Annotated in this window: 126 protein-coding genes, 3 tRNA genes and 2 pseudogenes (2 of these 131 only partly in view); 58 read left to right on the forward strand and 73 right to left on the reverse strand. The window is 57.5% G+C overall.

Going from position 1 to position 109618, the window contains the following annotated elements:
* The 6 genes from ACR0KW_RS08350 to ACR0KW_RS08375 all read right to left on the reverse strand — a co-directional run.
* Window positions 1-124: the 5' end (the start) of a glycosyltransferase family 2 protein gene (locus ACR0KW_RS08350; protein ID WP_480804570.1), read on the reverse strand. The gene continues 737 nt to the left of window position 1, outside the view; only the first 124 of its 861 coding nucleotides appear in the window; the start codon lies at window positions 122-124; its stop codon lies beyond the left edge, outside the window.
* A gap of 193 nt (window positions 125-317) precedes the next feature.
* The gene (locus ACR0KW_RS08355; protein ID WP_170328349.1) at window positions 318-878 is read right to left on the reverse strand and encodes a F0F1 ATP synthase subunit B; all 561 of its coding nucleotides are present in this window, start codon (window positions 876-878) and stop codon (window positions 318-320) included.
* A 5-nt stretch (window positions 879-883) separates the two neighbouring features.
* Window positions 884-1435, reverse strand: coding sequence for a F0F1 ATP synthase subunit B' (locus tag ACR0KW_RS08360; RefSeq protein ID WP_480804571.1), 552 nt, complete (start codon window positions 1433-1435; stop codon window positions 884-886).
* 86 nt (window positions 1436-1521) lie between these two features.
* The gene (locus ACR0KW_RS08365) at window positions 1522-1746 is read right to left on the reverse strand and encodes a F0F1 ATP synthase subunit C (protein ID WP_005981269.1); all 225 of its coding nucleotides are present in this window, start codon (window positions 1744-1746) and stop codon (window positions 1522-1524) included.
* Window positions 1747-1794: 48 nt separating this feature from the next.
* Window positions 1795-2553 carry a F0F1 ATP synthase subunit A gene (locus ACR0KW_RS08370; protein WP_480804572.1) on the reverse strand — a complete coding sequence of 253 codons (759 nt, stop codon included), beginning with the start codon at window positions 2551-2553 and terminating at the stop codon, window positions 1795-1797.
* A gap of 2 nt (window positions 2554-2555) precedes the next feature.
* Window positions 2556-2888, reverse strand: a complete 333-nt coding sequence (locus ACR0KW_RS08375; RefSeq protein ID WP_170547203.1) for an AtpZ/AtpI family protein — start codon at window positions 2886-2888, stop codon at window positions 2556-2558.
* 231 nt (window positions 2889-3119) lie between these two features.
* On the opposite strand from ACR0KW_RS08375, the gene ACR0KW_RS08380 reads away from it, so the two are divergent.
* On the forward strand, window positions 3120-3455 hold the full coding sequence (locus tag ACR0KW_RS08380; RefSeq protein ID WP_170328353.1) for an ArsR/SmtB family transcription factor: 336 nt from the start codon (window positions 3120-3122) through the stop codon (window positions 3453-3455).
* Window positions 3456-3457: 2 nt separating this feature from the next.
* On the opposite strand, the gene ACR0KW_RS08385 is transcribed toward ACR0KW_RS08380, so the two are convergent.
* From ACR0KW_RS08385 to ACR0KW_RS08400, 4 genes are all read right to left on the reverse strand, one after another.
* Window positions 3458-3871, reverse strand: a complete 414-nt coding sequence (locus ACR0KW_RS08385; RefSeq protein WP_170328354.1) for a universal stress protein — start codon at window positions 3869-3871, stop codon at window positions 3458-3460.
* An 88-nt stretch (window positions 3872-3959) separates the two neighbouring features.
* Complete coding sequence (locus tag ACR0KW_RS08390) at window positions 3960-4244, reverse strand: hypothetical protein (RefSeq protein ID WP_480804573.1); 285 nt, start codon at window positions 4242-4244, stop codon at window positions 3960-3962.
* Between the two features lie 58 nt (window positions 4245-4302).
* Window positions 4303-5214, reverse strand: coding sequence for a DMT family transporter (locus tag ACR0KW_RS08395; protein ID WP_480804574.1), 912 nt, complete (start codon window positions 5212-5214; stop codon window positions 4303-4305).
* Window positions 5211-6089, reverse strand: a complete 879-nt coding sequence (locus ACR0KW_RS08400) for a LysR family transcriptional regulator (protein ID WP_480804575.1) — start codon at window positions 6087-6089, stop codon at window positions 5211-5213. Before ACR0KW_RS08400 ends, ACR0KW_RS08395 begins: the two co-directional genes overlap by 4 nt.
* Window positions 6090-6210: 121 nt before the next feature.
* Here ACR0KW_RS08400 and ACR0KW_RS08405 point away from each other — a divergent pair, with 121 nt between their 5' ends.
* Window positions 6211-6792 (forward strand): FMN-dependent NADH-azoreductase, encoded by a 582-nt coding sequence (locus ACR0KW_RS08405; RefSeq protein ID WP_480804576.1) that lies wholly within the window; start codon window positions 6211-6213, stop codon window positions 6790-6792.
* Between the two features lie 76 nt (window positions 6793-6868).
* Here ACR0KW_RS08405 and ACR0KW_RS08410 read toward each other — a convergent pair whose 3' ends face one another.
* Window positions 6869-7399, reverse strand: a complete 531-nt coding sequence (locus tag ACR0KW_RS08410) for a prolyl-tRNA synthetase associated domain-containing protein (RefSeq protein WP_480804577.1) — start codon at window positions 7397-7399, stop codon at window positions 6869-6871.
* A gap of 88 nt (window positions 7400-7487) precedes the next feature.
* Here ACR0KW_RS08410 and ACR0KW_RS08415 point away from each other — a divergent pair, with 88 nt between their 5' ends.
* From ACR0KW_RS08415 to trmD, 10 genes are all read left to right on the forward strand, one after another.
* On the forward strand, window positions 7488-8006 hold the full coding sequence (locus ACR0KW_RS08415) for a hypothetical protein (RefSeq protein WP_480804578.1): 519 nt from the start codon (window positions 7488-7490) through the stop codon (window positions 8004-8006).
* 162 nt (window positions 8007-8168) lie between these two features.
* Window positions 8169-9674 carry a signal recognition particle protein gene (ffh, locus tag ACR0KW_RS08420; RefSeq protein WP_480526205.1) on the forward strand — a complete coding sequence of 502 codons (1506 nt, stop codon included), beginning with the start codon at window positions 8169-8171 and terminating at the stop codon, window positions 9672-9674.
* Window positions 9675-10229, forward strand: coding sequence for a GNAT family N-acetyltransferase (locus ACR0KW_RS08425; RefSeq protein WP_480804579.1), 555 nt, complete (start codon window positions 9675-9677; stop codon window positions 10227-10229).
* 34 nt (window positions 10230-10263) lie between these two features.
* On the forward strand, window positions 10264-10560 hold the full coding sequence (locus ACR0KW_RS08430) for a chorismate mutase (RefSeq protein ID WP_170328361.1): 297 nt from the start codon (window positions 10264-10266) through the stop codon (window positions 10558-10560).
* Between the two features lie 70 nt (window positions 10561-10630).
* The gene (rpsP, locus tag ACR0KW_RS08435) at window positions 10631-11005 is read left to right on the forward strand and encodes a 30S ribosomal protein S16 (protein ID WP_480804580.1); all 375 of its coding nucleotides are present in this window, start codon (window positions 10631-10633) and stop codon (window positions 11003-11005) included.
* 12 nt (window positions 11006-11017) lie between these two features.
* Window positions 11018-11653, forward strand: coding sequence for a 5,6-dimethylbenzimidazole synthase (gene bluB / locus ACR0KW_RS08440; protein ID WP_480804581.1), 636 nt, complete (start codon window positions 11018-11020; stop codon window positions 11651-11653).
* A gap of 4 nt (window positions 11654-11657) precedes the next feature.
* On the forward strand, window positions 11658-11807 hold the full coding sequence (locus ACR0KW_RS08445) for a hypothetical protein (protein WP_480804582.1): 150 nt from the start codon (window positions 11658-11660) through the stop codon (window positions 11805-11807).
* The gene (rimM, locus tag ACR0KW_RS08450) at window positions 11800-12303 is read left to right on the forward strand and encodes a ribosome maturation factor RimM (RefSeq protein WP_480804583.1); all 504 of its coding nucleotides are present in this window, start codon (window positions 11800-11802) and stop codon (window positions 12301-12303) included. The genes ACR0KW_RS08445 and rimM overlap by 8 nt, the downstream gene beginning before the upstream one ends.
* On the forward strand, window positions 12303-13118 hold the full coding sequence (locus ACR0KW_RS08455; protein ID WP_480804584.1) for a hypothetical protein: 816 nt from the start codon (window positions 12303-12305) through the stop codon (window positions 13116-13118). Before rimM ends, ACR0KW_RS08455 begins: the two co-directional genes overlap by 1 nt.
* The gene (gene trmD, locus ACR0KW_RS08460; RefSeq protein ID WP_480804585.1) at window positions 13115-13912 is read left to right on the forward strand and encodes a tRNA (guanosine(37)-N1)-methyltransferase TrmD; all 798 of its coding nucleotides are present in this window, start codon (window positions 13115-13117) and stop codon (window positions 13910-13912) included. Before ACR0KW_RS08455 ends, trmD begins: the two co-directional genes overlap by 4 nt.
* On the opposite strand, the gene ACR0KW_RS08465 is transcribed toward trmD, so the two are convergent.
* Entirely contained in the window at window positions 13909-14709 is an 801-nt protein-coding gene (locus tag ACR0KW_RS08465; RefSeq protein ID WP_480804586.1) for a glycoside hydrolase family 25 protein, read from the reverse strand. The two genes, trmD and ACR0KW_RS08465, sit on opposite strands and share 4 nt — an antisense overlap.
* Before the next feature lie 379 nt (window positions 14710-15088).
* On the opposite strand from ACR0KW_RS08465, the gene rplS reads away from it, so the two are divergent.
* A complete protein-coding gene (gene rplS / locus ACR0KW_RS08470; RefSeq protein WP_170328369.1) occupies window positions 15089-15472 on the forward strand; it encodes a 50S ribosomal protein L19 in 384 nt (127 codons plus the stop codon).
* An 11-nt stretch (window positions 15473-15483) separates the two neighbouring features.
* Window positions 15484-15705 (forward strand): 50S ribosomal protein L31, encoded by a 222-nt coding sequence (gene rpmE / locus ACR0KW_RS08475; protein ID WP_170428949.1) that lies wholly within the window; start codon window positions 15484-15486, stop codon window positions 15703-15705.
* A 103-nt stretch (window positions 15706-15808) separates the two neighbouring features.
* Here the strand turns inward: rpmE and ACR0KW_RS08480 are convergent, their stop codons facing one another.
* Complete coding sequence (locus ACR0KW_RS08480) at window positions 15809-16369, reverse strand: hypothetical protein (RefSeq protein ID WP_480804587.1); 561 nt, start codon at window positions 16367-16369, stop codon at window positions 15809-15811.
* A gap of 301 nt (window positions 16370-16670) precedes the next feature.
* On the opposite strand from ACR0KW_RS08480, the gene ACR0KW_RS08485 reads away from it, so the two are divergent.
* Window positions 16671-16898: a hypothetical protein gene (locus ACR0KW_RS08485; protein ID WP_170328425.1), complete on the forward strand. Its 228-nt coding sequence runs from the start codon at window positions 16671-16673 to the stop codon at window positions 16896-16898.
* A gap of 20 nt (window positions 16899-16918) precedes the next feature.
* Here the strand turns inward: ACR0KW_RS08485 and ACR0KW_RS08490 are convergent, their stop codons facing one another.
* Window positions 16919-18514 (reverse strand): MFS transporter, encoded by a 1596-nt coding sequence (locus ACR0KW_RS08490; protein ID WP_480804588.1) that lies wholly within the window; start codon window positions 18512-18514, stop codon window positions 16919-16921.
* Window positions 18515-18594: 80 nt separating this feature from the next.
* A complete protein-coding gene (locus tag ACR0KW_RS08495) occupies window positions 18595-19482 on the reverse strand; it encodes an AEC family transporter (protein ID WP_480804589.1) in 888 nt (295 codons plus the stop codon).
* Window positions 19483-19689: 207 nt separating this feature from the next.
* Here ACR0KW_RS08495 and ACR0KW_RS08500 point away from each other — a divergent pair, with 207 nt between their 5' ends.
* Window positions 19690-20499: a division plane positioning ATPase MipZ gene (locus tag ACR0KW_RS08500; protein WP_170328373.1), complete on the forward strand. Its 810-nt coding sequence runs from the start codon at window positions 19690-19692 to the stop codon at window positions 20497-20499.
* Window positions 20500-20664: 165 nt separating this feature from the next.
* Window positions 20665-21483, forward strand: a complete 819-nt coding sequence (locus tag ACR0KW_RS08505) for a DUF2189 domain-containing protein (protein WP_480804590.1) — start codon at window positions 20665-20667, stop codon at window positions 21481-21483.
* A gap of 1 nt (window position 21484) precedes the next feature.
* Here ACR0KW_RS08505 and ACR0KW_RS08510 read toward each other — a convergent pair whose 3' ends face one another.
* From ACR0KW_RS08510 to ACR0KW_RS08520, 3 genes are all read right to left on the reverse strand, one after another.
* Window positions 21485-22432, reverse strand: a complete 948-nt coding sequence (locus tag ACR0KW_RS08510) for an AEC family transporter (RefSeq protein ID WP_480804591.1) — start codon at window positions 22430-22432, stop codon at window positions 21485-21487.
* A gap of 136 nt (window positions 22433-22568) precedes the next feature.
* Window positions 22569-23804, reverse strand: coding sequence for an adenylate/guanylate cyclase domain-containing protein (locus ACR0KW_RS08515; protein WP_480804592.1), 1236 nt, complete (start codon window positions 23802-23804; stop codon window positions 22569-22571).
* A gap of 65 nt (window positions 23805-23869) precedes the next feature.
* The gene (locus ACR0KW_RS08520) at window positions 23870-24304 is read right to left on the reverse strand and encodes a MarR family winged helix-turn-helix transcriptional regulator (RefSeq protein WP_480804593.1); all 435 of its coding nucleotides are present in this window, start codon (window positions 24302-24304) and stop codon (window positions 23870-23872) included.
* An 87-nt stretch (window positions 24305-24391) separates the two neighbouring features.
* On the opposite strand from ACR0KW_RS08520, the gene hmgA reads away from it, so the two are divergent.
* The 7 genes from hmgA to ACR0KW_RS08555 all read left to right on the forward strand — a co-directional run bounded on the left by hmgA (window position 24392) and on the right by ACR0KW_RS08555 (window position 30684).
* On the forward strand, window positions 24392-25747 hold the full coding sequence (gene hmgA, locus ACR0KW_RS08525) for a homogentisate 1,2-dioxygenase (RefSeq protein ID WP_480804594.1): 1356 nt from the start codon (window positions 24392-24394) through the stop codon (window positions 25745-25747).
* A gap of 7 nt (window positions 25748-25754) precedes the next feature.
* Window positions 25755-26378, forward strand: a complete 624-nt coding sequence (locus ACR0KW_RS08530; RefSeq protein ID WP_480804595.1) for a LysE family translocator — start codon at window positions 25755-25757, stop codon at window positions 26376-26378.
* 17 nt (window positions 26379-26395) lie between these two features.
* Window positions 26396-27652, forward strand: coding sequence for a fumarylacetoacetase (gene fahA / locus ACR0KW_RS08535; protein ID WP_480804596.1), 1257 nt, complete (start codon window positions 26396-26398; stop codon window positions 27650-27652).
* Between the two features lie 155 nt (window positions 27653-27807).
* Window positions 27808-29418, forward strand: a complete 1611-nt coding sequence (locus ACR0KW_RS08540; RefSeq protein ID WP_480804597.1) for an FAD-dependent oxidoreductase — start codon at window positions 27808-27810, stop codon at window positions 29416-29418.
* Window positions 29419-29423: 5 nt separating this feature from the next.
* Window positions 29424-29621, forward strand: coding sequence for a DUF2783 domain-containing protein (locus ACR0KW_RS08545; protein ID WP_480804598.1), 198 nt, complete (start codon window positions 29424-29426; stop codon window positions 29619-29621).
* Between the two features lie 4 nt (window positions 29622-29625).
* Window positions 29626-30258 carry a maleylacetoacetate isomerase gene (gene maiA, locus ACR0KW_RS08550; protein ID WP_480804599.1) on the forward strand — a complete coding sequence of 211 codons (633 nt, stop codon included), beginning with the start codon at window positions 29626-29628 and terminating at the stop codon, window positions 30256-30258.
* Between the two features lie 84 nt (window positions 30259-30342).
* Window positions 30343-30684, forward strand: a complete 342-nt coding sequence (locus ACR0KW_RS08555; RefSeq protein ID WP_480804600.1) for a DOPA 4,5-dioxygenase family protein — start codon at window positions 30343-30345, stop codon at window positions 30682-30684.
* Here ACR0KW_RS08555 and ACR0KW_RS08560 read toward each other — a convergent pair.
* Window positions 30681-32309 (reverse strand): acyl-CoA synthetase, encoded by a 1629-nt coding sequence (locus ACR0KW_RS08560; protein ID WP_480804601.1) that lies wholly within the window; start codon window positions 32307-32309, stop codon window positions 30681-30683. The genes ACR0KW_RS08555 and ACR0KW_RS08560 overlap by 4 nt on opposite strands.
* 223 nt (window positions 32310-32532) lie before the next feature.
* Here ACR0KW_RS08560 and ACR0KW_RS08565 point away from each other — a divergent pair, with 223 nt between their 5' ends.
* Complete coding sequence (locus ACR0KW_RS08565) at window positions 32533-33924, forward strand: aminotransferase family protein (protein ID WP_480804725.1); 1392 nt, start codon at window positions 32533-32535, stop codon at window positions 33922-33924.
* Between the two features lie 229 nt (window positions 33925-34153).
* On the forward strand, window positions 34154-35044 hold the full coding sequence (locus ACR0KW_RS08570; RefSeq protein ID WP_480804602.1) for a DUF2167 domain-containing protein: 891 nt from the start codon (window positions 34154-34156) through the stop codon (window positions 35042-35044).
* 229 nt (window positions 35045-35273) lie between these two features.
* On the opposite strand, the gene rplT is transcribed toward ACR0KW_RS08570, so the two are convergent.
* From rplT to pyk, 5 genes are all read right to left on the reverse strand, one after another.
* Window positions 35274-35639, reverse strand: a complete 366-nt coding sequence (gene rplT, locus ACR0KW_RS08575; RefSeq protein ID WP_008756009.1) for a 50S ribosomal protein L20 — start codon at window positions 35637-35639, stop codon at window positions 35274-35276.
* A gap of 14 nt (window positions 35640-35653) precedes the next feature.
* Window positions 35654-35854 carry a 50S ribosomal protein L35 gene (gene rpmI / locus ACR0KW_RS08580; protein WP_010443552.1) on the reverse strand — a complete coding sequence of 67 codons (201 nt, stop codon included), beginning with the start codon at window positions 35852-35854 and terminating at the stop codon, window positions 35654-35656.
* A gap of 182 nt (window positions 35855-36036) precedes the next feature.
* Complete coding sequence (locus ACR0KW_RS08585) at window positions 36037-37587, reverse strand: alanine/glycine:cation symporter family protein (RefSeq protein WP_480804603.1); 1551 nt, start codon at window positions 37585-37587, stop codon at window positions 36037-36039.
* A gap of 14 nt (window positions 37588-37601) precedes the next feature.
* Window positions 37602-38039 carry a universal stress protein gene (locus ACR0KW_RS08590; protein WP_480804604.1) on the reverse strand — a complete coding sequence of 146 codons (438 nt, stop codon included), beginning with the start codon at window positions 38037-38039 and terminating at the stop codon, window positions 37602-37604.
* Window positions 38040-38284: 245 nt separating this feature from the next.
* Window positions 38285-39730, reverse strand: coding sequence for a pyruvate kinase (gene pyk, locus ACR0KW_RS08595; protein WP_480804605.1), 1446 nt, complete (start codon window positions 39728-39730; stop codon window positions 38285-38287).
* Window positions 39731-39863: 133 nt separating this feature from the next.
* Here pyk and ACR0KW_RS08600 point away from each other — a divergent pair, with 133 nt between their 5' ends.
* From ACR0KW_RS08600 to ACR0KW_RS08610, 3 genes are all read left to right on the forward strand, one after another.
* A complete protein-coding gene (locus ACR0KW_RS08600; protein ID WP_480804606.1) occupies window positions 39864-40601 on the forward strand; it encodes an N-formylglutamate amidohydrolase in 738 nt (245 codons plus the stop codon).
* Window positions 40602-40661: 60 nt separating this feature from the next.
* Window positions 40662-40901: a DUF6868 family protein gene (locus tag ACR0KW_RS08605; RefSeq protein WP_170400752.1), complete on the forward strand. Its 240-nt coding sequence runs from the start codon at window positions 40662-40664 to the stop codon at window positions 40899-40901.
* A 71-nt stretch (window positions 40902-40972) separates the two neighbouring features.
* Window positions 40973-41287 carry a DUF1244 domain-containing protein gene (locus ACR0KW_RS08610; protein WP_480804607.1) on the forward strand — a complete coding sequence of 105 codons (315 nt, stop codon included), beginning with the start codon at window positions 40973-40975 and terminating at the stop codon, window positions 41285-41287.
* Window positions 41288-41537: 250 nt separating this feature from the next.
* On the opposite strand, the gene ACR0KW_RS08615 is transcribed toward ACR0KW_RS08610, so the two are convergent.
* The 4 genes from ACR0KW_RS08615 to dgcN all read right to left on the reverse strand — a co-directional run bounded on the left by ACR0KW_RS08615 (window position 41538) and on the right by dgcN (window position 45445).
* A complete protein-coding gene (locus ACR0KW_RS08615; RefSeq protein WP_480804608.1) occupies window positions 41538-42131 on the reverse strand; it encodes a hypothetical protein in 594 nt (197 codons plus the stop codon).
* Window positions 42132-42537: 406 nt separating this feature from the next.
* On the reverse strand, window positions 42538-43398 hold the full coding sequence (locus tag ACR0KW_RS08620; RefSeq protein ID WP_480804609.1) for a D-amino-acid transaminase: 861 nt from the start codon (window positions 43396-43398) through the stop codon (window positions 42538-42540).
* 10 nt (window positions 43399-43408) lie between these two features.
* A complete protein-coding gene (gene dgcA / locus ACR0KW_RS08625) occupies window positions 43409-44374 on the reverse strand; it encodes an N-acetyl-D-Glu racemase DgcA (RefSeq protein WP_480804610.1) in 966 nt (321 codons plus the stop codon).
* A 69-nt stretch (window positions 44375-44443) separates the two neighbouring features.
* The gene (gene dgcN / locus ACR0KW_RS08630) at window positions 44444-45445 is read right to left on the reverse strand and encodes an N-acetyltransferase DgcN (protein ID WP_480804611.1); all 1002 of its coding nucleotides are present in this window, start codon (window positions 45443-45445) and stop codon (window positions 44444-44446) included.
* Between the two features lie 294 nt (window positions 45446-45739).
* On the opposite strand from dgcN, the gene ACR0KW_RS08635 reads away from it, so the two are divergent.
* Window positions 45740-46702, forward strand: coding sequence for an L-malyl-CoA/beta-methylmalyl-CoA lyase (locus ACR0KW_RS08635; protein WP_480804612.1), 963 nt, complete (start codon window positions 45740-45742; stop codon window positions 46700-46702).
* A 114-nt stretch (window positions 46703-46816) separates the two neighbouring features.
* Here the strand turns inward: ACR0KW_RS08635 and ACR0KW_RS08640 are convergent, their stop codons facing one another.
* The 3 genes from ACR0KW_RS08640 to ACR0KW_RS08650 all read right to left on the reverse strand — a co-directional run bounded on the left by ACR0KW_RS08640 (window position 46817) and on the right by ACR0KW_RS08650 (window position 48587).
* Entirely contained in the window at window positions 46817-47212 is a 396-nt protein-coding gene (locus ACR0KW_RS08640) for a RidA family protein (protein WP_480804613.1), read from the reverse strand.
* A gap of 215 nt (window positions 47213-47427) precedes the next feature.
* Window positions 47428-48006: a PA14 domain-containing protein gene (locus ACR0KW_RS08645; RefSeq protein ID WP_480804614.1), complete on the reverse strand. Its 579-nt coding sequence runs from the start codon at window positions 48004-48006 to the stop codon at window positions 47428-47430.
* A 128-nt stretch (window positions 48007-48134) separates the two neighbouring features.
* Window positions 48135-48587, reverse strand: a complete 453-nt coding sequence (locus ACR0KW_RS08650; protein WP_480804615.1) for an Lrp/AsnC family transcriptional regulator — start codon at window positions 48585-48587, stop codon at window positions 48135-48137.
* Between the two features lie 73 nt (window positions 48588-48660).
* On the opposite strand from ACR0KW_RS08650, the gene ACR0KW_RS08655 reads away from it, so the two are divergent.
* Window positions 48661-49257, forward strand: coding sequence for a LysE family translocator (locus tag ACR0KW_RS08655; protein WP_480804726.1), 597 nt, complete (start codon window positions 48661-48663; stop codon window positions 49255-49257).
* Window position 49258: 1 nt separating this feature from the next.
* On the opposite strand, the gene ACR0KW_RS08660 is transcribed toward ACR0KW_RS08655, so the two are convergent.
* A complete protein-coding gene (locus ACR0KW_RS08660; protein WP_480804616.1) occupies window positions 49259-50092 on the reverse strand; it encodes an AraC family transcriptional regulator in 834 nt (277 codons plus the stop codon).
* Window positions 50093-50213: 121 nt separating this feature from the next.
* On the opposite strand from ACR0KW_RS08660, the gene ACR0KW_RS08665 reads away from it, so the two are divergent.
* Entirely contained in the window at window positions 50214-51176 is a 963-nt protein-coding gene (locus tag ACR0KW_RS08665) for an acetyl-CoA carboxylase carboxyltransferase subunit alpha (RefSeq protein ID WP_480804617.1), read from the forward strand.
* Here ACR0KW_RS08665 and ACR0KW_RS08670 read toward each other — a convergent pair.
* From ACR0KW_RS08670 to ACR0KW_RS08680, 3 genes are all read right to left on the reverse strand, one after another.
* A complete protein-coding gene (locus ACR0KW_RS08670; protein WP_480804618.1) occupies window positions 51173-52300 on the reverse strand; it encodes a lytic murein transglycosylase in 1128 nt (375 codons plus the stop codon). The genes ACR0KW_RS08665 and ACR0KW_RS08670 overlap by 4 nt on opposite strands.
* Before the next feature lie 111 nt (window positions 52301-52411).
* Entirely contained in the window at window positions 52412-53059 is a 648-nt protein-coding gene (locus ACR0KW_RS08675; protein WP_480804619.1) for a GntR family transcriptional regulator, read from the reverse strand.
* Between the two features lie 31 nt (window positions 53060-53090).
* The gene (locus ACR0KW_RS08680; RefSeq protein ID WP_480804620.1) at window positions 53091-53786 is read right to left on the reverse strand and encodes a M48 family metallopeptidase; all 696 of its coding nucleotides are present in this window, start codon (window positions 53784-53786) and stop codon (window positions 53091-53093) included.
* A gap of 100 nt (window positions 53787-53886) precedes the next feature.
* Here ACR0KW_RS08680 and ACR0KW_RS08685 point away from each other — a divergent pair, with 100 nt between their 5' ends.
* The 3 genes from ACR0KW_RS08685 to ACR0KW_RS08695 all read left to right on the forward strand — a co-directional run bounded on the left by ACR0KW_RS08685 (window position 53887) and on the right by ACR0KW_RS08695 (window position 56146).
* Complete coding sequence (locus ACR0KW_RS08685; RefSeq protein ID WP_480804621.1) at window positions 53887-54213, forward strand: TIGR02300 family protein; 327 nt, start codon at window positions 53887-53889, stop codon at window positions 54211-54213.
* A gap of 144 nt (window positions 54214-54357) precedes the next feature.
* Window positions 54358-54433: transfer RNA gene (locus ACR0KW_RS08690), tRNA-Ala, on the forward strand.
* Between the two features lie 282 nt (window positions 54434-54715).
* Entirely contained in the window at window positions 54716-56146 is a 1431-nt protein-coding gene (locus ACR0KW_RS08695) for a site-specific integrase (RefSeq protein WP_480804622.1), read from the forward strand.
* 47 nt (window positions 56147-56193) lie between these two features.
* Here the strand turns inward: ACR0KW_RS08695 and ACR0KW_RS08700 are convergent, their stop codons facing one another.
* Window positions 56194-57636: a hypothetical protein gene (locus ACR0KW_RS08700; protein ID WP_480804623.1), complete on the reverse strand. Its 1443-nt coding sequence runs from the start codon at window positions 57634-57636 to the stop codon at window positions 56194-56196.
* Window positions 57637-57939: 303 nt separating this feature from the next.
* Complete coding sequence (locus tag ACR0KW_RS08705; RefSeq protein ID WP_480804624.1) at window positions 57940-58698, reverse strand: hypothetical protein; 759 nt, start codon at window positions 58696-58698, stop codon at window positions 57940-57942.
* Window positions 58699-58917: 219 nt separating this feature from the next.
* Between ACR0KW_RS08705 and ACR0KW_RS08710 the strand changes: the two genes are divergently transcribed.
* A complete protein-coding gene (locus tag ACR0KW_RS08710) occupies window positions 58918-59478 on the forward strand; it encodes a recombinase family protein (RefSeq protein WP_480804625.1) in 561 nt (186 codons plus the stop codon).
* 249 nt (window positions 59479-59727) lie between these two features.
* Here ACR0KW_RS08710 and ACR0KW_RS08715 read toward each other — a convergent pair whose 3' ends face one another.
* From ACR0KW_RS08715 to ACR0KW_RS08750, 8 genes are all read right to left on the reverse strand, one after another.
* On the reverse strand, window positions 59728-61131 hold the full coding sequence (locus ACR0KW_RS08715) for a hypothetical protein (RefSeq protein WP_480623926.1): 1404 nt from the start codon (window positions 61129-61131) through the stop codon (window positions 59728-59730).
* A 136-nt stretch (window positions 61132-61267) separates the two neighbouring features.
* Window positions 61268-62092 (reverse strand): HNH endonuclease, encoded by an 825-nt coding sequence (locus tag ACR0KW_RS08720; protein ID WP_480623925.1) that lies wholly within the window; start codon window positions 62090-62092, stop codon window positions 61268-61270.
* Between the two features lie 120 nt (window positions 62093-62212).
* On the reverse strand, window positions 62213-62605 hold the full coding sequence (locus ACR0KW_RS08725) for a thermonuclease family protein (protein WP_480804626.1): 393 nt from the start codon (window positions 62603-62605) through the stop codon (window positions 62213-62215).
* A 327-nt stretch (window positions 62606-62932) separates the two neighbouring features.
* On the reverse strand, window positions 62933-63826 hold the full coding sequence (locus ACR0KW_RS08730) for a hypothetical protein (protein WP_480623923.1): 894 nt from the start codon (window positions 63824-63826) through the stop codon (window positions 62933-62935).
* The gene (locus tag ACR0KW_RS08735; protein ID WP_480623922.1) at window positions 63823-64587 is read right to left on the reverse strand and encodes an OmpA family protein; all 765 of its coding nucleotides are present in this window, start codon (window positions 64585-64587) and stop codon (window positions 63823-63825) included. Before ACR0KW_RS08735 ends, ACR0KW_RS08730 begins: the two co-directional genes overlap by 4 nt.
* On the reverse strand, window positions 64584-66020 hold the full coding sequence (locus ACR0KW_RS08740; protein ID WP_480623921.1) for a hypothetical protein: 1437 nt from the start codon (window positions 66018-66020) through the stop codon (window positions 64584-64586). The genes ACR0KW_RS08735 and ACR0KW_RS08740 overlap by 4 nt, the downstream gene beginning before the upstream one ends.
* 1406 nt (window positions 66021-67426) lie before the next feature.
* Complete coding sequence (locus ACR0KW_RS08745; protein WP_480804627.1) at window positions 67427-68074, reverse strand: glycine-rich domain-containing protein; 648 nt, start codon at window positions 68072-68074, stop codon at window positions 67427-67429.
* A 682-nt stretch (window positions 68075-68756) separates the two neighbouring features.
* Window positions 68757-69500 carry a DUF6502 family protein gene (locus tag ACR0KW_RS08750; RefSeq protein ID WP_480804628.1) on the reverse strand — a complete coding sequence of 248 codons (744 nt, stop codon included), beginning with the start codon at window positions 69498-69500 and terminating at the stop codon, window positions 68757-68759.
* A gap of 33 nt (window positions 69501-69533) precedes the next feature.
* Between ACR0KW_RS08750 and ACR0KW_RS08755 the strand changes: the two genes are divergently transcribed.
* Window positions 69534-70403 carry a hypothetical protein gene (locus ACR0KW_RS08755; RefSeq protein WP_480804629.1) on the forward strand — a complete coding sequence of 290 codons (870 nt, stop codon included), beginning with the start codon at window positions 69534-69536 and terminating at the stop codon, window positions 70401-70403.
* Between the two features lie 112 nt (window positions 70404-70515).
* On the opposite strand, the gene ACR0KW_RS08760 is transcribed toward ACR0KW_RS08755, so the two are convergent.
* Entirely contained in the window at window positions 70516-71991 is a 1476-nt protein-coding gene (locus ACR0KW_RS08760; RefSeq protein ID WP_480804630.1) for a tetratricopeptide repeat protein, read from the reverse strand.
* A 709-nt stretch (window positions 71992-72700) separates the two neighbouring features.
* Between ACR0KW_RS08760 and ACR0KW_RS08765 the strand changes: the two genes are divergently transcribed.
* Window positions 72701-73378 (forward strand): M48 family metalloprotease, encoded by a 678-nt coding sequence (locus tag ACR0KW_RS08765; RefSeq protein ID WP_480804727.1) that lies wholly within the window; start codon window positions 72701-72703, stop codon window positions 73376-73378.
* 129 nt (window positions 73379-73507) lie between these two features.
* On the opposite strand, the gene ACR0KW_RS08770 is transcribed toward ACR0KW_RS08765, so the two are convergent.
* From ACR0KW_RS08770 to ACR0KW_RS08780, 3 genes are all read right to left on the reverse strand, one after another.
* The gene (locus ACR0KW_RS08770; RefSeq protein WP_480804631.1) at window positions 73508-73747 is read right to left on the reverse strand and encodes a hypothetical protein; all 240 of its coding nucleotides are present in this window, start codon (window positions 73745-73747) and stop codon (window positions 73508-73510) included.
* Window positions 73748-73780: 33 nt separating this feature from the next.
* Window positions 73781-74182: a hypothetical protein gene (locus tag ACR0KW_RS08775; RefSeq protein ID WP_480804632.1), complete on the reverse strand. Its 402-nt coding sequence runs from the start codon at window positions 74180-74182 to the stop codon at window positions 73781-73783.
* Between the two features lie 163 nt (window positions 74183-74345).
* Window positions 74346-75023: a hypothetical protein gene (locus tag ACR0KW_RS08780; protein ID WP_480804633.1), complete on the reverse strand. Its 678-nt coding sequence runs from the start codon at window positions 75021-75023 to the stop codon at window positions 74346-74348.
* 497 nt (window positions 75024-75520) lie between these two features.
* Between ACR0KW_RS08780 and ACR0KW_RS08785 the strand changes: the two are divergent.
* From ACR0KW_RS08785 to ACR0KW_RS08795, 3 genes and pseudogenes are all read left to right on the forward strand, one after another.
* Window positions 75521-75646, forward strand: a pseudogene (locus tag ACR0KW_RS08785) (DNA cytosine methyltransferase); the annotation flags it as partial.
* A 77-nt stretch (window positions 75647-75723) separates the two neighbouring features.
* A pseudogene (locus ACR0KW_RS08790) lies at window positions 75724-76608 on the forward strand (DNA cytosine methyltransferase); the annotation flags it as partial.
* A 97-nt stretch (window positions 76609-76705) separates the two neighbouring features.
* Window positions 76706-77080 (forward strand): very short patch repair endonuclease, encoded by a 375-nt coding sequence (locus tag ACR0KW_RS08795; RefSeq protein WP_480804728.1) that lies wholly within the window; start codon window positions 76706-76708, stop codon window positions 77078-77080.
* A gap of 363 nt (window positions 77081-77443) precedes the next feature.
* Here ACR0KW_RS08795 and ACR0KW_RS08800 read toward each other — a convergent pair.
* The 6 genes from ACR0KW_RS08800 to ACR0KW_RS08825 all read right to left on the reverse strand — a co-directional run bounded on the left by ACR0KW_RS08800 (window position 77444) and on the right by ACR0KW_RS08825 (window position 80571).
* Window positions 77444-77518 (reverse strand) — tRNA-Phe (locus ACR0KW_RS08800).
* Window positions 77519-77597: 79 nt separating this feature from the next.
* Window positions 77598-77780, reverse strand: a complete 183-nt coding sequence (locus ACR0KW_RS08805; RefSeq protein WP_480804634.1) for a DNA gyrase inhibitor YacG — start codon at window positions 77778-77780, stop codon at window positions 77598-77600.
* Window positions 77777-78799, reverse strand: a complete 1023-nt coding sequence (locus ACR0KW_RS08810) for a ribonuclease E/G (protein WP_480804635.1) — start codon at window positions 78797-78799, stop codon at window positions 77777-77779. Before ACR0KW_RS08810 ends, ACR0KW_RS08805 begins: the two co-directional genes overlap by 4 nt.
* Entirely contained in the window at window positions 78796-79374 is a 579-nt protein-coding gene (locus tag ACR0KW_RS08815) for a Maf family protein (RefSeq protein WP_480804636.1), read from the reverse strand. The genes ACR0KW_RS08810 and ACR0KW_RS08815 overlap by 4 nt, the downstream gene beginning before the upstream one ends.
* Window positions 79375-79385: 11 nt before the next feature.
* Window positions 79386-79604, reverse strand: a complete 219-nt coding sequence (gene infA, locus ACR0KW_RS08820) for a translation initiation factor IF-1 (protein ID WP_005978431.1) — start codon at window positions 79602-79604, stop codon at window positions 79386-79388.
* A 91-nt stretch (window positions 79605-79695) separates the two neighbouring features.
* Window positions 79696-80571 (reverse strand): carbon-nitrogen hydrolase family protein, encoded by an 876-nt coding sequence (locus ACR0KW_RS08825; protein WP_480804637.1) that lies wholly within the window; start codon window positions 80569-80571, stop codon window positions 79696-79698.
* 145 nt (window positions 80572-80716) lie between these two features.
* On the opposite strand from ACR0KW_RS08825, the gene ACR0KW_RS08830 reads away from it, so the two are divergent.
* Window positions 80717-80917, forward strand: a complete 201-nt coding sequence (locus ACR0KW_RS08830; RefSeq protein WP_480804638.1) for a DUF1059 domain-containing protein — start codon at window positions 80717-80719, stop codon at window positions 80915-80917.
* A 49-nt stretch (window positions 80918-80966) separates the two neighbouring features.
* Here the strand turns inward: ACR0KW_RS08830 and ACR0KW_RS08835 are convergent, their stop codons facing one another.
* From ACR0KW_RS08835 to ACR0KW_RS08880, 10 genes are all read right to left on the reverse strand, one after another.
* Window positions 80967-81560, reverse strand: coding sequence for a GNAT family N-acetyltransferase (locus ACR0KW_RS08835; RefSeq protein ID WP_480804639.1), 594 nt, complete (start codon window positions 81558-81560; stop codon window positions 80967-80969).
* The gene (locus ACR0KW_RS08840) at window positions 81553-81951 is read right to left on the reverse strand and encodes a ketosteroid isomerase-related protein (protein WP_480804640.1); all 399 of its coding nucleotides are present in this window, start codon (window positions 81949-81951) and stop codon (window positions 81553-81555) included. The genes ACR0KW_RS08835 and ACR0KW_RS08840 overlap by 8 nt, the downstream gene beginning before the upstream one ends.
* A gap of 2 nt (window positions 81952-81953) precedes the next feature.
* Window positions 81954-82406, reverse strand: a complete 453-nt coding sequence (locus tag ACR0KW_RS08845; protein ID WP_170327936.1) for an arsenate-mycothiol transferase ArsC — start codon at window positions 82404-82406, stop codon at window positions 81954-81956.
* Between the two features lie 3 nt (window positions 82407-82409).
* Complete coding sequence (locus ACR0KW_RS08850) at window positions 82410-82889, reverse strand: UPF0262 family protein (RefSeq protein WP_170327937.1); 480 nt, start codon at window positions 82887-82889, stop codon at window positions 82410-82412.
* Between the two features lie 86 nt (window positions 82890-82975).
* The gene (locus tag ACR0KW_RS08855) at window positions 82976-83773 is read right to left on the reverse strand and encodes a hypothetical protein (protein WP_480804641.1); all 798 of its coding nucleotides are present in this window, start codon (window positions 83771-83773) and stop codon (window positions 82976-82978) included.
* A gap of 122 nt (window positions 83774-83895) precedes the next feature.
* Window positions 83896-85197, reverse strand: a complete 1302-nt coding sequence (gene hisD / locus ACR0KW_RS08860) for a histidinol dehydrogenase (protein ID WP_480804642.1) — start codon at window positions 85195-85197, stop codon at window positions 83896-83898.
* A 53-nt stretch (window positions 85198-85250) separates the two neighbouring features.
* Window positions 85251-85718, reverse strand: coding sequence for a GNAT family N-acetyltransferase (locus ACR0KW_RS08865; RefSeq protein WP_480804643.1), 468 nt, complete (start codon window positions 85716-85718; stop codon window positions 85251-85253).
* A 46-nt stretch (window positions 85719-85764) separates the two neighbouring features.
* Window positions 85765-86241, reverse strand: a complete 477-nt coding sequence (locus tag ACR0KW_RS08870; protein WP_170327940.1) for a DUF2948 family protein — start codon at window positions 86239-86241, stop codon at window positions 85765-85767.
* The gene (murA, locus tag ACR0KW_RS08875; RefSeq protein WP_480804644.1) at window positions 86238-87506 is read right to left on the reverse strand and encodes a UDP-N-acetylglucosamine 1-carboxyvinyltransferase; all 1269 of its coding nucleotides are present in this window, start codon (window positions 87504-87506) and stop codon (window positions 86238-86240) included. Before murA ends, ACR0KW_RS08870 begins: the two co-directional genes overlap by 4 nt.
* A 6-nt stretch (window positions 87507-87512) precedes the next feature.
* Window positions 87513-87668 carry a hypothetical protein gene (locus tag ACR0KW_RS08880; RefSeq protein ID WP_480804645.1) on the reverse strand — a complete coding sequence of 52 codons (156 nt, stop codon included), beginning with the start codon at window positions 87666-87668 and terminating at the stop codon, window positions 87513-87515.
* An 83-nt stretch (window positions 87669-87751) separates the two neighbouring features.
* Here ACR0KW_RS08880 and ACR0KW_RS08885 point away from each other — a divergent pair.
* A tRNA-Thr gene (locus tag ACR0KW_RS08885) sits at window positions 87752-87826 on the forward strand.
* A gap of 405 nt (window positions 87827-88231) precedes the next feature.
* Here the strand turns inward: ACR0KW_RS08885 and ACR0KW_RS08890 are convergent.
* A complete protein-coding gene (locus ACR0KW_RS08890; RefSeq protein ID WP_480804646.1) occupies window positions 88232-88924 on the reverse strand; it encodes a Crp/Fnr family transcriptional regulator in 693 nt (230 codons plus the stop codon).
* 179 nt (window positions 88925-89103) lie between these two features.
* Between ACR0KW_RS08890 and hemA the strand changes: the two genes are divergently transcribed.
* Window positions 89104-90327, forward strand: coding sequence for a 5-aminolevulinate synthase (gene hemA, locus ACR0KW_RS08895; protein WP_480804647.1), 1224 nt, complete (start codon window positions 89104-89106; stop codon window positions 90325-90327).
* 57 nt (window positions 90328-90384) lie between these two features.
* Here hemA and ACR0KW_RS08900 read toward each other — a convergent pair whose 3' ends face one another.
* From ACR0KW_RS08900 to ACR0KW_RS08930, 7 genes are all read right to left on the reverse strand, one after another.
* Window positions 90385-90672, reverse strand: coding sequence for a cytochrome C oxidase subunit IV family protein (locus ACR0KW_RS08900; protein WP_480804648.1), 288 nt, complete (start codon window positions 90670-90672; stop codon window positions 90385-90387).
* A gap of 5 nt (window positions 90673-90677) precedes the next feature.
* Window positions 90678-91226 (reverse strand): cytochrome c oxidase subunit 3, encoded by a 549-nt coding sequence (locus ACR0KW_RS08905; RefSeq protein WP_480804649.1) that lies wholly within the window; start codon window positions 91224-91226, stop codon window positions 90678-90680.
* Window positions 91223-93145, reverse strand: a complete 1923-nt coding sequence (locus tag ACR0KW_RS08910) for a nitric oxide reductase activation protein NorD (protein WP_480804650.1) — start codon at window positions 93143-93145, stop codon at window positions 91223-91225. Before ACR0KW_RS08910 ends, ACR0KW_RS08905 begins: the two co-directional genes overlap by 4 nt.
* Before the next feature lie 9 nt (window positions 93146-93154).
* Complete coding sequence (locus ACR0KW_RS08915) at window positions 93155-93964, reverse strand: AAA family ATPase (RefSeq protein WP_480804651.1); 810 nt, start codon at window positions 93962-93964, stop codon at window positions 93155-93157.
* Window positions 93965-93969: 5 nt separating this feature from the next.
* Window positions 93970-95367, reverse strand: a complete 1398-nt coding sequence (locus ACR0KW_RS08920; protein WP_480804652.1) for a cbb3-type cytochrome c oxidase subunit I — start codon at window positions 95365-95367, stop codon at window positions 93970-93972.
* Window positions 95368-95383: 16 nt separating this feature from the next.
* Window positions 95384-95833 (reverse strand): c-type cytochrome, encoded by a 450-nt coding sequence (locus tag ACR0KW_RS08925; protein WP_170448418.1) that lies wholly within the window; start codon window positions 95831-95833, stop codon window positions 95384-95386.
* A gap of 99 nt (window positions 95834-95932) precedes the next feature.
* Entirely contained in the window at window positions 95933-97114 is a 1182-nt protein-coding gene (locus ACR0KW_RS08930; protein ID WP_480804653.1) for an NnrS family protein, read from the reverse strand.
* A gap of 233 nt (window positions 97115-97347) precedes the next feature.
* Between ACR0KW_RS08930 and ACR0KW_RS08935 the strand changes: the two genes are divergently transcribed.
* From ACR0KW_RS08935 to ACR0KW_RS09000, 14 genes are all read left to right on the forward strand, one after another.
* Window positions 97348-99024 carry a cytochrome D1 domain-containing protein gene (locus tag ACR0KW_RS08935; protein ID WP_480594328.1) on the forward strand — a complete coding sequence of 559 codons (1677 nt, stop codon included), beginning with the start codon at window positions 97348-97350 and terminating at the stop codon, window positions 99022-99024.
* A gap of 124 nt (window positions 99025-99148) precedes the next feature.
* The gene (locus ACR0KW_RS08940) at window positions 99149-100936 is read left to right on the forward strand and encodes a NapC/NirT family cytochrome c (protein ID WP_480804654.1); all 1788 of its coding nucleotides are present in this window, start codon (window positions 99149-99151) and stop codon (window positions 100934-100936) included.
* A gap of 53 nt (window positions 100937-100989) precedes the next feature.
* A complete protein-coding gene (locus ACR0KW_RS08945; RefSeq protein ID WP_480804655.1) occupies window positions 100990-101391 on the forward strand; it encodes a cupredoxin domain-containing protein in 402 nt (133 codons plus the stop codon).
* 202 nt (window positions 101392-101593) lie between these two features.
* Entirely contained in the window at window positions 101594-102355 is a 762-nt protein-coding gene (cobA, locus tag ACR0KW_RS08950; RefSeq protein WP_480804656.1) for a uroporphyrinogen-III C-methyltransferase, read from the forward strand.
* On the forward strand, window positions 102348-102773 hold the full coding sequence (locus ACR0KW_RS08955) for a c-type cytochrome (protein WP_480804657.1): 426 nt from the start codon (window positions 102348-102350) through the stop codon (window positions 102771-102773). Before cobA ends, ACR0KW_RS08955 begins: the two co-directional genes overlap by 8 nt.
* Window positions 102770-103915: a cytochrome D1 domain-containing protein gene (locus ACR0KW_RS08960; protein ID WP_170403340.1), complete on the forward strand. Its 1146-nt coding sequence runs from the start codon at window positions 102770-102772 to the stop codon at window positions 103913-103915. The genes ACR0KW_RS08955 and ACR0KW_RS08960 overlap by 4 nt, the downstream gene beginning before the upstream one ends.
* A 3-nt stretch (window positions 103916-103918) precedes the next feature.
* A complete protein-coding gene (gene ahbB / locus ACR0KW_RS08965; protein WP_480804658.1) occupies window positions 103919-104908 on the forward strand; it encodes a siroheme decarboxylase subunit beta in 990 nt (329 codons plus the stop codon).
* Complete coding sequence (locus tag ACR0KW_RS08970) at window positions 104905-105354, forward strand: Lrp/AsnC family transcriptional regulator (protein ID WP_480804659.1); 450 nt, start codon at window positions 104905-104907, stop codon at window positions 105352-105354. Before ahbB (ACR0KW_RS08965) ends, ACR0KW_RS08970 begins: the two co-directional genes overlap by 4 nt.
* Window positions 105351-105833, forward strand: coding sequence for a siroheme decarboxylase subunit beta (gene ahbB, locus ACR0KW_RS08975; protein ID WP_480804660.1), 483 nt, complete (start codon window positions 105351-105353; stop codon window positions 105831-105833). Before ACR0KW_RS08970 ends, ahbB (ACR0KW_RS08975) begins: the two co-directional genes overlap by 4 nt.
* A 3-nt stretch (window positions 105834-105836) precedes the next feature.
* A complete protein-coding gene (nirJ, locus tag ACR0KW_RS08980) occupies window positions 105837-107051 on the forward strand; it encodes a heme d1 biosynthesis radical SAM protein NirJ (RefSeq protein WP_480804661.1) in 1215 nt (404 codons plus the stop codon).
* Entirely contained in the window at window positions 107026-108579 is a 1554-nt protein-coding gene (locus tag ACR0KW_RS08985) for a cytochrome D1 domain-containing protein (protein WP_480804662.1), read from the forward strand. The genes nirJ and ACR0KW_RS08985 overlap by 26 nt, the downstream gene beginning before the upstream one ends.
* Window positions 108536-108799: a hypothetical protein gene (locus tag ACR0KW_RS08990; protein WP_170327975.1), complete on the forward strand. Its 264-nt coding sequence runs from the start codon at window positions 108536-108538 to the stop codon at window positions 108797-108799. Before ACR0KW_RS08985 ends, ACR0KW_RS08990 begins: the two co-directional genes overlap by 44 nt.
* A 142-nt stretch (window positions 108800-108941) precedes the next feature.
* Window positions 108942-109406, forward strand: a complete 465-nt coding sequence (locus tag ACR0KW_RS08995; RefSeq protein WP_480804663.1) for a DUF2946 family protein — start codon at window positions 108942-108944, stop codon at window positions 109404-109406.
* 44 nt (window positions 109407-109450) lie between these two features.
* On the forward strand, window positions 109451-109618 hold the beginning of the coding sequence (locus ACR0KW_RS09000; RefSeq protein ID WP_480804729.1) for a 4Fe-4S binding protein. The gene runs 1956 nt beyond the window's last position; only the first 168 of its 2124 coding nucleotides appear in the window; it begins with the start codon at window positions 109451-109453; its stop codon lies off the right edge, out of view.

The following is a 109618-nucleotide window of genomic DNA, read 5'->3' on the forward strand; positions in this document are numbered from 1 at the left end:
CGTCCGCCATTATCAAATCAAGCTTCGGGTAGTTTTGGTCCAAAACAGACCTGATGGTACGTTCTAAAAAATCAGCACAGTTTAGATTTGGAATTATGATACTGATTACAGGAAGGTCAGCCATGAATATCTCGATTAATTAAACTCTGCCCCAAATAGACTTGCGGGCAGCCAGCTTCTTCTCAGGTAACCGCAATTCGCTTCGCAGGCAACGACGATCGCCCATCAGATCGCTAAAGTTGCGCAAGAATGCTCCCCAAAAAAGCGCAACCCGGCAGAATTCCGCCGGGTTGCATAAAAGTCAGTCTGATTAAAGCTTAGTGCAGCTTTTCGCCTACATCGGCAATCGCCGCATCGATCAGCTTGTTCGCCTGCGTCGCCGTCATCTGCTTAGCCAGAACCGCGTTAGCTGCCGAAACAGCAACGGTGATGGCCTGATCACGGACTTCCTTCACAGCCGAAGCCTCGGCCGATGCGATCTGATCCTGTGCAGCCGCCAGGCGGCGTGCGATGGATTTTTCCAGATCGGCCTTGGCCTGTTCCGCAGCCAGAGCGGCGTCGTCTTTCGCAGCAGCCACGATGGCATCCGCCTGCGTCTGCACTTCACGCTGCTTGCGCTCGTACGAAGCCAGCAGGCTGCGCGCTTCTTCGTGCAGGGCGCGGGCTTCGTCCAGTTCGGACTTGATGCCAGCGGCACGGTTGTCCAGCGCACCACCGATCAAGCCCGGGACCTTGAAGTAGAACAGGACCGCGATGAAAACGATGAAGCCCAGAAGGACCACAAAGTCGGTGTTGCCAAGCGAGAAGAACGGGCCGCTTGCGGCAAATGCCGGGCTGGCTGCGCCGACGGTCAGGATAAGAGCAAGAGTGTTCCGCATGTCACTTATCCTTTCATCTGCGTGTCAACTGCACTGTCGATGGCCGAGGCATCCGCCTCGCCGCCCAGTGCGGTAACCAGTTCAGCCGCCGTGTCCTTGGCAACCACTTGAATGCTTTCCAGCGCACCGGCACGGATTTCGGCAATTGCCTTTTCCGATTCAGCCGCCTTTGCAGCGATTTCCGCGTCCGCCTTGGCAATCGCGTCATCCAGACCAGCCTGGATTTCAGCACGGGCTTCGGCAGCGATTCGCTGCGCTTCGGCACGGGCATCGGCCAGCGCCTTGTTATAGGCCTCTTCGGCCTCGACCGCCTTGGCCTTCAGATCTTCGGCCGCAGCCAGGTCATTTGTAATGGTCCCCTGACGCTCAGCCAGGATTGCCGCGATGCGGGGCAGAGCCACGCGGGACAGGACCAGAAAGATGACGACCAGCGTAATGACCAGCCAGAAAATCTGGTTGGGGAACCAATCGAAGCAGAGCTGCGGCATCCCGATGGCCGAACCACCGGCATCGACGCACGAGCCTACTACTTCTTCGCTAATGGGTTCAGTCGCCATGATGTCCTCCGTCGGAACGTTGTCTTTACAACAGGTGGGCCGCTATGGCTTGGGCCCACCTGCGCGTAAGGATCAGGTTCCGCAGATTAGACGGCGAACATCAGCAGCAGCGAGACCAGAAATGCGAAGATGCCCAGCGCTTCTGCGAATGCGATACCGATGAAGAGGGTTGCGGTCTGCGAAGCAGCCGCCGAAGGGTTGCGCAGAGCGCCGGCCAGGAAGTTGCCTGCAACGTTGCCCACCCCGATTGCGGCTGCGCCGGAACCGATTGCTGCCAGGCCTGCGCCGATGTGTGCGAGATCGCCTTCCATGATGTATCTCCTTACGAATTGGAAGTTTCGATGTTGGGGTATCAGACCTTAGTGCGAAGGATGCAGCGCATCTTTCAGGTAAACACAGGTCAGAATGGTGAATACGTAGGCCTGGATGAAGGCCACCAGGACCTCAAGACCATAGATTGCGGTGATCGCCAGAACGGACACGGGCGAGATCACGGCAACCGCGGCAAAGCCCGCGAACACCTTGATCACCGCGTGGCCCGCCATGACGTTACCGGCAAGACGAATGGAGTGGCTGACCGGGCGTACGAAGTACGAGATCAGCTCGATGATCGCCAGGATGGGGCGCAGCGCCAGCGGCGCGCTGGAAACCCAGAACAGGCCCAGGAAACCGGCGCCGTTCTTGACAAAACCCAGAACGGTCACGGTCAGGAACACCGCCAGAGCCAGCGGAATAGTGACCGCAAAGTGCGATGTAGTGGTGAACGAAGTCGGGATCAGGCCCAGGAAGTTCGCGGTGACGATGAACATGAACAAGGTCATGACATAGGGGAAGAACTTGACGCCTTCCTTGCCGCAGATGTCTTCCAGCATCTTGTAGATGAAGCCGTAGGTCAGTTCCGCGATCGACTGCATGCGGCTGGGTACGATTGCGCGCTTGGACGTGGGCAGAACCAGCAGAGCAGCCACAGCCAGTACCGCGAAGAACAGCCACAAGGTCACGTTGGTGACCGTGAACATGCCGACCGCTCCGTCGCCAAACAGCGGCTTAACGATGAACTGGTCCATCGGGTGGAATACCAGGCTGCTGCCTTCTGCTGCGGTGGTCTCAGTTGCCACGTTCAGTCCCTCTCGTCCTTCTCGGCCGCATCTGCCGCCGTTTGTTTCTCTTGGACCTCTTTCGCGCTGCGGAGCATAACCTTCACGCCCGCGACAAGGCCCAGCAATGTGAACAGCACCAGAAAGATCGGGATCGTCCCGAGCAGGCTGTCCAGCCCGTATCCGATGCCAAATCCGATCCCCAGACCGGATACCATTTCGATGACCATTCTCCAGGCAAGCTCGCCGCCCGAGACGTCAGCGTCCGCGCGAGGTTTGGGCTCTTTCGCCTTTTTCGCCGCCTCGATCTTAGCCTCCAGCTGCGCCATACGCTGCTTTTGGTCGTCATCGGTCACGGACGTTTTCCTCGCTCAGTCTTGGGCACGGTGCTAAGGGGCGAAGGGCGCAGAGTCAACGACGTTGAGCGCTCGAATTGCCGCAGCTTAATTCATTGTTTTAAATTGATTTTTCACCTGACGCCACGCAAACCAAAACCGCCTGCCCATTCCCGTTCCGTTCAAATGCATTGAATCCGCATATTCAACCAATTGGTTGACCAAACCCGGTCGCTGTGGTTCAGCGGAGGCATGTCAAACGATCTCGACACCGTATTCGCGGCCCTTGCCGACCCCACGCGCCGCGCCATCCTAGCGATGCTGCTTGAGGATGACATGGCCGTGACCGATGTCGCCGAACCGTTCGAGATGTCGCTTGCCGCGATCTCGAAACATCTGGTCATCCTGACCAAGGCAGGGCTGATCAGTCAGGAAAAGCGCGGTCGGGTGAAATGGTGCAAGCTGGAACCCGACGCCTTGCGTACGGCGTCGGTGTGGATGCAGGGGTTCGGGCAGTTCGAACCGGTCAATCTGGATGCGTTTGAACGATTTCTGGAAGCCGAACTGCCCGCAGCCGACGATCCCTAAATCTAGCGCACGACGAATACCGATACTTTCGCATGATTGGCCAGATACCCGGCGTGGCTTGAAAAGATATAGTCGGTGATCCGCGGCGCATGGGTGCCCACAACAATCAGGTCGGCTCCGATTTCCTCGGCAGCGCGGGCCAAGTCTCCATCGACCTCGGCCGCGACATCGACCGAGTGGATGTTTAGGTATGCGACTTCCGTCCCGCTGTTCGTGGCAAGCTGTTCAGCGAAGGCGCGCAGATCGTCGTTGATTGTGGCATCCGTCTGAACCGGATCACCGGGTTGGGTGCCGGTCACGCTGACAACAGTGATCTTGGCGCCCTGCCACTTGGCAACCTCGGCCGCAACATCGGCCGCTTTGCGAACTTCCGGCGGAAGATGCAGGTCAACGGGGAACATGATGTGAGTGTACATGGCGAATTCCTCCTTGCCCTCAAGCATAGGGATATTCGCATGTATCGACCTTGATCTGCCTCAACGGGCGGCTTGCGCCGAATGCTGGCTATCCTTCCTGACTGTTTTCAACGCCGGTGATGACGCCGAACGGGTCCGACAGACACAACCACGGTGCCTGCGCGCCAACAACAGACAGCGTGGTTACTGACCCCGTAGGCTCGGTCTTGGTGGAAGACGCAGATACGTCCTCGGGCCGCACCCCGGTTTCGGCTGAGACAAGCGCCTCGCAACTGCCTTGCAGATCTGCTTCTGAAACTGCGGTGCTCGGTCCGGGTTGAGTACAGGCAGCCAATCCTGCCGCTGTGATCAGAAAGAATGCCGGTCTCGTCATCTCGTGCCCGTGTGTTGCCTGTATCCGACGCTGGCACAATTTGAGGGGAAAGCAAGCTTCATTCAGGCATCGGGGTCGTTGTGCGGCGCTGTTCTTCGGTTTTCAGCAGCAGAACAAGCGCAACGACGGTCAGAATTGCACCCACAACAACCAACAGCGGAGGCGGCTGCTGACCCAGCCCGATTTCCCACAGGATCACCCAGCTGGGGGTCAGGTAGGTATAGGCCATCACCTTGGCCGAAGGCAGCCGCAACGTCGCAAACTGCACCAGAACAAAGCTAACTGCGGTGGCAAAGATCGACAGGTAAAGCAGCCCCACCCAGACGATCAGAGGCAGGTTGATCCAATCGGTCGCGCGGATGTCGGACCAGCCGTAGAGCGTGGGCAAAATACAGCCCGCAACCATAGTGCCAAAACTGAACACCACCGCCGGTTCGCCCCTGTTCAGCTTGCGCACCATCGGCGTATAGATCGCATGCGCGATACAACCCCAGAAATAGATAATCTCGCCGCCACCGATCTGGAACGCGGTGAATGCCTGCCAGTCCGCACGGAAAATAACCCAGAGCGCCCCCACGGCACCCACGGTCAGGGCCAAGGCCATCCGGGGCGTCGTGATCTGCCGCAACAACACCCACCCGGCCACCGCCGACATCACCGGGGTCAGCGTGAACACGGCGGCTGCACTGACCGGGGGTGCGGTTTTCAGACCATGGAACATCAGGACGAAATAAGTGGCAAACAACCCGCCCAGCACCAGATAGCGCCACGGCGCCTGCGCTGCGCTGCGTGGCAGGCCAGTGGTCATCAGCGCCGTAGTGCCAATCACGACCGAGGCGATCAGGAAGCGCGCCGCCGTAAGGGCTTCGGGTGCGATCTCGTTAGCTACGAGCGAGCCCAGCGAAAAACTACCCGCCACCAGGGCCGAAAAAACAAGCATGGCCAGATGGCCCTGTGCCTGAGGGCTCACGCCAACCAGCCTTTGGATTGATCCTTCAGGTATGTCAAAAAGCTCTGAACCTTGGTTGTGCGGTGCAGATCCACATGGGTCACCAGCCATAGGTTCCCGAACCATTCCGGCAGCGGATCGATCACCTCGATCAGATCGGGATCCCGGCTTGCCTCCCAACGGGCCATAAACCCGATCCCGGCACCGGACAGAACCGCCTCGCGAATGCAGAAGTTGTTGGTGCAGCGAAAGGTGATGTTTTCGGCAGGAACCGTCGCACGCAACCACCGCGAAAACGGAGCGCGGCTGTTTTCGTCGTCGGTGCTGACGAAATAGTGGTTGGCGAAATCCTCTACGCCTGCGGGCTTACCGTGGCGCTTCACATAGCCCTTGCTGGCAAACAGGCCGATTTCCTGGGTGACAAAGGGCTGTACCACATTGTCCGGCTGGTCCGGGGCCGACCCTGCGCGAATGGCCACGTGTGCCTCGCCATATTCCAGGCGGAACAGGCGGTCTCCGGTCAGGTAGCGTACGATCAGACCCGGATGCAGACGCTGAAACTCGCTGAGCACCGGCACCACCAGCGGCGCCAGTGAGGACAGAGACGTCACGACCAGTTCACCCGAGACATCATCGCCACGTCCCTTCATCCGCCCGACCAGTTGGTTGAACTGATCCTCGGTCGCCTGTGCCACGCGCAGCAGGTCATTTCCGGCCTCGGTGGGCGTATAGCCGCGCGCGTGGCGCTGGAACAGCTTGGTTCCCAACCGCGCCTCAATCGCGTCGATGTGGCGGATCACCGTTGCATGGTGAACGCCTAAAACTTCGGCCGCGCCGCTGACGGTACCCATGCGGGCCACCTGATAGGCGGTTCTCACTTCGTCCCAATTGTCCACGGCATCACCACTACTGTGCAATTTCCAACATCAACTGTTGATGTATCCGAGTTTTGTTCACGCACGCAACATCCATATTGGGCGCAGACGAGAATTCCCTATCCAAAAAGGATCAAGTGAAATGACCAAGACCATCCTGCATATCGACGCTTCGGCCCGCCGCGATGGGTCTGCGACCCGTGACCTGTCCGACCGCATCGTCAAGCATCTGGGTGCCGCGCGCATCATCCGTCGTGATCTGGCCAGCCCCCTGCCCCTGCTGACCGAAGACTGGATCAATGCCAATTTCACCCCCGCCGATCAGCGGGACGAGACCCAGCGCGATCAGCTGGCGCTGTCGGATACGCTGGTGAACGAACTGCAAGAGGCGGACACCATCGTCGTCGGCCTGCCGATCTACAACTTCTCGGTGCCTGCCGCGTTCAAGGCATGGATCGATCTGGTAGCCCGCGTCGGCCTGACCTTTAGTTACACTGAAAACGGCCCCAAAGGCCTGCTGGAGGGCAAACGCGCGGTTCTCGCCATCGCTTCGGGCGGTACCGCTGTCGGGTCCGAGGTCGATTTCGCCACCAACTATGCCAAACATGTGCTGGGCTTTATAGGAATTCACGATGTGGACGTTGTTGCCGCCGACCAGATGGCTCTGGATGCAGAAACAACGCTGGCCAGGGCGCAGAAAGCCGTTTTGGAACTGGCGGCCTGATTACCTGCACCTTTAGTACCCTCCGCGCCCGGCCTGCCTTTGCAATGGCTGGGCGCACTTGTTCTAAGGCTTAGGTTCAGGGCAGCCAGGTCACCTCACACCCGATCCGGTCGAAGAACGCCATCAGATCGGTCCGCGCCATCGCAACAGTACGATCATTGACTAGCGGGTGCATGTAGATGACATCGGCCTGCTGCGCCGCACCATCCATGAAGAACCGCACGTTGTTCTGCACCCCGTTGATCATCGCCAGCGGGCTGACCGCTCCCGGCCGGATACCAAGGTTTTGCAGCAGCCGGTCCGCCGAGCCGAAGGACAGGTTGCCCACGCCTAGCTCCGCCCCCAGCGCCTTGAGGTCAATCTCGCGGCTTTGCTCCAGCGTCACCAGATAGTTCCGCTTTTTCTTGTCCCGCAGGTACAGGTTCTTCAGGCGCAAAGCGTTTTCATCCGGCACCATGAACTGATCTTCAACCGACTTCGAATCTTCGACCGTGCGCAGCGGCACATGGGTATGCAGACGATAGGCCAGCCGCCAATCGTCCAATTGCGCCAAAAGCGCATCGGAACTGAGCGGCAGTGTGTCCTGAAAAGCGGATGATGCGTCCATGGGTTCCTCCTGTTTGGCGCGCTCATCGCGCAACATGAGCGGAGATTCAAGCCACGACAGACCCTGAATTCAGTGCTAGCGTGCCGCCATGAAGATCACGCGCAATACCCCGGAACAATTGATCCTGTCCAACACACCCTGGCTGACTGGCATCATGCTGGTCATCTTCATCCTTGCCTTTGTCGGTGCTGGGCTGTTCATGGTCAGCGAAGGCGGCGAGGGTATCTTGTTCGGCATTTTCTTTGCCCTGGTTGGTGGCGGTCTGGGCTTTGGTGCTTTCTGCGTATTTGTCCGCCGCGTTCAGGTCATATTGGATCGACCCAGCAACAGCATCCTGATCCGCCGCAAAACCGTCTTTGGCTATGGCACCGTAGAGCATGTGCTTTCAAACCTGTCCCATGCCGAGGTGGAAGCCACCACTTCATCCCGCGACAAGACCACGTCTAAGATGCACCGTCCCGTTCTGATCCTGGAAAAGGGAATGAGTGCAGGCCGACACCCGATTATCGAAGCCTATGTCAGCGGGCGCGGCGCGCAGCGAATGGTCGATGCGGTCAACGAATGGCTTCCGGCGCGCAAGGTTGACTCTGACAGCCAATCGGCCTAAAGCCCCTCCCAAACATCCGGAAGCGTATGATCTTCCGGTCCCTTGAGTCGTTAAGGGATCGCCCCCCACCAGCGAGTTTCGCCCGTGGGGGCAATTGTGCATTTAACCGGCGTTTCCTACCTAGGAAGTGCCACCAGATAACCGGCTAAGGAGGCCGAAGGCATGTTTGAAAATCTATCCGAACGCCTTTCCGGCGTCTTTGACCGGCTGACCAAACAGGGTGCTCTGTCCGAAGAAGACGTCAAGACCGCCCTTCGCGAAGTGCGCGTGGCCCTGCTTGAGGCCGACGTCTCGCTGCCGGTGGCGCGTGAATTCGTCAAGAAGGTGCAGGAACAGGCGACCGGTCAGGCCGTCACCAAGTCAATCACGCCCGGCCAGCAGGTCGTCAAGATCGTGCATGACGCGCTGGTCGATACCCTGCGTGGCGAGGAAGACCCCGGCAAGCTGAAAATCGACAACCCGCCCGCCCCGATCCTGATGGTCGGTCTGCAGGGCTCGGGTAAGACCACCACCACCGGCAAGCTCGCCAAACGCCTGAAAGAGAAAGAGGGCAAGAAGGTCCTGATGGCCTCGCTCGACGTCTATCGCCCGGCGGCGATGGATCAGCTTGCGGTTCTGGGCACACAAGTCGGCGTGGACACTCTGCCCATCGTTCCCGGCCAGAAACCGGTCGACATCGCCAAGCGTGCCAAGCAACAGGCGACGCTGGGCGGCTACGACGTCTACATGCTGGATACCGCGGGCCGTTTGCACATCGACGAAGTCCTGATGGACGAGGTCGAGCAGGTCCGCAACGCGGTTGACCCGCGTGAAACCCTGCTGGTGGTCGACGGCCTGACCGGTCAGGTCGCCGTGGAAGTGGCCGAAGAGTTCGACGCCAAGGTCGGCATCTCGGGCGTGGTTCTGACCCGGATGGACGGTGATGGCCGCGGTGGCGCGGCGCTGTCGATGCGCGCGGTCACCGGCAAGCCCATTCGCTTTGTTGGCCTGGGCGAAAAGATGGATGCGCTCGAAACCTTCGAGCCGGACCGGATCGCCGGTCGTATTCTGGGCATGGGCGACATCGTTGCCCTGGTCGAAAAGGCCCAGGAAACAATGGAGATGGAACAGACCGAGCGCATGATGAAGCGCATGGTCAAAGGTCAGTTCAACATGAACGACCTGAAAATGCAGCTGGAACAGATGATCCAGATGGGTGGTATGCAGGGCATGATGGGCATGATGCCGGGCATGGGCAAAATGGCCAAGCAGATGGATCAGGCCGGTCTGGACGACAAGATCCTGCGCCAGCAGATAGCCATGATCCAATCCATGACCAAACGCGAACGCGCCAACCCTCAGCTGCTGCAAGCCAGCCGCAAGAAGCGGATTGCAGCGGGTTCCGGGATGGAGGTCAGCGACCTCAACAAGCTGCTCAAGATGCACCGGCAAATGTCGGACATGATGAAAAAGATGGGCAAGATGGGCAAAGGCAAGATGCTGAAACAAGCCATGAAAGGCATGTTCGGCAAGGGCGGCCCAAGCCCCGAGGAAATGGCTGCGGGCATGGACCCCAAGGCGCTGGAACAGGCGGCCAAGGCGATGGGCGGCAAGATGCCCGGGATGCCTGGCATGGGCGGCGGCATGGCCCTGCCTCCGGGTCTCAGCGGGTTTGGCAAGAAAAAGTAAATGACCGCCATCGCCCAACATATCCCCCGGCTTGAGACCGAGCGCCTGATCCTGCGCGCGCCGTCTGTCGCCGATCTTGACGCCGAGGCCGAGTTTTTCGCCTCGGACGCCGCCAAATATGTTGGCGGCCCGCTGCGTCGGGATGAGACATGGCGGTCCATCGCCATGCTGCTGGGACATTGGGCCATTCGCGGCTTTGGTTTTTGGGGCGTCGAGGAAAAAGAGACCGGCATCTATGTCGGTCGTGTCGGCCTGTGGTTCCCCGAAGGCTGGCCCGAGCCCGAGGTCGGTTGGACCCTGATGAGCAATGCCACCGGCAAAGGCTACGCGACCGAAGCCGCCTTGGCCGCGCGCACCCACGCTTATGACATTCTGGGCTGGGAAACCGCGATCTCGCTGATCGACCCGGACAACGACGCCAGCAAAGCCGTTGCCAAACGGTTGGGCGCCCAGCTCGACTATCATTATGAGCACCCGAAATTCGGCAACACCGAAATCTGGCGCCACCCCGCGCCAGAGGATCTGGTGAATGGCGGGATGGAGGCCTACGCATGACCTACACCGCTTTGACCTCCGAAAGGACCGGCCAATGACCAACCCCGTGACGCGGGCAGCCACGCTGTTGAAAGAACACCGCGAAAGTATCGACCGGCTGGACGCGATCCTCGTCTATACGCTGGGCGAGCGGTTCAAACACACGCAGGCCGTTGGCAAGCTCAAGGCCGAACACGACCTTCCCCCGTCCGATCCCTCGCGCGAAGCCGCGCAGATCGCACGGTTAGAAGACCTGGCAATACAGGCCAATCTGGACCCTGATTTCGCCAAGGCTTTCCTGAATTTCATCATTCAGGAAGTCATCCGACACCACCGGAAACATCAGGAATAATCATCCGTTTCCACGAATACCAAGAATAACCGGGCAATTCCCGGTCACGCCATCCAAAGGAGATACCACCATGGCAATGAAAATTCGTCTCGCCCGCGGCGGCTCGAAAAAACGTCCCTTCTACCGCATCGTAGCTGCTGACAGCCGCATGCCCCGCGACGGCCGTTTCATCGAGAAACTGGGCACCTACAACCCGCTGCTGCCGAAAGACAGCGAAGAGCGCGTGAAAATGAACATGGAGCGCGTTCAGTACTGGCTGGACCAGGGCGCACAGCCCACCGACCGTATCGCACGTATGCTGGAAGCAGCCGGCACTCGCGAAAAGGCCGAGCGTAACAACCCCAACAAGGGTACCCCGGGCAAGAAAGCTCAGGAGCGTGCGGAAGAGAAAGCAGCAAAGGCCGCTGAAGCTGCCGAAGCTGCTGCTGCACCTGCAGAAGAGTAAGAAGGCGAGCGCGTGCAGGATCAAACTTTCACCGACGATTTTCGCACGCAGTTCGATCTGTTGATGCGGCTCCGGCGCGATGTGCGCCGGTTCCGCACAGATCCCGTGGACGAGGCAATGCTGACGCGTTGCCTCGACGCATTTCGCCTGGCCCCTTCGGTGGGGCTGAGCGAACCCTGGCGCGTGATCCGCGTCGAAAGTGAAGCCGCGCGAGCGGCGGCACTGAAGAATTTCCAGGCTGCCAATGCCGAGTCACTGGCCGGGTATTCCGGCGAGAAGGCGCAAATCTACAGCGGTCTAAAGCTGTCGGGGATGCAGGAAGCCCCAGTGCAACTGGCTGTGTTCTGCGACGATGCCACCGACAAGGGGCAAGGTCTGGGCGCGGGTACGATGCCCGAGGCGCGGCGCTATTCCGTCGTTTCGGCAATCACGCTGTTCTGGCTGGCCCTGCGAACACACGGGCTGGGCTTGGGCTGGGTGTCCATTCTGGACCCCGACAAGATGACCCGTGACCTGAACGTTCCGGATGGCTGGCGCCTGATCGGATACTTCTGCGTCGGCTGGCCGGAAGAGCTGTTGGACTCGCCCGAGCTGGAACGCGTCGGCTGGGAATCCCGCTACGACACACTGCCGATCGAGGTACGATAGGCAGATGTTCGGGCTGATACGGCTTCCCATCCTGTTGCTGATCGCATTTATTGTCGGCGTGTTTTTTGAACGTAGTAACCAACGCGAGGCCTGTGCATCGCGGGGCGACTGGCAAGATGGTCTATGTGTGACGGTGGACAAGCCAAATGAGTGATCTGATCTGCGTGGGCAGCGTTGCGGGGTCGTATGGTGTGCGCGGCGAAGTGCGCCTGAAAAGCTATTGCGCGGTCCCTGAAGATATCGAAGCGTATTCTCCTCTGACGGATGAGACCGGCGCCCAGCGGTATCCACTGGTTCTGACTCGCTCGATCAAGAACGGGTTCGCCGCACGGCTGGGCGGGGTCGAGACAAAGGAAGAGGCCGACGCGCTGAAAGGCCTGCGCCTGTTTGCGCGGCGTGATCAGCTGCCGTCCCTGCCGGATGACGAATTCTACCACACCGACCTGATCGGGCTTGAGGTCTATGATACAGGCGGTACCCTGTTGGGCCGGGTCAAGTCGGTGCAGAACCACGGCGCTGCCGACCTTCTGGAACTGCACGGGCCGGGTCTGAAAGCAACCGTTCTGCTACCCTTCACGCTCGAGGCCGTGCCGACAGTCGATCTGGACAAGGGTCGCATCATCGCCGATCCACCCGAAGGGCTGATCTGATGCGCCGCATCCTGCTGCACCTGGGCCTGCACAAGACAGGAACCACGGCGGCACAGTCTTTCCTCTATGACAATCGCGAACTGATCTGGCCGCATTTCGCACTTGTGCTACCCTATCGTACCCGCAAGTCCGGCCTGTCGCGGGCGGCCACCAACCACTCGGTCTATGGCACCGTCGGCACGCTATCCGAATTTGGCACACAGGTTCGCGATTTTTTGGACTCGATCGATTTTGGCGACAAACGTGGCCTGATCGTCAGCGAAGAAAACTTCGCCGGGTTGCGCCCCAGCCGAAATATCGAAAACGGCTATGCAGCAGCGCCCGAGCTTGCGGCATGTCTGGTGGATGCCATCCGCCATAGCTTCTCCGGGCAAGAGGTCGAGATCACGATCTACCTGTCGCTGCGCCAACGCGGCGGGTGGCTGCGCAGCCTTTGGGCGCATGATCTGGAGCGCATTCGCCAGGTCCATGATTTTGAAGACTTTCGATCAAATCTGGATCACCTGCCACCGTTGCAGGACACGGTGGATCAGATCCGGGACCGGCTGCCTTCGGTCACCGTTACGGCCGATTGGCTTGAAGAACTGCAATTGCGCCGCTATGGCCCCGGCGCCCCACTTGCCGAGTATCTGGACCTGCCGCGCGACAAGGCCAAGCTGCTGGTGCAGCCCTCCAAGGCCAACAGCCGCCTGCCCGAGGATGTTCTGGCAGAGTTGCTGGACCTGAACCGCTCGCGTCTGGATGAGGCAGCTCTGATCGAGCAGAAAAAAGCAATAATTGAACGCGCGAAAGGCGCGCTAATCGGCACGACATGACAGACAAGCCCAGTAAATCCCACGGTCGCAAGGCGATCCGCCCGACACTGAAACCGCGTGAACTGATGACCCCCACGCCGGACCTGCATGGTGTGTGGAAGGCCAAGATTATCACCCTGTTCCCCTCGGCCTTTCCCGGCGTGCTGGGCGAAAGCCTGACCGGAAAAGCCCTCCAAGAGGGGCTGTGGCAGCTGGAAACTGTCGATTTGCGCCAGTTCGGCATCGGCAAGCACCGCAATGTGGATGACACGCCCGCTGGCGGCGGCGCGGGGATGGTGCTGCGCGCCGATGTTCTGGGTGAGGCAATCGAACATACAATGGCAGGCATTCGCGGCAACTGGCCTCTGATCTATCTCAGCCCCCGTGGGCGCCGGATGGACCAGCGCATGATGCAGAACCTGGCACGCTGCGACGGCATGACCCTGCTGTGCGGCCGTTTCGAAGGTGTCGACGAACGCGTGCTGGAGCATTACGGCGTGCAAGAAGTCAGTTTGGGTGATTTTGTCATGACCGGCGGCGAGATCGCCGCGCAGGCCCTGATCGACGCGACGGTGCGGCTGATCCCCGGCGTGCTGGGCAATCAGGCCTCAGCCGAGGAAGAGAGCTTTTCCTCGGGCCTGCTGGAGCATCCGCAATACACCCGCCCCGCCGAATGGAAGGGCCGCCCGATCCCGGATATCCTGATGTCCGGCCACCATGGGCGCATTGCCAAGTGGCGGCACGAGATGTCGGAACAGATCACCCAGGAACGGCGCCCCGATCTGTGGGAGAGCTACCGCAAAGCGCGGGACTAACCGCCCGCCTTCCAGCGCGCCCATGTCTCGGGGTGGCCGTTGAACGTGTTGATATCCACTTTGCCCTGCACGCCCGGCACCAGCCCGGTGCCGGTATATTGCCAGAACCGCCAGGACGCTTGGGGGTAGACTTTGTGTGGATGCCCGGCGACGGACCGCAGCCAAAATTCGGTTCCGCGCAAACGACCGATATCGGTATCTGCATGGAAATCCACGGTCGTGTAGACAATCGGGCGGCGTCCATAGTGACGTTCCAGAATGTCGAGGAACCGTTTGGTCTCGGCCCGAACGGTGGCGCCATCCGGGCGCAACCTGCAGGTGCGGGAATGTGGGGTCCACTCCATGTCCAGCACGTGCGGTAGGTCAGACCCCTTGGGGACGTTCTTGATGAACCACCGCGCTTGTTCATGCGCGGGGCGGCAGAAATAGTAATAGTGGTACGCTCCCCACGGCACCCCTGCGGCCTGCGCGCCGCGCCGGTGGTCGTCAAACATGGGGTCGGCCACGTCGCCGCCCTCGGTCGCTTTGATGAACACGAAACTGACGCCCGACGCCTTGGCCCTGCGCCAGTCGATCGGCCCTTGCCAGCGCGACACATCCAGCCCGTGTACCGGATAGTGACCGGGATGCCGCCCGTCCCAGTCATGCGGGTCGGCATCACCAAAGGCCGGGTAGATGACCGATGGTGAGGTTGTACTCAGAAAAGCTTTGGCCTCGACCTGTTGGGGCGGAGGGGTGCTGCGACCGCAGGACAGGGTCGCCGTGGCCAGAACGGCCAGCATCAACGCTATGCGCATCGTCTGTTCCTGTTTCAAATTTCTGCTCGTATAATTCCCTCCAGAATGCCTGATCGACCTCACAAGGCAACGGGGTATTTTGCGGACGGCGAAATCCCACCGTCTAGCTATGAAAATATGGCGATTTTGGCTTGATCCCTGCCCGCAAACCTCGTAAAGCAGCGCAATCCGGTGCCGCAACTGCGCGACTCCGGTGTTTTGGTTTGCACAATGGCGCAACGCCGGGCTTTCTTCAGCCGCAGCGTGTCAGGGCGGACCGGACCAAAGGAACATTCGATCTGACCTCTGGCGGGCTGTACGCAGGACCCGGTGAAGACCAAGAGCTCTCAGGCCGTGCTCAACTTCGTGGACCAACCACGAGCAGATAGGAGTAACTGCGATGGACCTGATCGCACAGCTTGAGGCGGAACAGATTGCCGCCCTGGGGAAAGACATCCCCGATTTCAAAGCCGGTGACACCATCCGTGTCGGCTTTAAAGTGACCGAAGGGTCGCGTACCCGTGTGCAGAACTACGAAGGCGTCTGCATCGCGCGCAAAGGTGGCAGCGGCATCGCCGGTTCGTTCACCGTCCGCAAAATCTCGTTTGGCGAAGGCGTGGAGCGTGTGTTCCCGTTGCACTCGACCAACATCGACAGCATCACCGTTGTTCGCCGTGGCCGCGTCCGTCGCGCCAAGCTGTACTACCTGCGCTCGCGCCGTGGTAAATCCGCGCGTATCGCCGAAGTCACCAACTACAAGCCCAAGGCTGGCGCCGAGGCGTAAGGAGCGGAAAGATGAAAAAAGACATCCATCCCGATTATCACGTCATCAACGTCAAAATGACCGATGGCACCGTGGTTCAGATGAAATCCACCTGGGGCGCCGAAGGCGACCAGCTGGCTCTGGAAATCGACCCCTCCTCGCACCCCGCGTGGACCGGTGGCTCGTCGCGCCTGATGGACGCCGGCGGCCGTGTGTCGAAGTTCAAGAAGAAATACGAAGGTCTGGGCTTCTGAACCTGACCCGGTTGAAATGCGAAAGGCCGTCCTTCGGGGCGGCCTTTTTTACGCCAGATGATAGGACTTACCCTGCATTATTCCCGACGCGGGATGAAGTTATTCAAGGCAACACAACCCGCTTCAATTCAATTCGAGTACGCGTTCCATTCTGCTGAATTTGGCGCGAAGTTTCTCGTCCCTCTTCGTCAAACTTTATACGGATTTTTGAAAAACTCTCGTATTTCGATCCGTTCAAATAATCCGTTTTCTGAGTAAATCCACGTTTCGCTGCCTTACCAATAGCGCGATATGTCCCCGGAATCCCATTCCGATCATATACTACATAGATGCATTCGCCGACGACCAACCAGCAGTTATGTGGCTCGTACTTTATCGTCGCACCATCCGACCGTTCCATCCGAACGGTTTGCCCTTTTGAGTTGCGATAGATCGTACGGTCGTACTCCTTGTCACTACCATTGGTAGAATATATCTCAAAAACATACAGACCACTGCGCTTTCCTAGAAAACGAGATTCAAAGTTACCTCTGGGTGATCTTTGAAAGACACGGACTGTGCCGACTTTAAGGCCATCATAACTGTGGTTAGACTGGTGTTGTGCCACTGCGGGGACGGCGTTCAAAGTTAGTACAGAAAAAATCACAAGCGCCGCGTATTTCATTGTCAAACCTCAAAAAAACATGGTGTCGATGCTAGTCTGCATTTCGTACACGTCAACCCTGGGCTGCAAGCTTCCCACAATCCGAAGAAGGCAAATTCTAAGTTGCTTTTCTCCCATTTGGTTCACACGCTTTCATTTCTCGGCCCAACTCAAACGGTCAAAAATACTACCGCCCAACCGCTCAATTACTACGATAAAAAGCGTCGGCTACACCGCGCCAAGCTTGGCACGATTTTGTCCAAGTCTGATAAGTGCTACACTGGTCTACAAAGCAGGTATTAAACCCACGGAGACCCCGAATATGCCCCAGTACAATGACATGATCGAGCTTTCGGTAGAGGATATGGACCTGATCGAAACGGCGTTGCGTGGGTCGGTCGCCTCGTTGTCGCAGGCGGCGATGGATGAGGACGAAGGCGGTAAAGCAGGGCGCGAAGACACTCTGCGTCGCATTCACGATCTTCTGGGTAAGCTGCACGATCAGAAGGTGTTCTACCGCCCGAAAGACGGGGTGTATCTTGGCGGGTAAGCTCGGTTAGGCCGCGGTGCTTAACGCCCCCCGCGCGTCAACTCGGCCGCACTGTGCAGCGGCGGCACCGGTCCACGCAACAGCATCAACGCCAGCCCCATCCCGACCAGCGCCGCAACCGCCGCCACCAGCATGGCACTGTCAAAGGCGTTGTCCTGCAAATCCCGCAGCGCCTTGGCCAAAGCGGCGCTGGCGGTAGGGTCCATCCCTGCGATCTGCTGCTGTATCTGGCTGGGCGTACCGTGAGTCAGCGCATGGGCCAAATCCTCGCGCTGGGTCGATCCGGCGGGCAGCGCGTCGATCACCTCGGACAGGCCACGACGAATGGTGATGGATTCGGCAAGGCCACCGACCACAGCGCCCAGTGTAGCGCCGAAATACAGGCAGGCGTTGATCACGCCCGACCCCTGCCCCACATGTTCCTCGGGCAGCAAGCGCAGGCCCAGGCGTGGCAGCAGCGAAAAGCAGATGCCCATGCCGATGCCGACGATCAGCAGTTTCCACCAGATCTCGGCATATTGCGTGGTGTTCGCGGTGGTCATCAGCAACAGGAACCCGCAGGCCATCGCCCCAAGCCCAATCGCAACTGGCCATTGAAAGCTGTAGGGCGCCAGAAACCGCGGCGCTGTGACCGAGATGACAAACATGCTGAGACTGAGCGGCATGATCGCCAGCCCTGCTCCGATGGAGCTATACCCAAAGGCATCCGGCGACTGCACGAAAGTGTTGAAATAGACGAAGAAGCAGAACAGCGTGAAGCCGGTAAAAAACATCCCTGCCGCAGCCATAAAGTAGCGCGGGTGGCGGAAGTAGCGCAGTTCGATCAGCGGGTCTTCGGCGCGGCGTGAGACGATGACCAACACAATCGTTGCCATAGCTGCAATGGCCAGTGGTATCAGCGTAAGGGGCGTGGCCCAGCCGCCGCTTTCCCCATTGCTGAGCGCAAAGGATAGAGGCCCGAGGAACAAGAGGATGGCAACCGCCCCCGGGTAATCGAATTTTGCCCCAGCAAGGCGCGTGTCTGGCACGTATTTACGCCGACTGACGTGCAGCCCAATGGCAAAGGCTGCGGCCAGCAGCACAAGATCGGCCGCGAAAACCGCCCGCCAACTGACATAATGGCCAAAGGCTCCGCCGACGATTGGCCCGACGCCGATGGCCAGGCCGACGATCGCGCCCCAAGCCCCGGTGACGCTGGCGCGTTGCTCCTCGGGTGTAGCGGCGGTCAGCAGTGACAACGAGGTTCCAAACAGCGCTGCCGCCCCTGCCCCCTGCGCTCCGCGCCCGAACAGCAGCATGGCAGCGTCTTGCGCAAACAGGACCGAGGCCGACCCGATGGCAAAGACGATCATGCCAAAGAAAAACACGCCCATCTTGCCGGTGATATCCCCCAGCCGAGAGACGATTGTGACAAGCGTGGCGCTGGCCACCGTATAAGTTGCCATCACCCATTGCAGCCCGGACGGGGTCAGATCGAACTCGGCCTTTAGGTTGGGCAGGACGGTGGCGACGGCGGTTGTGTTGAACCCCACGACCATCATGCAAATCGCCGTCATCGCCAGAACGACACGAGCGCGGGCCTGCGGGCTCACGTCTTCCGAGGTCTTGTCACGCATCAAATTGCCCTCAAACTATGGTTGATTAACGCAATTATTCAGAAGTTTAGCGATTTTTACCTCTGCGCATAGTACCCGCGTCAGATCCAGTAAGACAGCGCAACGGGCAGCACGACAATCGTGCTGAGCGTCGAAAACAGGATAAAGCCTGCTACATCCGACCCGTATTCCGGCACGTGCTGGTCAATGAACAGGTAGGTCGCCACCGAAGAAGGCATCAGGCAACACAGGATCACCGCGCCGCGTTCCGCTCCGGTAAAGCCGAACGCCCAGACCAGACCGCTGGCGATCACAACTGCCATCGCCAGATGCAGAACGGTCAGCATCACCGCCCGGCCAAGGCTTTGGATCTGCAATGTTGCCAGCGTGTGGCCCAGCGTCAGCAGCATCAGCGGGATGGACAAGCCTCCGAGTATGTCAAAAGACTTCGCCACCGGCTGCGGCAAGCTGTATCCGGTCGCCATCAGGATCAGCGAGATCACCACCGCATAGATGATCGGCGATGTGGCGAGCTTTTTCGGAGAAAACTCTCCGGCCGGTATCCACATGCCAACAGTGAAGATGCTGATCAGCACGACCACCACGAAACCCATCGTATAAGCCATACCGGCGTCGCCAAGCGCCAGCAGTGTGATCGGCAGGCCGATATTGCCAACATTGCCATGCATCAGCGGTGTCAGAAACGCCCGCACCGGCAGGCGCATCGCCTTCAAGGCAATGAACCCCAGCACGCCGAACCCGGCAATCGCCAACGCGGCAGCGGCCATCACATCCAGAAACGTGCCGACGGCGATATTGGTGGTGGACAGGTGCGAGATGATCAGCGTCGGGTACCCGACACGCGAGACAATCCCGCCGATCACCTTGTTGTCGAAGGGCGCCTTGATCAGGGCCAGACTATAGCCGATCCCGGCGCAGATCAGCACCGGCAGGACCACGTTCAGAACGTTCAGAAACAGGTGATCCAACGGCTGCCCCTATCGCATTTCCCTGCCCCCGACAGTGAAACAGGGCACGGTGTTTGACAAGAGTACAGCCTAACCCGCCCGCACACCTTGGTTTTCCAAATTAGAGCCTGATATCACCTATTGGGGTCCTTCCCTTCCCGCTTTCCACAACATATAGTGGCTCACAACAACGTGTGGGCAAGCACGGCGGGACATGGGAATACAAGCATGGCACATATCATCGTAGTGGGGAACGAGAAGGGCGGCGCAGGCAAATCGACCGTGTCGATGCATGTGGCAACCGCGCTGGCGCGACTGGGGCACAAGGTCAGCACACTGGACCTTGACCTGCGGCAACGCAGCCTTGGGCGTTATTTCGAAAACCGCGGCAACTTCATGAACGGCTCCGAGGCACGTCTGCCCAGCCCGCGCCACCATGACCTGCCCGAGATCGACGCAAGCAAGCTGAAACCCGGTGAGAATATCTATGACCACCGCCTGTCCGCCGCAGTGGCCGAGCTGGAGAGCGACAGCGACTTTATCCTGATCGATTGCCCCGGCTCACACACCCGCCTCAGCCAGGTGGCGCATTCGCTGGCCGATACGCTGATCACGCCACTGAACGACAGCTTCATCGATTTCGACCTGCTGGCGCGGATCGATTCAAAGGGTGAGAAAATCCTCGGGCCGTCGGTGTACTCCGAAATGGTCTGGAACGCGCGGCAGCTGCGCGCGCAAGCCGGGCTGAAGCCCATCGACTGGGTCGTCGTGCGCAACCGTGTTGGTACACAGCGCATGGTCAACAAGGAAAAGATGCAGCGCGCGATTGAGATGCTGTCGCAGCGCATTGGTTTCCGCGTCGCCTCGGGCTTTTCCGAGCGGGTGATTTTCCGCGAACTGTTCCCGCGCGGCCTGACCCTGCTGGACCTCAAGGATATTGGGGTCAAACAGCTGAACATCTCGAACATCGCCGCGCGGCAAGAGCTGCGTGACATGATGAAAGAGCTGAACCTGCCGGGCGTAGAGATCGATTTCTAAGGGGTTCTGCCCCGCACGACACGCGCAGCTCAGCTGCCAACCTCCTCCACCTTGCCCTTGTGCCTTACCTGATGCAGACTTGTTTGCAGAGGAAAGGCGCCTGTTCACAGCTGGGTCCGTTGGCAAACGGACCAGCAAAGCACTGTGCTTTGGGAGGAGCGTGCCATGACATCCGACACCGAAGGGTCCACACCACCTGAAAATCTGAAGCCGCAGCAACAATCCGTGCCCGAAGTAAACACGGTGACATCCAGTGACATCACCGCCTCGCTGAAAGCCGGTTTTTCTGATTTTCTGGCGCGCCCTTTGATGAGTGGCTTTTTCGGCTTGTTCTATGCGGTGTTCGGCATCCTGTTTGTTTGGGGTCTGGTCTGGCTTGGCAAGATCTGGATGATCATTCCCGCAATCGTAGGCTTTCCACTGGTCGCGCCCTTCGCCGCCGCCGGGCTGTACGAGATGTCCCGCCGGTTGCAGAAGGGGGAGAGTTTCGGCTGGTCTGAAATCCTCGGCGTCATGGCCAATCAGCGCAAACGCGAAATGGGCTGGATGGCCTTTGTCACCCTGTTCATTTTCTGGGTGTGGATTTACCAGGTTCGACTTTGGCTGGCGATCATCCTGCAGAACGCATCCTTCTCAGATTTTGACGGGTTCCTGAACACTGTATTCTTCACGCCGCAGGGCTGGACCTTCCTTGCTGTTGGCACCTGCGTCGGCGCGTTTCTGTCAGCAGTCCTGTTCACGGTGACCGTCATCGCCATGCCCATGCTGCTTGACCGGGAAACCAATTTTGTTTCCGCCATGTTGACGTCCATCCGCGTCGTTGCGGAAAACCCTGTGGTCATGCTGACCTGGGCGGCAATCATCTCGGTCACCATGCTGTTGTCAATGGTTCCGGCATTTCTGGGCCTGATCTTCACCCTGCCAATTCTTGGCCATGCCACGTGGCACCTCTACCAACGGGTCGTGCCCCCAGCGGAGGGGTAATCTACAGCGCCAAATACCCAATCAGCGGCACCGCAAACAGGCTGAGCACGAAGGTCGCGATCAACAAGGCTGAGGCAATTGCCGCGTCGCACCCGTATCGCGCGGCAATCACTGCGGCCAAAGCCCCAGACGGCATCGCGGCCTCGATCACCAGTATATCGCGTTGAAAGTCCGGTAATCCCAGCACAAAGGCAAACCCGCCTGCGACCAACGGCTCGAGCAGCAATTTCAGCGCGCAGACCAGAACGAACAAACCCGCGAACTGCTGAAATCCGACAGGACGCAGCATCAGCCCGATCGTGAAGGCCACGAGGAAGGTCAGCGACGCGCTGGCAATCCCAAGGAAGTCATTCAGCAGTTCCACAACCCTGCTGCCTTGCGGAAGGCCAATGGCAGACGCCAAAACACCCAATACAAAGGCCAGGAAAATCGGTGACCGCACGAATGTCTTCAGGGCATCCGCTATCGTTGGCCCTTCGTCGTTATTTTCACCGTAATAGCTGGCGATGGCGACGCCGACGGTAAACAGGGGCAGCACCACGCCAATTTCGCCCATCACGACGAGTTGGCTCATGATTTCGGTGTTGTCGCCATAAATGTTCTGAAGCAGCGAATACCCCAGCGTCGACGTGCTGCCGACCCCTGACACAAGGATCACCGACCCCAGCACCGGCCTGTCCAATCGCATCCAGCGACCGGTCAACCACGCAACTGTCATGACCACGGCGATGGCCATGAAAAGCACAAGGGCAAGTTCGAAGTTCCGCACTCGAAACGGCTCGCTGCTGAGATTGGCGAATATCAATGCCGGCAGGGCAAAGTCGGTGACCAAGCGGGCGAACACGCCCTGTTCACGCTCTTGAATGACATTGCTGTGCCGGAACCACACCGCCGACCCGACCAGTGCCAGCATCACGATAAAGGAATCGAAGAGACTATCGAACTGCAAGGTCTGATCAGCTCCTTGTCGACGCAACTTGTTACTCACCCCTGCCGCCAACGGCAGGGGGTGATCATACGACAGAAGCTTTTTTCGTCAAAATCGTTAAAGAACAGGTCTTTGCTGTCAGGGCGCAGCCGGGTTTTCAGTGTCGAGGTTCGTAGATCGTAAACAGCTCTTTCGGTTCCGGCACGCCGCGCAGCATGTAGCGCCCGACAGACACAAGGTTCTGACCGCAAGGCTGCGCCGCGCGCGCAACATCATCCGAGATCAGTATCCGCTGTCCCAGTGACTTGTGCATCCCGGCAATCCGCGCAGTCTGGTTCACGGCGGGGCCGATCACCGTAAAGTCCAATCTCGTCTCGGACCCGATATTGCCATACAGGATTTCACCAGCGTGCAGGGCAAGGGTGAAGCTGGCCACCGGCAGACCCTCGGCCTCGCGGCGGGCGTTCAGCGCCTCCATCCGTTGCTGCAACACCGGCACGGCTTTCAGCGCTGCACGCGCGTCCTCGTCGATCTCGCCGACGTCGAACATCGCCATCAGCCCGTCCCCCATGAATTTCAGGATATTGCCGCGATTGTCATGTACGACGCCCACGGCGACGGCCAGATAATCGTTCAGCATGTCGATGATTTCGTTGCCCGGCAGCTCTTCAGATAGGCTGGTAAAACCCTCAAGGTCAAAGTTCCACATCACCGCATCGATCTGCTGCAACGAGCCGCGCCGGATTTCGCCCGACAACACGCGGCGCCCCGCATCGCGGCCCAGATAGACCCGCATCAGATCTTTTGATATCCGGGCACTCGACGCGGATTTCAGCGCCAACCCCAGATGCGGCAGCGCCGTGTTGATCAGGTCCAGATCACTGTCCCGGAACCCTTCCGGCGCGTTTGAGGCCCAGGACATCAGAACCCCGTCCACGGCCTCTTTGGCAATTCCTGTCACGCTTTGGGTCGGCACGTTAAAGCTGACCCCGGTGGCATAGTAATCCGTCGCCCCGATCTGGCGCAGGTCATTCAGCAAGGGATAGCGATTGGCCTCGTTCTGATCGACCAGACGCTCGCGGATTTCATCCACCTCATTGTTCAGAATGGCGTAGAGGGGGCTATGCCTCCACTGTTCGCTGGGCTCTTCGGTATATTCAAAGGTCTCGGACTCACCCCCTCGCCCCTGATACCAACTGAAGCCGGTGCCGCCGTAGACCGGGTGCAAGGCCGATTGCGCCGCATGAAAGCGCATCAAGGGCACGCCCAGTTCCAACAGCTTGTTGCAGTAGCCGTCCAACAACTCTTCTTTCGCGGCTCCTTCCAGGCCGCGTGTCACAATCCATTCGATCAAATCAGTTGATTTCGCCGTATCGGCGTTCAGGGTCGTCATTTTGTTATTATTCCAGTGTCCGCTCTGGTTGTCATCTGGGGGCCAGTGGCCGGAATTACCAGTGATCACTCCAAATGCGCCAGCTGGCGCAGCATTTTGCGCAACAGGGCCACTTCTTCTGTACTGAATTGTGCTGCTAGCTTTGCATCATATTGCCCGGCGATACCGTATAGCTCGTGATAGACGGATTGACCCAAGGTCGTCAGCATCAGATTTTCCACCCTGCGATCCGTGTCACTGCGGCTGCGCAGCAGATACCGGCGTTCCTCCAGCCTGTGCACCGCACGGCTGACCTTGGTTTTGTGGAGCCTGGCGCGTTCGCCGATCTCTTTCGCGGTCATTTCGCCGTAATTGCCCAGGTGGAACAGGACCCGCCATTCGTTACGCAGCATACCGTAGTGGTCCTTGTAGACCTTCTGAAATTCCAACGAGCTTTCCTCGGCCGCCCGGTTCAGCAGGTAGGGCAAGAAATTTTGCAAATCAAAGTCATCTTTTTTCATGGATTTTTTCATGGAATCGTCCCGAGTCATGCTTGTTAGTTACAAAACCGACTATTATCCCACAAGCAGCAAACGGAGGAACGCAGGATGAACCATCCGACTGATCCGCATGAAATGACCCAGGCCAGCAGCCCGGTCGGCACCCATGCGGGCTATATGCCCGGCTTTGGAAATGACTTCGAAACCGAGGCTCTGCCCGGCGCGCTGCCGCAGGGAATGAACAGCCCGCAGCGCTGCAACTATGGTCTCTATGGTGAGCAACTCAGCGGCACGGCTTTCACCGCCAACCCGCCGGAACGGACGTGGTGCTATCGCATCCGACCGTCGGTCAAGCATTCGCACCGCTATGAAAAGATCGACCTGCCTTATTGGAAATCCGCGCCTTTTGTCGATCCGGACGTGATCAGCCTGGGCCAGTACCGCTGGGATGCGGTGCCGCATTCCGATCAGGGGCTGACCTGGCTGACAGGTATGCGCACGATGACCACGGCAGGCGACGTGAACACACAGGTGGGCATGGCCAGCCACATCTATCTGGTCACCGAGTCGATGGTGGACGCCTATTTCTACTCGGCCGATTCCGAGTTGCTGGTGGTGCCGCAGGAAGGCCGCCTGCGCTTTGCGACCGAGCTGGGGATCATCGACCTTGAACCCAAGGAAATCGCGATTATTCCACGTGGGTTGGTGTACAGGGTTGAGGTGCTGGAGGGTCCTGCGCGCGGCTTTGTCTGCGAGAACTACGGTCAGAAATTCGAGTTGCCAGGCCGCGGTCCGATCGGCGCCAACTGCATGGCCAACCCACGCGATTTCAAGGCGCCTGTCGCGGCGTTTGAGGATCGCGAGGTGCCCTCAACCGTCACCGTCAAATGGTGTGGGCAGTTTCACACCACCAAGATCGGTCAAAGCCCGCTGGACGTGGTCGCATGGCACGGCAATTATGCGCCCTACAAATACGACCTGCGCACCTATTGCCCGGTCGGCGCGATCCTGTTCGACCATCCCGATCCGTCGATCTTTACCGTGCTGACCGCACCTTCGGGGCAGCCGGGCACGGCCAATATCGACTTTGTCCTGTTCCGTGAACGCTGGATGGTGGCCGAGGATACGTTCCGCCCGCCCTGGTATCACAAGAACATCATGTCCGAGCTTATGGGCAACATCTACGGTCAGTACGATGCCAAGCCGCAGGGCTTTGTTCCCGGCGGCATGAGCCTGCACAATATGATGCTGCCGCACGGGCCGGACCGCGAGGCGTTCGAAAAAGCGTCGAATGCCAACCTTGGGCCAGACAAGCTGGACAACACCATGTCCTTCATGTTCGAAACCCGGTTCCCGCAGCATCTGACGCCTTTTGCGGCCAACGAGGCCCCCTTGCAGGACGATTACATTGACTGCTGGACCTCACTTGAGAAAAAGTTCGACGGAACACCGGGCAAAAAGTGAGGTAGCCATGAGCTTTGATATCTGGATCACCTATGTTGCCACCGTCCTGCTGCTGATGAGCACACCCGGCCCGAGCCAGTTGCTGATGCTGTCCAACTCGGCAACCAACGGGCTGAAGCGCGGGATGTTTACGGCGGCCGGAGACCTAACGGCGAACCTGCTGCAAATGTTGGCGGCCGGGCTTGGTCTGGCCGCGATCATCGCCGCCTCGGGCACGGCGCTGACGGTGATCAAGTGGCTGGGCGTGGCTTACTTGGTGTTTCTTGGGGTGAAGATGATCGTCAAAGCGGAACGCAAAACGACCCAGACAGCACCGCACGCCAGCCGCAAGTCGCTTTGGATGCAGGGTTTCATCACCTCCGCCGCCAATCCCAAAGCAGTGGTGTTCTTTGCTGCCCTGTTCCCGCTGTTCATCGACGGCGCGTTGCCGTTCTGGCCGCAATTCGCCATCCTCTCGGTCACCTATCTGATCATCGACGGACTGTTTCTGACCGTCTATGGCGGCAGCGCCAGTTGGCTGGCAACGCGTCTCAAGGGTTCGGCGCGGCTGTGGCTGGACCGAGCTGGCGGCGGGTTCATGATATTGGCCGCGCTTCTGCTGGGGCTGAAATCCCTGCGGGACGCGCAATAAACTGACAAGGATCACAGATGCCATTGATGAAATCCTGGGTGGCCTCGGCCAATGACGCCGACCACCCTTTTCCGCTGAACAACCTGCCTTATGGTGTCTTTTCGATCGACGGATCCGAACCGCATTGCGGCGTGGCGATTGGAAGCATGATTCTGGACGTAACCGCAGCTGAGGCTGAAGGGGTGATCGTTCTGGACGACGAGCCGCTATTCGACCTGCCCTTCTGGAACCCGCTGATGGAGCAAGGCCCGGCCGTCTGGGCTGCGTTGCGCGCGCGGCTTACGTCTCTACTGGCCGAAGGGTCTGACGAACAGGAAAAGGTCGAACCCCTTCTGGTTCCGCAGGACGCAGCAGAACTGCACATGCCCTTCGCCGTCAGCGAGTACACCGACTTCTATGCCGGTCGTCATCATGCGCAAAACGTGGGCACCATGTTTCGCGGACCTGAGAACGCCCTGCCGCCAAACTGGCTGCACATTCCCATCGGGTACAATGGCCGGGCATCCTCGGTAGTCGTATCGGGCACCGATATTCGTCGCCCCTGGGGTCAGTTGAAAGCACCAGACCAAGAGAAGCCCGCATTCCTGCCCAGCCGCCGGTTTGACATCGAACTGGAAATGGGGGCCATCGTCGGCACCCCCTCGGATGGGCCTATCACGGTGCAGGAAGCGGATGACCACATCTTCGGTTACGTCCTGCTAAATGACTGGTCCGCGCGCGACATTCAGGCTTGGGAGTACCAACCGCTCGGCCCATTTCAGGCCAAGGCCACTGCAACGTCCATCAGCCCTTGGATCGTGACCAAAGCCGCGCTGGAACCATTCCGTTGTGACACGCCCGCGCGCGAGGGAGAGTTGCTGGACCACCTGAAAGACTGCGGCCCGATGCTGTATGACATCGACCTGTCCGTGACGATGACACCCGAAGGTAAACCAGCCACCACGATTGCCCGGACGAATTACAAGGAGATGTATTATTCCGCCGCGCAGCAACTGGCGCATCATTCGACCTCGGGCTGCCCGATGAATACCGGCGATCTGCTGGGGTCGGGCACCATTTCCGGCCCAACGAAATCGGAACGCGGCTCGCTGCTGGAACTCAGCTGGGGCGGAAAGGAACCACTGACGCTGGACAACGGTGAAACCCGTAGCTTCATTGAAGACGGCGACACCCTGACCTTGACAGGTGCAGCCAAAGGCAAGGGTTACACAATCGGGTTCGGCGACTGCACCGGCACGGTATTGCCTGCTCTCGCATCTCCCTACGCGCGATAAGGACCATACAAAGGACAAGGATTTTCCGCCGCATTTGATCCAGATCGTTTTGCGGTGGAATTTTCGGTGAAACCATTGGCTCAAGCCTTCGGCTCTGCAGGGCCGGAGAACGAAATCTTGCGCGTAACCTGCGCCAGACCATCGGGGGAGAGCCCATGAACAAGATTTTCGAAGTCCCGCTTTACGCCTATGAACGCAGCCCGGATCAGGATGCTTCCACGCCTGTCCGGCACAAGGTGATCGTGATCGGCGCGGGGCCGATTGGACTGGCCACCGCGATCGATCTGGCCCAGCAAGGGGTCGAGGTCGTGGTGCTGGACGACAATGACAAGGTCAGTTTTGGCAGCCGCGCGATCTGCTTCTCGCAGCGCACGCTTGATATCGCCGATCGTCTGGGCGCGGGGCGTCCGATGATGGAAAAAGGGGTGCTGTGGAACGCAGGCAAAGTCTATTTCGATGAGCGTCAGGTTTATGAGTTCAACTTGCAGCCCGATACCGGATACGCGAACCCGGCATTCATCAACCTGCAGCAATACTATTTCGAAAAGGCCCTTGTAGACCGGGTGCGCGAATTGCAGGCCGAGGGCGCGTCCCTTGAAATCCGTGGCCGCAACAAGGTCGAAGCCATCGGAACCCATAACAGCCATGTCACGCTCGAGGTCGAAACCCCCGAAGGCCCCTATAACATCGAAGCCGACTGGCTGGTCGCCTGTGACGGGGCGAACTCACCAACGCGGCGGATGCTGGGGCTGGATTTCGAAGGGCGTGTGTTCGAAGACAACTTCCTGATTGCCGACGTGGTGATGGAGGCCGATTTCCCGACCGAGCGCTGGTTCTGGTTCGATCCGCCCTTCAATCGGGGACAATCGGCTCTGCTGCACAAGCAGCCCGACAGTGTCTGGCGCATCGACCTGCAATTGGGTTGGGACATCGACAAGGAAAACGAACAAAAGCCCGAAAACGTCATCCCGCGACTCAAGGCAATGTTGGGTGAGGATGTGAAGTTCGATCTGGAATGGGTATCGATCTACACGTTCCAATGTCGGCGGATGGAACGGTTCCGCTATGGCCGCGTGTTGTTCGCCGGGGACAGTGCGCATCAGGTCAGCCCGTTTGGGGCGCGCGGTGCAAATTCCGGAATGCAGGATGCGGATAACCTGTGCTGGAAGCTCAAACTGGTCATCGACGGCAAAGCGCCCGAAATTCTGTTGGACAGCTACAACCGCGAGCGGGTTCAGGCCGCTGACGAAAATATCCGCATGTCCACGCGCTCGACCGATTTCATCACGCCGAAATCCGACATGTCGCGACAGTTCCGGGATGCGGTTCTGGACCTAAGCGAACATTTTGAGTTCGCTCGGCCCTTGGTGAATTCCGGTCGGCTGAGCACGCCCTGTACCTATGAGGGGTCCTCGCTCAGCTCGGCGGATGCCTTGAACGGGCCGGATATCACCCGCCCGGGTGCGGCCTGCCCCGATGCGCCTTTGGGCGATGACTTCCTGTTACCGAAACTGGCGGGTAAATTCACCCTGCTGACCATCGACGCCGACGCCCCGGACCGGATCGAGGAAGACGGTATCGAAGCCACCCGGCTGGCGCTGTCGGTCAAGGATGATCTGACACTGGAACTCAAACGCCGCTATTTGGGCGATGCCACTAGCGCGGTCTACCTGATCCGCCCGGATCAGCACGTGGCTGCACGGCGCGACACGTTCGAAGAAAACGCATTCCGGCAGGCGATCCGCCGGGCCACCGGTAAGGAGTAAGCAAGATGGCCGATCTGATCCTCAGCCCGAACCTCGACAATGGCGACGATTTCTATGCCGAGTTGCTGACCGCCCATGACGGGCTGGACAAGTCGGAAAGCGAAGCCCTGAACGCACGGCTCATTCTGGTGCTGGCAAACCATATTGGAAACGCGGATGTACTGGCGCAAGCCCTGAAAGCTGCCGCGTTGAAAAACGGCTGACAGCATGGCCGAGGTGATCTTGTTTGACTTCGGGCAGTCATCGGCCAGCTACCGGGTGCGCATCGCGCTGAATCTGGCCGGGATCGCCTATCGTGCTGTCTCGGTCGATCTCAGGGACGGGGCACAGAAGTCGCAAACCCACCTGGCGCGTAACCCGCAAGGGCTGGTTCCGGTGCTTGAGATTGACGGGCTGCGGCTGACGCAATCTCTGGCGATCATCGACTATCTGGATCAGACCCGGGGTCTGGGTTTGCTGCCAGCTGAACCCGCGCACCGGGCCAAAGTGGCGGCCTTGGCGCAGTCCATTGCCGTGGATATCCACCCGGTCTGCAACCTGTCGGTCGCTCAGTACGCCACCACGCTCGGCGGCGGGGCTGAAGGGGCGTTGGGCGATTGGATGCGCCACTTTATTCGCCCCGGCCTGCTGGCGTTCGAGGCGCTGTTGGCCGAGTTCGAACAGGCCCCCTATTGCGCAGGGTCACAGCCCGGCCTGGCCGATCTGTGTCTGATCCCGCAATTGTACAACGCGCGACGCTGGCAAGTGGACCTGTCTGAGCTGCCGCGCAGCCTGGCGGTCGAGGCCGCCTCCGCCGATCACCCCGCCTTCAGGGCCGCCCATCCCGACACCGCGACCTGAACTGGCGCACAGGTCCTGTGTGCGGGCTCTAGTGGTGAGGACGGCCTGCCCCGTGTAGCCTGTCTACGCACGTAGGAGGCCCCAATGCCCGAGATCACCGGCTATCACGCTCATGTCTACTTCGACGCCGAAACGCAGGAAGTTGCGGAACAGGTCTGCCAAGAGGCCGCGCGCCTGTTTCCGGTTAAAATAGGCCGGATGCACGCCAAGAATGTCGGCCCTCATCCGCGTTGGAGCTGCCAGCTGGATTTTGCACCGGACGCCTTCGATCAAGTCATCCCCTGGCTGATGCTGAACCGGCAGGGTCTGACCATCTTCACCCACCCGGAAACCGGCGACCATCTGGAAGATCACCGAGATCGTGCGGTTTGGATGGGTGAGATGTTGGAGCTTGATTTATCACTCTTTGACAAGATGGGCGCCTAGGTCAGCGCCCGCGCCTGATCCCGCAGTTTGAACTTTTGGATCTTGCCGGTCGAGGTCTTGGGCAGTGCCCCGAACACCACCGTCTTGGGCGCTTTGAAATGGGCCATGTTGTCCCGACAGAAGGCAATGATATCCGCCTCACTCGCCTGCGCATCCGGCTTGAGCTCGACAAAGGCGCAGGGCGTCTCGCCCCATTTCTCATCCGGGCGCGCGACCACGGCGGCCTCCATCACGGCGGGGTGCTTGTAGAGGATATCCTCAACCTCGACCGATGAGATATTTTCGCCACCCGAAATGATGATGTCCTTGGACCGATCCTTCAGTGCGATATAGCCATCCGGGTGCATCACCCCCAGATCGCCCGAGGCGAACCAGCCGCCACGAAAGGCCTTGTTCGAGGCCTCGGCGTTTTTCAGATAGCCTTTCATGACGACATTGCCTTGCATGAAGATCTCACCCATCGTCTCGCCATCTGCAGGCACAGGTTCCAACGTATCCGGATCGGCCACCATCAGCCCTGACAGGGCCGTGTAGGGAACACCCTGACGGACCTTGAGCGCGGCGCGTTCCTCCGCCCCTTTGCTGTTCCACTCGTCTTTCCACGCGCACACAACCGAGGGGCCATAGGTTTCGGTCAAGCCGTAGACATGGGTTACTTCCACGCCCATACCTTCCATCTTTTCGATCACAGCGGCAGGCGGCGGGGCACCTGCGGTCATCACCTTGATCTCGTGATCGAAATCTTTCAGGTGATCTGGCGCGTTGGCCAGCATGTTCAGAACAATCGGCGCACCGCAGAAATGGGTAACCTTTTCATCGCGGAAGGCGGCATAGATCGGCTCGTCCCGCACTGCCCGCAAACAGACCGAGACTCCGGCATTGGCCGCCATCGCCCAAGGGAAACACCAGCCGTTGCAATGGAACATCGGCAAGGTCCACAGGTAGACCGAATGTTTCGGCATGTCCCAGTCCAGCAGGTCCGACTGTGCGTTCAGCGTCGCTCCCCGGTGGTGATACACGACCCCTTTCGGATTGCCCGTGGTGCCCGAGGTATAGTTCAGCGTGATCGCGTCCCATTCGTCATCGGGCAGAGACCACGCGAAATCAGGGGCGCCCTCGGCCAGCAGCGCGTCATATGTCAGGCTGCCCAGCTTTTCACCGCCTTCAAAACTGGGGTCTTCGATGTCGATGACCAGCAGGTCATGATCCACCTGTTTCAGGGCTTCTTTCACTACGCCCGAAAACTCTGGGTCGACCAGCAGCACTTTGGCCTCGGCGTGGTTCAGGATGAAGGCGATGATCGGCGCGTCCAGTCGCGTGTTAATCGTGTTCAGCACCCCACCGGCCATGGGCACACCGAAATGGGCCTCGTACATCTCGGGGATGTTGGCGGCGATGATTGAGACCGTATCACCCTTGCCGATCCCCCGCGCCGATAGCGCCCCTGCCAAACGGCGGCACCGGGCATAGGTTTCCGCCCAGCTATACCGGCGCTCACCATAGACCACCGAAGGGTAGTCCGGGTAAATCTTTGCGGTACGTTCGATGAAACTCAGCGGGGACAAGGGCGTGTAGTTCGCGCGGTTCTTGTCCAAATGACGCTCGTAGATATTGTCCCCTGCCATGTGCTGACCCTCCCAGTTCAGATTCTGCGCGACTTGATCACAAAGTACCGCATCTGACAAACCCGTAAAAATACGCCGAGTGCATGGACTGGCAATACGGGATGGTGCAATCTGGCCCTATCTACAGATGGCCATTCGCGGTGATCTGGGCCATCGAAAATTCCAAACCGGGGCGGCATCGTTCCTGCACCTTGCACACCCAATACTTCTGAAAGGACATGTCATGGACGGCACGTTCAACGAAAACGATCTTTCCCGCGTGGTCGAGGCCGACCGCGCCCATATCTGGCACCACCTGATCCAGCATAAGCCCTTTGAAACCAATGACCCCCGGATCATTGTCGAAGGTAAGGGAATGCGTGTTTGGGATCAGAAAGGCAAAGAGCATCTGGATGCCGTTTCGGGCGGTGTGTGGACCGTCAACGTGGGCTATGGCCGCGAATCGATCTGTAAGGCCGTGTACGACCAGCTGATGAAGCTGTGCTACTTCGCCAACTCGGCAGGCTCGATCCCCGGGGCAATCTTCGCCGAAAAGCTGATCGAGAAGATGCCGGGCATGAGCCGTGTCTACTACACCAACTCGGGCTCTGAGGCGAACGAGAAGGCGTTCAAGATGATCCGCCAGATCGCGCACAAGAAATATGGCGGCAAGAAAACCAAGATCCTGTACCGAGAGCGCGACTATCACGGCTCGACCCTGGCGACCATGTCGGCCGGTGGTCAGGATGAGCGCAACGCGCAATATGGCCCCTTCGCGCCCGATTTCGTGCGCGTGCCGCATTGCATGGAATACCGCAAGCACGAACTCGACGGCGCGCCTGTCGAGAACTTCGGCGAATGGGCTGCCGACCAGATCGAAGAGGTCATCCTGCGCGAAGGTCCCGACACCGTTGGCGCGCTGTGCCTTGAACCGGTGACGGCAGGTGGCGGCGTGATCGAAGCGCCCGAGGGCTACTGGCAGCGTGTGCAGGAGATCTGCAAGAAATACGACATCCTGCTGCATATCGACGAGGTCGTCTGTGGCGTTGGCCGCACCGGCACATGGTTCGGTTACCAGCAATACGGCATCAAGCCCGATTTCGTGACCATGGCCAAGGGCGTCGCCTCGGGCTATGCGGCGATTGCCTGCATGGTGACCACCGAGGAAGTCTTTGAAATGTTCAAGGACGACGCAGCCGATCCGCTGAACTATTTCCGCGACATCTCGACCTTTGGTGGTTGCACCGCTGGTCCGGCAGCCGCGATCGAAAACATGCGCATCATCGAGGACGAGAACCTGCTGGGGAACTGCTCGGCCATGGGTGATCGCATGATGGGCAACCTGCAAGCGCTGATGGAAAAGCACAAAGTCATCGGCGACGTGCGTGGCAAGGGCCTGTTCCTGGGCGCCGAACTGGTCGCAGACCGCAGCAGCAAAGAGCCGGTGGACGAGAAACTGGCGCAAGCGGTCGTGGCCGACTGTATGGCGCAGGGCGTGATCATCGGCGTCACCAACCGTTCGGTCCCCGGCCGCAACAACACGCTGTGCTTCTCGCCCGCGCTGATCGCCACGACGGACGACATCGACCAGATCACCGACGCGGTCGATGGCGCGCTGGGTCGCGTGTTCGGGTAGAAATCTACCCGCCCTGAAGAACAAGAGCGGCAGGGTATCTCCTGCCGCTCGGCATCGCGTCGTATTAAGTCATTGTGACGGTTTCATTTGGTGACCCGTTAACTGGTGACGCAGAACTGCACCACTCAAAGTTATTGCTGCATAGAAGGCTTGAGGGCAAATTCCGAAACCCTCAGCTTGCCATCAGCCCAGTTTCACTTGGGAAAATCGTTCAATAAAAGGAGTTCCTGTGAACCGCCTTCTGTTAGCAGCTTTTTGCGCCTTTTATTTCAGCTCTCCGGTCTCTGCCAAAAGTTTTTCCGACCTTTACCCAAACCTAGCTCCCCAGCTTTCTGACGAAGAGCAGGCCCTGATACAGGATATTGATTTTCAGCAGGGCAAAATTCCAATTGGGAATGGTCTGGCGGTAATCGATGTAGGCACCGATTACTATTTTCTCGACCCAGGAGACAGCGCCCATGTGCTTGAAAAGCTTTGGGGAAACCCGCCTGGCGCGCCAGGGTTGGGCATGGTGTTTCCGGTAGATGTGTCGCCGCTTCATTCCAACGGATGGGGAATGGAAATGTGGTTCGACGAGATTGGATATGTCTCGGATGACGACGCGGAATCACATGACTACAATGAAATCCTGAAAGAGATGCAGGCGGATACCGTGGCCGACAATGAATGGCGGACACAGAACGGTTATGAGCCAATTCAGCTTGTCGGCTGGGCTGAACCTCCGCTCTACGACAAGACAAACCGCACTCTTTATTGGGCCAAGGAATTGCAGTTTGGGGCATCTTCCGATCACACGCTTAACTTCAACATTCGCGTTCTGGGAAGACGAGGCGTATTAGTGCAGAACTTCATCACCACTATGGATGAATTACCCCGCGTGAAATCCGACCTGCCCGACGTCCTTGCTATGACTTCGTTTACCGATGGCAACCGGTATACCGATTTCGATCCATCGCTGGACAAAGTCGCCGCAGTGGGAATTGGCGGTCTAGTCGCGGGAAAAGTGCTGGCAAAAACCGGGTTCCTGGCCGTCGCGCTAGTCTTTCTGAAAAAGGCATGGTTTCTGCTTTTCATTCCGCTGGTCTGGTTGAAGAACCTTTTTGCGAGCAAACGCTCGTGAATTGACCGCTTCCCAAAAGCGCGAGATCCGCCGCAAAGCGCGGGTCTGACGCTTGGAGTTGACGCCCATCCCATCAGGGCAATCGCAACGCTCAGTTAAGGCGCAGGTCAGAAGTCAGCGCTGCGGCCTGTTTTAGGCCCAACCGGCCCGAGACAAAACTCCAACTAGCCAAAAGAAAAGACCGCCCCGAATGGGACGGCCTTTCATTCACTGTCTCTTTAAAAGAGGATCAGGCAGCCAGAGCGGCCTGAGCTTTGGCGACGATCGCGCCGAACGCTTCCGGTTCGTGCACGGCCAGGTCGGCCAGAACTTTGCGGTCCACTTCGATACCGGCCAGGTTCAGGCCGTTGATGAAGCGGGAATATGTCAGTGCTTCGTCATGCGAACGGACAGCAGCGTTGATACGCTGGATCCACAGCGCGCGGAAGTTGCGCTTGCGGTTCTTGCGGTCGCGGGTTGCATACTGGTTGGCCTTGTCGACGGCCTGACGGGCAACCTTGAAGGTGCTCTTGCGGCGGCCATAGTAACCTTTGGCGGCCTTGATGACCTTCTTGTGACGGGCGTGAGTTACGGTTCCACCTTTAACGCGGGACATCTCTTAATCTCCTCTTAGCGGTCGTAGGGCATGTAGCCCTTGACGATCTTGGCGTCGGGGGCGGACAGGGTGGTGTTGCCACGGGCGTCGCGGATGAACTTCTTGGTCCGCTTGATCATGCCGTGCCGTTTGCCGGCCTGGCCAGCAAGGACCTTACCGGTCGCAGTCACCTTAAAGCGCTTCTTGGCGCTCGACTTGGTCTTCATCTTAGGCATTTCCGTCTCCTTTCAGGGTTCGGTACTAAACGCGACTCGGCATGCCATCTCGGCCGGTCACGCGATCAGAAGCGCCGTTTACGCAAGAACGATCATAGTGGCAAGGGGGTTTGGACCAGAATCTGCGCTTTTCGCAGACTGGTCAGGCACCGGGGCGACAATGGCCGCCCCGGTGAAATGTTTTAGTGCTCGAATTTGCGGATCTCGCCGCTCTTCAGGCGCGCTGCGTAGCTGGCCAGCTCTTCCCGCACCACTTTCATCAGGAAGTAGAGCGCAAAGACGTTCACGACCGCCATGGCAAAGATTGCCGCATCCGAGAAATCGATGACCGGGCCAAGGTTGGCCGCTGCACCAATGACGACGAAGACGCAGAAGATGATCTTGAACACCAGTTCCTTGGTGTGGCCCTCGCCGAACAGGTAGGTCCAGGCCTTGAGGCCATAGTAGGACCAGCTGATCATAGTCGAGAAGGCAAACAGAACCACCGCGATGGCCAGCACGTACGGGAACCAGCCAAAGGCGCTGGCAAAGGCCGCCGAGGTCAGGCTGACGCCCGAGTTTCCGTCAACGGTTGCAATACCGCCGCCATCTTCTGTCAGCATGTACAGACCGGTTTGAGGATCGATGATCAGCTGCTGGGTGATGATGATCACCAGCGCGGTCATGGTACAGATCACAACCGTATCGATGAACGGCTCCAGCAGCGACACGAAGCCTTCGGTGATCGGCTCACTGGTCCGCACGGCCGAGTGCGCAATCGCCGCAGAACCAACGCCTGCTTCGTTCGAGAACGCCGCACGGCGGAAGCCCTGGATCAGCGCGCCAACCATGCCGCCAGCAACGCCGAGGCCGGTGAAGGCACCTGCGAAGATCTGGCCAAAGGCCCAGCCAATCTGATCCGCGTGCATGATGATGATGACCAGCGCGGCCACCACATACATGACACCCATAAACGGAACAACCTTTTCGGTCACGCGTGCGATGGATTTCAGACCGCCCACGATCACTGCGAACACGATGCCTGCAAAGACCAGACCTGTGATCCAGCCGGGATAATCGCCCACGATACCTGCGATCTGCTGGTGCGCCTGGTTGGCCTGGAACATATTGCCCCCGCCCAGCGCGCCAAGGATACAGAAGATCGAGAACAGAACGGCCAGAATCTTGCCGCCCGGCAGGCCAAGTTCGCTGAACCCTTTGGACATGTAATACATCGGACCGCCCGAAACGGTGCCATCTTCGTATTCGTTGCGGTATTTCACGCCCAGCGTACATTCGGTGAATTTCGAGGCCATGCCCAGCAGGCCCGCCATGATCATCCAGAACGTCGCGCCCGGCCCGCCGATACCGACGGCTACCGCCACACCGGCAATGTTGCCTAGACCGACAGTGCCAGAAAGCGCGGTGGCCAGCGCTTGAAAGTGGCTGACTTCACCCGCGTCGTTGGGATCGGAATAGTCACCTTTCACAAGGCTGACAGCGTGTCCGAAAAAACGGAATTGCACAAAGGCGAAATACAGCGAAAACACCGTCGCCGCGATCACCAGCCATCCCACGATCCATGGGAAACCCGTTCCCGGGAACGGGGCGAAGATAAAGCTGACAAATGGTCCGGTGAAGTCGGCGAAGGCCTGGTTGATCTTGTCGTCCAGACCCGGTGCGTCTTGCGCGAATGCAGGGCTGGCAAACAGAACTGCGGATGCAGAGAGGCTCAGTTTTTGAAGCATATTCATACTCGTCACTCCCCTCAGTTCACGACCGTGACCGGCACATCGGCGTGCATGACCAGATTCTGGGTCGAGCTGCCGAACAGGCGTTTCTTGAACCCGTCCGCCGAGGCGCGCCCGACGATGATCTGGGTACCGCCGTTTTCGACCGTGATCGCATTCAGCGTTTCGGCCACGTCCCCATGGCGGACAATGCCTTGCGCCGCGAAGCCTTCTGCCTTCAGTGCATCTACCGCCGGGGTGACGATGCGGTTGGTGGCCAGTTCGACCTCTTCCTCGCGCCGCTTGTGCCGCAGCGCGTTTTCTTCAGGTGTCTGGAAAGTGAAAGGAGACCATTCGATCACGTAAACCACTAGCAATTCGCATGATCCGATCCGCCCGGCCAAATCCTTGGCAAAGGTGATCGCACGTTCCCCGGTTTCTGTCCCGTCCAGTCCAATGACAATTTTCGTTGTCATGACGTTCCTCCATTATCGTTGATTGTACCGGGGCCCGTGCCCCCGGCAGGGCAGCCGGAACCTGGAACTTAATTGAGTAGACTGCCCCGCGCACAAGTATCCGGGAAAAACACCGAAAAACAGAGGGGAAATTGCCAGATTCAACCCTGAGTCCGGCTTTTTGTTGATTTGATTGATCTTTTTTTGCCTAAATAATAGGCAAACCCTGCATTACAGCGCTCCGCAAGGACGGAAAATCGCCCCAATCAACCTGGATCGGTGTTGTAGATCAGACGCTCGTCACAGGGTGCGATGCGCAGAATATTCGTGGTTCCGGGCACATTGAACGGCACACCTGCGGTCACAACGATCTGGTCGCTTTCTGAAGCGAACCCACCAGCACGGGCGGCGCGGGCAGCGTTGACAACAGCACCTTTGAACCGCTCAAGTTCGGGCGTCATCACACAGTGGCACCCCCAGCTCAGGCACAGGCGACGGGCCGTACCCGTGGCGGGCGTCATGGCGATAATCGGCACACCGGGGCGTTCGCGGGCAGTCAGCAGAGCCGTAGTACCGCTTTGGGTAAAACAGCAGATCGCCTTGATATCAGTCTTTTCCGCAATCTCGCGCGCGGCGGCGACGATCCCGTCAGCGATCGTTGTCCCCTTCGCGGTACGCGATGCGGTGATAATCTGCGTATAGGTCGGGTCGGCTTCGACCTCGATGGCGACCTTGTTCATGGTTTGCACGGCCTCGACCGGGTACGATCCCGCCGCCGATTCCGCGCTGAGCATGATAGCATCGGTGCCCTCATAGATCGCGGTCGCCACATCCGAGACCTCGGCCCGCGTTGGCATCGGGCTTTCGATCATGCTTTCCAGCATCTGCGTCGCAACGATCACCGGCTTAGCCGCGCCGCGGCATTTCCGCACTAGGCGTTTCTGGATCGGCGGCACAGCGGAAACCGGCAGTTCAACACCTAAGTCGCCACGCGCAACCATGATACCATCCGAGGCATCGAGGATATCGTCAAAGGCTTCAACCGCCGCAGGCTTTTCGATCTTGGACAGGATCGAGGCACGGCCGTCAGCCAGCGCGCGGGCTTCGAACACGTCCTTGGCGCGCTGAACAAAGCTCAGCGCCAGCCAGTCGACGCCCAATTGGCAGACAAATTCCAGATCGTCCCGGTCCTTGGCTGACAGCGCTGCCAGCGGCAGCACAACGTCGGGCACGTTCACGCCCTTACGGTTAGAAATGGTGCCACCAACCTCAACCGTGCAATTGGCAAAGTCTTGGCCGCAGTCCTGAACAATCAGACGGATTTTGCCGTCATTGACCAGCAGGCGCGCGCCCGGTTCAAGTGCTGCGAAAATCTCGGGGTGCGGCAGGCATACGCGCCCCGCATCGCCAGGTGCCGGATCAAGGTCCAGACGGAAGGCGGCACCCTCCTCCAGTTCCTCGGCATCGTTGGAGAAAACGCCCACGCGCAGTTTCGGACCCTGAAGATCGGCGAGGATGGCAATCGGGCTATCCAGATCCTTTTCCACCTGCCGGATGATCCGGTGCCGCTCGCGGATCTCGTCATGGCTGCCGTGGCTCATGTTCAGGCGGAACACATCCGCGCCGGCCTCGTGCAGGGCGCGGATCATGTCATAGTCATTGGACGCCGGTCCCAGCGTCGCCACGATTTTTACATTTCTCAGGCGTCGCATTGGTGGTGTTCTCCTGACGTCATCTCTTGGTTTCGCAAAAATGTTACCGCAAACATTGCTTCACGCCGCTTATTGCGCAATTCCCTTTTCAAAGCAACTGCCCTACACCTGCGACAAACTAGATGACAGGCTTATGACGTATTCTCCGTTTTTTATCCACGGCGCTGATCGCCCGTCGCGCTGGCTGATCACATGCGACCATGCAACCAATACTGTGCCACCCGAAATCAATGGTGGCGACCTCGGTCTGCCGCGCGAGGATATGGAGCGTCACATCGCCTATGACGTAGGCGCCTATGAGGTATCAAAGCATCTGGGCGAGATCCTGAACGCGCCGGTGATTGCAGCGAACTTCTCGCGCCTCGTAATCGATCCGAACAGGGGTGAGGATGATCCGACCCTGCTTATGAAGCTCTATGACGGCTCGATCATTCCCGGCAACCGCCACGCCGACGAGGCTGAACGCGAACGGCGCCTGAACATGTGCTATCGCCCTTACCATGAAGCGCTTGGGCGCATGGCAGGCCTGCCCCACGCGGTAATCGTGTCGATGCATTCCTTCACCCGCCAGCTGCGCGGCCGCGCACCGCGCCCGTGGCACATCGGTGTGCTGCACACGCCGGACGAACGGTTCTCGCGCCCGCTGGTCAACCGGCTCGGGGCCGAGGGCGATCTGTGCGTCGGCGTCAACGAACCCTATACCGGTGTCCTGCCCGGTGACGCGATTGACCGCCACTGTTCCGCCCATGGCCGCCCGAACGCCCTGATCGAGCTGCGTAACGACCTGATCGCCGATCACGCCGGACAACGTGCCTGGGCCGAGCGCATGGCCGTGATCCTTCAGGATGCTCTGGCTGACAGCGGCCTTTGATCACACCTCATTGTGGGGTCGGCCGCTGATCCCCATATATTAAGGGGAAAGGGGGCGATCATGACTCAGGAGTTTCTCACCTCCGTCTTTGGCTGGATGGCGGTGCTCAATATCGCGGTTTTGCTGTTCACGACCCTGATGATCGTGCTGTTGCAGGATTGGATCGCAGGTGTTCATGGCCGGATGTTCCAGATGGAGCGTCCGGATGTGAAACGAGCGTATTTCCGGTATTTGGCAAATTATAAAATCCTGACCTTAATCTTCTGCATCATCCCCTGGCTGGCTTTGAAACTGGCCTGAGCCACCGTGTTGAAACATCGCCACCGGACCGCTAGGTCAGAGACAACAAAACTGTCATCCGGAGCCAGACCATGGACAAGCAAACCGAAATCGAACTTCAGGCCGCCGCGTTCCGTCGGCTTCAAAAGCACCTGATGGAAGATCGCACCGACGTTCAGAACATCGACATGATGAATCTGGCCGGATTCTGCCGCAACTGCCTGGCCCGCTGGTATCAGGAAGCCGCCAACGAAAAAGGTATCGAAATGGGCAAGGACGAAGCCCGCGAGGTTTTCTACGGCATGACCATGGACGAGTGGAAGACCAACTATCAGACCGAAGCCAGCCCCGAAAAACAGGCCGCCTTCAAGGTCGCATTCGAAGAAAACGTATTGAAAAAGGGCTGATTGCCGATACGAAAAAGGCCCGCCAAATCAGCGGGCCTTTTTTGTGGGCGACTGACAATCGAGATTTGCTGCCGTAGCTTGACCCGCCGTCACTATCGATCCGCGCTAGGAAAAGCCTCGCCTAGTTGCTTCGCTGCCACGACTACTCGGGTAGAGTCCGAAAACCGCCCTTCGTGAGCACAGCCCCGAACTGGCGGGAAAAACCTGACCACCAAAGCGGCACTTGATTGCCGCCTAATTGAGTGTGAGATCACAAGCAATAACAATCAATTGGCTGCCCTTTGTCATTATAAGTACACTCCGGCGTACCATTTTTTTCAGCTATGCAAGCCACAATCATAATATCGCAATCATTAACGCCTTTGCAGGTAAGGATTCCCACTGGCGGTGGAACAGCTGTTCCAAAGACCGAGGACGCTTGCGGTCGGAAAGGTCGCGCTGGCAGCAGTCTTTGATATATCTGTGATGCGCGAATGAAGTTCTCCTGTACCACATACGTATCAGGCTCGATTTTGAACGAATAAACCGGACCCGCGCGGCACTCTTTAGTCGCTATAGCGGAATTCCGTTTAATGGCCTCCCTGGGAATCCGGAGCAAATGATCCGAACAGCTTTCTTCGCCTTTGTCAGCACCTCGACCGACAAGCAGGATCGACACATAAGGATCGTCTTCAGTATCGCTCTCCAGCTCAACGCCCCATATCTCCACCAGACCGCTTACCCTTTCAGCAACAATTTCGCTATATTTTGATTGGGACAGGGCAGAGGTTCCGCCTAGAACACCCACGCACACCAGCGCGGCAATAACATTTACTTTTTTCGAAAATTTTTCAGAAATCATCATGTGAGTATCTCCATCACAAAGCACTCCATATGAGATGATTATACCTTTCCGACATCGAGTCTCAAAATGCTACTTTAAAATTCCAGCCACGTGGCCCGGTGTTTCAGAGAGGGGTGGCATCACGTCTCAAAAACGGTCGCTGATTTCGACGCCGTGCCGCCTACGCTCGACGGGGCTTTAAGCGTTTATCGGTTGACGCTGATAAGCGGTGTGTCGCGACCCGGCAGAACGCAACGTTGCACACGGCGGACCAATGCCGCTCTGGCCAAGGTATGAGGTGAATTCTGACGGTCTGGTAGAACCGCAAAACAGGACGGGCTTTCTTGAGACAGCCCGACCCGGCTTAAACTGATCTATCACCGACGCCGCAGCAAATAGCTGCAACGCCGATCGGCATGGTCTTTCTTTAGATCGCGGCCTTGCGGCTTTCGTCCAGATAGATCTCGCGCAGGCGCTTAGAGATTGGGCCCGGCGTACCATCGCCCAGCGTCACCCCGTCAATCTCAACCACCGGCATGACGAATGCACTGGCCGAGGTGGTAAAGGCCTCATCTGCCTCTTTTGCCTCGTCGATGGTGAACAGACGCTCTTCGATTTCCATCTGCGCCTCAGCCGCCATGCGCAGCACGGCCTTGCGCGTGATGCCGTGCAGAATGTCATTGGACAGCGGACGTGTGACAATCTTGCCGTTCTTGACGAAATAGGCGTTGTTGCTGGTGCCCTCGGTGACATAGCCGTCCTCGACCAGCCACGCATCATCGCAGCCCGCTTTCTTGGCCATCATCTTGCCCATCGACGGGTAGAGCAACTGCACGGTCTTGATGTCACGACGGCCCCAGCGGATATCTTCGATCGAGATGATCTTGGCGCCCTTCTTGGCCGCAGGGCTTTCGGCCAGACCGGGCTTGTTCTGAGTGAACAGCACGAGGCTGGGTTTGGTGTCGGCGGACGGGAACACGAAATCCCGGTCGCCGTCTGAGCCACGGCTGACCTGCAGATAGATCAGGCCCTCCTCAATGCCGTTCAGCTCAACCAGCTTGCGGTGAATCTCCAGCAGCTCTTCCTTGGTGCAGGGCTCAGCCATCTCCAACTCGTCCAGCGACCGCTTGAGGCGTACCGCGTGGCCTTCGAAATCGATCAGCTTGCCGTCCAGTACGCTGGTGACTTCGTAAACGGCGTCTGCGAACAGGAAACCACGGTCAAAGATGGACACCTTGGCCTCGGTCTCGGGCAGGTATTCGCCATTTACGTAAACGGTGCGGGTCATGTATCTCTCCTCAGCCCCAGAGCGTCGCCACAGGCGGGTGCACTCCGGCGTCATCAAAAATCAGCGGGTTTTCGCGGTCTTCGGCCAACAGAAGCGGGCCGTCAAGGTCCGTTACCATCGCACCCTGTGCCAACAGGGTCGCAGGGGCCATGGCTAGCGAGCTGCCGACCATGCAGCCGACCATGACTTTGTAGCCTTCAGCAAGCGCCGCTTCACGCAGGGCCAGCGCCTCGGTCAGACCACCGGTTTTATCCAGCTTGATGTTCACCACATCATATTTGCCCTTCAAGGCAGGCAGGCTGGCGCGGTCATGGCAGGATTCGTCGGCACAGACAGGCACCGGGCGCTCCATCCCGATCAGCGCATGGTCTTCCCCTGCGGGCAGAGGCTGCTCGACCAGTTCAACGCCTAACCGCACCAGATGCGGCGCAAGATCGGCATACACCTCGGCTGACCAGCCCTCGTTTGCATCCACGATGATCTTGGATTTTGGCGCCCCTGCGCGCACGGCTTCCAACCGGGGCATATCGTCCGGCGTGCCCAGCTTGATCTTCAGCAAGGGACGGTGCGCATTCTGCGCCGCCTGCGCCTGCATCGCCTCTGGCGTGTCCAGCGACAGGGTGTAGGCGGTGATCTCAGGCCCCGGCATTGGCAATCCGGCCAGATCCCATGCCCGTTTGCCCGCGCGCTTGCTTTCCAGATCCCAAAGGGCGCAATCCACGGCGTTCCGGGCGGCGCCGGCAGGCAACAGGTCAATCAGCGACTGGCGGGTAAACTCGGCAGGCAGACCCGCAATCTCGGCCTCAACCGACTCGAGCGTCTCATCATAACGCGCATAGGGAACGCATTCGCCCCAGCCCTGATGAGTTCCATCGGAAATCCGAACCGTCAGCACCTTTGCCTCGGTCCGCGACCCGCGCGAGATGGTGAACACCTGCGCCAGCCGAAATACATCACGAGAGACCTCTACCCGCACGCAAACGCTCCTTCATCTTTTCCAAAAGGCGCCGGGGCGAAGAACCCCGCCTCCGGCGCGTTGTTCAGATCACATCGCGGCCAGCGCGTCCACCAACTTGCCCGAACCGAAACGGAACGGGTCGGTCGCGGGCAGGCCCATGTCGGCTTCGATCTTGGCCAGATAGGCCGATGCATCGTCCTCGGACATGTGCTGCGTGTTGACGGAAACGCCCACGACCTGGCAATCCGGGTTACCAACTTTGGCCAGCGCCAGCGCAGTGTCACGCAGCGTTTCGAGCGTCGGCAGCTGATAGGTCGGCAGTCCACGCATATGTTCACGCGTCGGTTCATGGCACAGGATCAGCGCGTCCGGCTGACCGCCATGGACCAGCGCCATGGTCACACCCGAATAAGACACGTGGAACAGCGACCCCTGTCCTTCGATCAGATCCCAGTGGTCGTCATCATTGTCGGGTGTCAGCCATTCGACGGAACCGGCCATGAAGTCGGCAATCACCGCGTCCAGCGGCACACCATCGCCGGTGATCAGAATGCCGGTCTGGCCAGTGGCGCGGAAAGTGGACTTCATTCCGCGCTCGCGCATCTCGGCATCCATCGCCAGAGCGGTGTACATCTTGCCGACCGAGCAATCGGTGCCCACGGCCAGACACCGCTTGCCCTTGCGCTTGATGCCATTGGCGATCGGATAGTCGACTTCAGGCACGCGCACGTCATGCAGTTTCTGGCCGGTCGCCTCGGCAACGGCAACCAGATCGGGTTCGTCACGCAGCAGGTTGTGCAGGCCCGAAGCCAGATCAAAACCTTCTTCCAGCGCCATGACCAGAACCTTTTTCCACTCTTGGCTGATCACACCCCCGCGGTTGGCCACGCCGATGACCAGAGTTTTGGCCCCGGCCGCTTTCGCCTCGGTCAGGGTCATGTCTGTCAGGCCCAGATCGGCCTTGCAGCCGTCCATCCGGTACTGGCCCACGGCGTTTTCGGGACGCCAGTCCTTGATTCCAACTGCCACTTTGGCCGCCAATTGGTCGGGCGCATCGCCCAAAAACAGCAGGTACGGTGTCTCGATCATTGCGGTCACTCCTTTGATTCCGACGCAGGCTAAGGGACGTGCCTAACGAGTGTTTCGCGTTTTCCTTCGGGTTCGGTTGTCCCGGAGGGAGATTTTTGCACACTTAGAAGCCGGCGCGCAAAAATCTTCCAAGTTTTCACAGCGATTAATCTTTAATCACCACCAAGACCCCACCCCACGGCAGATGCTGCGCTTGCATTGCGGCAACTGCACAAAGATGCTTGCGAAGCAATGCGCAATTTAATACCCCATATGGCAAGAAAATCGTAATTTCCTTTCTTGCACGAGGTCCAGATGAGCTTTCGCATTCAACCCGCCGCCCCCGCGCGCCCAAACCGTTGTCAGCTGTTCGGGCCGGGATCGAACACGAAGCTGTTCCCGAAAATGGCCGCATCGGCAGCGGATGTGATCAACCTCGACCTCGAGGACTCGGTCGCGCCGTCGGACAAGGACGTCGCGCGCGCCAACGTGATCGAGGCGCTAAACACCGTCGATTGGGGCAACAAGTACATGTCCGTCCGGATCAACGGGCTGGACACGCCCTACTGGTATCGCGATGTGGTCGATCTGCTGGAACAAGCGGGCGACCGTCTGGACCAGATCATGATCCCCAAGGTCGGCTGCGCGGCGGATGTCTACGCGGTGGACGCTCTGGTCACCGCCATCGAGCGCGCCAAGGGCCGTACCAAACCCGTCAGCTTTGAGGTCATCATCGAATCCGCCGCCGGTATCGCCCACGTCGAAGAGATCGCGGCCTCCTCCCCGCGAATGCAGGCAATGAGCCTGGGTGCTGCGGATTTTGCAGCCTCGATGGGAATGCAGACCACCGGCATCGGTGGAACGCAGGAAAACTATTACATGCTGCGCGAGGGCGAAAAGCACTGGCCCGATCCTTGGCACTGGGCGCAGGCCGCCATCGTCGCCGCCTGCCGCACCCATGGCGTGCTGCCGGTGGACGGGCCGTTCGGCGATTTCTCGGATGACGAGGGTTACATCGCGCAGGCCAAACGCTCGGCCACGCTGGGTATGGTCGGTAAATGGGCGATCCACCCGAAACAGATCGCTTTGGCCAATCAGGTCTTTACCCCGTCGAATGAAGCCGTATCCGAGGCGCGCGAAATTCTGGCGGCAATGGAACAGGCCAAGGCCAATGGCGAGGGTGCCACCGTCTACAAAGGGCGTCTGGTCGATATCGCCTCGATCAAACAGGCCGAAGTGATCGTGGCGCAGGCCGAATTGATTGCTGCAAACGGCTAACCAAACAAGCGCCCTGAGGGCCAGCGCTTTGCAATAAGTGGTGGTCCTGAGAACATAAAACGGGCTCGCAGCGAGATGACGGCTTCGAGCCCGATGACGTCAAGGTTTGCCAGATCAATCAGCGACTATGGCGTCCACTTCGATTTCCACAAGCCAATCCGGATTCACAAATCGATTAATTGCCATGATGGTGTCGACCGGACGGGAATCCCTGCAATATTCCTTTCGTGCCTCGATGGCTGCCTTCCAGTTGTCGATATCCGTCAGGATAACACGTGTGCGAACGACGTCATGCAAGCCGGAGCCAGCCTGTTCGAGCGCTGCTTTTATGATCTCGAAACATTGTTTGGTCTGAGCAAAAACGTCTCCGACGCCGACCGTCTTCCCATCGCCGTCAACAGGCGCGGTGCCTCCAACCGAGATATAGGGACCGACACGAACTGCGCGACTGAAGCCGACGATCTCTTCCATGGGGTTGCCGTTCGAAATTAACTGCCGTTGATGATCCATATCTTCACTCCTGAATGGGCAAATTTGATTATTTGTGAAGATTATATGTGAATACTGGCGACAAGTCCGTTCTGCACGCCAAGCTGGCCGCCGGGAGGCGGCTCCCGAAGATTTCTTCGAGAGCTGGATGTTCGTCATGATGTCGTGCCTAAAGACACTCAGCCTCGCGCTACATCATTTACTGCAACGGGCTGGCCCGACGGAGTGCCTTTTACCTATCGACCGAAGACATTGTTGGGCGTCCAGGTGAAACGCTCACCCTGTTTGCCCGACTTCATCATCAGGCAAGAGCTTCCTAGTTTCTGGAAATAGATGATCTTCAATGGATACCAGCCCGCCGAGGGCACTTCTACTTCGGTTCGTTGATTGGCTTCACAACCCTGAACACCACTCACGTGACCAATCTGTTGACCACCAACCCATGCTTCTATCCCGTCGTTCGACCATGTTTCAAGTTCGTAAGTTCCGGGTGAATCGAAACGCATATACCCCGTGACCTCGGCGGCAACATTGTAAGCGCCGTCGAACGTCATGACATCCTCACCCTTGCTGGTGTCAGCGTAATCCAACCCCCGCAACGGTTTTCCGGGCTGCGCTTGAGACAGCAGGCTTTTTGCCTGACTCAGATCACGGATCTTTTTGTGCTGATTGCCTGTGCCATAGTATTTCACATTCAACCCGGCCTGCGGGCTGGGTTGTGGGTTGGCGGGTTGCAGTTTCAATGGCGCGGACATTGCTGCCCCGGCGATCAACGCCAAAGCTGCGGCAAGCGCACTGGTCCGGACGAATGTCATGGTCATCTCCCTGAGCTTGGCCCGATCGGGTGGTATTTTCCCTTCTTTCTGATCCGGCACTTGGGATGACTCTAAGACCTGAGATTTTACCCTGCAAGGCGGTTGCGGTTAAGGATCACATGCCGCAGTCACGCGCGCGTGTCCTTGGGCGACCCCATCACCACGTAGGAAGTGATTGACGTCACATGCGGCAGGGTTCCTAGAACGTCAGTGTGAAAAGTCTTGTACGCCGCAAGGTCAGTGCATTCCACGCGCAGCAAGTATTCGATCGTACCCGTAATGTTGTGACACTCTACTACTTCCGGCGCGCGTTGCAGGGCGCGTTCGAACCCTTCCTGCGCGGCCTTGGTATGCTCGCCCAGACCAACGCCGATATAGGCCACGAACCCCACCCCCAGCGCCGCCGGGTTCAACACCGCGCGATAGCCCGAGATCACGCCCGCGCGTTCAAGCTCCTGCACCCGGCGAAGACAGGCCGAGGGCGACAACCCAACCCGGTCAGCCAGTTCAAGATTGCTGATGCGGCCATCGCGAGACAGCTCACGCAATATTTGTTGGTTAATGCGATCGATCTTCGTCATAGGTTGCAAAACTATCGCAATCACGCACGAAAACGCAATTTCATTTGGTCGTTTTGCGGCAATTATGGCGACTATGACCTATGACATCCTTCTGGCCCTGATCGCCTTTGCCTTTGTTTCGTCCATCACACCGGGGCCGAACAACCTGATGCTGATGGCGTCGGGCGCCAATTTCGGTTTTCGCCGCACCATCCCGCATATGCTGGGGATCGGTCTGGGATTTACCGTCATGGTCCTGCTGGTCGGAACCGGGCTGGTGCAATTGTTCGACCGCTATCCGGTTAGCTACACGGCGCTGAAACTCGCCTCGGTCGGGTATCTGCTGTTTCTGGCCTGGAAGATCGCACATGCAGCCCCAACCAAGGGCAAGGCGTCTGAGGGCGATCCCATGACCTTCCTGCAGGCCGCCGCGTTTCAATGGGTCAATCCCAAGGCCTGGGCCATGGCCCTGACGGCCACCACCGCCTATACGCCGGACCATACGTTGCAGGCCATCGTGATCGTGGCACTGATTTTTGGCGCGGTGAACCTGCCGTCAGTCAGCACATGGACCGTTTTGGGGCAGCAAATGGCACGAGTCCTCACGAACCCGCGCCGGTTGGTGGTGTTCAACTGGACAATGGCGGCGCTGCTGGTCGCATCGCTTTACCCGGTCCTGTGGCCGAACTGAGTTACTTCAGCGGCAGGCAGATTTCCGTCAGTAACTCCTCGGGCGCGGTATCGCGGGGGTCGTTCAGGTAGATTTCGTAACAGGGCTGATCCGCCGGTTCCTCACCCGATTCCGGCAACCAGTTGCCGAACAGGCTGTGATAGGCAGCCCCAAGCCCCGAATACGGGCCCTTGAAGGTCAGAACGGCCGTTTTGCCCCCGGGAATTTGCACGGCCTCCATGCCTTCGGGTGTTTCGTCACCGCAGAATTCAGCCCCCGCATAGCTGCGCAGTTCCTCGACGGGCACCGCGTCTGGGCTGTCGAGATAGATGCCAATCACCGGCCCGACCTGCGGCCACAGCTGACGGGATTCGCACAAGGCCCCGAAGGCCTCAAAGCTCTTGCCGATCTCAGCATAGGCACCTTTATGCGGCAGGCCGATAACGCGGCGGGCGGGTTCGGTTCGGGTGGTTACTGGATACATTGGATACTCTCCGGTTCTGAATCGTGGATGGGCGGGCAGAAACTGCCCGGCCTTGCGAAATGCGGCAGGGCTGCTGCCGTAGGCCTCGGAAAAGGCCCGCGCAAAAGAATTCAGGTTGGGATAGCCAACGTCCGACGCAATTCGCGCCACCGGCTCGTCGGATTGAACCAACGCGACGGCCGCACGATGCAGACGGATACGACGCACCGCCTGCGCGCAGGTTTCACCGGTCAGGGCGCGAAACACCCGATGCCAATGAAACCGGGACATCGCGGCCACGTCGGCCAGCGCATCCAGCGACAGATCCCCGGCGGGGTGGTCGTGGATATAGTCCAGCACGCGCAGAATGCGGTTTTCATAGCTGGTCGGCATTGGTGTCCTTCCTTCTCTTTGCCCATCCGTGGTTGCATATTCCGCATCCACAAATCTTGCTGAGTTGCATCCGGGGCAACCACAGGTCATATAGCAATGAACTTCCGCGTTGAGAGGCGTCATGACCCAGTATCTGGATTTCGAAAAACCCCTGGCCGAAATCGAAGGCAAGGCCGAGGAACTGCGCGCGCTGGCCCGCGCCAACGAAGAGATGGACGTGGCCGAAGAAGCCGCAGCGCTGGACGCCAAAGCCGCCAAGCTGCTGGAGGAACTCTATGGCGACCTGACCCCCTGGCGGAAATGCCAGGTGGCCCGCCACCCGGAGCGCCCGCATTGCAACGATTACGTTGACGCCCTGTTCACCGAATTCACCCCGCTGGCCGGGGACCGGAACTTTGCCGACGATCTGGCCGTCATTGGCGGCCTGGCCCGGTTCAACGATCAGCCGGTGATGGTGATCGGCCACGAAAAGGGCTCGGACACCAAGTCGCGGATCGAACGCAACTTTGGCATGGCCCGCCCCGAAGGCTATCGCAAGGCTGTGCGCCTGATGGAAATGGCCGGCCGTTTTGGCCTGCCGGTGATCACTCTGATCGACACGGCGGGTGCCTATCCCGGCAAGGGTGCCGAGGAACGCGGTCAATCTGAGGCCATCGCGCGCTCGACCGAGATGTGCCTGAAGATCGGTGTGCCGCTGGTATCGGTGATCATCGGCGAAGGTGGTTCGGGCGGGGCTGTGGCCTTTGCCACTGCCAACCGCGTCGCGATGCTGGAGCATTCGGTTTATTCGGTGATCTCGCCCGAGGGCTGCGCCTCGATCCTGTGGAAGGATGCCGAGAAGATGCGCGAAGCTGCCGAGGCGCTGCGTCTGACTGCACAGGACCTGCACAAGCTGGGCGTTTGCGACCGGATCATTACTGAACCCAAAGGCGGTGCCCACCGGGATCGCGAAGCGACGGTTGAATCGGTGCGCTCGGCAATTGCCGCCATGCTGCAAGAGCTGGACGGCAAGGATGCGGCAGCCCTGATTCAGGACCGCCGTCAGAAATTCCTCGATATTGGCTCGAAAGGGTTGGCGGCCTAACCGCCCAACTGCCGCAACAACTCGACCGAGGGTTTGCCGGTGACGGCCAACCCATTGGCACGTTGATAGCCGCTGATCGCGGATTCGGTATTCTTGCCAATCACCCCGTCCGCGCCCTGCGTATCATAACCCGCCGAGGTCAGACGGCGCTGAAGCTCCTTGCGATCCTCCAGCGTCAGACCTGTCGCATCGGGCCCGAACGAGGCCTGAAACGGTGCGCCCCCCGCGATCCGGTCAGACAGATGCCCGACGCCAATCGCATAGCTGTCCGAGTTGTTGTAGCGCTTGATCACCTGAAAATTGCGGAACACCGCGATGCGCGGCCCCGGCGTTTGCGGCTGCAACACCGCGACCGGTGTGCCCGAGACCGTACCGGCCTCACCCCCCCAAGGCTGTCCCCGTACCCAACCCGCGCGCGCCAGATAAGCGGCGGTAGAGGCCAGCGAATCCGTCGGGTCTTCGGACCAGATATCCCGCCGCCCGTCACCGGTGAAATCCACCGCATAGGCCAGATAAGACGTCGGGATGAACTGCGTATGCCCCATCGCCCCGGCCCAGCTGCCGGTCATGTTAGCGGGGCTGGTGTCACCCTCCTGAATAATCTTCAGGGCCGCGACCAGTTGCTTTTCAAAGAACGCACCGCGCCGTCCGTCATAGGCCAGCGTGGACACCGCCGAGATCACCGGTACATCGCCGCGTCGTGCACCGTATCGGCTCTCCAAGCCCCAGACGGCCACGACCACCTCTTTGTCGACGCCGTATTTCGCTTCGATCTGCGACAGGGTGCCTGCGTGGCGTACCAGCATCTGCTTGCCGGTGGCGATCCGCTCGTCCGAAGCCGCAATCGCCAAGTAATCCTCAAGCGAGCGCTTGAATTCGACCTGATTGCGGTCGCGCTCGATCACTTCGGGCAGATAGCCTGCCCCCTGAAAGGCAAGGTTGAGGGTGGTTTGCGAAATCCCCTGCGCCGCTGCCCGGCCCTTGAAGCCTGCAACCCAAGCGTCCCACCCGGCATTGGGTACCGGGCGCATCCGCGAGGCAGGCGTGTTGGTGGGGGCGCCGGTGGAACAGGCGGTCAACAGGGCCGACCCGAGGCCCAGTGAAAATATCCGTCGATCGATCATGATTGAAATCTGCTCTTGTTGTGATTTGGACCAGAGTAACCCAGACCCAATCTTCAAGCCACAACGACAAAGCCGATCAGGGGTAATTTCAGGCCTTCGGCAACAAGCCGCTTAGCTGACCAGCAACCGCAAACCCTGTGTCACATCCGATCGGACCGCCAGTCGCAATCCCGGCTCGTCCCCGGCCTGCAGCGCCGCGATAATCAGCTTGTGGTTATGCGGAGGATCGGTCCGCCGTAACCTGCCATAGAGCGCGCGCATGGTTGGACCCAACTGCAGCCAGACTGTTTCCGCAATCGCCAGCATCGCCGGGGCCTGCGCCCGCAGGTAAAGCGTGCGGTGAAACTCCAGATTGGTGCGAATATAGCCGACGGCATCGCGCTTGGTGACCATCTCGGCCACGTTCATGTTGATGCTCTGCAACCGATCGATCAGCGCCATATGCGCCCGTGGCAGGGCGCGGCTGGCCAGCTCGACCTCAAGCAATGCCCGCAGGGCCGCCAGTTCCTCGATCCGGTCATTGCTGAGCTCGGGCGTCGAAACGCGGCCTGAGGTGGATAAAAATAACGCCCCTTCGGCCGCCAACCTACGCACGGCCTCGCGCGCGGGGGTCATCGAGACACCGAACTCCTTGCCGATCCCGCGCAGGGTCAACGCCTGCCCCGGTGCCATCTCACCATGCATGATTCGAGAGCGCAGCGTGCGATACACCCGGTCATGTGTCGCGCCGTGAGAGTCGGAAGGGCGTGTGGTCAACATTCCCAATTTGTGATCACAAACAGGCCTGAGGTCAACTCACTGCGGCATCAAATCTGTACTGGTGAAGCTGCGCCCCGTTGTCGCGCAACCAGAGCCTCTGGTCACTGTAATCACCGAAAATCCGTTCGACCTGCGCCCAGAAGGCGGGCGAGTGGTTCATCTCGGCCAGATGCGCCACCTCATGCGCCGCGACGTAGTGCAGAATCTCGGACGGGGCGAGGATCAGCCGCCAGGAGAACATCAGCCCTCCGGCCGAGCTGCACGACCCCCAGCGGGACCGGGTGTCGCGGATGGTCAGGCTGGAATAAGACCGACCCAGCATCGCCGCGTAATCGTCACAGGTCCCGGTCAGACGGTCCCGCGCCAGTTCCTTGAGAAACCGCGCCAGACGCCGCGCCTCGGCCCCAGTGGGCACGGCAATCTCATCGCCCTGCAACAGAACCCGACGGCCTTTCGCAGGAACGATTCGCCGCTCTACGCCTTCGATGGGGATGGTCTGACCGAACTGCACAACGGCCGGATCGGGGCGATCCTGCAAGTGCTGACGTATCCACTCTTCCTTGGTGCGGGCAAAACTCAGCGCCTCGGTCTCGGGCACACCCTGCGGGTAGGTCAGCGTAACCCGCCCATCCAGTTGGGAAATCCGCAGGCTGATCCGCCGCGCCCGCGCCGATTTGCGCAACGTCAGCGGCACCGGCGGCGTCCCGGGCAGTGCGTGATCTCCCATATGCCTGTTTCTCCTGCTCAAAGGCTTTGACAGTGCCCGCTGCATGTGGCACGTGACCTGAATCATTATTACGACTCACCTGATATCAAGGGGATTTGACATGCCCAAGGAAGAATGGGGCGTAAAGCGCGTTTGCCCGACAACCGGCAAGCGGTTTTACGACCTGAACAAGGACCCGATCATCAGCCCCTACACTGGCGAGATCGTGGAGCTTGAGACCGGCAAAAGCCGGATGATCGCCGCAGATGCGGAAGATGCCGCCTCGGCCAAAGCGCGTAAAGACGCTTCGGATGAGGATCTGGTTCTGGACGATGACGACAATGTTGATGTCGATCTGGACGATGATCTGCTGGACGACGATGATGATGACAACGATAACGTCTCGCTGGACGATATCACCGACATGTCGTCGGAAGACGAAAACTAAGACCGGTCAGGGGCGGCCTCTCGCCGCCTCATGCCCACCCCCGGACGCGGAACGGAAACTTTTTGGCATTTTCCAATTTTTTGGACTTGCACTCACAGCCACCGTCTCATAAACGTCCGTCCACTGCTTCGGCAGTACTTGGAAGGGGCCTTAGCTCAGTTGGGAGAGCGCTTGCATGGCATGCAAGAGGTCAGGGGTTCGACTCCCCTAGGCTCCACCAAAACCTAACAATACAACTAGATAGCAAGCATTAGAGCGGTGTGACACACAGGTGTGACACAAAATGAAGCTGCATGCGTATCTTTCACTGTCCCGACATGGCATCTACTACTTCCGTTGGCCACTGCCCGATACAAGACCAAAACCCCACACTAGACCAAGCACCGCACGTAGGACCCTTCGAGTGTCATTGCGTACAAGATGCCCCAAAGAGGCTGGTACTCTGGCACGGCGTCTTGCAGTGTGCGGCGACACAATAACAAAGCACATAGAACATTCGGGCATGAACTACGGCGAACTACGCACAAAGGTGCATGAGCACTTCACAGAAGTACTAAAGAAGGCAAAGGCACGTAGGGATGAACTCGGCCCCTATACCGAACTAGAAAAAGAACGCATCGCTGACACCATCCGTCTTCATGAGGCGGATAATGAAGACTATTGGGACATGCTTGGTAGAGACTATGCCCGCTCAGAACTAGATAAGTTATGCAACGGCACCGGGGTCAGGCAACCGAAGACACAAGAAGACGCCTTTTTGATCTTAGGTGAAATCAAGAAAGCTCAATTGGCACTAACCAAGGCCCTGCTGGAACACGACAAAACCTTTGAGAAATACGATTTCTTAGCCCAAGTGGTAACCACTGAGGCAAGCGATACAGCGCCGCCACCTCAGCACAACGGCCCCACGCTTTCTCAAGCTGTAGAAGCCTATTTCACCGAGCAAGCAAAGATCGCGAACTGGACACCCGGAACAGTTCAGAAACGCCGGGCTGGATTGGCGATTGCAGTTGAGTGGTTTGGTGCAGATTGCGGTATGAACCAAATCGGCAAACAGCAAGCGGCAGAACTCAAGAACGCCATTCTGTCATTGCCAGCCAACAGGTCGAAAGCTGCTGCGACACAAGGGCTGACACTGCGTGAGGCCATAGACGTCAAAGACATTCCTAGGATCAGCAATGCTACGGTGAACAGCTACCTGAGTACTTACAAGAACTTTTGGGCGTGGGCAGAGGCACATGGCTACGCTACAGAGGCATTGTTTCAAGGGCTAACTATTGGGAAAAAAGGCGGGCAAGCCAAAGAAAGAAAAGCTTACACGCAAGATGCGTTAAGCAAAGCCTACAAGGCGCTAACTGAACCGGAAAGCAAGTTTTACAGGAAAGAGAGCCACCGATGGGCAACACTTATCGCAATGTTCAGCGGTGCGCGGCTGAACGAGGTGTGCCAACTAGAGTTGAGCGACATTAGGCAAGAAGATGGCATATGGCTGTTTGACATCACCGAGGACGGCGAGGACAAAAAACGGCTGAAGAGTGATGCTGCGCACCGCAGCGTCCCTATACATTCGAAGCTAATTGAGCTCGGCCTATTGGAGTACGTTAACAAGCGTCGATCAGCAGAGCACAACAGGCTATTCCCAGACTATACTTACAGCCCCAAACATGGCTTCGGAGACAAGCTTAGTAAGTGGTTTAACCGAACATTCACAACTAGTCTCGGCATCAAGTCTGACGCTCATGTATTTCACGGTCTTCGTCACACCTTTGCGACTAGGCTAGGACAAGCGGACGTACCAATAGAACGGATACAGTTCATTGTGGGGCATGAGCGCCAAGGGGTTACCCAACAGGTTTATATGAAGGAAGGCTATACACCCAAGCAGACCAAAGAAGCAGTGGAACGCTTTTCTGTGAATACCCAACAGAGTTAAAACGCAGAAGCCTCAAACCAAACTTGCGCCGCAAAAAACAAACGATGCTATGAAATGATGTAGTCGAATTTGTCGCGTAGTAGTTTAAGTTCGAGAAAGTTTAAGTCACTTTTTACGCTTTTTACGAGCGCTTCCAGATCACTATCTTGGAGCGCCATTATATAACCTCTATGATCATTTGCTGTGTCGCGACATCTCTTTGCGAAACGCTCTGGATCCGCCAATTCTCTGCAAACGATGATACCAACCTGACCCCTGCTTGGTGAAAAACGCCCAGCAATCTGATCTAGGGCAGGGTTGTCTAATTCCCTCCCGTAGTTCTTGAACTCAAAAAAAATGTTGGCAGACGAATAGTGTTGGGACAACCAGCGAAAAAATCCCGTATCGGCTGTGTTGCTATAACTAATGTCGATGCGTTTTCGACCCTCGTGTATTGAATGCTGCGCCTTAGGGTTCGACAGCGCAGGGTAGAACAAAGCAGACAATAGGGCCTCCACTCGGTCCTCATAGCTGTAAGCATCGTTGGCACCGACTGGGAGATTGGTTACGGCACTCAGCAGTGTGTCCCAATCAGGCCGCTCTGTGCCTTCCACATCAGCAATAGCACGGTGAGTAAGTGGTGGACTGGGCTCCTCCATCTGCGACTTATAACGCTGAAGGAAATGTGGATTGTCGAGTGTGTGTCGAACAACTGCAGATTTGCCAGTTCCGTACTTTTCTTTGAGGTCTTTGATATAGACTTGTAGATTGCCTTTGTTTTTTCCGCTTTTGATTATTCGGACCAGGTCAGAATTTGACGATATCTCTTTCTGCTTGAACTCTTCGAGTATGAAGTGCCGATAATATCGGTCCACGTCATAGTCCATGTCCAAACGAACTATGTCCTTAGGAACCAACAGCAACTTCTCGCCATCTACAAGCGGCAAATCCACATATTGCTCTGTCCATTCCTTGACGTGCGGGTTCCACATTGGACCCGACGCCACCCCTTGGGTCAGTGGAATGTCATAGAGGTCACAAGCTTCCTGGGTGTAGGCTATAAGTGGCCCTCTAATAATGTTCGTCATTATGTCAGACACAACATCCACAGAGATGCCATCAATCATAAGTACAGTATCTTCTAGGTCGGTCAGTAACCCGGATTTTGCGGCCTCGCTTTCGGACAGTGACTTCCAAACTTCGCGTGCAGAACCTGTACCTAGAGCCCTACCCTTCGATTTTCCCTGCGATAGACCTAAATGCGTTTCATTAGGCTCTTTAAGTCGTTCCAACAATCCGATCGCAACCTCGTGTTCATCGGAACGGATCGCACTAAGAACTTCGCCAAAGAAATCTTGTACCAGTGAAACACATTCGTCGCCCCATTCGGTATTAAGGAGTTTTACTGCCCTTGGGCTGACAAACAATCGAGTGTCGTTAAAAACATGGACATCAACAAAACTTAGAGTTGGTTGGGTTCGCCCAAGCTTGAAGTATTCCGATACGCGCATAAACTCTTCTCTATTCAATCTATACGGCAGTAGTACTCAAATTATCTGAGAGGCGAAACCATATTTTGCGCTCGTATTGCCTCAGACCTCAGTATTTTGTGAAACAAATTTTTTTGTGCCCCTATCTATTGTCTCCTGACCCAAATTCTCCCCCATGGGGTCTAATGCAACAAACCATATGCGGTGATATCCGCGGCGAAACCTGAGCATCGCAACCAGTTGCTACTGCGTTTTTTCCCAGTTTAACTGACTAATACTCACAATGATTGAGTTCCAACTAGCAACAGATGTCCTGAGTAAGTTTCAAAGTGGCCAAACCGGGAGCGCGGCGGCACTGGGCTCCCTGTACGCGCTGAGTGGTGTTTTCTCTAGGTCAGGAAAGCAAGCGTTAAAGATAGACTGTCGCTTAGGTGTCCTCCATCGCTCTGGGCGCGCGTTAAACTTGCTCTTTCCTTTGCCGTGCCTCTCCCACATTAGAAGCGTTGTGCGACTACCTTGATGCCCTGTGGCAAAGGTTAAAACAGTGTCCGACCGTTGTTTCTTGCTGTTGCAGTAGTGGTAGTGGTAGCCAACATGGCCATGTTGCTCTCTATGAAGCAAATCACGGCACCCAGAGATTGATTTGAAGAATATTACTATCTGCGGTGATAGGTTGGGTGCCACCACAATTGTTCGACGTTCTTCAAGGAACCCTCTCAAAATCGGGTGAAAGCTTTCACTTAGGTCGACGTACCCTAGACACCACTTGCCCTTTGAATTGATCGGCGATGTTCTTAATGGTGCTCCCAATACTTCTTCAGAAAAATATTGAGGAAGTTGGTTTTCTATATTCCTGACCAACTCTTCAATAACTGAGATCATTATAACCGCCATCGGGCCTTCTTGCTCTGAAAGTTGGCCGTATTCGTGGATATCGAATACGTCACTGTCAAACCCGATTTGCGCCGCATTACTGGTCTTTTCTGCAAGCTCGAGAAGGCGTCCATGCAGCCTACGAAGTTGCAATAATGACATTGTTGGCAAACTACCGTCCGCCTCATCCACGTCCCGATTATTTGACACTGGCGCATCCCACAAACGCGGTTACCGTACAGGTTTCACTCTCCGGAATTTCTGATCAGAATTGCAACCGGCAGAATTGCCGCAGCACATCCCGTCCCAATAGACCCTGCCCCAGCGACACAACCGGCGCAAACGCGAATTGTGTCTCACATATGTTGACTTCGGCTTTTGAGACAGTATGTATCACAGCATCTAAAACTTTGAGAGACGGAGCAGATCATGCTTGTTGGCTATGCTAGGACTTCCACTTTGGATCAAACGGCTGGGCTTGATGCTCAACTACAAGAACTGGAAAGGGCCGGGTGCGAGAAGGTATTCAACGAACAGGTCTCCTCAGTGGATGTGAGAGCGCGTGAGAAGCTCACTGAGGCGCTGAACTTCATACGAGAGGGTGATCACCTGGTAGTCACCAAACTGGACCGGCTGGCACGCTCTATGGCCCATCTGATGGAAATACGCAGCCAGCTTGACGTCGTTGGGGCGCACCTAACGATCTTGGGTTTAAGTCTCGACACTTCCACTGCCCAGGGCAAGCTAATGTTGAACCTATTGGGAAGCGTAGCCGAGTTTGAGCGTGAAATTATGTTGGAACGTCAGCGTGAAGGAATTGCCAAGGCTAAAGCTGCCGGAAAGTACAAAGGACGCAAGCCAACTGCATTGGCAAAGTCAAACGAGGTCATTGCGCTGGCTCGTGAAGGCGTTGGAGCCACCAAGATCGCCCAAAAACTCGATATCAGCCGCGCTTCGGTGTACCGGATACTCAATGCAGGCCAAAGCTAACCGCTGCTAACCCAGTTTTTGGCGGGCTGGAAATGTGCCAAGCTAAACCTGAACAGAAGCACGCCCGCGCTGCTTCATCGATCTTCTTTGCTTAACCCTCCCTCATATGAGCGAAGAACTGGACAGAGATTTGTATAAGTGTTCTGGGTAATGGGGGAGGATGCATTCCCTCGGAGAGGGTTAGATACCAGTTCATCTACCTATTTGGTGAAGCCAAACCTGCCAAATTCTAGATCAGTACACGCCGATTTAGGTAGAATATTGTGATTGCTCTTCAACAATCTCAGCAAGCACCTCTCCAACGTCTGCCGTAACCAGTCCAGTTGGCCCAGTATAAGTGCCAGAATAAGCCTTCTGGGCAGGGATTTCTCCGGCACCTAGGTCGACTGCAACTCTCTCCATTATTTCGGGAAGTTCGTCCTCAAGTGTCTTGTATGTTATAAAGCTGTCATGGATTGGCAGGCACGGTTGCCGCATTTCAACAAATCTAAGCATGATCGCTTCAGCAATGTCTGCGTCAACGCGTTGCAAATAGACGCCTGCCCCCGTCATAAAATACTCTTCTAAGACGCCATGATGCTTCAGGATGCCATTGAGGAAGCAATTCCAGGGCATGCCCAACTCTTCCTCGTTAAATTCTGGTACGGTGTGGGGTGCAGGTCTGCGGCTTGCGTTTAGCAGGACATTGAATGCTCGCTTTACAACCTTGCGATGGCGGTCTCCGAACGGCTTGCTGTAGGGATCGGTATCCTTTGGTATCTCGGCCCCAATGGATTTGTATAGAAGCCGCAAATGAATTGAAGAGAAATCGTACTCACACGTTAGCTTACCGTTTATCTTGATGTGTTGACGCCAAAGCCTTGGCACGCTCTGCCACCATCCGCCATAGAACCTACCACCTTCGTCCCACTGTGGGCTGTTGAAGATGCGGCACAGCCGGGTACGTGTTGTGTTTATGCGCTGATATCGAACGTGTTCACGTTCGACCTTAGCCTCCTGCACGGCGTCACTTAGCCGGTCCATCTCCATGCCGTTGGTTTGTTTTTGCGTCAGGTCCAGAGTGAGCCTATAGCCTTCGAGATGATTGTTGATTTTATCTACATTATCGCGCCATCGGACTATCTGATCTGTATCAGAAAAGGCGAAACGTTTCTTTGTTCCGTTGCTCTTAATTCGTAGGATGATTGGGTCCGATGTGTCGATAAGATGCTCGGGTCTAAGCCCAACCATACCCAGTTTCTCTACAAGCTGCTTTGTGCCTCTAACCCTCGTTCGCCGACCACTCGCTTCATTACCAACACTTAGCTCATCCACATATCCTGCTGCGACTAGACCCTTGTACGCGTCGAGGAAAGGGCGCGGTGATACGAAATCCGGCTGGCCAGGGTTCTTCCGGTTAAGAGCATTGTTGTCCTTTGCAACGCCCACTTGCATGTCCGCATCTGCAACATAGGCATCGAACAAATCTAAGCATATGGCCCTCAAACAACTGCGGAACCTAGCGCCGCTTGCCGCATCCCTTTTACGCCGATTTTCCCATTGCTCAATTTCTGCTTGAATATGGTCTAACCTGTCAAAAATAGCAGGTGCGAACTTATCTTTAGGTGCACGCCAAAGATTTATTGGCCTGCTAGGCACGTCGTTGTATTCCAAACAAGTTATTCCTCTTCAGATGAGAAGACTATGGGAAAGCTGTGTTGCTAGCGCCGGTGGCACAAATCATCAATGACCAAAAATAAATGCCAACTCAACAAACAGCAAAATGCCAGAAAACAAGTAGTCTATGCCGTCAATTGGGGTCATGCGGCTCGATAGTTTTAAGCTTCTCTACAAGCTGTTGGTTCAATTCATTGCCTTTTTGCCCATAGTGAATTTCTCGGTGTATATTTGGACAAATCGCGGCGACGTAACGTGGATCGTCCGGTCCATCATCTGACAGTCGGCGTGTGTGATGAACTTCGAGGTACGGTTCCCCTGACTTAGTGCGGAACGGCGCCGGCTTACCAGTAAGTTCACAAAGGCCTCCGGCTCGTGCGAGAATATAGTCGCGAACAGCCTTACTTCTTGATCTGTAGGCTGAACGAGCGTTTTTCCACTGTTTTGTCTGGGTGGGCACGGCTGCTGCAATAGCTTTTTCTCGCAACCGCTCTATTGCGCTAGTTTCTGATGGCGCGCTTGCTAATTCCGGAAACGGCTCAACATCGCTATCGAGTTTTATGAGATGAAACTGGATGCAATCACGCAACTTTTCATTTGTATCCAGTCCGCTCAGGATATCCCAAGACTGACACGCAAATCGCCCCAAGAACCGAACTGGTTTGGATTTACCGAGGGCTTCAAATAAAAGAAGTTCTTTTCCTAGTTTGTCATGATCTCTGATGGCAGCGTTACCACGCAGAAACTCCATGTCTCCAGTTTGTCCTTCTCCAGTGTACAAGAACACTCCTTCGTCTCGCCAACCGTCCAAATAGCCATGTTGTTCACCACTTTTCCCGGTGAAGATGAAGACGTAGGGATGATCCTTAGGGGTAGATATCCCACCCTGCATTTGCCCCCCGAATACGGCGTGAATGTCTTCGCGCCGGGAGTACTCAACGCCTTCAATAAACTCCATTGGTACCGCTCCTTCTAGTCAGCCATTCTGTGGACACAACAATCGCTAGAAAAATTATGAGGATTGAAGCTCCTGCCGTTCGACAACTCATGAGTGCCAATCTATCTTCTTTGTTACAGCCTATTTTGCTACTTTGCGGGACGCTTGTCTGGCTTCGAATTGCTCCCAAAGCTTCATATGCCCCTTCTGCCGCGCGTCAGCTAGCCACAATTTCTTTCTTGCATCAGGCTGCTCAAGAGCGCGGTACTTACCATCTGAGAACTTTGGCCAATCTATCGCCATTCCGAGCTTGACCATTTCTGCAGACAAGTCGCGGCCATCTTCCAGATAGCACTTTGCCACGGTACGACCGTGGTCATCCTCAGCAGTGACCTCTGCTCTGACTTTCTGCCCCTTACATAGGGATACCAAAGCCCACTTGGCCTTCTTGCCGTAAGGGTGGTTAATCTCCGGCGCATCAACGCCAAACAAGCGCACTTGCTTTTTCTGTAGCTTTATAGTGTCGCCGTCCACAACGTAGGCAGCGCCCTCCAATACTGCGGCGGTGGGCTTCGGTACTACACTGCCTGCATCGAAACGTGATGGCCGACTTGTGTTCTGGGAAGGCGACGTACCCAACCTCGGCTTCAAGTCCGAAGTGTCCTGTCGTGTAGGCTTAGTACTTTTGTCAGGCTGTCGTTTGCTACGCGCAATGAGTAGTACAGCCACCACAACGACAATTAGCAGTAACAAAACTTCCATAGTATCGAACCTTCTAACGATATATTTCAAAGTGCATGCAACGCAATCGTCGGTTGCATCGCCTTTTACGATTAAGAGTGGGGTGACCTAGCTCCTTGTTCAGCCAGCTTGGAGACTTTGCTCGAGACGTAGTCCTACTATTTTGTTCTTATCCCTTGTCGGAACTTTCATGTGCCCGTGGCCTGGCTGTTTCGCATGATCGATTGCACATAGAACTTCGAGATTTTCCAAAGTGTTATCGGTTACGACGCCATTCTTGTGATGGCAGTGCAGTAGATGGGGCGCCGACCTGAGGTTCACACCGCACGCCTCACAAGTCCAATTTTTCCCACGCCTAGTTCTCTTAGAGATCGCCGCCCAGTCGTTGACATAAACATTGGGTTCAGCAGTCGTATCCCTTCGCGAAGGCTTGTCGTGAAAGAAAGTCGAAAATTCTAGAAGGAACTGGCTAATCTGAAACTCTCTCCAAATTTCAGTCTTGGTTTGGGATCCACCAATCTCCAGCTCGAGCCTGTTGTGCGGTTGTTCATACCCACGCCAATTGATGGCTTTTAAGCAGTTCTTACAAACTTTGAGGGCTGCCTCCGTCTCGCCGCGTTCACCAGTATCTTTCTCGAGCCAATCCACAAGAAAAAGCCCATCCATTCGATTAGTTACCACATATCGCTCGAAACGCCCTGCTTGCCGCATGGTGTCCAGCGTTTCACATTCTGCAACATGAAAACGGCGCGATTTCTCAGGCTCATGTTCTAGTGTATAGCGTTCGGCTCGAGTGTCCTTAATGTAAAGGATGACCTGCTCGCCTTTATAAGAAAGCAAACCACCAGGACCACTTGTCACGTCATCAAGCGTGATTTCAATCCCAGACTGGAGTTGAATTCTGATCTCTTCTCGGGGATCGAGCGGGCCAGTTTTGGGCGTCCAAGAAGAATGGCCCGCTCCCATTGCGGAGCGAAGGCGAACTAACTCTGTGAAGTCCAAGTCGAGCTTCATTGCACTTCCTCGAGTATTTTAACAATTTGTGAGCGAGCCTTAGTTCGGACCCTAAATTCGACGCGGCGTGAAAGACTTGGATCTTCCGAGCCGAATTCGTCCAGCACTAGTCGACTTGAAGAAAGACCATTGGCTGTTAGCAAAGACTGCAACCAATCTCGTTCCTCGGCCACGTTTGGTAGCGTTAGAGCAAAGCTAAGAACTTCTCTGGTTCGTGCTTGCGACAGAGCCATGTTGTTGTAGTAGGCTTGTTCAGGCGACGCACTATTCCACTCAGACGATGTGTGACCCTCAATCCTAATCTCTTCGATCGCTGGCCTAAACTCTGAGAGAACCTCAACATAGCGTGGGAAAAAGTCGGAAAGGATCTCTCTAAACTTCGCTCGGATATTTGATTGGCCTTCGGAGAACAAAACTTCCGGTGCGTTGAACCGAATGAGAAGTGTTTCTTTCTCAATCTCGGCATTCCATAGCGGTAAGTCGGTCTCAAATTCTTCGACAAGTTTATCAAAAATTTTGGTTTCAGTTTCCTGCCATGTTAACGCAATCTGAGCGATACTCTGTTTTTGTTTCTCAAGTTGCCTTTTTTGCTCCTCTAGTTGCTCTTTTTGCAACTCTAGTTCGTTGTTTTGCTCTTGAAGCGGCCGAATGAAAACAACGGCAATGAAAAGGAAAATCACCATCAGACCTGCCATCAAGTCTGACACAGAAAGCCAGTCGCCTTCATCGTCTTTTTTAGACGTCCCGAAAAATTCGTTCATGCGTTAACTCTACTTGAGTTGACCAGCGTGCGAAGTTGCTCAGTCAATGGCGAATAGTCAGAAACGAACTTCTCGGACAGCGAAGCGAGATTACTGCCGAGTAACTCCAACGACCTCTGCAGTTCTTGCTGCATCTGTTGATCAAAATCCGCGAACTGTTGATTGATCTTCTCGGAGCTGGACGTCCATGCCTCTTGAATGGCCTTTTGGGCCTCCCCCGCAGCAGCCTCAATAAGTTCCCCATGTCGATTGAACTCTTGCGATGCCCTTTCGTTCATTTGGGTCATTGCGTCACTGACACCCTTGGAGATTGCCCCTTGCGCCTCCTCCGCACTCGTGAGGAGGGTGCCATACCCACTTGAAATTTTATCAAAGCTACTCTGGCTTTCTGCAAGCGCAGCCTGAGACTTCCCGACAGCATCACTGACGCTGGCACCAAGATCCGAGGTTATCTTTTCCAGATTTGCCTCAATTATCGGGAACGCTTCGATGGCTTTATCTCTAAGCTGAGAAACTGCATCTAAGTTCACTTGCAAAACTTCTGATTGCGTATTTATGCCCGTTAGCGCAGGCTCTAGTTTTTCAATTGCTTGCGGGATACTGGCTGAATGCTGCTCTACTTTGGACAGTGCTAGTTGAGTAGCTTCGATCGACTTTACTGCCGCCTCCAGACGATCTTGAAGATTGTCCACGTGTTCCCGATACTTGTTTTGCCACTCAACCATGGAAGCAACCGCAGAGTTGAGTTCCTTAAAGTTCTCACCAAACTGCTCAGTAAGGTTTTGATTGAAATCCCGAATTACCTCTTCGAGCGCCTGGACAATGGCTTTTTGGTTATTTTCAACCATGTGCTCGGAAAACTCACGGAACTCTTTGATGAGCTCAGTCTGTCCATCATGAAGCGTGGTTCTCAGCTTTTGGACCTGCGTCAAGAGGCTGCTGTCACCATCTGAGGAAATGGCACTACGAAGTTGTTGCATCTGCTCTCGTGAGGCATCGGCACTCTTACGGCCGTCGTCTCGGATTTCTTGCAGAACTGAGAATATGTCTTCCGGTGTTGCGTCAGCGGTTTCCGCTTTTGAAGGTGCAACTGTTCGGACTAACCTGAACAAGATCGACGCAGCAATGCCAACAATACTCGTTGTGAACGCAATCTTGAGACCAGCCAATAGGCTAGGAACGCTTTCATCGATACTCTGCACGTCAAAATCGAGGAGACCGATGAGAATACCCGTGAAAGTTCCCAAAACACCTAACGTAGCTAAGCTGTTTGGTGTAATAGCAACAAGACTGCCACCGAACCGGCTCTTGTTCAGGCCAGGCACAAACAAAACAAGTATCGCCGCTCCGAGCCAAACAACAATTGCTGCGGAAAACAAGTAGGCAATCTCATCTCCAACTATCGAAGAGTAGATGCGAAAAATTTCATCCATTTCTATTCCCAAACTTCCTATTTTTTTATCGGACGAGAAACTGTCCGTCCGGGGCACCCAAAAGATCAGCCACTTTCTATGGTGGCCTTGAGTTGCAAACCTTGAGCGAGATCAACTCTTGCGAATGTCAGAATTTGAACCATCCACGAGCACTACGACACCCTCACTGCTATGAACAAAGCGTAGTGATCAGGACCCCTGCCTTGACTTCGACTTGGGGCCTTTCCGATCTACATTGCTTTGACACCTAAAGGTTTGAAATCCAATGAGGACTTAGTAATTCGTCAGGCTGCCGCCTTTCGAATTCTTGCCAAAGTTATAATAATTTCAGCCAAACAAAATCTGGATTGCGCAAACTGGATGCAGTTTACTCTCTAGACGGCATCACCACTGCCTAACTCTCACACTACACACCATTAGCGAACAGTATGTTTTGAATGCTGGGCCTCTTATGCAGATGGTGCATCACCCAAAGCATACAAAAGAAGAATTGCTAACAACGGTGACCCTACGATAGAGATGAGCACCCAGATCAGACCAGACCGGTTTCGGTTCTGCGCCATATTCATAGGCACGATTATCCAGAGCCAAACCACAAAAGCCAGTGCAAGGGCGCTTGCCACAATAGCAACAATTGTCTCCACTACTATTGCTCCTCCTTATCCGGTGAACTCCATTGCCCACACTCAGGTGCAGACAACTCCACTGGTTCTGCAGAGACCACTAACTTAGGGTCCACCCGACACATTCGCATTTGACCAGTTTCCGTATTGGTTTGAACCAATAAGATACCGGACAACATTAGGGTTTGGTATTTACCCTCATCCGCACTTGCTAGTGATGTTGTAGCAAGCATCAACCCAAAGGCAGTCGCAGTCCGTTTCATGCGCATTGCTCCATACCAACACATCTATCAATGAGTACCGTGCCGAATGTAAACAGGACAGTAAAGCGGTCCTGCGATTAGGTCATAGTCAATTGGGTGCTGAGGATTGCGTACTAATCAGTGTGACACTAAGGTGAGACACACTATTAACCAACACACTACAATAGTGTTTACTATCAGTGTATTAGGCGTTCGGCGGCGTTTCCCCTAGGCTCCACCAAAACCTAACTGGAAAATTCTCCGTAGTTCTTCCATTGCTGGCTGACGCGACATTTCGCACCCAGTACGCGATCCATCTCTGCATACATTCCGTCCGGCAGTATCGACTGGCCTGAAACGGTTTGTTGCAGTTTTGAAATTCGAGATTTTTTGTCGATCTTGCGTTAGACGCGCTGTGCATTGATTTGCGACCGCGCGGATAGGATCGCGATTTTGGGTCAAACCGATCAAGGAGAAAATTGCCGTTCTATGACCGTGATACGGCCCAGAGCAGCCGTAATCAGAATGAACGACTGGCGGCTCAATCGCCGCAACCACCACCGTCGACCGAACCACAATCACCTGCATCTTCGTCGGCAAATGGGTCGCCACTTTCAAAAATCAGCGTCAGCTCACTTTTGGAGGTCAGGTCATTGAGAGTGGTCGCAAAACAGAAAAGCGGTACGCTCAGCCAAAGCGCTCCAAATAATAGATTGTCACTTTGGACGATGGAACTGCCACCGACGTAAATAAACACCAGCAAGAAGATCAGCAACACGAAAGTTCCAAGCCTGTCTTTTTGCTTCCAAATCCCTTTTGGGGGTGTTCCAAACAGGTCCGAATAGGCTTTGACCGTGGCTTTGTAGTCATCCAGATGCTGCGGGCTCTGACCGCCGGGATTGTGGTGCACGGGTTTGCCCAGCTTCTTGCAAAAGACATCCCAATAGTCGCGGCTGTGCTGCATATGCAAATGCCACACCAAATCGACCGCCTTCGAGGGAACGTTGCGCTCTGGTCGCGTAGCACAAAGATACATGAACTTTTGATATTCGGCGATCGCTACATTGGCGGTATCGCGAGAGATGCGGTTTTCGGTCATCAGCTGTTCATTGAACGACGTGCCCGCGGCATCATCAGGCATTTTGTGCGTCTTAATCAGCTCCCATAGCTGAGTATTGAGAGAGGTCATCGGAGCCTCCTATGTTTTCTCTTTTTTCAATTTTTGACTAGCGCACAAATATGACAGGTATGTGACACCTTCAGGAATCTGCTTTCGGCACGAAGGCCGGAGGCGAATTCGCAGCAAAACAGGCCTCGCTCATGCGCTAAGCAACATCGCCTCGAAGACTAGACGCTATTTTGCGCTCCCAATGGGCCTTGACGTTGCCGTATCATCGCGCTCGAGCTGGAAATTTCTACTTTTGGTAGACGGCCCAATCTTGACTTACGATGGGCCTTCGAGATGCTGCGATGCAGCCAGCAATTCCGGGCATCCGCTGCAAGCGCGCAATGCGCGAAGTCGCGAATTAACACAAAAGGCGACAAAGCGCCAACTCTAGGCATGCAATTTGTTGGCTGCCTCGGAGACCTCTTTCTCCCCAGTGGAAGTATTACCTCTGTGAGAACCGCTGGGTTCGGTTATTTGGATCAGGACGTTGAAGATCCTGGAATGTTCCGCACCAATTAGTCGAAACTGCACCCTGTGCCGCCTATCCCGTCATCTGTTCCGGGGTCCACGGATGGACATTCCTGCTCACTGTTGTCGATTGCCTCCTCTACGACGACAGGAGCCTCAACAACAGGTTCTTCCAGATTTCCAGTTCCTGAACAGGCCATCAGAACGAGCAAGAAAAGGCAGTTTCTGGCGGTTTTCATTCGGTCTTGACCCTTTGACGATAGAAGTAGGCTCCAGCGCGGAACCTGTGTTCTGCATCGGTTTTCTTTTTTGTTTTCATGCCAGCTGCTTTGTCAGCGAGCGATTCAAACACCGCCATCTGCGCACGTTTGTGTTCTTCTTCCAAGTCCAGCACCTGTTCCAAGGTCAGGCCACCATAATGAACTGCACGCTCAAAATGAGGGGGCGTCTCGCCCATAACATTATCTGTTGCGGCGGACATGTGATCCCCAAGGTTGCGTGTCAGATAGGCCAGTTGATCCTCGGATCCTGCAAGCGGTTGGTAAGACGTTTGGCGCAACCGCAGCACATCATTGTCCATAGATTCCACTGTTCCCGCATTGAGCAATGTATCGAGCATTGTCTGGGGGTGAACATCCTTTCGAATATCACGAGCGAGAGATTCAAACGAAGGTTTCTCACCGTTTTTGGGGATATCCTGCGCCAGGTAATCCGGGTCTGTTCGCCACCGCTCTATCAGTGTGGCCAAATGGTTGGAACGCGTTTGTACGGGCGGTTCCGATTTTAGACGCGCAATGTCTCGCCTTTGCAGGCCGGTCAGAACCGAGATGCGGCTGTCTGTTGCCTTCCCTTCGGACTGTTCAATCGCAGCGGTAATATAATGCGTCTTTAGGCGCTCCATCAGCTCAGGGAACAATACACCGCGCGCAACCATCAGACGCGCGAACGGAGCGAAGAGGGTATCCAGCAATCCAGTCATATGTGCTATATGCACATTTTTGAAGAACTGCTGATGACAAACTTCAAATCAAGCAAGGCAAAATCTGTCGGCGACATCTTTGGCACCGCAATGATCAGCTTGGTTTTTTCAGGCTGCACGGATATAGCCGCCACCGGGAATCTGGAAGAACCTGTCGTGATAGCCCCGGTTGTCGTTGAGGAATCGATGGCGGTCTCAGGACCTTTGCCAGCATCGCAACCCGTTAGGTTAGCTCCGAGTGCAGGCGTGTTAACGGCAGGCGACATAGATGACTCGCTTAACCTGGAAACGTTTGTCCCGCTGCAATCAGAAGCATCCAATGCGTTGGGGCTTCCTCGCGCGGATTTGTCCACGCCGGTTCTGGCAACTTTTGTGGGAGAGGATAACAAACCAGCCCCAGGTGTTCGCTTCACACTCAGAAGACCAGGTTCCGCTAAACCCTTCTATGACGGAATTCCAGGTGTGGATGGCGCCGTCAGCGTATTCCCCGCGGCGTTGGGTGCAGGACGGGTTCCTGAAGTTGAAATACGGGCCTTCACGGGTGGATCAGATGTTCCTGTCACCCAAGTCCTCCAAAACAATGGAACCCGACAAACAGTAAAAGTTCCCGGGAACCAGACGTGGCAGCCCGATTTTCTGGATTTGGCTTTTGTCATCGATACCACAGGCAGCATGGGCAACGAAATGGAATGGCTGCTGAAAGACCTGAGTTCCATTCTGCGGCAGGCCAGAGCCGCCGAACTTTGCAGCGCTCGCTGCACAGAAACAGCCAAAAAGACGAGCGCGTCTTTCATTAATTTACAGGCGTTCAGCCGGCCCCAGAAGGTTGTTGGCAGCTTTGCAAGAATGAAGGTCTGCAGTCGTTGCAATCTCCATCACACGCGACAAACGAGTTTTCTGTAAACGACTTGCTTACAGTGGCGGAAAAGCGATTGCACCACGCATACCTTCCGGCGCGACGTTCGACTAGTGTCGGCTATTTCACATTGGTCGCTTACCACATATTGACCAAGCTCTATTCGAGTGCGGCTGCGCTTCGTGCGCGGTTCGGAGAAAGAAGCAAAGTAGCGCGATACGCGTCGGCCGCCTCATCTTTTCGACCCACTTGCGCAAGCATATCACCCAGGAGTTCGCGAGCCGGCAGCACGTGGCCGGGCGTCACCGGGCTTTTACCGATCTCGTCTTCAAGATCGGCAGCCGCACTTTGTTGGGTAAGGGCTAGTTCCTCATCGCCTTCCGCCAGTGCAATCCAAGCTTCAACGGTTAGAATCTGTCCTTCAGTCAGCTTTGCCCAATAATCCTGTCCACGCTCCTTCATCGCGTCATGAAGGGCCTTGAGCTCCGCAACAGCAGTCTGAGCGGCGGCAACGTCGCCACTTCGCGCGGCCCCTAGCCCTTTTGCAAACCAGAGCATGACAAAGGTTTGCGGAAATTCCTCCCAGGGAATGGCGGGGTGCAAGTCGGGTGACAACGCTGCGGCCTCTGCCCACATGTCTCGTTCAAGCAATAGCCTTACCGGCGCGGCTGCCAACGCATAGGCGGTGACAAAACTGACCTGATGATTGTCTATCGCATTGATCTCATCAACAAGCCGGGCCGCCTCGTCATACTCGCCAAGCTGCAAATGACCGTAGACCATGTAGTCTATGGCATGGGCATAATGGATCTGGATGGTATCACCGGACTGTTCGAGCGCCGCCCTGGCAGAGCGGCGGTTGAGATCAATCGACTTTTCCCAGTCCCCCGTGCGTGTAAAGATATGCGCCGGCATGTGTAACGCATGTGGCGCGTTCGGGGCCGTTTTGTCATAAATTTCAGCGTAAGGCCGTCCACGCTCTTTTAGAGGGGGATTGTCAAAGGCATGGATTGCGTAGTGAATGATACCGGGATGTTCTGGCTGTAACTGATGCAGTGCATCCAGCGTGTCTCCCACTTGGGCATTGACCTCGATCCGGGCTGGCCCGCGCGGTGCGGTCGCCAAACGCGCCAGCGCAGCAAACGCGGCGGCATCAATATTTTCGGGGTTTTCTTCGGCCGCAGCAATCTGCGCTTCGGCCCAGGCGCTGATCTGAGCGCGATAACCATCTTGGCCGGGTGCATAGAATGCGGCGGCAGCTGCGACAAGAGCTTCCTCAAGCGCGCTGTCGGTTGTCATGGAGGCAAGCTTTTCGACTGCTGCCGTCCCCCTTTTTGTTTCAGCCTCGCTCGGCGTGCCGGGCCACAGCGGATGGAAGTTCGCCATGGCGATGCCCCATTGTGCCATGATGCAGGAGGGATCGGCTTCAGCCGCCTGATTGAAGGCCGCCTCTGCTTGAACATACATCATGTTATGCAAGAGGCTCAGCCCATCGTTGAAAGCCTGATTGGCTTCTTGAGTGCAGCTTGTTTGAAAACCCGGTCCCATTGCAACTGTGGGTCCGGGTGCGACCAAACACGCCGTACCGAGAAAGGCGACAAGAATGGCGCGGGTTTTGCGGTGCAAATGTTGCATTCCTTTTCTCCAATATTGTGCCTGAAACGAAATTTAGTGAGAGCCTGGCTTGCCCGTATTCTACACGAATACGGCCAGCGTGTCCTGAACGCTGTCTGGACTCCCCTAGGGGCCACTGCTTACAGCGGGATCAGAGCCCTCTCATACGAAACGGACAAAAAATATACGGCATCAGAAAAAGTGCTCGTGCCTATATGAACGGCGCCATCGGTGAAATGGTTGGCGGATCTCGCATGTGCAACACCCATAGCATCGCGCTCCCTTCGCATGTCAGCAAAGGGCTGTGAACTGCCGAATGAAAATGCAGCATGCCCTGAACACTGTGTGGCGGGTCTGGGCTCAACCTACGAGTCTACCGTAGGCACTCGCAGCATTCCCTTCGTCGCGAGGCAGACAGGTTTCAAGCCGTGGGGCAGCGGGAATAGCGGCGGTTGATGCGTCGTTCAACGCGGCTCAAGTCGCAGATGACAGGTTCGCGGATCAATTTGCCCGTTCGTTTCAAGGCCATTTGCGGTGCTTTCCATTTTGGCGGCAGCTGAATCGGGGTGCCTCTACAGACAATCCCCTCTGTTATTGAATATCAATTCACACAGGCCCTAATCTCGGAGTTGGATGTTGGTGTATCGAAGATTGCAGACTCTGTTTCGGTGCTCTAATTCGTTAGAAAGGTGTGTTTATGAAGCGAACTGTATTGGTATTAGTTATTTTGATGCTGGCGGGATGCGTGTCAACCGCGCCTCCTCCCTCGGCACCCATCCCAAAACCAGATCACGTAAGCACCCCGGTCAATTCCCAGCAGGCACAAGTAAGGTTTCGTCAAGTAGCCTCTCGAGTTGAGCCCGCGGCAGAGCGAGAATGTCGCCGCCGCACTCAGGGCGTGAATTGCGATTTTTTGATCCGCATTGATCCAAACAAAAAAGCACCCTCAAACGCCTATCAGAGTTTAAGTAAGTCGGGACGCCCGGTGATTACAATGACCCAAGCGCTGGCGCGAAATGTGAACAATACCGATGAACTTGCATTTGTTATGGCGCATGAAGCCGCTCACCATATTCAAGGGCATTTGGCGCGCCGTGCTCAAAACGCGGCCGCTGGTGCAATCATTTTTGCTGGTCTGGCAACAATTGCCGGAACTGGAACGAATGACATTGCCGCAGCGCAAGATCTTGGAGCCTTTGTTGGTGGGCGCAGCTATTCAAAGGACTTTGAGCTGGAAGCTGATCGGCTAGGCACGGTGATAGCTTACAAAGCGGGATACGATCCCCTCAAAGGTGCGCTCTACTTCGCACGAGTTCCCGACCCTGGTGATCGCTTTCTGGGGACGCATCCTCCTAACGCTCAAAGATACTTTGCGGTTCAAGCTACAATGGCCCAGATCGGTAGTTGATTAACTTGAAATGCAGGTCTTCTCAAAGCTGCAAAGCTAAAGTTCGAGCAATCCTTGATTCCGCGACTGTAACGAATGACCGGCCCGACGGGCCGCACTGCAGCTCTGCGATCACCGGCTCACCGGCAGCTAATTCCAATTCGAACAAGGAGATAGGGAAGGCGCACAACGGATAAAAACATGGGTTTTATCCACGCCAATAGCTGCCAGAAGCTCCGCGCCTTTTACAAGACGCGCGGCTTTCTGCGCGTTAGCAGCAATTTTCTTACGATCTTGGATGAGGGCATAGACTTCCTGTTCCACCCGATCTTTCGCAGTTGATTTCTTGCGTTCCGGGCGTTGCACATCGAGTCCCAGTTCATCACGCAAATACTCGAACCAGGCGTCTTGAAGAGCACTCCCCTAGGAACGCCTGTCATCACTACCAAAGCGCCGTTTCGCTTCTGCTTTCGAAAACTTCGAGACACTTGCGCGCATTGCGGTTCGTCCATCTTTGTAGGTGCGCTCATATGCTGGCATCGCAAAAACATCGACGACATGTTTGCCAGCTTCATCTCTGTCCATTCGGGCCGCAAAGACAGCCCGACCGCCATGGAACTCGTTCACAAATCGAACGGCTTGGATGAGCATTTTGTATTGCCCTTGCTCGTCGGCTTTCATCAATTCAGTTGGAAATTGACACAACACATGTAGAGCAGCTGTTTGCCCTTGCTGCGCAACATTCGACATGTGGAGTTCACGCGCAGACTTCAGATCCAGGGTATTCCAGACGATAGGTGCTTCATCGCGGATCGTAGATGACACAGCTGATGTTCGTCACACAATCTGAAGCTCTGATTTCTGGGAGGGGAATATTTTTCCTCTTCAATGGAATTGGAGTGTGCAGTCCTCTTGCCGCAAGTGTTGAGGCACCGAGCATGGCGAGAGCTACGAAGCGAACCAGAGAACTGAAAGACCTGTCTCTCTATCAGTTTACGCTCGGCCCTATGACGTCATCAGTTTCCGCGAGATAAACGAGCGCAGCCCGAGCAAAGCCGGACCCCACACCTTCTCCCCCGGCCGCTTCGATCAATGCTTCCAACTTCTGATCAAAATCGGTGATATCCGTGATGATCTTCAGGCCTCGAATAGTCTCGACTTGCGTGGATGCCTTGTTGGCGATTTCCCTGGCACATCGCGTGTCATTCTCAGCAGTTCTGAACACAGTCTGCTGGATGGAGTGCATTTCTTCTTTTGTGATGGCGCTGTATATCCACCCGCCTTCGAAATTCATTCCCAGCTGATCAAGTGCTCGATCCTGAACCCAGTTCAACTCGCGCAGTCTTTCTTCTTCATGCCAAGACTTCCGGGATTGGTTGAGGAAATAAAGAGCAGAAAGTGCTTCACGGGCCGTGCCATCTCCGTCTATCGCTTTGCGTCTGAAAGTCGCGGTAAGGCGCAACCATCCAAGGACTTGATAGCCATTGCTCGTTGGCAGTTCAGCAAATGCCTCTAAGCATGCAGACATGCCCGGCAGGATGCTCTCCCATCCATTTATCTTGTTCCCGATTGACTTGGAAATCTTGTCAATCTCGATGTTGATTGCTTCAATACGATTTCTTGGCGGATAGTCGCATTCAAATTGGCCAAAGGGGCCGGAATTCACTTTCTACACCTCTCTGAAAAGACTGTTCACTTGCGTAATCGCGCCGATGCCAGCATGTTCAGCCTACCTACTCGCCAGCAACTCTAAGCACCGCTGCGGAAAAGTCGATCACTTTCTGATTGCAGAAGCTTTTCCCACAATTCATCGTCGTGAAGGCACATTTCAGATGTTTCTTTGTTAGTTCTCTGAAGGTTATTCTCCAGAAGCCAACTTTTCAAAGCAGACAACCCCACTAACCACTCAAGGATTGGTCTCCAAGCTGTTCAATGATCCGAGGAGACCGACGGTCTGTTCAATTACTTTGTTTGCAAGTGTGGGCGTATCGCATCATCCTGCTCGCCATTTTCTTGAAAACCTCGATCACCCCCCTATGGTAGCGCGAAACAGTTTGCATTGAGCTATTGGCAATCAAACGACCAAAGGGATTGCGCCGGTTGGACGGAGGAAACAACCTACATCGGGTCCTTGTGGACACGTCTACCAATCAACTACAGGCAGTGGATTTGTTCTGCGGTGCTGGAGGGTTTTCCCTGGCAGCCTACAATGCTGGGTTCCATGTGGAATTTGCGGTTGAGAACGACAAGTTTGCCGTCGACACGTACCGGGAAAACTTCAACACGAAACTACAGTTAAAAACGACTCTTTATGACGACAGCATCAATGAACTGAAGCCTACACGTCTTGAAAAAAGCACTTCTCCGAAACCGAATGCAATATCGTTCTTGGAGGCCCACCATGTCAGGGTTTCTCCACTCATCGCATCAATGATGCCGGGGTTGACGACCCAAGAAACAAGCTCATCCTCAGTTACTTCAATTTCGTCGAAACTCTACGCCCCCGTGCGTTCCTTATGGAGAACGTTCCCGGGATTTTGTGGCCGCGGCTGGAAAAGTTCCTGGAGGAATTCAACTCAAGAGCCGAGAAAGCTGGCTACAAAGTTTTCCCTCCTGCTATTTTGGATGCAAGAGACTTTGGTGTTCCTCAAAGACGAAAGCGTGTGTTCATATTAGGGACACGAAATGACCTTTCAGCGTCCGCGCTCTTATGGCCTCCCGCGCCGAGTCACTCCAATTGCGACGACGGTCTGTCTCCGTGGGTAAGCTGTAAGAAGGTGTTCCGAGCAGCGCCTGACCAAGACCCCAATGACATACACATGAAACATGGGCGTGAATTGGTCGAAGCGTTTCGAAACACACCTCCCAACGGCGGGTCGAACAAGGACTCGGGTAGGATACTGCCGTGCCACGAGAAACACGACGGTCATAAAGACGTTTATGGAAGAATTGACCCGGGTCAACCAGGCCCGACGATGACAACTGCCTGCATCAATCCATCCAAAGGGCGGTTTGTTCACCCGACTGAGCATCATGGAATCACTGTTCGACAAGCCGCTCGAATGCAAACGTTTCCTGATAATTTTGTCTTTTCGGGCGGCCTCACTGCCGCGGGCCGTCAGATAGGCAACGCCGTCCCGGTAGACCTCGGAGCGGCGCTTTTGAAGCCGATCGCCGAATGGCTTTCCGTTTTGGACGCATCCGTTGATTGTACCTTCGAGCCCCAGCCTATTCTTGAATCCGAAGATTAAGTGAGAAAAGTCTCTCCCCAGTCGGGAATGACCCTTTTGAGATATGGCTAAAGCGAAACCCGAATTTCAGGAGCCAATTGACCCTCAGCGGTTCAAGATGATGGCGTCAATTGGGCAAAAAGGGACGAAGCCAGAAATGATAGTTCGCCGCCTTTGCCACTCACTTGGGTATCGGTATCGGCTTCATGTTAAAACTCTACCTAGATCTCCTGATCTTGTGTTTCCCCGATTCAAGAAGATCATATTCGTGCATGGCTGCTTCTGGCATAGGCACGAAAACTGCTCTCGAACAACCACACCAAAAACAAGAACCGCGTTTTGGGAGAAGAAATTTGCCGACAATGTTAGGCGTAATAAACAGCATATTTCGCAGCTTGGTGCTCTTGGTTGGCAAGTTCTGATAGTCTGGGAGTGCGAAACAAAAGAGCAAATCTCGCTAAAAGAAAAGCTGATTAGATTTCTCGCTGGGTGAATCGCAAGCTGGACCAACGTGCAGAATGCAGGGCAAACGGTCAACAATAAGGAGCTCTTGGCACTTCTGAATGTCCGCATTGGCGCGCATTGACAGAGATTGTCAGCCTAGGTTTTCTTGGCGACTGGAACTAAAGCAGTTGAGTTTGCGCCTGCAGAGAAGGTCTGCTTAGTGGCCAAAGCACCTTGTCAGATTGTCCGGGAAATCGTGCCAAATTGTCCGGAAGCTGCCGCCGCGCAACAAATGGGAGCGGGAAATAGCAGCCCAATACTTTAACTGCAGTCCCGGCGCAGTCCGGGGCAATCAATCAGCAAGGAGCAGAAACGGCCACGCCCCTAACGCACTTATTTTACTTGTAAAAAATGGTGCCCGGGGGCGGAATCGAACCACCGACACGAGGATTTTCAATCCACTGCTCTACCCCTGAGCTACCCGGGCACGGGAACGATGTTTATCGTTGGGTGGAGGCCTTCTATGACTTGCTACAGGCAGTGTCCAGAGGCTTTTTTACATTTTTTCAATGTAGGCGCGATTGCTCTGTTTCGTTCTCGGAAACATCCGCATCCAAGTCCTCTTCCCGCTGTGACGGAACTGCGTAAGACCCGTTCAGCCATTTGGCCAAATCAATGTCCGCACAGCGTTTGGAACAGAACGGGCGGAATTTTACCACCGTGTCTTCGCCGCAGATCGGGCAGCTCATTTCAGCACCTCTGTCAGAGGGATGCGACCACGTTTGCGCTGTAGCTCATAGTGACCCAAAGGAGTCCAACCTGCCAGGGTGGTCTCGATCCCATCGGTCTTGAACGCCGCACGTAGGGCTGACTCAAACCCGCGGCGGTCCTTTTTGGGCATCGGAGCCAGATCCACAGTGATTTGCCCGCCAAGACCGCGCACGCGCAGTGCTCGGGCCAGCGCTTTGGCACAGGCGAAATTGGCTTTGGTTCCGGCGGCCAGAGACGTATCGGACCCGGTGTTCACATCCACAGCGACCAGAGCGCGCGTGGGTTGGATATAGAGGTGCCCTCCGCCGGGCAGCGGCTCGGAAATCCCGCGTACCACGTCCAGCGCATCGAGCACGCCCTGCGCCTCGAACCCGCCTGCCTGTGTCACGACCTCAGCCGGGTCGGTCCAGTCGCGCCAGGCCAACACATGTGGGCCGTCGCCTTCAAGTAGCAGCTCGGGTTCAGTCCCCGGGTCGTTCAGAACCTGATCGGCATGAGCCAGCATAGCGCTGATGTCTTCGGCAATCTCGCCTGCATCTTCCCCCGCACAGCATGACCGCAAGATCAGACCGTAGTCGCTGCCCTCCATGCACTCATGAGCAATCTCGAGCAGGCGGTCGCGCTCTTCCTCGTCACGGATGGAGCGCGAGATATTCAGGCCCGGCGCGTCTGGCGTGACAATCGCATAGCGGCTTTTGAACAGGACGCGGTCAGTGACCGGCAGTGCTTTGCCCGGCTCGGCAAAACCCGTCACCTGCACCAGCAACAGGGCACCGGGTGCCAGTCCCTTGACCTGCCGCAAAAAGGCCGGACCATCGGGTGTTGTCAGGAACATACCGCCCTGCCCTTTGACGGGGCGGTCGGCACGGGCGCGATAGATCGTGCCCGGCGCAGGCGCGTCTGCGGCAATCAGGAAATCATCCAATTTCCCATCTACCATCAAAGCGGCGGCTTCGCGGTTGTCGATGTGGTCCAGAACGATGGTGCGACCCTTCATGATGCCTCACGATACAGGGGATAGCCGATACCTTGCAAAAGGGTGGCGGTCTCAGACAGGGGCAGGCCCACAATGCCAGTGAACGAGCCCGAAATCCACGGGATGAACGCGCCAGCCGGACCTTGGATGGCATAGGCGCCTGCCTTGCCCTGCCAATCTCCGGTCGCCAGATAGGCGTTGATCTCAACGTCCGACAGACGTTTGACCTTGACCTGAGAAACCACGTCGCGTTGCAGTACGCGATCCCCGCGCCGTACGGCGACCGAAGTGATCACGCGGTGCCTCCGACCGGACAGGGCGTGCAGAAACTCAGCCGCTTGCCCTGCGTCTACGGGTTTACCCAGAATGCGGCGGCCCAGCGCGACAGTCGTGTCCGCGCACAGGGTGAAATCGTCGTTATCCGCCTGAACCGCCTGCACTTTTGCCCGCGTGATGCGGCTGCAATAGGGCACGGGCAACTCGCCCTTCAAAGACGTTTCATCGATATCAGGGGCGCGGATTGCATCGGGCTGCACGCCAAGCTGGGCCAGCAGGTCCAGCCGCCTTGGGCTGCCCGATCCTAAGATAAACGCCATTGCGGCAGGCGTTACTTGAAGCGGTAGTTGATCCGACCCTTGGTCAGATCATACGGGGTCATCTCGACCTGAACCTTGTCGCCGGCCAGAACACGGATGCGGTTCTTGCGCATCTTGCCTGCCGTATGTGCGATGATCTCATGGCCGTTTTCCAGCTCGACCCGAAACGTCGCATTAGGCAGGAGTTCCTTCACGACACCGGGAAATTCGAGCGTATCTTCCTTGGCCATGTTGTCTCCATCATTACATTGCACCCGCAGAATCTACGGGGATGTGGGCTTAAATGAGCCCATTTTAGCCCTATTTCAAGGGCGGAATCACCTAAAGAGGCGATAATGTGACAGAATCGACTCGGGAAGTCTGCTCATCCCAGTGAGTCCGGTTCAACACGTGACCATCGGCGCGGACGTTTTCAATGGCCGAAAGGTCGATATCCGCATAGGTCCAGCCGGGCTGGTTCAGCGCACCTTCGGCCAGCACTCCAGTCTGCGGGAACCCCTTGTCCGGCGGGCCGAAAATGCCACCGGTGCCGGTGTTCATGTCCACCGCCTCGGACCAGTCATTGTTGCCGACTAAGGACGCCATCACTGTAACACATTGATTTTCCAGCGCCCGTGACATCGCGCCGATGCGAACGCGCCAATAGCCCGCCAGCGCTTCGGTGCAGGATGGGACGAGGATCAGGTCCGCCTCCTGCAAGGCACGACCCAACAGGGGAAACTCACTGTCATAGCAGATCAGAACGCCGATCTTGCCCAAGGCAGTGTCGAACAGCTTGAGCGGGCCGCCGGGCGCGATATCCCAATCCTCACGCTCGAACCGGGTCATGATCTGTTTGTCCTGGTGATTCTGCTGACCATCGGGGGCATAGAACGCGGCGCGGTTCACCGGACGGCCCGGGCCATCCACGACCGGAGCCGATGCGCCCAGAATGTATGTGTTGTATTCCTGTGCCAGACGCTGATGCAGGGCCCGAGCCTCCTCCATCCGGTCCGACACTGCCCGGATTGAGCGTTCCAGATCACCGGCCACATCGGCGCCATCGAGCGTCGAAAGCTCCATCGCGCCGTATTCAGGGAAAACCAGCAACTCAGCCCCCTGCTCTGCAGCGTCCGAGACCCAACGATCCAGCTTGTCCTCATACTGCGCCCAACTATCGAGCCAATCGAGGTTATAGGCAGCGGTTGCGACTTTCATGAGGTGGGTTCCTTTAGGGTAAATTTACACGACCTTAGAAGTTTACGTCGCAATCTGTACAGCCCGGTTGCAACAGCTGCGACGCCGGATTCGGAAAGGTTTCACAGGCCTGCTATCATTTGATTGATATGAGAGGAGAAGACCTATGGTTGATGCATTTTCATACTCGTGTCGTGATTGCGAAGGTATGGAGGCTTGCCCTGCGAGCGTGGTGGCGGAATCCAGGGAAGAAGTTTGGAAACTCATGGAGCTTCACGCTCAGGTTGCCCACGGAGAAAACCCAGGTGACTGGGACAGTCAAACACGGGAATACTTAGCGACCTTGATTAAGCCGGTGAGTGTTTAATTGGCGGGGTAGCGATACAGCGACACTGATCTAAAACAACAATTACCACTCACAGATCCCTGATCCAGAACTGCAATGGTTTCTGGGTCTCATCCTCTTGACCAACATCTTTCCACGAAAACTGCGCCACCGCACCGGGCAGCGGTTCATATCCCCGCGTGCGCCAGAAGGCATCCAGCGGGCGGTAACCTTCTGGCCGCATCGGATGGTCTGTCGGGCGCTGGACGCTGCAGAAGGCGCATTTTGTGAAACCCAGCGCGCGGGCATGGGCCTCGCGCAGGTCGAAGAACGTGTGGCCGACGCCCTGCCCCCGATAATCCGACAAGAGAACGGATTCGGCGCAGTAGAAGATTTCGGACAGATTCAACCCGGACCCTTCGAATGCCGCGGCGAAATCATCGGCGTGTTCGGTCAGAGGAGCCCCGGTCGAGGCCCCGATCAGGCGGTCACCATCGAAAGCTCCGACCACAATCGCCTTGTCGCTGTCACGGTAGGATTGCAGGTACTTGCGTTCATAACCCTGATCACCGTCATACAGGTACGGCCAAGCCCGAAACACTTCGATCCGCAACCGTGCCACGTCATCCAGAGCGACCTCAAGCGCCGCTCCGGTCAGGGCGCGGACGGTGGTGACCTCAGCCATTTGAGACCTGCTTGGTCCAGTCTGCAAGGTTGTAGAAGGTGGTGACGCGGGTGATTTTGCCATCCTTCAGGTCAAAGAACGACCCGGCGGGCAGGCGGTAGGTCTGGCCATGCGCCTCGGGCAGGCCCTCATCGGTTTCCAGATAGGTACCATTGACGATGAACTCGGCCGCGGCGCGGGTGCCGCCTTCGGCTTCGAACACAACGATATCGGTCAGGTTCTCTTTGTAGCAGCGGTTCATGTGATCGCAGAAGGCCGTGAATTTCTCTTTGCCAACGCGGATCTGGCCTTCGTTCACGTGATGCGCCACGTCATCAGAAAGGCAGGCCAACATGCCGTCCACATCGCCCGCGTTGAAAGCCTCGAAATAGGTTTTGACGGTCTGGTTCATGGTCACTCCGTAGGCTCGCCCCAGCGCTCTTTTAGATGCCCGATGATCTGATCGCGGGTCTGTCGGTAGTGAAATAGCTTTGCTTCGCGATTCTCGCCCAGTCCGGTAGGGTCCATTATTGGCCAATAATCGACATCCAGGTGAAAAATCCGGGTCAGTTCCAGCGCTTTTCGCTGACTGGCGGGCGACAGAGCAACCACCAGGTCAAAAGAGCTGAGGTCATCGCCCCATTCCTGCATCTCGTCAAACGATCGCGTCCGGTGCCGGGATAGCTCGACCCCGATCTCATGGCAGACCGAAATGCAGAACCCGTCAATCTCAAAGTCGTTCCGCACACCAGCCGATTGCACATAGGTCCCGGTGCCATAGAATTTCTTCATGATGCCTTCGGCCATCGGCGACCGGACCGAATTGTGGTCGCAACAGAACAGAACCGACTGCGGCAAAGGCGTCACCCGTCACCCCCCGAAGTGCAGCACGCAGATCAGCGTGAACAGGCGACGGGCGGTGTCGGTATCGATTTCCGCTTTTCCTTCCAAGCGCTCCTGCAGCACACGGCTGCCTTCGTTGTGGATGCCGCGACGGGCCATGTCGATGGTTTCGATCTGGCTGGGCGGCAGGGTCTTGACCGCGTTGAAATAGCTTTCGCAGATCTGGAAATAGTCTTTAACCACCTGTTTGAACGGGCCAAGCGACAAATGGAACTCGGCCGCTTTTTCTTCGGCTTCGGTGGCGACGTCGAATACCAGCCGCTTGTCCCGGATCGACAACTGCACGTGGTACGGCCCGTCCGGTACGGCCCGATCTTCGCGCTGGGGCAACGCAAAGCTGTTGTCTTCCAGCAGATCATAGATGGCAACCTTGCGCTCCTGCTCGATCTCGGGGGTCGGCGGAGGCAGGTTTCGGTCATCCAGTTCAATATGCGAAATGCGGGTCATAGGAGTCGGGTCCGTTCAAGTCGGCACAGACTTAGCGCATGGGAATTGAATGGGCAACGCACTCGGTATCCGTTTGAGCGCTACGTTTAAATCGGGTGATCCGACGGATCGATGCCGTGTTTGCACAAAAGCGTGTCGACAAGCGAACCCTCGTTGATTTTGCGGCCTTTAAAAATCTTGCGAAACCACGACCCGTAGAAATGAATGGACATTTTCTTGTCCCACTCAAGAAACTCAAGCTTGGACATATCCGGCTCATTCCAAAGGTAACGGTGTCGCAAAGGGATCGGATACAACTCCGGGCGTGGCACCGCCATTTTGTGTTCGGGCGTACCAAAAATATAGTGGAACAGCATCGGGGGGCCAAAACTGAAGAGAGGCAGACTCCAGTATGTGGAGGTCTCAAAGATGGCGCGGTAGGCTTCTTTTTTCTGATCAGTCCACCAAGCAGGGACGAGATCACTGTCGAAAGCATATTTACACATGTTCTGCAACGCAGGGCTGTCCCCCGGCATAGCCCAAACGCCACTCATGATCCGCCGTCTGCCCCGATTTGCAAACGGGAAAAGATACCCTTCTCTGGTCTCGAAAGGGCGCACTGCATAAGCATCGGCATCCGCCCAGATGTAATCGGTCTGTTGAAGAAGCTTCAGTCGGAACAGGTCTGCGTGAACGGCCACGGATCGGGTGACCGGATCACAGTAAATCTCGGGAGTGTCAAAAATCTCGCGCGCGTCCCGGGCTTCGATATAGTCCGGGATGTCTTCGAGGTCTCCATAATGATAGACAATCGGCTTTTGATCGACATCGGCAAAGGACTTCAGGCACAGGTGCTCCAGAAAGCTGAACTTTGCTCCGATCCAGAGGGTAGCCACGCGCTCCAAGTTCAACTCCTTTCACCTGATTACCGCTGCGACTGCGCCTCAGGTTGGTGATCAGGTTCAAGCCTGTTCGACCTGCCGGGCATCAGATTGAATAACGGTGTGTCCGGCAGGCCATATAGAACTTATCCGTTCAAACGTTTAAGCCGCGCCGTAACCGACAAACCATGCGCTTCCAGGCTTTCCGACTGGGCCAGCTGCCCGGCTGCGGGGCCAATCGCGCGCAGCGCTTCCGGCGTCATCTGGCTGAGAGTGGTGCGTTTGAGGAAATCCATCACGCTGAGGCCCGAGGAGAACCGGGCCGAGCGTGCCGTGGGCAAAACGTGGTTGGGGCCGCCGACATAGTCGCCAATGGCTTCGGGCGTGTACTGACCCAGAAAGATTGCACCGGCGTGAATGGTTTTCTGGCTGAGTTCCACTGGGTCGGCGACGCACAGCTCGAGGTGTTCCGGGGCGATGCGGTTCGACAGCGCGGCGGCCTCGTCCAGGTCACGCACGGTGATCACCGCACCGAAGTCGCGCCAACTGGCCCCGGCAATGGCACGGCGTTGCAGGGTTTCCAGACGTTTCTCGACGGCCTCTGCCACAGCCTGACCGAAACCGGCATCATCGGTGATCAGGATGGATTGCGCGCTTTCGTCATGCTCGGCCTGGCTGAGCAGGTCCAGCGCGATCCAGTCGGGGTCGTTGTCCTTGTCCGCAATCACCAGGATTTCGGACGGACCCGCAATCATGTCGATGCCCACCTTGCCGAAAACCCGGCGCTTGGCGGCGGCGACAAAAGCGTTACCGGGGCCGGTGATTTTGTCCACCGGCATGACGGTCTCAGTGCCATAGGCCAGCGCCGCAATCGCCTGCGCGCCACCGATGCGATAGATCGTATCCACGCCCGACAATTGCGCCGCCAGCAGGACCAGAGGGTTCGCCTGCCCGTCCGGTGTAGGCACCGCAATGGCCAGCCGTTCAACCCCCGCCACTTTAGCCGGAATTGCGTTCATCAAAACCGACGACGGGTAAGAGGCCAAACCACCCGGCACATAAAGCCCCGCTGCAGAGACCGCCGACCAGCGCCAGCCCAGCGTTGCCCCGGTGGATTCAGTCCACTGACGATCCTCGGGCATCTGCTTTTCGTGATAGGCCCGGATGCGTTCGGCGGCCAGTTCCAGTGCGGCCCGATCCGCGTCCGAGACTTGTGCGACCGCTGCCGCAATCTCATCGGCAGAAAAGGCCAGCGTCTCAGACGTCAGCTCCAAACGGTCAAACTTGGCGGTCAGTTCAATGACTGCCTCGTCGCCCCGGGTGCGCACATCCTCGATGATCTCTGCAACGACAGCATCCACATCCGGGCTGTCTTCGCGCTTGGCCGACAACAGCGCCTGAAAGGCGGCTTCAAACTCGGGTGACGAGGAATCGAGGAAAACGGGCATGGTCTGGCTCTCCGGGGCGTTTCATCGGGACATATCGCCGGGATCGGCTGGCCTCAACCCTTCTCGGCAGGGTGCAGCGATTTGCGCATGGCGAAACAGGAAACGTCGCCGCGCGCGCCGCATTGCCCGGTGGGCTGACAGCCATGCCGCCGATAAAACGCCTGCGCCGTTTGCGTCGCCTCAAGCCGGGCTTCGGTATAGCCCGAAGCGATCAATTCCTGTTCAAGCCGATGCAGCAAGACCGACCCGATGCCATGACCGGTGTGGTCCGGATCGATATAAAGCAGCGTGATCTCATCGTCGCGCAGGCCACCCACGGCAGCCACCTGCCCTGCGCGTTCGGCCACCCAAATTTGCGCGCCATCCCTGATCCAGCCCCGGATCGTTTCCGGGTCCTTGTTCGCCGTCCATTTCGCGATGGCCTGCGGGTAACCCCGGTGGTCTGCATGACAAAGCTGCGTGATCGAGCGGATCAGAACCCGGCTCAGATCGAACACGTCGAACACGGTCGCACGGCGCAACTCCAGACCCGCCGAAGGTCTGGAGAACGCTTGCGATATGCCGCGCTTATTCTGGATGGTTTGGGGCCTGACCTGATGGGGCCTGATAGGGGCGGGTCACATCCTTGAGCGTAGCATCAATCGCCTCAACCGTCAGACGGATCGCACCGTCCCCCGCCAGAGTCAGGATGATCTGGCCTGCACCGTCCTCACCCGCTTCGAAATCGACCGATAGCAGGGACATCACCATGTCCTTTTCGCCGCGGTCAACTCCCTGGCTGGCCACCGAGAGCACTGAATCGAATACCAGAACCGACTGCACCCGCTCAAACGCACGCCCACGGCGGGTCGCGGCGTCCTTGTCCTCCCACCGAAAGCGGTTCAGCAACAGACCAAACCGGCGCTGCGACGGTTGCCATGTCATCTCGTTCGCCGGGAACACGGCGTCCTGTGTCAGGGTCGAGATCACCTGCAGGTCATCGCCATCCTCGGCACCGAGGTTTAGCGGGGCTTCGCGCCCATCGTGAAAACTTGCGTCTGTCATTGGCCCTTGATCCGTTCGATTTTGGCACCCACGCCTTCCAGCTTGCGCACCACATGTTCATATCCGCGATCCAAATGATAGACCCGGCTGACAGTGGTTTCCCCTTCGGCCGCCAGCCCCGCCAGAATCAGCGAGACCGAAGCGCGCAGGTCCGTCGCCATCACCGGCGCGCCCTTCAGTTGCTCGACACCGGTGACCGTAGCCGTACCACCGTGCACTTCGATATTCGCCCCCATACGTACCAGTTCGGGCGCGTGCATGAAGCGGTTCTCAAAAATACGTTCTTCCAGAACCGAGGTGCCTTCGGCCGTGCACATCAGCGCCATCATCTGCGCCTGCAGATCGGTCGGGAAACCGGGGAACGGTTCGGTGACCACATCAACGGCCCGGACACGCCCATTCTTGCGCGCCACTTTCAGGCCCGCGGCGGTTTCCGTAACGCTGATACCTGCTGCATCCAGTTTTTCAGCAAAGGATTCGACAAGGCGCATCCGTCCGCCCAGCAGTTCGACCTCACCACCGCAGATGGCCGGAGCCAGCATATAGGTGCCCAACTCAATCCGGTCGGTCACAACCTGATGCGTCGCACCGTGCAGGCGATCTACACCCTGGATTTCGATGGTCGAGGTCCCCTCGCCCGAAATCTGCGCGCCCATCTTGCGTAGGCATTCGACCAGATCGACGATCTCGGGCTCACGCGCGGCGTTCTTCAGTACCGTGGTACCTTTGGCCAGCGTGGCCGCCATGACGATATTCTCGGTCGCGCCGACAGAGGCAAAGCGCATCTCATGCACCGCACCTTTCAGGCCACCCGGCGCCTTGGCGTGCAGATAACCGTCTTCAAGTTCGATCTCAGCGCCCAGCGCTTCGAGTCCCTCAACATGCAGGTCCATCGGTCGCGCGCCGATCGCACACCCACCGGGCAGCGACACGACGGCCTCTCCGAACCGGGCCAGCAACGGACCGAGCACCAGATTCGACGCCCGCATCTTGCGCACGATCTCGTAATCCGCGGTGTGGCTGGTCAGGTCATGACTGGACATCGCCAGCACCTGCCCATCCTGCAGCGAAGACACCTCTGCCCCCAGAGATTGCAACAGTGCGGTCATGGTCTTTATGTCGCTGAGCCGCGGCGCATTGGTCAGCGTCAGCGGTTCTTCGCTCAGCAAGGTTGCGGGCATCAGCGTCAGACACGCATTCTTGGCCCCCGCAATCGGTATCTGACCGTTCAGCGGCCCGTTGCCCGTCACCAGAATCGAATCCATCTGCTCTTATCCCTCGTCCTTGTCGGCTTTGTCGGTTTGGGTTGCCCGCGCCTTGGCCTGCGCCTTACGCCGCGCCATATTTGCTTTCAGCGCCGCCTTCAGCCGCTCTTCGCGCGCATCCCCGGATTTGCCATGTTTTTTGGGTGAATTTTTATCCGTCATGATCTTTCTCTACAGGAGGCGAAAAAAACCGTCCAGACACCCTTGCGCCCCGTTTCGTTTGAGTCTAATCACCCGCCCACAGTGCTGCTGTAGCTCAGAGGTAGAGCACTCCCTTGGTAAGGGAGAGGTCGAGAGTTCAATTCTCTCCAGCAGCACCATCTAATCACCCTTATTTTCATGATTGCCCTTGTATTTAGGGTGTCACGCCACCGTGCCCGGTACATGGAGGTGGTACATTGAAGCGAGTGAAGATGATGCCGGCCCCTGGGAAACATCCCTTTGTTTGGCATGTGGTCCCAAGTCGTACTTGGCTCATCGCCTCCGCAATAGATGCAGAACTTATTCTCTCGCAGCATCTTTCTCCTTTTGGCATTCCGAGCCATTTAATCTCCCGCTTTGTATCACTCAACAAAATAGGACTCATGCTGCTTAAGCCGGCCTAGGTACGGTTTTGGGAATGGCCGCAACTGATCCGCGACATTAAGGGGGTAACATCCTGCGTCAGGCCATGCGCTTAGTTTTCAGATCACCCGGATGGAAATCGAAACGCTGAACCTCGCTCGTCATTTTTCGGATGGATCGCTCTCGGCATAGTCCCGCAGGCGTTCGATATCGGCAATCACCGCGTGGTTGCGGTTGATCTTAACACCAACCGTCTTGAGGCGCGAAAAGGCGCGGCTCAGGCTTTCGGGCTTCATCCCCAGACGCCCGGCAATCAGCATCTTGTCATAGGGCAGCTCCACGTCGCAGGCATCAACATCGACGTCGCACAAGTTCAGCAAGAACTCGGCCACCCGCTGCGCCCCCGTCTGCGCCTTGAGCTGTTCAAGCTGCGCCACCAGCGCGTGCAGATGGGTAAAGGTCGAGGCCAGGATAGACACGCCGATTTCGGGGTCTTCCTTCATCAGCGACAGCAGTACCGGGCTGGGGATATGCATGATCTCGCAGGCTGACACAGCCTCGGCGGACACCGGGTACGGGACATTTCTCAGCGCGACCGCCTCTCCAAAGCTTTCGCCGCGGGTAAAGACACTCACCACGGCCTCGGCCCCGGTGGGGGACATACGGAACAGCTTGACCCAGCCCGCCAGAATAACGTGAACGGCCTTGGCCTCTTCTTCCTGCAGGAAAATCGTCTCGCCACGATCATAACTGCGCCAGATCGCGTGACTGAGCAGAGTGTCGACATGCTGATCCGGCAAACTCTTGAGCAGGAGCGATTGCCGCGCGATTGCTTTTTGCGCTTCGTGAGCCAAGAAGGTTCCCCTTTTCCCTAGTCGATCTTCTGACCGGTACATTCCTTCGAACTCAGGCTATGCCAAAGCTCTGCACCACGCACCAGCCTTTTCGTGGGTCAACTTGACAATAGTCATGTCGCGGGGGGCGCAACACGCATAATTTCACTCCAAAGCCAGTATTCCGGGGAGCCAGAAAGATGGACTACGAGCGATTTTTCAGCCAGAGCCTCGAAAATTTGCGGGAAGAAGGAAACTATCGCGTCTTCATCGATTTGCAACGTCGCTGTGGATCCTTCCCGAATGCGCGCCAAACCGACGGGCAGGTGCAGCGGGACGTGCGGATCTGGTGCTCGAACGACTACCTCGGCATGGGCCAGCATCCTGCCGTGATTTCGGCCATGCATGACGCGCTGGACCGCTGCGGTGCAGGCGCGGGTGGAACCCGGAACATCTCGGGCACCACGCATGACCATGTGCTGCTGGAGGCCGAACTGGCCGATCTGCACGGCAAGGAAGCCGCGCTTTTGTTTACCTCGGGTTATGTTTCGAACTGGGCGGCCCTTGGCACGCTGGCCTCGAAAATCCCCGGCCTGATTGTGTTTTCAGATGCCTTGAACCACGCCTCGATGATCGAAGGCATCCGCCACTCACGCGCACAAAAGGTCATCTGGAAACACAACGATCTTGAGGATCTTGAGGCGAAACTGGCCGCCGCTGATCCCGACGCGCCGAAGATGATCGCCTTTGAATCAGTCTATTCCATGGACGGCGACATCGCGCCCATTAAAGAGATCTGCGATCTGGCCGACAAGTACGGTGCCATGACCTATCTGGATGAGGTTCACGCCGTTGGCCTCTATGGCCCGCGCGGCGGCGGTATTGCCGAGCGCGAAGGTCTGATGGATCGCCTGACCGTGATCGAAGGCACGCTGGGCAAGGCCTTCGGTGTAGTTGGTGGTTACATCGCCGCCTCTGCCGCGCTGTGTGACTTTGTGCGCAGTTTTGCCAGCGGGTTCATTTTCACCACCGCCCTGCCCCCGTCGATCGCAGCCGGTGCTGCGGCCTCGATCCGGCACTTGAAACAATCGAATGCCGAACGCGATCTGCAAAAGGCCCGCGTGGCGCAGGTTCGCGCCCGCTTGGATGCTGAAGGCATCCCGCATCTGCCCAACCCCAGCCACATCATCCCGGTGATGGTCGGTGATCCGGTGAAATGCAAATTCATCTCGGACACGCTGTTGGAAGAGTTCGGCATCTACATCCAGCCGATCAACTATCCCACGGTCCCCAAAGGGACCGAGCGTCTGCGGATCACGCCGTCTCCGGTTCATACCGACGCCGATATCGACCATCTGGTCAATGCGCTGTCAGCCCTGTGGCAACGGTGCCAGATCGCGCGGATGCCGATGGCCGCCCAATAACCATAGCGCCCCTTGCTTGGATAACTGCCGCCCTTTTTAGGGCGGCTTTTTTCTTTTTCAGATCAAGAAAAGGCCGAAGATCACCACTGCGAACCCGGTGAGGACCATGGTGAAGCCGCGCAGCCAGGGCGGGCTGGTGGCAAGGTCCAGATATTGGGCAAGGATTATGCGGGATTTAGCCAGCGCAAGGATCAGTATTCCACCGCCCAAAAGCTTCGATGGTATAGGCATCATGGTCAGCATTGCGGATGCGAAGCTGAGCGCCAACAGGGTAAGCCAGGCACGTGTGATCGGGCTTGGGAGCCTCCGGCGGGAGTGCTTGGGTATCGATGATGAAACGCCCATTGTTTTCATCCCAGCAGGTAGATCACGGGGAACAACATGATCCAGACTAGATCGACCATATGCCAGAACTGAGCGCCCGCCTCGATATTGCGAGGCTCATCCCGCCACGCGACCAGCAGCAAGATACCTACCCCGGCCAGCACATGTGCGGCGTGAAACCCGGTCAGCAGATAGTAGAACAAAAAGAACGGATGCGTTTCGAAACCGATGCCCTGTGCCGCTTTGTCCGCGTATTCCGTGCCCTTGATGATCAGGAACACCACGCCCAGCAAGGCCGCCCCAATCAGGGCCAGGCGCGCCGCTCCGCGACGGGCAGCCTGCCGCCAGTGCAGGGCCTGCGCGGCCAGATAGCCAGACGTGACCAGAACAGCGGTATTGAACGCCGCCCCCGTTCGGTGCAGATGCGACTGCGCCTCGGCAAAGCCCGCCGGGTCGGTCAGGCGCACGCCCATAAAGGCGATCATCCCGGCGCCGAAGACCAGCAATTCCGAGATGATCAGAACCCACATCAGCAACTCGCCCGGAAGCTCGTCGATCAGAGAGGTATCGCTCATGCGCCGACCAGTTGACGGTAGATCTGCGGCAGGGCCATCGTCAGGCGATGCGGGTCGGGGATAACGGCAAAACCGCCCTGCCCGAACATGCGTGGGAACCAGCTTTTGCCGGTCTTGTCGATAGTGACGCCAAAGACCGACTGCCCGGCGCGGCGCGCCTCACGCACCGCCATGCAGGTGTCCTCGATACCGTGGCGGCCCTCGTAGTGGTCCAGATCGTTGGGCTTGCCATCGGTGATCACCAGCAGCAACCGGCGTTTACGGGATTGCTTGGCCAGATCGGCAGAGCAGTGACGGATCGCAGCGCCCAGCCGCGTGTAGTGACCCGGCCGCAATGAAGCGATCCGCTGTTCAACCGTTGTGCCCATCGGTTCATCAAACCGTTTGCAACGCTGCACATAGACCCGCTGACGCTTCAGCGAGCTGAAGGCGTGGATGGCGAAATCGTCACCACAGGCATTCAGGCCCCAGGCGAGCGCGGCCAACGCCTCGCGTTCGATATCGATCACGGCGCGGCCTGTGACTGCGCTTTCGGTGGACCGGCTGACATCCAGCAGAATCGACACAGCCAGATCACGCGCCACGGGGCGGGATTGCATCCAGACGCGTTCGTTGCCTTCGCCGCTGGCCATCCGGTCGGTTTCAGCACGGACGGCGGCTTCGATATCCAACTGATCCCCGTCCAGATGGCCGCGCGTCATGACACGTCCGGGGCGCAGGGCCTCGAACTGGCGCTTGACGGCGCGGATGCGGCGGGCGGTGGCGGGGTCCTTGCCAAACTCGGCGGCGTCTTCGCGGATATCTGCGTCAGACAGCAGAACATTCACGTGGTCCGGCAGATACTGCCCGGTGCGCACATCCCATTCGGGATAGAGGATACGGCCGGAAAGGCGTTCGCGGTTCACATCCTCGGGCGCGAGATCCAGATGCAGTTTCAGCTTGGTGGGCGGTGCCTTGGAAATCTGCCCCAGCCCGATCTCTTCCTGATCGTCCGCTGCCTTTTTGGCGTTGTCGGGGTCGTCATCATCGACCCGGCGGTTGAGGTTCAGGAACTCGGCCCAGCTGAGGATCGCCTCGAACTTGTGCAGGATCAGGCTGTCTTTCCGCTCGGCCTGATCAGATTTACGGCGGCGAGCGCGGTGGGTCTTTTCGCCGGACTCTTCGGGCTCGCCTTCGGTTTCCGGATTTTCGACCTCGTTATGTTCGGAAAAGCCAACAGCGCGCAACTCGGGCCACAGGGGCACCGGGCGGAACGGCTGATAGCCACGCGGGGCCGTAACCTCATCGCCCATCTCTAGGAACGACTGGGCGCAATCCGACAACGGTTCGGGATCGCCCAGCATATGGCGAACGATGCCTTCCACCGCAGCCTCAACCGGCGGCAAATCGGGGACGCTGCGCTGATGCAGCAACCCCTTGCACAGTTCTGTGTAAAGCGGGCGCAGACCCGGCGCGTCTTCCAGCGTGGCCTCAACCATCTGCCGGGCCGCAGCCAGCGCGTGCAGATCGGCGCGCAGCGGGTCTTCTTCGTCAATTCGGGTTCCGGCATGAGCGGCCGCAGCGGCCAGCCAGACATAAAGCGCGCCATTCGCCTCGCGCAGGGGATAAACCGCCAGACGATCCGGCAGGCGCAACACCTCGCCGTCGAACGATGCGCGTGGCATCAGTTCGACCTCGGTGGCCAACTTGCGGCGCCAGCTCAGGCGGTGACGTGAAACCTCGGGCGAGACCGGGCGCAATTCAACGCCCGGACTACCCCCAAGCCCTCGAAAGAGGACTGCCAGCCGCCCCGCGACCTCTGAGAGGTCGACCGCGGCTCCAACATGCACCTCAGGTGCATCGAGGCGGCTGGCAAGGGTGTGCCACAGTTTCCCGATCGTTTCTTCGGGTTCCCATGGCTCAAATTCGATCCTGACCATCGGCCGGCCTCACCCAAAGACAGCCGTGACAAGATCGAGGAGCCCGCGTTTGATGTCCTCGTCATCAGTCAGAGGTTCGATCATAGCGGCAAGGATGGCGCGGTCGGTCGACATGCCCTGTGCGATCAGCGTCGCGGCATAGACAACCAGACGGGTGGAAACGCCTTCCTCAAGGTCCTGACCCTTGAGCCCGCGCAGCTTGTTCGCCAGCCGGATCAGCGGCTTGCAGCGCTCCAGCGCCAGCCCGCTTTCCTGGGCGACAACCTCGGCCTCCATCTCGGGCGACGGAAAGTCGAACTCGAGCGAGATGAACCGTTGCCGGGTCGAGGGTTTCAGGGTTTTCAGGATGTTCTGGTAACCGGGGTTGTACGAGGCCACCAGCATGAAGCCGGGTGCGGCCTCAAGTTCTTCACCCGTGCGGTCGATCGGCAGGATGCGCCGGTCGTCGGTCAGCGGGTGCAGCACGACGGTCACGTCCTTGCGGGCCTCAACCACCTCATCAAGGTAGCAGATCGCACCTTCGCGGACCGCGCGGGTCAGGGGGCCATCGACCCACACGGTCTCGCCACCCTTCAGCAGATAGCGCCCGATCAGGTCGGCAGCGGCCAAATCGTCGTGGCAGGCCACGGTATAAAGCGGACGACCCAGACGGGCGGCCATATGGGCCACGAAGCGGGTCTTGCCGCAGCCTGTCGGCCCCTTCAGTAGTACCGGCAGGTCGTTGTTGTAAGCAGCGGTGAACACATCGCATTCATCGCTTTGGGGCAGGTAGAAGGGGGCGTTCGCCGCCCCCTCATTCATTTTTATGGAGCCATCCATATCCATTACTCCGCTGTGACGTGGTCAGGATCGTTTTCCAGACGGTCGCGTTCGATCGGGCCGGGTTCAACCATCTCTTTCCGGGGCACCCAGATCGAGTAGATGAACAGCAGCGCACCGAGGACAACGACGACACCCGAACCAAGACGCATCCAGTAGAAGATCGCGATCTGGTCTTGCACGTCCATGAAATAGTCACCAACCACACGTTGCATGTGCGTCTGCACGGTACCGCCGAAGGTCAGCACGAAGGTCATGAAGACCATGCCGCTGGTCATCAGCCAGAACGAACCCATGTTCAGCACCTGGTTGTACGGATCACGGTTTTTCAGGATCGGCATTGCATAGCTGAAGATCGCCAAGTTGAGGCAGACGTAGGCACCGTAGAAGGCCAAGTGACCGTGTGCTGCGGTGATCTGCGTACCGTGGGTATAGTAGTTCACCCCGTGCAGCGTGTGCAGGAAGCCCCAGACACCGGCACCGAAGAAGGCGAGCGTGGCACAGCCCAGCGACCACAGCAGCGCGGCCTTGTTGGGGTGGTCACGACGGCCCTTCCAGACCATGACGAAGGCAAAGGCCATCATCGCGAAGAACGGGATCACTTCGAGGCTCGAGAAGATCGAACCGATCCACTGCCAGTACGCAGGCGTACCAATCCAGTAGTAGTGGTGACCTGTCCCGAGGATGCCCGAGAACAGAGCGGCGGCGACGATGACATAGAGCCATTTTTCGACGACCTCACGGTCCACACCGGTCAGCTTCAGCATCAGGTAGGCCAGGATCGAGGCCATGATCAGTTCCCAGACGCCTTCGACCCACAGGTGGACAACATACCACCAGTATTGTTTGTCCAGAGCCAGGTTGCCCGGGTTGTAGAAGGCGAACAGGAACAGCAGCGCCAGACCCCACAGCCCCAACAGAAGGATGTTGGTGATGGCGGTCTTCTTGCCCTTCAGAACGGTCATCGACACGTTGTAAAGGAAGATCAGCGCGGCCACGACGATGCCCGCCTTGACCCATTTGGGCTGTTCAAGGAACTCGCGGCCTTCTTTACCCAGCAGCCAGTTGCCTTCGAACAGGTTGAAGACATAGGTCACAACCACGCCCAAAGTACCGACCACAAGAATGATCAGCTGTAGATAGGCCAGCTTGGGCGAGTGGATCTCGCGCTCGGATTCTTCCGGGATCAGGAAGTAAGCCGCACCGAAGAAGCCCAGGATCAGCCAGACGATCAGCGAGTTGGTGTGCAGCATCCGCACGATGTTGAACGGCAGAAGCTCACTCAGGAAGTTTGGGAACACATAGATCAGACCGGCCAGAAGACCGCCGATCACCTGGATCGCAAACAGGGCCATTGCCACCGCAAAGTAGGCGTAGGCGATTTTTTGGGATTCGTATTTCATTTCTCCGTTCCCTTTCTCAGCCTGCCTCGTTGGGCGGCCAGCCCTGAGCGTCGATATTGTCCGTCCAGATCAGGAAGTTGGTCAGGTCGCGGAGTTCTTCGTCGCTGAGGTTGAATTGCGGCATCTGCCGACGACCGGGAATGCCGGTCGGCTGCGCCTCCATCCAGCCTTTAAGGGATTCAAAGGCCGATTCCGGGTCGTCGAGGACGCCCCAGCGAGTCATGACGTTCGCGACTTCGGGAGCAAAGTAGGCCCCTTCACCCAAGATCGTATGACAGTTGATACAGGCGTGTTTTTCCCAGACATGTTTGCCCCGGACCACACTTTCATCGAGTTTTGCCGAGTTCTCGGAATTCACGATATACCAGTGCGAATGGGCCGACAGGGCCAGAAAGATGAGGATAAAGAACAGTGACCCGCCATAAAATATGTTGCGGGCCATGCTCTTGGTCATGACTTCTCGCATTGCGCTCTCCTTTGCGCAGATTAGCTTGTCTGATCAACATGGCGGTTGGGCCATGGTGTCTCCTTAACGAAAGTCAAGACTGGCCGAAGTAATTAAAATTCATCCCGCCCGGCCCGTGCGCGGGCCTGTCAGGGCGGGCCACATGGCGATCAGGTACAGCGCAAAGGCACAGACCCACAGTCCGTCAGACAACAGCATCGCCACCATGTAGCCAGCGTTCAGCTCGGCCCCGACCCAACGCGACAGGGCAGCCACTGCCATCAGCCCATAGGCAACAACCATTGGGGCCGGAGCGATCAGCGCTCGGCCGCTGTGGCCCAGCGCAGCGCGGCTCATAACCGCCAGGGTCATGCCGCCCACGCATCCGATACCCAGAACGTGCAGAGCGGCGACCTCATTGCCCAGGCCCAGCACCGACAGACCCCAGAGAATCAAACCCAGCGCCAACATCCCAAGCCCCAGATGAAGGGCCAGCAGAATCGGCTGCCGTGCCGCCCAACGCGCGCGCCAGCGGGACATGCGCAGAACCTGCACCGCGCCCAGTGCAAGCGCCCCCACTCCGGCCACCGGCCCGGCACCAAACACCAGGGCGGTCAGCGGCAGAATCAGGGCCAGAATCATGCCCGCCTTATCCAGGGCAGCGACCGACACCGGCCAGTCCGCCTCGGGGACGCCCTCGCGTTTCATGGCATTGCGGGTAAAGGCCGGCGTGATTCGCCCACCCAGGATGGCGATCATCGCGCACAAGCTCAGCAATCCTGCACGCAACCCGGTTTGCAGCGTGTCGGCCGTGAGCCCCATCCATTCTAGATGAGTCAGCATGTCTGCGACCCAGATCAGACTGAGCAACAGCAGGAAAATCATGTTCTGCGGCTTCGGACGACGAATCAGCTGGGTCAGGATTTTGGCTGCCAGAACAGGCACAAAGGCCAGATCGACCACCGCAACGAACACCGGCGGCAGCATCCCGGAAAACCACATGGCCATCCGCCCCGCCAGCCACAGCCCGGCTGCCAGAGTGATAAAGCGTGCTCGGGCTTCGGGGGCTCCGGTCCAATTGGGCACAGCCGTGAGAAAAAACCCGCCCAGCGCAGCGGTGGCATAGCCAAAGATCATCTCGTGCGCGTGCCACATCTGAGGCGTCACGCCATAATTAGGCGCCATGTAAGGCACCGCCAGCCACAGTCCCCAGACCAGCCCCACAAACAGGCCGTAGAGGCCCGCGGACAGAAAGAATACACGGAACCCCTCACCAAGAACACGGGTGACGATTGCGGGCATGGCTGCTCTCCTTGACGGTTTTGCAACTCGTAGCAGCGCGACCGAACCGGCGACTTAACCAAAATCAAAACACCGAAAACATGCCCCTAAGACTCAGATTTTCCCGAGGTTTTTTTGGCGTTTTTTTCCGGCTGGCTCTCGAATTGCGCCCCCCGTGTTGACTTTCGTCAAGGAGTGGCCCCGCGCAATGTCTCACCCTAAGAGATGCCTCACCACGCAAATGGAGAGTGATCATGTCACTTGGAATCAGCTACAACAAAACTGGCCGCGCCTTTGGGGCCGGTTTGGCGATGCTGCTGGGCAGCGTCGCTGCACCAGCCTTCGCCGAAGAGCCAACCCTCAGCGAGGAAGCGTTTGAATCATCCAAACAGCTTTATTTCGAACAATGCGCAGGCTGTCACGGCGTTCTGCGCAAAGGCGCCACAGGCAAGAGTCTTGAACCACATTGGAAGAAAACCGCAGCCGACGGCACCGTGACCGAAGGCGGAACCCTTGCACTCGGGCAGGAACGTCTCGAGAAAATCATCGCATGGGGTACCGAAGGCGGTATGAACAACTTCTCGGACATCATGACCGAGCAGGAAATCAAGGATATGGCGACCTACATCCAGATGGAGGCTCCCAAGCCGCCTGAGATGTCGCTGGAGCAGATGAAAGAGACCCGCAAGGTCTATGTCGAAGAAGCCGACTACCCGACCGAGCCGCTTCACGGCCGCAACTGGGAAAACTTCTTCGTCGTCATCGAACGTGATGTGGGTAAAGTGGCCGTTATCGACGGTGACACCAAAGAAGTGCTGACACACATCCCGACTGGTTACGCCGTGCACGTTCTGAAAGCATCGGAACACCACAGCATTACCGAGCCGGAACACCCAGGCCGCTTCTGGTACACCATGGGCCGCGACGGCAAGATGACCAAGATCGACCTCTGGCAAAAGCCTGAGAATATGTTGGTTTCGGAAGTCAAAATTGCTTATGACGCGCGTGACGTGGCCGTTTCCGGCGACGGCAAATACGTCATCGGTGGTGGTTACTGGCCGCCGCACTTCGCAATCGTTGACGCCCAGACAATGGAACCGGTCAAGGTTGTTTCGACCCGCGGCGTGAACGTGGACGGCGACTATGTGGAAGAGGCTCGCGTGGCCGCAATCTACACAACGCCGAACGAGCCGACCTGGATCGTCGCGATCAAGGAATTGGGCCAACTGTGGCAGGTTGATTATACTGACCTGGACAACCTGCGGATCGACAAGATCGACTCGGCCAAGTTCCTGCACGACGGGTTCTTTGACCCGACTGGCCGGTACTTCCAAATCGCCGCAAACGCGTCGAACAAGATGGTTGTTGTCGATACCCAAACCCACAAGCTGGAAGCGATGATCGACACGGCCGCGTTGCCGCACCCCGGTCCGGGCGCCAACTGGGTCGACCCGAATTGCGGTCCGGTCGCTGGCACAACCCACCTTGGTGTCGGTACCGTGACTGTTTGGGGCAACGATCCTGAGAATCGTCCGGATGATGCCTGGAAGGTCTGCTACGAAGTGGAAACAGACGGCCCCGGCCTGTTTGTTCGGACCCACCCGAACTCGGACTACATCTGGGCGGACCAGACCAAGCACCCCGAGCCTGAAATTCAGCAATCGGTGCAGGTCATCTCGAAAGAGACCGGCGAGATCGTGAAAACCATCCAGATCACCGAAGACGAAGGCAGCGCTGCCGTTCACTTCGAGTTCAACGCGGATGGTACCGAGGTCTGGGTCTCCAAGTGGAACCTGTCGGACTCGAAAGAGCCCAACGGTCAGATCGTGATCTTCGACGCCAAAACGCTGGAAGAGATCGGTCGCATTGAAGGGCTGTATGCCCCGACCGGCAAGTTCAACGTCTACAACCGCTCGAACCACGTCACCTGACGGGATCGCAGGAACCATCGGAAAGGGCGGGCCCCTCGCCCGCCCTTTCCTCGTTTGACCTTTCAGCCAAACTCACCGGCCTGCCACCCAAGGCCAGACAAGACAGCCAAAACGGAGCCCGGATATGACTTCCGAACCGGAAAAGAAAAAACCGATCTGGCGCCGGTATTTCCTATGGGGAATGCCCGTGGCCGGCATTGCCGCAGCCTTTGTCGCCGGCATCGTCTTCTGGGGCGGATTCAACACCGCCATGGAAGCCACCAACACCAAGGATTTCTGTATCTCGTGCCACGAGATGCGCGATTTCGTTTACGAGGAATACACTGGCACGATCCACGACGTGAACCGTTCCGGTGTGGGCGCGGTCTGTTCCGACTGCCACGTGCCCAAGGACTGGACCCACAAGATCATCCGCAAGATCAAGGCGTCCAAAGAGCTGTATGGCAAGATGGTCGGCACCATCAACACCCGCGAAAAGTTCGAGGCCAAACGCGTACACCTGGCCATGAACGAATGGGAGCGAATGAAGAAAACCGATTCGCGCGAGTGCCGCAACTGTCACGACTTCGAATCGATGATGCCGGAATTCCAGAGACCCCGTGCACGTCAGCAGCACCTGAACGCGATGGAAATCGGCCAGACCTGTATCGACTGCCACAAAGGTATTGCGCACTCGGATGCGCGCGACCGGGCCGACGAAGAGTATCTGGAAGAGCTAGAAGCGCCGAATCCGGCCTTCATCCGTCCGATCCCGCCGGAATATCTGGCCAGCCTGGCCAAGATCGAGGCGCAGGAAGCTGCTGAAGCCGAGGCCGAACAAGCCGCCAAGAAAGCGCAGCAAGAGGCCGTTCAGGCCCAGATCGCAGCCGCTGTTGACGCAGCCGTTGCCGAAGAGCGTGCCAAGGCAAACGGAGAAGAGACCGCAGCGCCTGCCGGCGGTGGTGGCGGCGATGTCCCAGGCAACGTCGACTGGAACGCCGTGGCCAGCGCGGATCTGAAACTGTTCTACCCCGGTCAGGCTTCGTTTGAATGGGTGCAGAACGGCAAGTTCCACGGTGGGGCCCGTCCGTTGACAAAAGGCGGCGATCAGTGCTCGACCTGTCACGCCAAGGAACTGGACACGATCGGCAACAAGATTGTCGCCGGTGGTGATCTGGAGCCGACGCCGATCCCAGGAAAACGTGGTGTGATCGACGCTACCGTTCAGGCCGCACATGACGACGAGAACCTGTATATCCGCATGCAATGGCCGGATGCAGGCCACAACCCGGCACCGTTCGTGGACGGTGGCAAGATGGACCCCGACAACCAGATCAAGGTTGCCATGATGATCACCGGTACCGGTATCGAGATGGGCGAACAGGTGGGTTGCTGGGCTTCGTGCCACGCCGACAACTCGTATATGCCCTTTGATCCGGGCGCGGAGGCGATTGCCGCCAATGGTGACGTCTCGGGTCGTCTGGCCGCTCAGGACACGGTGACCAAATACATCAGCGAAAGCCGCACCGAAGTTGATACCAAAGGCCGCCGCGGCAAGCCGATGGGTGGTTGGGATAAACTGCATACCGCCGAGCAGATCGAGCAGTATCTGGCCGACGGTACCTATCTTGACCTGATGCGTGTCTATGCGGACGGCAGCGCCACCAACGGCTATCTGCTGGAACAGCGCGTGGTCAATGACGGCGAAATCGCCGCCTCGGCCGAGCTGTCCGGGGGCATGTGGACGGTGGTCTTCAGCCGCCCGCTGAACTCTGGCGCGCCCGGTGATGTGCCACTGGAGGCTGGCAAGACCTACACGGTCGGCTTTGCCATCCACGACGACTTTGCCGCCGCGCGGTTCCACCATGTGACGTTGAACACCAGCCTTGCGTTGGATGACGACTCAGCTAACATCAACGTGGTAAAGCAATAAACGAGGGGGCCGGGTGATCCGGCCCCTTCCCCTTTGGAAAGGAGACATGGACGATGAAACCCCACCGCCTTCTTCCCGCGCTGCTGCTTATGGCTGCGCCCGCCTGGGCCGATGAAACCGTCGGTATCTGCGCCGAGGCCGAAGAGCGTTATGTCGAACAGTTCGGCCAGCCTTCTTCCGCCGTCGAGGACGCCGAGGTGGTGCTGATGTACAAATATAATTTCTGCCCCGGCGAGTTGACGGTAAAGGCAGGCACCACCGTGCGCTGGGTGAACGTGGACAAACGCACCAGCCATTCGGTCCTTCTGAAAGACGGCAGCGAACCCGAAAGCGACCGGTTGTTCCCCGAAGAATCGGTCGACATGACCTTCCTCACACCCGGCCCTCAGGAATACCTGTGCGGACCGCATTGGGAAACGCAGAACATGATCGGCATGATCACTGTCGAACCCTGAGCCGAGGCAATAATACAGGCAAGATCAAAGGAGCGCGGGCGCAAATCCCGCGCTCCTTAACTTATGTCAAGGAGGTTGGTTTAGGATTGCGCCAACTTGCCCTCATGACACGCCCGGTCCCCCCAGCAACGTCCCCTATTCGCGCGTGGAAGCTGCCGGAAGGTCCGGGTTCCGAAGACATTCAGAACAAGCGAGTTAGCACATGAGCGGTAAGGTTTTTCTGATTGGCGCCGGCCCCGGCGACCCCGAGCTGATGACCCTGCGCGCCCTGCGTATGCTGCAAGAGGCCGACGTGGTCGTCTATGACCGGCTGGTTTCGGACGGAATCCTCGCCCTGCACGCCGACGGTGCGCGGCTGATCCCGGTGGGCAAAGCCCCCAAATGCCACACCGTACCGCAGGACCGTATCAACGAAATCCTGAAGGAAGAGGCGCTGGCCGGTCACACCGTAGCACGGTTGAAAGGCGGCGATCCGATGATCTTTGGCCGCGGTTCGGAAGAGGCCGCCTACCTGATGGCCCACGGTGTCGCCGTTGAATACGCGCCGGGCATCACGGCAGCACAAGGGGCGTCCTGTTCGACCGGCGTGCCACTGACCCATCGCGGGCTGGCGACCTCGGTGCAATACGTCACCGGCCACCGGCAGGCCGACAAGGTGCTGGACCTGGACTGGAAACGGTTGGCCGATCCCGATTCGACTCTGGTGGTCTATATGGGTGTGGCCAATATCGGCCAGATCGCCGTGGGCTTGATGACCGAGAACCTGCCCGGATCGACCCCCGTTCTGGCCGTGGGCAAAGCCACCACACCGGATGAAAGCCGCATGGTATCGCGCCTTGATCGGTTGGCAGCCGATGTCCGTAAAGCCGACCTGAAAGCGCCAACACTATTCATCATCGGCAAGGTGGTATCGCTTTATGCGGAACGGCCGCTGGCGGATCTGCTGGAACAGGCTCATGGCTAAGCTTGGTCATAAGGGCCTGAGGCAGCGCCCGGCCCCGGCGGGGTGCCAGACGCCTTCCCGGGGGGTGGGTCGGGCGCGGCCTCGCAAGTCGGCCCAGCGACCGGGCTGGGCGGCGCACGCCGTGCTGACAACCGCCGTCGTTCTGGCCACGTCCGCCTTTGCCACCGACGCGCTTGATCCCAACGCTCTGAAACGACTTGTCCATCAGGATTGCGGCTCGTGTCACGGGCTGTCGCTGAAAGGTGGCCTTGGCCCTGACCTGCGATCTGAGTCGCTGGAACACTATGATCCCGACGTCCTGACCGGGGTCATCCTTGACGGCATTCCCGACACCGCGATGCCCCCTTGGCGGCCTCTGATCAGCGAAGAAGAGGCCGAATGGATCGCCCGTTACCTGCTGGAACAGGAGGCACAATGAAACATCTCGTCCTCGGCCTTGCAGCCGCACTGATGATGACAACGGCACACGCCGAACCGACCGCAACCGGAGACCTGGGCCTGGTGATCGAACGCGCCAAAGGCTCGGTCCTGCTGGTGGACCAATCCGACCGGGCCGCGCTGGCGCGGATTGAGGGGCTGGGCGATCTGTCCCACGCCTCGCTGGTCTATTCGCCGGATGAACGCTTTGCCTATGTGTTCGGGCGCGATGGCGGCCTGACCAAAGTCGATATCGTCACCCGCCAGATCGTGAACCGCGTCGTGCAGGCAGGCAACGCCATCGGCGGTGCGATCTCGGACGATGGCAAACTGGTCGCCGTGTCGAACTATGAACCCGGCGGCGTACGTGTCTTTGATGCGGACACGCTCGAAATGGTGGCTGACATCCCCACCGACAGCAAAACCATCGGTCTGGTCGATGCGCCGGGCCGTCGCTTCGTGTTCACCATGTGGGACACGGGCGAGACCTGGATCGCCGATTTTGCCAAGGGCGACCCCGAGATCACTAAAATCACCGACATGGGTAAAAACCCCTATGACGCGCTGATCACCGCCAATGGTCGCACCTATATCACCGGCCTGTTCGGTGAGGATGGTCTGACCGCGCTGGACCTGTGGGCCGACAACCCTGAACCGATCCGTGTACTGCCCGATTACGGGCGCGGACAGGAAGAAATGCCGGTTTACAAGATGCCCCATCTGGAAGGCTGGGCGCTGACCGGGCGCGAATTTGTCCTGCCCGCCGTTGGCCATCACGAGGTTCTGTGGATCGACTCTGACACCCTGACCGAAACCGGGCGCACCAAGACGCATGGCCAGCCGGTCTTTGCCATGGCGCGGCCAGACGGGCGTCAGGTTTGGGTGAATTTCGCCCATCCGCTGAATGACACGATTCAGGTGATCGACAGCGTCAGCAAAGAGATCATCCACGAGTTCAAGCCCGGCCCCGCTGTGTTGCACATGGAGTTCACCCCGCGCGGGCATGAGGTCTGGCTCAGCGTGCGCGATGCTAACAAAGTCATGGTCTATGACACCCAGACCTTTGAAAAACTGCGCGAAATCGATGCGGACAGCCCCTCGGGCATTTTCTTTACCGCGCGTGCGCACAGAACAGGGCTGTGACCGATGGATCATATTACCGACCCGATCGACCGTCGCCTGCTGGATGAGTTCCAGCGCGATTTCCCCATCACCGACCGCCCGTTTCAGGTTCTGGGCACTGCGCTGGGCCTGGATGAGACCGAGGTCATCGACCGCCTGAACCGGATGCGCGCAACCGGCCGGATCACGCGCGTTGGCGCGACGATTGCCCCCGGCGCGGTTTCGGCCAGCACTCTGGCCGCCGTCGCCGCACCCGACGAGCGGCTGGAAGAGGTCGCCGCGATGATCGACGCGGAACCCGGCGTGAATCACAATTACCAGCGCGAGGATGACTGGAATCTGTGGTTCGTCGCCACCGGTCCGGACCGCGCTCATGTGAACGACACGCTGGCGCGGATCAGTCACCGTACCGGGCTGCGAGTGCTGGATCTGCGGCTGGTCCGTCCATTCAACGTCGATCTCGGGTTCCGCATGTCGGGTAATACACGCAACGTGCCCGGACCCCGCAAGGTGGACCGCTCGGCCATGCGGGAAGGGGACCGCCCATTGCTGCAAGCGCTCAGCTCGGGCCTGCCGCTGGTCACCGAGCCTTATGCTGAACTGGCGCAGTCGCTGGTTCGATCGACGTCTGACGTGATGGCGCGGATCAAGGCACTGCACGATGCGGGCATCATCTCGCGCCTGGGCGTCATCGTTCGGCACCGGGCACTTGGCTGGTCGGCCAATGCTATGGTGGTTTGGGAAATGCCCGCCGATCAGGTAGGCACTGCCGGCCCGGCCCTTGCCGCGCATCCCGGCGTAACCCTGTGTTATGAGCGGAACCCGGTCGAAGACGTTTGGCCCTATCGCCTCTATTCCATGATCCACGCCCGGTCACGCAATGAAGCGTTGGAGACCCTTTCGGGTGCCACCGCCCTGCCGGAACTGGCTGGCGCCCGTCACAAGGTGCTGTTCTCGACCCGCTGCTTCAAACAGACCGGCGCACTTATCCAAGCCAGAGAGGCCGCCGCATGACGCTGGATGAAACCGACCGCGCAATCCTCAACCGGATGCAGGACGATCTGCCGCTGACCACGCATCCCTATGCGACGATTGCCACCGAACTGGGCATATCGGAAAGCGAGCTACTGAGCCGCCTCACACGCATGAAAGACGAGCGGGTAATCACCCGCTTTGGCCCGTTTTTCGACGCGGCCGCTATGGGTGGCGCGTTCTGCCTGTGTGCTATGGCCGTTCCGCCCGAGAATTTCGAAACCGTCCTGACCAAAGTCAATGCGCATCCGGAGGTTGCCCATAATTATGAACGCACGCATCGGCTGAACATGTGGTTCGTTCTGGCAACCGAAACCCCCGAGGGGATCGAGGCCACGGCCGATGCCATCGAACGGGAAACGGGGATCGAGGTTCTTTGTTTTCCCAAACTGCAGGAATTTTTCATCGGCTTCCGGGTGGCGGCATGATCGACGCGAAAGACAGAGAGATTATCGAGGCGCTGCAAGGCGGCCTGCCCCTTGTGCCTGCGCCCTACACGCAGGTGGCCGTAGATATGGGCATGGACGAAGACGAGTTGCTGCTTCGCTTGGCCGACCTGAAATCGCGCGGCGTAATCCGCCGTATTGCTGCTGCACCCAATCACTACAAACTGGGCATGACCTCGAACGGCATGACCGTCTGGGATGTCGCAGACGACCGCGTAACCGAACTGGGCACCCGGATCGGCGCACTACCTTTTGTGACCCACTGCTATGAACGCCCCCGCGCCCTGCCCGACTGGCCCTATAACCTGTTTGCCATGGTCCACGGCACAGACCGCGACGAGGTCGAAGAAAAGCGCGCCCAGATCACTACCATTCTTGGTGATGCCTGCCGGGCGAAAGATATCCTCTATTCCACGCGCATCCTGAAAAAAACCGGGCTGCGCCTGAAAACGAAAGGCTGAGACATGTTCCGCCTGACTGAATACATGCATCAACTCGTCACCCCCACCCCGGTGCGCAAACGCCGCCCCGGTCCGGTGAAACCGGTGGTGATCTGGAACCTGACGCGACGCTGCAACCTGAAATGCCGCCATTGCTACACCGTTTCGGCGGATGTTGCGTTCCCGGGCGAGCTCAACCACGAGCAAGCCATGGTAACCCTTGAGGATCTGGGCCAGTTTCGCGTCCCGGCCCTGATCCTCTCGGGTGGGGAACCGCTGGACCGGTTCGATTTCTTCGATATCGCCAAACGCGCCCGTGATCTGGTGCCCATGCTGGCGCTGTCGACCAACGGTACGCGGATTCACGACGAAACCGCCGACATGATCGCCGATGTCGGATTCAACTATGTCGGCATCTCGCTGGACGGGATCGGCGCCACGAATGACTGGTTCCGCGGCGTCGAGGGCGCATTTGCCGACGCCCTGCGCGGTGTGCGCGAATGCAAGAAGCGCGGCATCAAGGTGGGCCTGCGGTTCTGCCTGACCGAGGGCACACAACACCACCTGCCCGACCTGCTGCAGCTGTGCGATGACGAGGGTGTCGACAAGTTCTACCTGTCTCACCTTGTTTACGCCGGGCGCGGCGACAAGAACCGGGGCGAGGATGCCGAGCATATGCGCACCCGCAACGGGCTCGACCTGTTGCTGGACCGCGCGTGGGAGGCCGCCTCGGGCGGGCGCCCGCTGGACATCGTGACCGGCAACAATGACGCCGATGCCGGGTATTTCCTGAACTGGGTGCGCGCGCGCTTTGATGCCGACAAGGCCGTCCATGTGCGCGAACATCTTGCCGCGTGGGGTGGCAACTCCAGCGGTTTGGGTGTGGCCAATATCGACAATCTTGGTCGCGTTCATCCCGACACCTATTGGTCCGACTACACGGTCGGCAATGTGAAGACCAAACCGTTTTCCGAGCTTTGGACCAGCGATGATCCGATGCTCGCCATGCTGCGCACCCGCCCGCGCCCGCTCAAGGGGCGCTGCGGGGCTTGTCAGCTCAAGGACGTCTGCGGCGGCAATACCCGGATTCGGGCTTTGCAGCTGACCGGCGACCCCTGGGCCGAAGATCCGGCCTGTTATCTGACAAATCAAGAAATCGGCGTCGAAGATGCGGGCGAGCGCCTGCAGGTGACGCCGTTCCGAGGAAAAAGCCATGACCCGGCGCATCAGTTCTTTTGACACTCTGAAAATCGGCACGTTTTGTTCGCTGCTGCTGGCGGGCACCGCATGGGCCGACGCTCCAGCCAACTATGCCGAACACTGCGCCTCCTGCCACGGCGAAAACCGTCTGGGCGGCGTTGGCCCTGCGCTGATCCCCGAAACGCTGAAACGGATGCGCGGCCCGCGCGTGGCCGCCGTGATCGCCGAAGGGCGCACGGCCACGCAGATGCCCGCCTTTTCCCACGAACTCGACGCGGTGCAGATCGAGGAACTGGCCGGTTGGCTGAAATCCCCACTGGAAACCGAGCCCGAATGGGGCGAGGCCGATATCATGGCCAGCCGCACTTTGGACGAAGACTATGTCCTGGTGGACGCCCCTATCTGGGACAGCGACCCGATGAATATCACGCTGGCGGTTGAGACCGGCGATCACCATGTTAGCGTTTTGGACGGCGACACGTTCGAGGTTCTGGACCGGTTCGAGACCCCCTTTGCGGTGCATGGCGGACCCAAGTTCAGCCCCGATGGCCGCTATGTGTTCATTATGTCCCGCGATGGTTGGGTCCAGAAGTACGACGTCTGGGCGCTAAAACAGGTGGGCCGCGTGCGCGCGGGCCTGAACAGCCGCAACATTGCCATGTCTGGCGACGGAAAATGGGTTGCCGTGGCGAACTACCTGCCCAACAGCCTGACCCTGCTGTCGACCGAGGACCTCTCGGTTGCCAAGGTCGTCGAGGTCAAGAGCAAGAAGGGCGTCCCCAGCCGTGTCTCGGCCGTGTATCAGGCCCCACCGCGCGAAAGCTTCGTTCTGGCGCTAAAAGACGTGCCCGAGATCTGGGAGGTCTTTTACGGCGCCAACCCACCCCAATCCGGCCTTGGTCACGACTTCCGCATCGAGGGTCAATTCAAGAACCCCGACCCTTTCCCGGTGCGCAAGATCACCACGCCCGACTATCTGGACGATTTCTTCTTCGACCAGAGCTATGAATACGTCATGGGCGCCTCGCGCGATGGCAAGGGCGGTCAGGTGATCGATCTGGTCATCGGCCACAAAGTTGCTGATCTGGACCTGCCGGGCATGCCGCATCTGGGCTCGGGCATCACGTGGCAGCGCGGTGATACAACCGTAATGGCCACGCCGCACCTGACTGATGGCACCGTGTCGGTGATCGATATGGAAACCTGGGAAACGGTCAAGCGGATCAAGACCGAAGGACCGGGATTCTTCATGCGCAGCCATGAAAATTCGCCCTACGTTTGGGCCGATGTGTTCTTTGGACCGAACAAGGATGCGATGCATGTGATCGACAAGCAAAGTCTTGAGATCGTTAAGACATTGCGCCCGGCTCCGGGTAAGACAGTTGCGCATGTGGAGTTCACCAAAGACGGCAGCCACGCGCTGGTTTCGATCTGGGAAGATGACGGCGCGGTAATCGTCTATAATGCGCAGACGCTGGAAGAGGTCCGCCGCCTGCCGATGCGCAAACCATCTGGAAAATACAATGTCTGGAACAAAATCACCTTCTCGGAAGGAACCAGCCACTGAAGGCAAATGGCCGGTCTGGAAACTGGCCATTCTGCTTTATCCGGCGACGGCGCTGACCGTGGCCATCAACTTGTTTCTGGCTGGCCTGATCGCCAACAGCGCCGGCTACGGCATAATCGAGCCGGTCACAGCAATCTTGTGGTCGATCCCTCTGGGCGTGCCTGCATCCTGGCTTGCCGGGCGCTGGGTACGCGGCCTGATGGATGAAGCTGACGGTTGAACCAAGGCTTTAGTGCTTTGTGATTTAACCGAAAATCGCCCAAGATTAATTTTTGGGCAGATTGAAAACAAATGACATAAGTCAAGTATCGAATCGAGCGACGGCACTAGGACTCAGGAAAGATTGCCGAGTTGGATTCTCCATGCCCGCCCTCAACCCTCTGCACATGTCAGCTGTTTGCGCGTCCCGCGCAGCTTGTGCACTAGCGGGCATCTTCCTTCTGCTGTTGCAGCTGCTTGGCCCGGCGCTGGCGAGTCCCGGGGAAAGCATGTGGGTGGAGATCTGCTCGGAGGCAGGGGCGGTCTGGGTTCAGGTAGACCTTGAAGAGGACACAACGGACCCAACCGCGCCCTGTCCGAAATGCGCCGATTGCGCCTTGTGCGCGGTCACCTCAGCGGCCCCGGTGCCGGACCTGCCCGTGTTGCAACGGGAAGGTCTTATTCACGCCGCACAATGCGAAAACCGCGATCTGGTCAATATCTACAGCGTAAAACGACTGTGGCCCGAAACCCGGGGACCACCGCGCGCGACCCAAGAAGAATCTGAACGCGCCCTGCGCGCGTCCATGGCGTCCACCCAAGTAATCGGAGGTGCGCCGTGGTCGTAAGTCGCGCAATCCAGTTCCTGCTGGCCCTTACCCTGTCCTGCCTGATGGCGATCAGCGCCCATGCCGACAGCCTCGCCAGCTTCCTGCCTGACATTGAGCCCGCCGATCTGGCCCCAGGTGCCGATGCCTTTGGTCCGGTGCGGGATGACGTCCCCGTCGCCCCTGTGTTGAAGGGCGGGGAAACCATCGCCTGGGCTTTCCTGACATCCGAT

This window comes from Ruegeria sp. CG11, from assembly GCF_056537245.1.

Excerpts from the sequence above, each read along its gene's own strand:
- ACR0KW_RS08565 (WP_480804725.1), top strand. The coding sequence starts at position 32,533 with ATGGACGGCACGTTCAACGAAAACGATCTTTCCCGCGTGGTCGAGGCC.
- ACR0KW_RS08675 (WP_480804619.1), bottom strand. The coding sequence starts at position 53,059 with ATGTTGACCACACGCCCTTCCGACTCTCACGGCGCGACACATGACCGG.
- ACR0KW_RS08700 (WP_480804623.1), bottom strand. The coding sequence starts at position 57,636 with ATGCGCGTATCGGAATACTTCAAGCTTGGGCGAACCCAACCAACTCTA.
- rpsP (WP_480804580.1), top strand. The coding sequence starts at position 10,631 with ATGGCAATGAAAATTCGTCTCGCCCGCGGCGGCTCGAAAAAACGTCCC.
- ACR0KW_RS08985 (WP_480804662.1), top strand. The coding sequence starts at position 107,026 with ATGACCCGGCGCATCAGTTCTTTTGACACTCTGAAAATCGGCACGTTT.
- ACR0KW_RS08500 (WP_170328373.1), top strand. The coding sequence starts at position 19,690 with ATGGCACATATCATCGTAGTGGGGAACGAGAAGGGCGGCGCAGGCAAA.
- ACR0KW_RS08815 (WP_480804636.1), bottom strand. The coding sequence starts at position 79,374 with ATGGCGTTTATCTTAGGATCGGGCAGCCCAAGGCGGCTGGACCTGCTG.
- ACR0KW_RS08680 (WP_480804620.1), bottom strand. The coding sequence starts at position 53,786 with ATGGGAGATCACGCACTGCCCGGGACGCCGCCGGTGCCGCTGACGTTG.
- ACR0KW_RS08870 (WP_170327940.1), bottom strand. The coding sequence starts at position 86,241 with ATGACAGACGCAAGTTTTCACGATGGGCGCGAAGCCCCGCTAAACCTC.
- ACR0KW_RS08915 (WP_480804651.1), bottom strand. The coding sequence starts at position 93,964 with ATGGATGGCTCCATAAAAATGAATGAGGGGGCGGCGAACGCCCCCTTC.
- ACR0KW_RS08485 (WP_170328425.1), top strand. The coding sequence starts at position 16,671 with ATGCCCCAGTACAATGACATGATCGAGCTTTCGGTAGAGGATATGGAC.
- ACR0KW_RS08515 (WP_480804592.1), bottom strand. The coding sequence starts at position 23,804 with ATGACGACCCTGAACGCCGATACGGCGAAATCAACTGATTTGATCGAA.
- ACR0KW_RS08695 (WP_480804622.1), top strand. The coding sequence starts at position 54,716 with ATGAACTACGGCGAACTACGCACAAAGGTGCATGAGCACTTCACAGAA.
- maiA (WP_480804599.1), top strand. The coding sequence starts at position 29,626 with ATGGCCGAGGTGATCTTGTTTGACTTCGGGCAGTCATCGGCCAGCTAC.
- ACR0KW_RS08805 (WP_480804634.1), bottom strand. The coding sequence starts at position 77,780 with ATGAGCTGCCCGATCTGCGGCGAAGACACGGTGGTAAAATTCCGCCCG.
- ACR0KW_RS08735 (WP_480623922.1), bottom strand. The coding sequence starts at position 64,587 with ATGAACGAATTTTTCGGGACGTCTAAAAAAGACGATGAAGGCGACTGG.
- ACR0KW_RS08620 (WP_480804609.1), bottom strand. The coding sequence starts at position 43,398 with ATGACCCGCACCGTTTACGTAAATGGCGAATACCTGCCCGAGACCGAG.
- pyk (WP_480804605.1), bottom strand. The coding sequence starts at position 39,730 with ATGCGACGCCTGAGAAATGTAAAAATCGTGGCGACGCTGGGACCGGCG.
- ACR0KW_RS08925 (WP_170448418.1), bottom strand. The coding sequence starts at position 95,833 with ATGCGAGAAGTCATGACCAAGAGCATGGCCCGCAACATATTTTATGGC.
- ffh (WP_480526205.1), top strand. The coding sequence starts at position 8,169 with ATGTTTGAAAATCTATCCGAACGCCTTTCCGGCGTCTTTGACCGGCTG.
- ACR0KW_RS08795 (WP_480804728.1), top strand. The coding sequence starts at position 76,706 with ATGATGGCGTCAATTGGGCAAAAAGGGACGAAGCCAGAAATGATAGTT.
- ACR0KW_RS08480 (WP_480804587.1), bottom strand. The coding sequence starts at position 16,369 with ATGAAATACGCGGCGCTTGTGATTTTTTCTGTACTAACTTTGAACGCC.
- ACR0KW_RS08560 (WP_480804601.1), bottom strand. The coding sequence starts at position 32,309 with ATGGCAGGGGACAATATCTACGAGCGTCATTTGGACAAGAACCGCGCG.
- ACR0KW_RS08655 (WP_480804726.1), top strand. The coding sequence starts at position 48,661 with ATGACCTATGACATCCTTCTGGCCCTGATCGCCTTTGCCTTTGTTTCG.
- ACR0KW_RS08955 (WP_480804657.1), top strand. The coding sequence starts at position 102,348 with ATGGCTAAGCTTGGTCATAAGGGCCTGAGGCAGCGCCCGGCCCCGGCG.
- ACR0KW_RS08760 (WP_480804630.1), bottom strand. The coding sequence starts at position 71,991 with ATGCAACATTTGCACCGCAAAACCCGCGCCATTCTTGTCGCCTTTCTC.
- ACR0KW_RS08810 (WP_480804635.1), bottom strand. The coding sequence starts at position 78,799 with ATGAAGGGTCGCACCATCGTTCTGGACCACATCGACAACCGCGAAGCC.
- ACR0KW_RS08665 (WP_480804617.1), top strand. The coding sequence starts at position 50,214 with ATGACCCAGTATCTGGATTTCGAAAAACCCCTGGCCGAAATCGAAGGC.
- trmD (WP_480804585.1), top strand. The coding sequence starts at position 13,115 with ATGACAGACAAGCCCAGTAAATCCCACGGTCGCAAGGCGATCCGCCCG.
- ACR0KW_RS08850 (WP_170327937.1), bottom strand. The coding sequence starts at position 82,889 with ATGACCCGCATTTCGCATATTGAACTGGATGACCGAAACCTGCCTCCG.
- ACR0KW_RS08960 (WP_170403340.1), top strand. The coding sequence starts at position 102,770 with ATGAAACATCTCGTCCTCGGCCTTGCAGCCGCACTGATGATGACAACG.
- ACR0KW_RS08410 (WP_480804577.1), bottom strand. The coding sequence starts at position 7,399 with ATGGACGCATCATCCGCTTTTCAGGACACACTGCCGCTCAGTTCCGAT.
- fahA (WP_480804596.1), top strand. The coding sequence starts at position 26,396 with ATGCCATTGATGAAATCCTGGGTGGCCTCGGCCAATGACGCCGACCAC.
- ACR0KW_RS08645 (WP_480804614.1), bottom strand. The coding sequence starts at position 48,006 with ATGACATTCGTCCGGACCAGTGCGCTTGCCGCAGCTTTGGCGTTGATC.
- ACR0KW_RS08425 (WP_480804579.1), top strand. The coding sequence starts at position 9,675 with ATGACCGCCATCGCCCAACATATCCCCCGGCTTGAGACCGAGCGCCTG.
- ACR0KW_RS08755 (WP_480804629.1), top strand. The coding sequence starts at position 69,534 with ATGACAAACTTCAAATCAAGCAAGGCAAAATCTGTCGGCGACATCTTT.
- rpmI (WP_010443552.1), bottom strand. The coding sequence starts at position 35,854 with ATGCCTAAGATGAAGACCAAGTCGAGCGCCAAGAAGCGCTTTAAGGTG.
- murA (WP_480804644.1), bottom strand. The coding sequence starts at position 87,506 with ATGGATTCGATTCTGGTGACGGGCAACGGGCCGCTGAACGGTCAGATA.
- ACR0KW_RS08905 (WP_480804649.1), bottom strand. The coding sequence starts at position 91,226 with ATGAGCGATACCTCTCTGATCGACGAGCTTCCGGGCGAGTTGCTGATG.
- ACR0KW_RS08930 (WP_480804653.1), bottom strand. The coding sequence starts at position 97,114 with ATGCCCGCAATCGTCACCCGTGTTCTTGGTGAGGGGTTCCGTGTATTC.
- rimM (WP_480804583.1), top strand. The coding sequence starts at position 11,800 with ATGAGTGATCTGATCTGCGTGGGCAGCGTTGCGGGGTCGTATGGTGTG.
- ACR0KW_RS08825 (WP_480804637.1), bottom strand. The coding sequence starts at position 80,571 with ATGAAAGTCGCAACCGCTGCCTATAACCTCGATTGGCTCGATAGTTGG.
- ACR0KW_RS08635 (WP_480804612.1), top strand. The coding sequence starts at position 45,740 with ATGAGCTTTCGCATTCAACCCGCCGCCCCCGCGCGCCCAAACCGTTGT.
- ACR0KW_RS08830 (WP_480804638.1), top strand. The coding sequence starts at position 80,717 with ATGGTTGATGCATTTTCATACTCGTGTCGTGATTGCGAAGGTATGGAG.
- ahbB (WP_480804660.1), top strand. The coding sequence starts at position 105,351 with ATGATCGACGCGAAAGACAGAGAGATTATCGAGGCGCTGCAAGGCGGC.
- ACR0KW_RS08430 (WP_170328361.1), top strand. The coding sequence starts at position 10,264 with ATGACCAACCCCGTGACGCGGGCAGCCACGCTGTTGAAAGAACACCGC.
- ahbB (WP_480804658.1), top strand. The coding sequence starts at position 103,919 with ATGGATCATATTACCGACCCGATCGACCGTCGCCTGCTGGATGAGTTC.
- dgcN (WP_480804611.1), bottom strand. The coding sequence starts at position 45,445 with ATGATCGAGACACCGTACCTGCTGTTTTTGGGCGATGCGCCCGACCAA.
- ACR0KW_RS08740 (WP_480623921.1), bottom strand. The coding sequence starts at position 66,020 with ATGGATGAAATTTTTCGCATCTACTCTTCGATAGTTGGAGATGAGATT.
- hmgA (WP_480804594.1), top strand. The coding sequence starts at position 24,392 with ATGAACCATCCGACTGATCCGCATGAAATGACCCAGGCCAGCAGCCCG.
- hemA (WP_480804647.1), top strand. The coding sequence starts at position 89,104 with ATGGACTACGAGCGATTTTTCAGCCAGAGCCTCGAAAATTTGCGGGAA.
- ACR0KW_RS08465 (WP_480804586.1), bottom strand. The coding sequence starts at position 14,709 with ATGCGCATAGCGTTGATGCTGGCCGTTCTGGCCACGGCGACCCTGTCC.
- ACR0KW_RS08405 (WP_480804576.1), top strand. The coding sequence starts at position 6,211 with ATGACCAAGACCATCCTGCATATCGACGCTTCGGCCCGCCGCGATGGG.
- ACR0KW_RS08995 (WP_480804663.1), top strand. The coding sequence starts at position 108,942 with ATGCCCGCCCTCAACCCTCTGCACATGTCAGCTGTTTGCGCGTCCCGC.
- ACR0KW_RS08605 (WP_170400752.1), top strand. The coding sequence starts at position 40,662 with ATGACTCAGGAGTTTCTCACCTCCGTCTTTGGCTGGATGGCGGTGCTC.
- ACR0KW_RS08415 (WP_480804578.1), top strand. The coding sequence starts at position 7,488 with ATGAAGATCACGCGCAATACCCCGGAACAATTGATCCTGTCCAACACA.
- ACR0KW_RS08880 (WP_480804645.1), bottom strand. The coding sequence starts at position 87,668 with ATGACGGATAAAAATTCACCCAAAAAACATGGCAAATCCGGGGATGCG.
- ACR0KW_RS08940 (WP_480804654.1), top strand. The coding sequence starts at position 99,149 with ATGACTTCCGAACCGGAAAAGAAAAAACCGATCTGGCGCCGGTATTTC.
- ACR0KW_RS08520 (WP_480804593.1), bottom strand. The coding sequence starts at position 24,304 with ATGAAAAAAGATGACTTTGATTTGCAAAATTTCTTGCCCTACCTGCTG.
- ACR0KW_RS08355 (WP_170328349.1), bottom strand. The coding sequence starts at position 878 with ATGCGGAACACTCTTGCTCTTATCCTGACCGTCGGCGCAGCCAGCCCG.
- ACR0KW_RS08555 (WP_480804600.1), top strand. The coding sequence starts at position 30,343 with ATGCCCGAGATCACCGGCTATCACGCTCATGTCTACTTCGACGCCGAA.
- ACR0KW_RS08610 (WP_480804607.1), top strand. The coding sequence starts at position 40,973 with ATGGACAAGCAAACCGAAATCGAACTTCAGGCCGCCGCGTTCCGTCGG.
- ACR0KW_RS08590 (WP_480804604.1), bottom strand. The coding sequence starts at position 38,039 with ATGACAACGAAAATTGTCATTGGACTGGACGGGACAGAAACCGGGGAA.
- ACR0KW_RS08660 (WP_480804616.1), bottom strand. The coding sequence starts at position 50,092 with ATGCCGACCAGCTATGAAAACCGCATTCTGCGCGTGCTGGACTATATC.
- ACR0KW_RS08745 (WP_480804627.1), bottom strand. The coding sequence starts at position 68,074 with ATGACCTCTCTCAATACTCAGCTATGGGAGCTGATTAAGACGCACAAA.
- ACR0KW_RS08390 (WP_480804573.1), bottom strand. The coding sequence starts at position 4,244 with ATGACGAGACCGGCATTCTTTCTGATCACAGCGGCAGGATTGGCTGCC.
- rplS (WP_170328369.1), top strand. The coding sequence starts at position 15,089 with ATGGACCTGATCGCACAGCTTGAGGCGGAACAGATTGCCGCCCTGGGG.
- ACR0KW_RS08765 (WP_480804727.1), top strand. The coding sequence starts at position 72,701 with ATGCTGGCGGGATGCGTGTCAACCGCGCCTCCTCCCTCGGCACCCATC.
- infA (WP_005978431.1), bottom strand. The coding sequence starts at position 79,604 with ATGGCCAAGGAAGATACGCTCGAATTTCCCGGTGTCGTGAAGGAACTC.
- ACR0KW_RS08990 (WP_170327975.1), top strand. The coding sequence starts at position 108,536 with ATGTCTGGAACAAAATCACCTTCTCGGAAGGAACCAGCCACTGAAGGC.
- ACR0KW_RS08360 (WP_480804571.1), bottom strand. The coding sequence starts at position 1,435 with ATGGCGACTGAACCCATTAGCGAAGAAGTAGTAGGCTCGTGCGTCGAT.
- ACR0KW_RS08490 (WP_480804588.1), bottom strand. The coding sequence starts at position 18,514 with ATGCGTGACAAGACCTCGGAAGACGTGAGCCCGCAGGCCCGCGCTCGT.
- ACR0KW_RS08970 (WP_480804659.1), top strand. The coding sequence starts at position 104,905 with ATGACGCTGGATGAAACCGACCGCGCAATCCTCAACCGGATGCAGGAC.
- ACR0KW_RS08385 (WP_170328354.1), bottom strand. The coding sequence starts at position 3,871 with ATGTACACTCACATCATGTTCCCCGTTGACCTGCATCTTCCGCCGGAA.
- ACR0KW_RS08540 (WP_480804597.1), top strand. The coding sequence starts at position 27,808 with ATGAACAAGATTTTCGAAGTCCCGCTTTACGCCTATGAACGCAGCCCG.
- ACR0KW_RS08650 (WP_480804615.1), bottom strand. The coding sequence starts at position 48,587 with ATGACGAAGATCGATCGCATTAACCAACAAATATTGCGTGAGCTGTCT.
- ACR0KW_RS08935 (WP_480594328.1), top strand. The coding sequence starts at position 97,348 with ATGTCACTTGGAATCAGCTACAACAAAACTGGCCGCGCCTTTGGGGCC.
- ACR0KW_RS08910 (WP_480804650.1), bottom strand. The coding sequence starts at position 93,145 with ATGGTCAGGATCGAATTTGAGCCATGGGAACCCGAAGAAACGATCGGG.
- rpmE (WP_170428949.1), top strand. The coding sequence starts at position 15,484 with ATGAAAAAAGACATCCATCCCGATTATCACGTCATCAACGTCAAAATG.
- ACR0KW_RS08365 (WP_005981269.1), bottom strand. The coding sequence starts at position 1,746 with ATGGAAGGCGATCTCGCACACATCGGCGCAGGCCTGGCAGCAATCGGT.
- ACR0KW_RS08835 (WP_480804639.1), bottom strand. The coding sequence starts at position 81,560 with ATGGCTGAGGTCACCACCGTCCGCGCCCTGACCGGAGCGGCGCTTGAG.
- ACR0KW_RS08380 (WP_170328353.1), top strand. The coding sequence starts at position 3,120 with ATGTCAAACGATCTCGACACCGTATTCGCGGCCCTTGCCGACCCCACG.
- ACR0KW_RS08530 (WP_480804595.1), top strand. The coding sequence starts at position 25,755 with ATGAGCTTTGATATCTGGATCACCTATGTTGCCACCGTCCTGCTGCTG.
- nirJ (WP_480804661.1), top strand. The coding sequence starts at position 105,837 with ATGTTCCGCCTGACTGAATACATGCATCAACTCGTCACCCCCACCCCG.
- ACR0KW_RS08710 (WP_480804625.1), top strand. The coding sequence starts at position 58,918 with ATGCTTGTTGGCTATGCTAGGACTTCCACTTTGGATCAAACGGCTGGG.
- ACR0KW_RS08455 (WP_480804584.1), top strand. The coding sequence starts at position 12,303 with ATGCGCCGCATCCTGCTGCACCTGGGCCTGCACAAGACAGGAACCACG.
- ACR0KW_RS08545 (WP_480804598.1), top strand. The coding sequence starts at position 29,424 with ATGGCCGATCTGATCCTCAGCCCGAACCTCGACAATGGCGACGATTTC.
- ACR0KW_RS08730 (WP_480623923.1), bottom strand. The coding sequence starts at position 63,826 with ATGAAGCTCGACTTGGACTTCACAGAGTTAGTTCGCCTTCGCTCCGCA.
- ACR0KW_RS08685 (WP_480804621.1), top strand. The coding sequence starts at position 53,887 with ATGCCCAAGGAAGAATGGGGCGTAAAGCGCGTTTGCCCGACAACCGGC.
- ACR0KW_RS08920 (WP_480804652.1), bottom strand. The coding sequence starts at position 95,367 with ATGAAATACGAATCCCAAAAAATCGCCTACGCCTACTTTGCGGTGGCA.
- hisD (WP_480804642.1), bottom strand. The coding sequence starts at position 85,197 with ATGCCCGTTTTCCTCGATTCCTCGTCACCCGAGTTTGAAGCCGCCTTT.
- ACR0KW_RS08445 (WP_480804582.1), top strand. The coding sequence starts at position 11,658 with ATGTTCGGGCTGATACGGCTTCCCATCCTGTTGCTGATCGCATTTATT.
- ACR0KW_RS08945 (WP_480804655.1), top strand. The coding sequence starts at position 100,990 with ATGAAACCCCACCGCCTTCTTCCCGCGCTGCTGCTTATGGCTGCGCCC.
- ACR0KW_RS08505 (WP_480804590.1), top strand. The coding sequence starts at position 20,665 with ATGACATCCGACACCGAAGGGTCCACACCACCTGAAAATCTGAAGCCG.
- ACR0KW_RS08670 (WP_480804618.1), bottom strand. The coding sequence starts at position 52,300 with ATGATCGATCGACGGATATTTTCACTGGGCCTCGGGTCGGCCCTGTTG.
- ACR0KW_RS08600 (WP_480804606.1), top strand. The coding sequence starts at position 39,864 with ATGACGTATTCTCCGTTTTTTATCCACGGCGCTGATCGCCCGTCGCGC.
- ACR0KW_RS08750 (WP_480804628.1), bottom strand. The coding sequence starts at position 69,500 with ATGACTGGATTGCTGGATACCCTCTTCGCTCCGTTCGCGCGTCTGATG.
- ACR0KW_RS08585 (WP_480804603.1), bottom strand. The coding sequence starts at position 37,587 with ATGAATATGCTTCAAAAACTGAGCCTCTCTGCATCCGCAGTTCTGTTT.
- ACR0KW_RS08720 (WP_480623925.1), bottom strand. The coding sequence starts at position 62,092 with ATGGAGTTTATTGAAGGCGTTGAGTACTCCCGGCGCGAAGACATTCAC.
- ACR0KW_RS08615 (WP_480804608.1), bottom strand. The coding sequence starts at position 42,131 with ATGATGATTTCTGAAAAATTTTCGAAAAAAGTAAATGTTATTGCCGCG.
- cobA (WP_480804656.1), top strand. The coding sequence starts at position 101,594 with ATGAGCGGTAAGGTTTTTCTGATTGGCGCCGGCCCCGGCGACCCCGAG.
- ACR0KW_RS08900 (WP_480804648.1), bottom strand. The coding sequence starts at position 90,672 with ATGGGCGTTTCATCATCGATACCCAAGCACTCCCGCCGGAGGCTCCCA.
- rplT (WP_008756009.1), bottom strand. The coding sequence starts at position 35,639 with ATGTCCCGCGTTAAAGGTGGAACCGTAACTCACGCCCGTCACAAGAAG.
- ACR0KW_RS08640 (WP_480804613.1), bottom strand. The coding sequence starts at position 47,212 with ATGGATCATCAACGGCAGTTAATTTCGAACGGCAACCCCATGGAAGAG.
- ACR0KW_RS08840 (WP_480804640.1), bottom strand. The coding sequence starts at position 81,951 with ATGAACCAGACCGTCAAAACCTATTTCGAGGCTTTCAACGCGGGCGAT.